The sequence below is a fragment of the Priestia sp. P5 genome, assembly GCF_029522155.1.
Taxonomy (GTDB): Bacteria; Bacillota; Bacilli; order Bacillales; family Bacillaceae_H; genus Priestia; species Priestia megaterium_E.
In genome coordinates this window covers 1-115,343 of the sequence record NZ_JAKWFJ010000006.1, presented here as the reverse complement: position 1 = coordinate 115,343, position 115,343 = coordinate 1, and the positions used below count along the sequence as shown (strand labels likewise).

The window sequence follows — 115,343 nt, the reverse complement described above, 5'->3', positions numbered from 1 at the left end:
GTGCGAGAAAGTCTTTGTTCTTTCGAATTTCTTCTGCCAAACGTGCTAGATATTTTGCACGCTCAGCAGCAGGCTTCTTTTTCCACTCTTTTTGCGCAGCTTCCGCAAAATCAATGGCTTCTTGCACTTCTTCTTTTGAGCAGCTTGGAACTTCCGAAATAATCTCTTCCGTTGCCGGATTCAAGACTTGAATCACTTCACTTGAACTAGATTTTACAAATTCTCCATTGATATACATCTGATATTGTTTAATTTCTGCTTGTGTTTTCACTAGTAAAACCTCCCATTTTCTTATGAATTAGAGCGCTTTCATTGGATAAGAAAATAATAAAACTTAAGAATGAATACTAGATTTATCTATAAATTGGTGTAGCAATCTTTTTAGTTGTTCTTTCTTTTCATCACTAAGTGAACGAACAGGTGCTAAGACATCAGTAGAAATTTCTATTCCCCTTAAACGAATGGCTTCTTTAGCAACATTCATAAAAGGTGAATCAAGTTTATACAAAAGTGGTAAAGGAGCTAATTTACGATGTAACTCAATTGCTTCTCCATAGTTCCCCTGTTTAAAAGCTCGATAGATACCTGTTGAATACTCTGGCACAAAGCTTGCTGTTAAAGGAATAGACCCATCTCCACCCAGGGATAAAGTATTTAAGAAGTGATCATCGTACCCAGAGAATACGGCAAAATCAGGTTTTTCACTTTTTACAGTTAAAATCATTTCTCTTGTATGTCCTACTGCATCAACGGTATCTTTGATACCCACAATGTTTGGAAAGGCTCGTACTAATTTAAGGACGAATTCAGGAGATAAATCTTTTCCTGTTAAGGCAGGAAAATTATATAACACAATTGGCATATTAATATTTTCAGCAATTTCAGCGTAATGTTGGAAAAGACTTTCTTCAGTTAATGGCCAGTAATAAGGGTTAATGACGACAATACCATCGGCGCCTATTTCTTGCGCATGTAAACTTAGTGAAATAGTTTCCTTTGTACTTGGCGTGCCTGTTCCAATCAGAACGGGTATACGCCCATTTATATAACGAGTCACAAATTCAGCCACTTCTTTTCTTAGTTCTACGGACATTTGACTGAATTCTCCACCAGAACCTAAAAAGAATAGTCCATCTACTTTTGAATCAATTAGAAAATCTATAAGATTTCCCATTCCTTTTTCATCAATACGTCCATCTTCATATAAAATAGTTGGAACTGGTGGAATAACTCCATGAAATTTTGTAGCTCTTTGCATTGTTATCTCTCCTTTTTCTTATTAGGCTTATTGATACTAACTCCATATAAAACGCTTTCATTTTTAAGAAAACATCACTCCTTTTATTTTTCTCTTGGTTATGCCTCTTATTGAGTTTTTGTTAAATCCTCTTTATTTAAATAATTGATATAGCCAGCTTGATTAGATAACCTTTTAGCTAAATTTATAATTTCCTCGCGCGCTACTTCTTTTTTTTCATTCCAACTATTTTCAAGCATGGTAAAACTAACTCCAGCGATAAGTTGGCCTTCGTGATTATATATTGGTGCAGCTACACAAAAAAATTCGAGAGCCCCTTCTTGAGCTTCACAAATATATCCTTTCTGTCTGGCTTCTTCTAGTTGTGTCCATAATTCATCTATATTTGTTACTGTATATGGTGTTTTCTTTTCTAGTTGCTTTTCAGGATACAGTTTTTGAAGTTGAACATAGTCATATTGGGATAATTGAATTTTCCCAATTGCAGAAGCATGAGCTGGAAAACTCATACCTGGATCTGTCACTAAGCGAACCGGTGATTTTCCTTCTTCCTTTGCTAAATAAACAACATTTCTGTTATCTAGAATACCTAATTGAATATTTTCATTTACCTTATTCACAGATTGAGCTGCTTCTAGATAGAAGGATTGTAAAATATTAAATTGTTTAAAGTATGCTGCACTGAGTGCACCTAGTGATGGTCCTAGAGAATAGGTGTCCCCTTTTCCTTTTACAACCCATCCAAGGGCCTCCAATGTACTTAATAAAGAATACATTGTACTTTTATTAATTTCTAAGGATTTAGATATGTCTATTAAGCGAAGTTTAGCAGGTTCTCTAGCAATTAAATTTAGCACTGAGTTGGCCTTTTCAATTGCGGGAACCTTGTATTTTGATTCCAAAAATTATTCACCTCTTGTATTTAGGTTTGGTTTTTTATATTAAACCAAGTTTTTTATATTAAACTAAAATGATTATATCATATATTCAGAAAAATAAAACTATTTAGATAGAATTTTCTAAAATATATTGAATTTTATAATCAGTATCTAAAGAACCTTAACTTCATTATCCAGTTAGTATCTAGTTCAGTATCGCTACCGCGTTAATACGAGCTGCATATGCCTAATGAAGCCTTCATCGAACCTGTAAGGGAGCTAAGGTGAAGTGGACGACGGGATACGTGGAGCTGAAATAATGGTCCCGGTGCAAAGATTCTATTTGTTTAAAGAAGGATATAGATTTCCAATCAGTTTGTTCTTATACAGATATTCCAAATAATAGATAAACGAACTTTATTTGATTTTGGACAGACTTCTCCCTTTGGATAATTTGTCCTTTTTAGGTCATGTGCATAGCCTCTATGCCTACAATAATCTGTTTGGCAGTCCGTAAGGACTTTAAACTAAGTATTGGGCGAATACGTTTTTTAATAAAGCGATGCTGCTCAATGAAATTATTAAAGTATTGGACTTTCCTTAGTTGGATGTCTTCAGGCATATGCTTTTCTTCTTTGGACTCTCGGATGGCAATGGGATAAGCCAGGTTCTTATCTACTGTTATCACACGAGGCATAGACATAGAAACGTGTGAAAAAGCCAAGGCTTTCCTAAAAAAGCGCTTGGCTGCTCGTTTATCTCTTGATTCGCTTAAATAAAAATCAATCGTATTTCCTTCTGAATTAACGGCACGATACAGATACATCCATAACCTTTTATTTTTACATAGGTTTCATCAACTCTCCAGAAATCATTCGCTGACTTAGGATGACGCCATACTCGCTCATCTAATTCAGGACCATACTGCTGAACCCAGCGCATGATGGTTGTATGAGCCATAGATAAACCTGGTTCTTCCATCATTTCGACTAAATCACGAAAACTGAGGTTGTACCGTGGGTATCATCTGACAGTCAGCAAAATAAGGATCGGCTAATAATGTTCCCACTTAAATAAATTCTGCTTTTCCATACTAATCACGTCCCTTTTTAAATTGATAGTATTGGTATGTCAAAGTTTAAAAGATTACTGGCAAATGTATTAAACTTTTTTGCACCAGAACCTTTTCGGGATCTATTTGTTAAAAATTAAGATCACCTCCAAAAGAGTTTAGAAAACAGGGATAAGCAATATTTATAGGATAATACTTTCCCTAAGTCTAAAAAGGCCTTTATTTTAATAAGTAAAGGCCTTTTTAGATGGGGCCCACCTATTTTTATTTGATGGGTCTACAATTGATGCATTGCTGTATGGGTCTTTAAACTCTAAATTACACAAAAAACTATTCTAAATAAAAGTTACAATTTGGAAATGGCGAAATAATTACGGTTCATGTGATGTATAGGAATTATATGCTCGCAACTTATAATATTACTCTAACCTGTAAAAAGAGCACTTTTCTCTGTAAATAGATTATTGTTAACGCATTCAGAAAACGGTTTAATAAAAATAAGATATTTAATAGTGATATTGATTAATTGTAGCGAAAAACTTCAAGAAAAAAAGCAATTGGGGGAAATCTATATGTCAGCAAAAGTAGGGGTATGGCGTCAACGTTTAGGGTATGGTATTGCAGATTTTTCATGTAACTTGATTTGGCAAATGATCACGCTTTATTTAATGTTTTTTTACACAGATGTTATGGGGTTAGCTGCAGTACAAGTAGGTATGCTCTTTTTATTAACACGAGTAGTAGATGGCATAGCAGATGTTTGCATGGGGGTCCTTATTGATAAGACTAACACGCGTTGGGGTAAGTCTCGACCCTATTTTCTAATAGGTGCAATTCCATTTGGATTATTAGCTATATTAGCATTTTACGTTCCCGATATTGGACCTGTAGGTAAATTGGTTTATGCTTACTTCACTTACCTAGGATTGTCACTGGCTTACACAATGGTTAATATTCCAATGGCATCTATTTTGCCAAGTTTAACTAACAGTGCTCAAGAACGGACTATGCTTGCAACTACCCGTATTATTTTCTCATTTATTGGGGCTACAGCTGTAAGCGCATTCACTCTACCTTTGGTAAAAGCATTAGGTAGTGGTTCTCAAGCGCAAGGCTTTTTCTGGACCATTGTTATTTTTGCAGTAGTGGGAACATTAATGTTCTTTGTTACCTTTAAAAACGTAGAAGAAAAAGTGAAAATTCAGCAGGAAAAGGTAACTGTAAAACAAGCATTTTCTACATTAAAAGGGAATGTTCCATGGTACATCTTTGCAATTAATATCATTTTTATGTGGGGATCTTATTTCTTTCAACAAGGAGCTTTAATCTATTATTTTACTTATAATGTCGGGCGTGCCGATTTAGCAACTGTAGTGGCAAGTATTAGCTCATTCGTTCCTATTGTTGGTACGTTTGTTACGCCATTTTTCGCAAAACTGATGTATAAACGTAAGCTATTTATCATTGCTAGTACAATTAATTTAGCTGGAATGGGTGTTATGCTGATTGCAAATGTGAATGTAACATGGTTAATTATTGGAGCTATCATTGTGGCTCTAGGCCATGGTTTAAGGCAAAGTATTTATTTTTCTATGCAAGCAGACCCTGTAGATTACGGGGAATGGAAAACAGGTATTAGCGCAGCAGGTATTATCTCAGCCTTGAATGGATTTATTGGTAAAATAGCGATGGCTGGAGCTGGAGCTATTTCTGGTTGGTTATTAACCCATGGTCACTACGTTCCTAATCGTACACAGACCAACTCAGCACTGTTTGCAATCAAGCTAAATTATTTAATTATTCCAGCTGGTATGGTAGTAATCTCAATGATTATTATGTGTTTTTATAATTTAGATAAAATATATCCAAAGATCCGCGCAGAAATTGATAAACGACATGAAGAAGAAAATGCAGAGGAAAAATCGATTGTATAAAAATATATAAAAAAAATTCATATCATATAGCAATAAATATGTTATGTAATGGGGGAAATAACCTTGACAGAAAATGTAAAAATCCAAAAAATAGAGAACCGAACTGTTAAACGTATAGAACCATTCATCATGCAAGCAGAAAGTTTAAAACCAAAGCTGATTAAAGATGTAGCAACCCCTCAGCATTTTGTAGAAGTGGTGGCAGACTCAGATGCTATGCATGGATGGAAAGCAATATCAAATAGATCTGTAGCTGAAACTACGTCCCTTAATTATGGAAAAGGTGATCAATTCATCCTTGATTTCGGTACCCATCAAGTTGGGTATTTACAAATGGATATTAGACCTATTGGCAGTCCCCCGGATGCGCCACTTCATCTCAAATTAACATTTGGTGAAATGCCTGTTGAAATGGCAGAGCCTTTCAAATCATACGATGGTTGGATTAGTAGTTCCTGGCTCCAAGAAGAAAACATCTATGTAGATGTTCTACCAGGACGTATTGAATTACCTCGTCGTTATAGCTTTCGCTACATAAAATTTGAAGTAGTAGATACGTCTCTTAAATATCGTGTAGCCTTTGACAATATTGAGTGTCATACTGTAACTTCTGGAAACAAAGCATCAGTTAAACCATTAAGTCATTCAGATCCAATATTAAATCAAATAGATAAAGTAAGTATTAAAACATTACAAGATTGTATGCAGGACGTATTTGAAGACGGACCTAAACGAGATCGACGTTTATGGCTAGGTGATCTACGTTTACAAGCATTAGTTAATTACGAAACATTCGAAAATAACGACTTGGTCAAGCGTTGTTTATATCTATTTGCTGGTGTACCAAATAATAAAGGAGAAGTAGCAGCCAACTTATTTATTAGACCTTCACTTGTTCCTGATGACACATACTTGTTTGATTATTCATTATTATTTGTCACTACATTATATGATTACTATTTTAAGGTAAAGGACCATGAAACATTGGTAGAACTGTGGCCTACTGCTTATCAACAGATTGAAATAGCACTTGATCGATTAGACGACCGTAATATATTAAAAGATAGCGATGATTGGTGGTCATTTATTGATTGGCATGAGAAATTAAATAAACAAGGTCCCTCACAGGCTGTGTTAATTTATACAATCAAGCGCGCAATTAAGTTGGCAGAAATCCTTAATAGTGACAAACTTTCTTTTTTAGAAAAACGGTTGCAAGATATTGTTGAAGCTACATTCCAACACCTTTGGAAAAAAGATAAAGGATTTTTCGTAAGTGGATCAGAAAATCAAATTTCATGGGCAACTCAAATTTGGATGGTATTAGCAGAAGTATTAGATCAAAAAGAAAATAATCAGCTTATGCACCGTCTACTGTTAGAACAGCCTGTAATTGGATTGACAACTCCTTATATGTATCATTACCTAGTGGAGGCTCTTATTTTGGTAGATGAGAAAGAAAAAGCCGTAAACCAATTAAAAGCATATTGGGGTGAAATGTTAAAAGATGGAGCCGACACTTTTTGGGAATTGTATGACCCAAATAATAAGGATTATTCCCCTTATGGAAGTCAATTAATTAATAGTTACTGTCACGCGTGGAGTTGCACACCAACTTATTTAATTCGTCACTATAATCTATAAACATAATAACCTCGAACTAATAAATGTTCGAGGTTATTTATTGTTTTTACGAAATTGATGCGGAGACTCACCAAAATGTTCTTTGAATTTACGATAAAAAAAACTAGTGCTTTCATATCCGACATCATAGGCGATTTCATCAATTTTTTTATTTGTATTAATAAGCATTGTGGAAGCCTGAATCATTCGCTGCATTTGAACTAATTCAATAAACTTTTTACCCGTTCGTTCTTTGAGCATATTTCCAAGATAATTAGAGTTGAAATTAAATTCTTTTGCAATGCTAGTTAATGTGCAGTTTTGATAATGATGCTCGATATAATTTAAAATATCAATGATATTAGCTTTTTCAGATTTTTGATTAAGATCAAAGTTTTTGTCCATCTGAAAAACTCTCATTAGTTCAGTAAACATAATAGGAAGATAATAGCTTACCATTTCTATTGAGTGCTCTTCTGGAGCAAAAAATTCACATAGCATATTTTTAATAATATATTGTAAGTTACTGTTATCTTGTGAATGAAACAAGATATAACGATCATGAGTCTGATTTTCTGATACAGCATTTGCTAAAAAATTAGAGACAATGCCAGTGTTTGTAAGGCGCCCTAAAAAAGCTTGTGAAAAGGTTTCTTTTTTCATAATAATGTTTACTAATATATCGTTTTCACCTAGTGCTGCAATACTATGTGGCACGTCTTTATCTAACAAGCAAATTTGTCCTTCTTTTAATACAATTTCTTTTCCATTAATAACTTGATGACATACCCCTGAATAAACATAATTAATTTCGATAAAAGAGTGAATATGAAGAGGCATATCAGCAAAACGATGATGTTTATTTATAAAAATTGGACCTTTGTCGAAAAAATAAGAATCTTGCATACGAGGTATCGCACCCTCATTGTCAATTATTAACTCACGACCATCAAAATCATTAATATTTTCATTAGTCGTAATCTGGATTTCCTCGATGTGATCCAATTGACGCAAGTATTGATCCAATTGATTATGATTCATATATAGTTCCCCTTTGAAGTAACCATTACCCTTTTGCAAGTTAATATCTTAAAAAAATAAAACTATAATACGTTAATAATGTTGCCCTTGAATAGTTATCCTTTGTGTTACGATAGTGGTATTCTTTTTATAAGGTCGTCATAATTGAGTTTAGAATATTACCTTCAGATATCTTGGAATACAAAATTAGAAGGATGATTATTTAGGTATGAAGCTAAATATATTACCAAAGAAGAATACCGTGCATTATATGTTATACGAAATAACTTATCCAAGATGAGGATATAGCTGTACGATATACACATTTTTATTTATTATAATGCCTTATCCAGAGATTATTGTAATGATGTTGCTCTTTTTTCTTTTAAAAGTGATATTAAAAAACAGACTAATTAATATTAGCCTGTTTCTTTAAAGAACAACATTTGTAGTTAGATTATTTTTTATTTGGATTATGTTGAAGGTATACCACATGAGTTTGTAAGAATTCTTCTAACCCATGTTTACCATCTGCTCCACCAATTCCTGATTTCTTGCGTCCTGCATGGAACCCTTGAATCGCTTCAAAGTTTTCACGGTTAATATATGTTTCACCAAATAGCAGTTCATTTGCCGCACGCATTGCCATGTCTAGATTTTGAGTGAAAATAGAAGATGTTAAACCATATTCACAGTCATTAGCAAGTTCAATCGCTTCATCCAAATCTTTAAATATCATAATTGGGAGAACAGGTCCAAAAACTTCTTCTTGTACAATTTGTGAGTCTTGCTTTACGTTAACTAATACGGTTGGTTCATAATAATATCCAGGTGTCACATCTGCACGTTTTCCACCTGTAAGCACTTGAGCCCCTTCTTCCACTGCACGATTGACCATTGCTTCAATCGTTTCTAATCCTCTCTTGGTTGTAACAGGACCCATATCAACAGTCTCGTCTTGTAAAGGATTTCCGTATTTCACATTTTTCATTACTTCAACTACTTTTTCAATAAATATATCTGCAATATTTTCATGAACGTATACACGCTCGGCGCAGTTACATACCTGACCTGTATTAATAATACGAGAATCTACAATTGCTTTAACGGCTAAATCAATGTCTGCATCTTCTGCCACAATGGCAGGTGCTTTCCCTCCAAGCTCCAGACTTACCTTAGTTACATTCTCTGCTGCAGCTTTCATGACACTTACACCTGCATTTACGCTTCCTGTTAAACTAACTAACCCAATCTTTTCATTTGAAGCAAGTTCATTTCCAATATTACTATTAGGACCCGTCACAATATTGAATACGCCTTTTGGAATACCTACTTTATCTACCAATTTAGCAAACTCCATAGCATTATTTGGTGTATCGCTACTAGGTTTAATCACAATGGTATTTCCTGTGACTAGTGCCGGGGCTGCTTTTCGTGCAACAAGGAAGAAAGGAAAATTCCATGGGAGTAATCCAGCTACAACACCAATTGGCTCTTTGAAAATCATGATATTTTCATTTGGTCTGTCACTTTGAAGAATTTCACCCTCATATGTTCTTGCGGATCCTGCCATATAATCAATATAGTCAGCTGTAAATTCAACTTCTGTTGTAGAAAGAGCAAGAATTTTACCTTGTTCTTCTGAAATCACACGCGCTAAAAAGTCTCTATTTTTCCGAATCTCCTCAGCTAATCGTGTTAAATACTTAGCTCTCTCAGCAGCAGGCTTCTTTTTCCACTCTTTTTGCGCAGTTTCTGCAAATTCAATGGCTTCTTGCACTTCTTCTCTCGAACAACTTGGTACTTCTGAAACAACTTCTTCAGTTGCTGGATTTAACACCTGTGTAACTTCCCCCGAACTGGCATTTATAAATTCTCCATTAATGTACATTTGATATTGTTTAACATCTGCTTGTGTGTTCATTTACTGAAACCTCCTAATATTGATTATAGTAAAAGCTATTTTTATAGATTTAAAATCCCTTGTCTTGGCACAACACCAAATGCATCTGCCAAATCTTGAAGCTGTTTATCTGTAATGGTTTGCTTCACACTTCCTTGTGCACACACAACTGTGTATACTTCCGCAGCTTTTTCAGCTGTTTCAATTAACCCAAATGTTTCATCCATTGTTGTTCCAGCACCAAAAATTCCGTGGTGCGGCCAAATAACTGAACGAACATCTTTCATTTTTGCAGCTGTAGCTTCTCCAATTGAATCAGTTCCTGGAACCATCCATGGAATAATACCAATTCCTTCTGGAAATACAACGATGCATTCTGTACACATCTGCCATAGCGTTTTGGTAAATGCTACTTCATCTAAGCTGTGTGTAAATGTCATACCAATAAGGTTTGTTGCATGACAGTGCATAATAACACGATGATCTGGATCTACTTTTAATCTTTCAATATGGCTCATTAAATGTGAAGGAAGCTCACTCGTTGGAACACCTCCATCTTCTAATCCCCATAAAATATCCAGTGATTTACCATCTTTAGTTATACGAATAATTCCAAGGTTAACGGCTGGAGCATCTATCACATTTTTGAAATATTTTCCTGAACCTGTTACAATAAAATATTTTCCTGCTAATTCAGCACCGTCAAAAATCATGGGTACAGTTCGTTTTACATCATTAACGTCGAGGTATTCTGCTACTTCATCCTCTTTTAATAAATAACTAATATTCCCACCATTTCGTTCATCCCAACCTAAACGGTAAAGGTTTGCTGTCGTTTTTGTCATTTCTTGAAGGAAAGGTGCTTTTAATATATCTTTCTTTGTTAGAAGGTCTTTCATCTTCATCATCTCCTTTTATTCATTTTTGTCTTTTTACATCGGTTTTTATTGATATATCTTTTTAACTAAAATTTTTTCTTTTAATAAACTAATACAAAAGCGTTTACACCTATATATTACTGTTTGAAATATTTTTAGTCAACATAAACAAACATTATTTTTTTGTTTATGTTTGTTTCCTTTATGTTATAAGTGGTTATTTTATTGTTTACAAACCGATATTTCAACATATAGGATGTCATTTACTATACTTTACTACTGGGTAAGAGCGTTTATTTTGAAGTTATAAGTGTGTTATGATAAAAACAAACAAAAATAAAAACAAAACAAAAATATTATATGTGAAATTGTGATGTTTTTCTTTTATTTATACTAAAAAGTGAAAGGAAGTTATACATGTTATTAGCTGAAAGGCATCAAAAAATAGTAGATTTAGTTAATTTACGATCGAGCATTCGTGTTTCAGAATTAAGTGAAATTTTTTCTGTGACGGATGAAACAATTCGCCGTGATCTTGAAAAATTAGAAAAAGAAAATAAATTGCGTCGAAGCCACGGTGGAGCTGTCAGCATTGAGGAGAAAGAAGCAGAAGTTGATTTTTCAGAGCGAGAAATTACTAATGTATTAGAAAAAAAAGTGATTGCACGTGAAGCTGTAAAGCAAGTTGAAGATGGTGATCGTATTATCCTGGATGCAAGTACAACTGCATGGTACATGTCAAAAATCCTTCCGAATATTCCTTTGACTGTTATCACCAATTCCATTAAGGTTGCAATAGAATTAAGTAAGAAAGAAAAAATTCAGGTTATCTCAACAGGAGGTCTCCTTCTACCTAAATCATTGTCTTACGTAGGACCTCTAGCAGAGCGATCACTGGAAAATTATCATGTGAATAAAACGTTCTTATCGTGCAAAGGTATTGACTTAAATAGTGGCTTAAGTGATTCAAATGAGTGGCAAGCTCTTTTAAAAAGAAAAATGATTGAACGGTCCGATAAAACCATTTTAATGGTCGACTCTAGTAAGTTTGGATCCCGTGAATTTTCTCATATCTCTTCAATAAATGACATAAGCCACATCATTGTTGATGATAAACTAAACGATGATTCACATGTATTTTTACGAGATAAAAATATTACCGTTACTGCTGTAGCCTTGATGAGTGAATCTGTTTCATAGTCAATTTAAATATAAGATTAAGAAGTATCCTTTTCTATGTATACGCATTTCCAAGACAAACTTTATATAGGTTTGTCTTTTTCTATGTCCACAATTTTGTCTTACCTTATCTATGATGAAATACCCGAATAATCAACATTAACAAAAAAGAAGATAAAAAATATGTTGTTTTATTTTTGTTTATATAATAATATGACCATATAAACAAAAGTAAATGAAGAATATACAAAAATTAAGGGGGAAGTTATTTTATTGTAAAGATTAAAGTTCTTATTTTGTAAACGTTTTCTTAGTTCTTCATTTTTATTTTAATCTATAGTAGAAGGGGCGAAAGACATGGTAAGAAAAGCAAGCATTATGTTTGTGCACAAAGATCAATTTGATGAATACAAGCGCCGACATGATGAAATATGGACCGAAATGGTAGAGGCATTAAAACAGCACGGGGCTCATAACTATTCTATTTTCTTAGAAAAAGAAACTGGAAAATTGTTTGCTTATTTAGAAATCGAAGATGAAGATAGATGGCACCAAATGGCTAAAAGTGATATTTGTAAGAGATGGTGGGACTATATGGCGCCTTTGATGGAGACAAATTCAGATAATAGTCCTCGTTCTGTAGATTTAGATGAATTGTTTTACTTAGCATAACTCTATAGGAAAACATAGTCAGCACAAAAATAACAAAATTCAAACGGATTTATATTTGTTTGAAGGTAATTGAGAGGAGTTTTAGATATGGCTGGTAATGCAAAAGGCGGATTAAAATCTACTATTACTGTGGCAATGTCAAATTACCTGGAGGCAGGCTCTATTGTAGCTGCAGCTGGTGGTCTAACACTTTGGATGAAATATTTAAATCTAGATGACTTTAAACTGGGATTATTAGGAGCATTAAGTGCTAATGGTTTCGCTTCAGCAGCCGGTGCTTTGCTGGGGGGGATTCTAGTTGATAAATACGGACGCAAGTTAATATATAAATACGATTTACTGGTATATATGTTTGGTGTCTTATTGACGATGTTATCTTTTAACTTTCCAATGTTATTAGCAGGCTATGTAATTACTGGATTAGCTGTAGGAGCTGCAATTCCAGCTGCTTGGACATACATTGCAGAAGAAGCACCTGAAAATGAACGTGCAGCTCGTGTAGGATGGGGACAGTTAGCTTGGTCAATTGGTCCAGCTATTTCATTACTTCTTTCTGTAGCCTTAGCTCCATTGGGTCTATTAGGAAGCCGAATTATTTTTGGGCAATTATTTGTAATCGCTTTAATTACTTGGATTATGCAACAGCAAATTAATGAATCAAAAATTTGGGAAGAAGAAAAACAAAAAGAAGCAATTCAAAAAGCAAAAGGTAAAAAGCTTGAAAATCCAATTAAAGAACTCTTCACAATTAAAGCAAACCGGCACGCTATTATTTTATTGCTAGGAATCTACTGTTTTTGGAATTTGGTTGCTGGAGTTATGGGTTACTTTATGCCCTATATCTACGAAACGGTTGGCGGTCTTACCTCAACCCAAGCTAACTTACTCCAAGCTTTCCTATGGGTTCTCACTGTAGCTTCCTCCTATTTCGTTTTCATTAAACTAGGAGACAAAGTAAACAGACGTGTACTCTATGGAATTGGAGCAGCAATGGGAATTGTAGCCTGGATCGTTCTTACTTTTGGTGGAATGGGCATGACAGAATTACTTTTATTCGTCATACTATGGGGAACTGCAGCAGGTTTTGGAGCTCAAGCCTTTTATGGTTTATGGGCAAGTGAGCTGTTTCATACGAAATATAGGGCCAAAGCTCAAGGATTTTTGTTTTGTACAGCACGTGTAGCAGTTGGTCTTATCTCCTTAGTTATCCCAGCTATGATTAGCACGCTAGGTTTTAAAGTATCAGGCTTGGTTATGATTGGATTTCTTCTAATTGCGGCAATTATTGGATTAGTAATGGCGCCAGAAACAAGAGGAAAGTCATTAAAAGAAATTGAAGAGGAACGATACAGCGCTTAAAAAAATAAACTAAATGAAAAATAGAATTTAAAATAGCCAAGCTTCTCAAAGAAAGCTTGGCTATTTGCTTCTCTATTATTAACTTACTCTACATTTAAAAGAAAATTTTCTAATGTCATCGGCACTTTTTGTCTCTCTTCGCATTGTACACTGAGAGTAACTTCGTCACCCTCGAGACTACCAATAGACATTATGTTCATTATATTTTTAGCTTCTATTGATTTTTCACCTTTTATAGCCTTTATTTCACTGTCAAAAGTAGATGCCAGTTGTACAGAAAGCAGCTTATCCCCTGGCTTTAACCTATTTTCCTTAATCACGATTAAAAGGCGGTCTGAAGTTTCTTCATATATCTTTTTAGGCTGAATTAATTTATACTCCACATACCATTACTCTAACACCCTCAAAATATTTAAATCTAATCTTATTAAAAGAGAGTAAGAAAAACCTTTATATTGTAACCTATTGATATAAAAGAATTCCTAAAATATAAAACAGGGGAATTGATCTATTAGACCCTCCCCCTGAATATAGTTCTTTGTAAATTTATTATTAAGCTCTTAATGGGTATTTTAAGCTAAAACAGAGTATCTTTTTGCTAACACATCTTGCTCATATTGTTTAACTTCTTCTAACCAAGTTTCTTTTACAGGGACGTCCATTTTTTCACAATAATAATCCCAGATTGCACCGAAAGGATATGTTTTGAACTCCTCTATTAATGTCAATCTTTCTGTAAAATTCCCATTTTCTTGTAACTTTTTCAAATGTTCATTTGGTACTAACATTGCATATAGCAATGACTTAATCATGTTTCTTGTTCCAATTGTCCAGGCCGCAATACGGTTAATACTTACATCAAAGAAATCAAGACCAATCATAACTTTATCCAATGCATTATTTCGAACAATTTCGAGACCAATTTCACGTAATTCATCATCCAGCGTAACAACATGATCACTATCCCAACGTACAGGACGAGAGACATGTAGGGCAAGCTTGTCACTGTAAAGTAACATAGATGAAATTTTGTTTGATACAGTTTCAGTCGGATGGAAATGTCCTGTATCTAATAAACATAGTTTATTATTTTTTAATGCATACCCAAGGTAAAATTCATGTGATCCAACCACATAAGACTCAGAACCAATCCCGAATAACTTACTTTCAACAGCATCAAGATTATAGTCTTCATTTATTTTTTCTTCAAAAATCTTATCTAACGACTCTTTTAATCGTTGACGAGGTGTCAGTCGATCACTTGGGACATCTTTATAACCATCTGGAATCCAAATATTTGTTAAAGATGCTGTACCTAATTCTTTACCGAAATATTCACCAATTTTACGGCTGGCGATACAATGGTTGATCCAAAACTCTCTGATTTGTTCATCAGGATGAGACAACGTTAGACCATCTGCTGCTTTTTCATGAGAAAATAATGTTGGATTAAAGTCTAACCCTAAGCCTTGATCTTTAGCCCAATTCACCCAACTCTCAAAATGCTTCGGCTCTAATTGATCTCTTTCTACTACTTCTCCATGTGTTTCTGCGTAAATAGCATGTAAGTTCACACGATGTTTTCCAGGAATTAAAGATAACGCTTTCTCTAAGTCTGCTCTTAGTTCCTGAGGTGTCGTCGCTTTACCAGGGTAATTTCCTGTTACGTCAATTCCACCTGACAACTCTCCTTTATTTACTTCAAATCCAGCAATGTCGTCTCCCTGCCAGCAATGAATAGAAATCGGTACATTTTTCAATTGTTCTAATACTTCATCAACATTGATTCCCCATTTTTCATATTCTTTTTTCGCAATCTCGTAATTTTCTCTAATTGTCATTTGTATTCTTCCTTTCTTGTTTATGATGCCGTTACTGTTAAAGGTGAAAATTTTTTAACGTCGAAAGAGTTTTTAATGATTGTTTTTGCTTCTTTTATATCTTCAATTTCACCAACTGCCATTAATTGTGAAACAATATTTCCAATTGCAGTTGCTTCAACTGGACCAGCGTACACTTCTTTTTTAGTTGCATCAGCAATTAGTTGATTTAACATTTCGTTTTGGCACCCACCACCGATAACATTAATTTTCTTGAATTTTCTTTCAAAAATCTCTTCGATTTGATTAATTGCTTGTTGATAGCTGAATACTAAACTGTCAAACACACATTTTGCTACTTCACCAGGATTAGTTGGAATTGGCTGTTCTGCTTCTTGGCAATAATGTTGGATTTCTTGAATCATATTTTCTGGATTCAAAAATCTTGGATCATCTACATTGACGATAGATTTAAACTTTTGAGCCTGACTAGCTAAGGTGACTAACTCTGCAAAAGAATATTGATCTTTATAATTCCTTTTCACTTCCTGTATCATCCAAAGCCCCATAATATTCTTTAGAAATCTATAGCGATAATCAATACCACCCTCATTGGTAAAATTGTAATCTAAAGCTTTTGTGATACAAATTGGAAAATAATTTTCTACACCGATTAAAGACCATGTTCCTGAACTAATATAGATTGTTTCTTCCAGCTCAGGGACCGAAATGACAGCTGAACCAGTATCGTGAGTTGCTGGTAGAATAACCTTCATATCAAAGCCAAATTCTTCTATTAAACTCTCTGTCAAAGTACCCAATACTGTTTTTGGTGTAAGAATTTCATGAAATATTTCTTTGTTAATACCTAGTTGATCTAATATTTCATGATCCCATTTCTTTGTGAAAGCATTAACCAATTGAGTTGACGTTGCATTTGTGTATTCGTTTGCCTTTTTTCCTGTCAATAAATAATTAAAATAGTCAGGGATCATTAGAAAAGATTTTGCTTTTTCTAAAATCTCCGGATTATTTTGTTTAATTGAATACAGTTGATAAATTGTATTAAATTTTTGAAATTGAATTCCTGTCTCTAAATACAGACGTTCCTTCATGAAAGTTTTAAAGACTTCGTCCATCATTCCGTCTGTTCTTGAATCACGATAAGCAACAAAATCTGTTAAAGGTTTGTTAAATTCATCTAGTAAAACAAAATCTACTGCCCATGTATCAATACCGATACTTTCTGGGTACAATTCCATTTCACTACATTTATGAATTCCCTTTTTTATTTCTACAAATAATCGATCAAGCTCCCAGCAAAACTGTCCATCTTTTTGGATCATTTTATTCTCGAAACGGTGGATTTCTTTTAGATTTAATAGTCCACCTTCAAGGTGACTCGCTATTAATCTCCCACTAGAAGCACCAATATCAACTGCTAAACAACATTTCTTCATTTTAATCACCCTTTATCTGAAAGCGTTTACTAATATCTTTATATTAAGTCAGTTAAAAGGAGAAAATAATGTCTAAAATTATTTATTTATTGTCCTTATTTGCAAATAAGTATTATTTTTACTTCATTTTTAATTATGATATATATTCTCTTTTATTTTGAAAAAAATTAATATCACTGGTTTTTTTAGTATCAAAAGATGAATTATAGTCATTTTCAGGCTTGTAATTATTGTGTTTATTTGGATAAACCCTCAAAAAAAGAACCTTTAGCCTCTATTTCTTAGCTAAATGTTCTCTGAATTGCTTTGGTGTCTGTTTATATTTATTTTTAAAAATCCGATAGAAATAACTTACATTATCATATCCAACTTGATCTATCACAGAGGCAATTGGTATATCTGTATTTTCTAGTAACTCTTTCGCTTTAATTAAACGCTTTTCTTGAAGTAACTCTTTAAATGTATAGTTGGTAGCCTTTTTGATTTCCTTACTTAAAGCATAACTGGGCTGGTTTAATCTTAAGGCTAATTCATACAGAGAAGCATTTTGAAAATGTTCATCAATATACTTTAATGATTCAACAATTAAATAATGTTGTACAGGATAGTCTTCTGTATGTTCAGCCTTATCAGCGTGTTTAATTAACTCAACCATTAAAAGACCCATATATAATTTAATGGTTGATTCAGACATAAAAGCAGGAGACATAATTTCCATAATAATTCTTTTTATTAAATCTTGAATGCTCTCTACTTTTGAAACTTTAAAATAGAGGAATTGTCCATTTTGAGTACTGTTATATAAACTATTAATTAGAAAATTACTAATTCTATTTTCGGTGGTTAAAAATGAAAAAATAAAATCAAAGAAACGAGGCTGGATAATAAAATTAATGATAATGTCTTCCTTTGCACATACTTGAATCTCATGTTCGATATGCTGATTTAAAAATAACAGCTCTCCTTGCTGCAAACTTATTTTTTGATTACCTACTTTTTGATGTAACTCTCCATTATAGACATAATTAATCTCAATGTAGTTATGTTTATGTTTAGGAAAATCAGCAAAACGTGTATGTTTGCGAATCATGATCATATTATCTTGGTTTAAAAATTTTTCACTTTCAATTACAAAATTAGATTGATTAGTATAAATATCCTTTTTAACTTCTTTATTGTCTTGTAATATTATTTCTTCTTCTTCTGTAATTTTTAATAATTCATTCATGAGGTCATACGACATAGTAATTCTCCCTTGTTTAAAATATAAATATTTATAAGCACAGTTTAGAGTAAATGTCGTCTAATTTTATGAAATCTTGTTGGAAGAAACTTATGGGTACCTTCGGTACTCTCTTGGTGAGTATCCGGTTTTTTTATTAAGGAAAGGAATTATAACCCACAGCTGATGCAATATCCACTACTTTACGGTCGGATTCCATTAACAATAGACAGGCTTCATTGATACGAAGCCATTGAGGTAATCTTTAAAGTTCATTCCCGAAAAGATTGTTTTGAAAGCACTTTATCAATTAGATCTAGCCATAATTTCGATCCATCTGCTTGTACATCACCTAACAATAAATCTATAATTTTAAAAATTTCATCAGGCACATTTATATCAGCATCCCTTAGCTACCTTCGTAAATTCAAACATTATATTGCATCACTACCTTCCTGCCCTTTATCTTATTAGAAATCTTGCTCCTTCCACATCAGCCCAATTTCTTGTTCTCGCTGTAAAACTTTCTCAAGATAACGCTCGGTTGTCTTACGATCACTATGACCCAGTTCCTTTTGAATTAAAAAGATGTCTGCTCCCTGCTGCCTACTATAGATAGCATAAAAATGACGAAAGTAATGAGGTGTAATTCTGTCAGTCCGTTCTTTTACAAATGGTAACTCGGTTCGTTCAATGATACGCACAATATAATTACTTAAGTTTTTATATTGATAATAACCTCCATCTTTAGTTGGGAATAATGGCCCTTGATCACTTGAATTTAATGCTGTAGTAGCATGACGTCGTTCTCGAAAGGCAAGGATACGTTCATATAAAGATAGATGAAGTAACTTATCAAATTTCTTTCCGCCCTTCCCTACTCCTCTTAACCGATAATGACCACTTAAACTGTCTAGATACACATCTCCCCACGAAGCTTTGGCTATTTCTTGTACACGCAATCCTGTCATCGCCAACATGGTTAACAACCCATGATTAATCGGATGATCTTTGTAATAGTCTAGGATCTGCTTAACTTCATGGTAATACAAATCTCGGTTTGGAATTTCTTGTTCAGATAATGACGTACTCAAAATTTCTTTATGTAATGGATGCTGAATATACTTCGTTTCATGTAGCCATTTCATAAAACTTTTTAGAATCGTCATTTTAGCGTCTAAAGTTGCGGGTGAATAAGGTTTCCCACCCTTTCCTAATAACGCTGTGCTTAAATAGGACTGGTAGTTCCGTATATGCCAAGGTCTTAAATTTTTAAAGATAGTTTCTTCTATATAATAGTCTACATCCTGGCGTAAGAACGACTCACTTTCTACCGCATACTGATAAAACTGCAACAAAATCCGTAAGTATTCGATTTTTGTATTTTCTTTTCGTTCTCGGTCCTTTCGAATATGCTTTCGCTGATGGATATAATAGTACATCATTTCTTCATCCGTAAAATCACTGAACATATCTTCGCTTTTTCTCTGGTGATGCTCATTTCTTTCTTCTAATGCATCATAATATTTATTATCTAGCATCAATGAAACAATTTTATTGAAATCCCCCTTTCTTTCTATCACTTCTGTTCCTATATGTACTAATGAGAAATTTTGCATAAAACCTCTCCTTCCGTAAAACATGTCTTCTTATTTGTAAGTCTTCCTTGTATTGAAGCAGTTTCTTCTCTATGCCAGTTTTAAATTCATATTAATATGTATGTAGATAATAAAGAACTTTTAAGATGTAGTAATAGTATTACTAACAAAATTTAAACCAATAATTATTTTAATTAAATATATAATTTTTTAATTATTAAATTGTTAATTAAAAGTATTTATTATAGTTGTTACTTATTCATTATAATGTATTTTAAGGTAACATTGTAAACATACTTTCTATAAATATAGTTTATTCTTTATACAATTTGTAGAAAAATCTCCTATTTGTCATCACTTAGAGTAAATGATAAAACATTATTTTTTATAAGTTAGTTATAATGATTACATATCAATTATAAAAACTTTTAAATTCTAACTATATGTATATATGATATAATTAATTATCAGATTAAGGAAAAAGAAAAGGAGTGTATGTTATGATTGATAATCCTACTAAAATTATTACTATTGAAGATGTGATGGAGATGTTATCTATTTCATCAAAGAAAACGATTTATACATATATTCAACAAGGAAAATTAAATCCTATTAATAAAGATGACTGGCATATTGAAGGACGTTATGAATTTGATATCGAAGATGTCGTTCGTTTACAAGAAGAGTTAAAAAAGCCTGGGCTTACGACAAAAGAGGTAGCGCAGCAACTGGATATCTCAGTCACAACGGTCAATAAGTATATTAAACAAGAACTGTTACCAGCGTTCCAAGAAGAATACCGGGGAATCAATTGTTATTTTGTGAATGAGGAAGATTTAGAAGAGTTTAAGCGTACTCATGAGGTTGGGCGCAAACCAAGTAAGCGACATTTTTATCATGCCGAACAAAACATTGCGCTATTTCAGCTTTTTGTGAAGAAAGACGAAGAAAAAGAGCAGCTTGCCCGTATTATCTCGGTAGAGGATCCAATTATGGCTGTTACAGAACAACATGAAGAGATAACATTAGAGGAATTACTTCACCGAGGCTTTGAGGCAGCCTACGAGATTGAATCGAAAAAAACAATTACCAAAGAAGGCTATGCTGCATTTGCCTTTAAGCAAACAGCCTATGCGAAATCACAACTCTATAAGCTCATGGATTTATTCTATCAGTACCTAAGCCCTACCAACATTAGAGTTACCCCCCAAGAAGAGAAAGAGCAATTTATCGTCGAAATCAAACCTGTATTGTTCATGGAATCAGCACAAGAAATCGTTGAATTATTAGAGTCAGTTCTTGTCTCAGGGAAGATTAATAAACGCAGCCGTGGGATTTATATTGATAGTGATTTGGAAGTGGTACGCGTAAAGGTATCAAGCGATTTAAAGAAAGAACTACAGCAAAAAGCGAAAGAATTAGGAAAGAAGAACATCGAGGAATTGTTATTACACGCTGTACAAAAATTATAAAATAGAGTAAAGGTGCTTAATATTGAAATGGACAAACACTTTATTTGTCGTCCTGAAGGATAAATAGTACAACTTTAATAAGACGTAAAGTACCTTACTGTTTATTCACCTCAAAACTTGTTATTAGTGTTGGATTTGAATCAATAACTTGAACATAAAAAAGTTATTGACTCAAATCTAATAAAATCAGTTAGTAATTTTATTTTGTAAGTGAATATTTCTAAATAAAATAAATAGAATACCAGGTATAATGAATAAAAAATCACGACCTATAAGTTTGTAATTAATAATTTCACCCTTTCCTGCACCAAAACAACCACAGCCTTCAGGCATATACAATCCATAATGAATGAGTAGAGTTATAATGAATACTATTATAACTAATATATAAAAGGATACAATTATATTTCTTAAGTTTTTAAACCAAATTAATAAACCAATTGAAACTTCAATTATAGGTACGGAATAACCTATTATAAAGTGCAGAGAATTAGGTATGTGTTTATAGTAATATAAGGTATTAATAAATTGATAAATATTGATAATTTTACTTATACCAGAGTACATCATAAAACCAGATATACATATTAGGCAAAGAAAGAGATTAATGTTTAAGAAAGAAATTTTTGTAGGATTCTTGATTATGTTCACCTTCAATTCTATCTACTTCAGAATGGTTGTTATAACGAATTAACGTAGGAGTTTCTTTAATGCCCATTTCCTTCCAAGCTTTTTGGTATTTCTGAATGTTAATATAAACAAATTTATCTTTTTGTTTCTTCCCTAACGGAATTAGATATGGTGATACTCTTTGACAATGGATGCAATTATTTTGATAGTAGTATACATATAATGAATCTTCTTTTTGAATTTCGGATTGGACCACTCGCAAAGAAGATGAATCAGCATATACACTACTATGTTTTTTATATTGTAAACTCATAATTAATATTAAACCCACAATAAGTGCAGAAATAATAATTGTTAAAGTTTGTATGTTAGATTTTGTCAATAATATTCATCCTTTCTAAAGAAGTTAAAATTAAGGTGAAGAAAAAGGATGCTTAATCAGCACCCTTCATTATTAATAATATTGCTAAACTTTCTTTATTCTTCTTCCTCGACTTTAACGTTCTGGCTATCTATAATGTTTCCTTTTGCGTCATAGGAAGTAATATGAAAGTTATTTTCATCTAATGAAACAGTATATATAATCCCCTCAATTTCTTGAGATAATGAATTAATAAAAAATTGGATAGTTTCATCTTCTCTTCCAGATACCGTCCCACTTACTACTACTCTATTTTCTTCTATGTTCTGTTCATTCTTTTTAAAACGTATAACTTGTACATCCTCTATATGTTTAGTCGAGATTTGCTTTTGATATACTTCAGAATGCTCAGCTTGATTTAGATATTTTTGGGCTTCTTCACCTTTTAATTCATAATAATTTTCAACATTTTCTTCTTCTTCTGTAGACGCTTGTGCACTAGAATGTGTATAACCTGTAAGAAGAACCGCACTAAATAAAACAGATGCAAACCACTTCGTTTTTTTATTTTTCATAAATATCCTCCTAAAATGTTATTAACTTACACATATGTCTATTAACATTAGTGTATTGACCACTTGCAAATTTATTTTAATTACTATTAGAAATCATTTCTTTGTGGAAATTTAAATATGCTTCCTCTATGGAACTATATTCCCCATTTTTAAGAAGCTCTGTTTTTGATCCCGAAAATACTAAATTCCCTTTGTTTAACATAGCTATATTTAACTTATTGTAGTCTATATCTAGATTATTAATTATGTCTAACTGATGAGTAGAAATGATAAAAGTTGTTTTATGATAATTAGAAAGTATATAGTTTTTTAGCTCATATATGGCAACCGGGTCTAATGCAGCAAAAGGCTCATCTAAAAAGGTGAAATCATTTTCTAAACATAGCGCTGCTATATGACAAACTTTTTTCTTCATACCATTGGATAAAGCAAATATGAATTTATGTCTTACTTTATCCATGTTGAAAATTTTCAATAAAGTATCTATTTTTTCTATAGTATGGTTAGTAAAAGAATCATACATCTTTGCCACAAACGAAATGTATTCGTACACTGTCAATTCTTCTAATAAAGCTGGTTTCTCTGGTGAAAACGAAATGTTATATTTAATATTTTTATCTTTTATTGCCTTTTGACTTTTATTAAGATAGGATATTTTTTCTTGCCTCTTTGTATTCACTTTTAAAATTTCTTTAATTAAGGTTGTTTTACCCGCACCATTATGACCAATTAAAGCATAGAGACTACCCTTTTTAAAATTAATTGTAATATTATTCAAAGCTTTACTATTTCCATATAAAACTGACAGATTGTTAATGTCTATATAATTTAACATGCTTAAACTCTTCCTTTATAAGCAAGGTTCTTAGTGATTATCTTATTTAAAAGAAGAATAATTACTGTAAATGGAACGGCCAGTAATAAAGCACTTATAATAATGTTAATAAAATTGACATTTACATCTCCACTAGGTTGTAAATTATAAATAGGAAAGTTTTGAAATGGATACAATTTTTCTTGTTTTACCGGATTATCCAAATTTTCCGATAGGAAAAAGAAAGATCCAAAAAATCCTATACAAGCATTTAATATAAAAATAATCATGAAAACTCTTATTTTTTTCATATTATCTCTCCTTTAGTACAATTTCTAATATCCTTGAATCCTTACCAAATATTAGATTTAGAAGTTCAATTATGATTAACGTGGTAATAAATAACGTTAAATAAGTCTTAGTGTAAGTAAGAGCATATAATAGCATATCAAAGAATATAGCAAATATAGACCCTCCTACAGCTATTAAAATTTTTCGGGGTTTTTCTAAAGAATAGAACTCTTTTTCTAAAAAAGAAACTTCAATAGATAAGGTGTAAGACTTTAATTCATATGAAACTTTACTTAGTCTTAAAAAAAATATGTGTCCAAATTCATGCGTCGTAACATGAAAAATATATATTAAAGAAATAATTACACTGTGAATTAAATTCCTAGTCATTATATACATACTAAGAATAATGACTATTTGTAAAAGTGTATAGGTTGAATAAACAACCAAGAATGTACGTTTATACTGCTTAAGTAACTCTTGTATCATCTTGTAACCCATTAATAGTTATGGTCATGACTACACAAAAAACAGAGATTGTGAGCACATAGGTTATTGTTTGTGCTATTACAGAAGGAAATTCTTGTACACGCATAAGGTATTCTGGTGTAATTCTATATGATATTAACAAGATTATGACGCTAGTCATAGCTTGCGCTAATGGACCAAAGAAATTACTAAATAGATAATAAACTAAAATAGAGAAATAAATACTGCAGTAAAACATTACGCTAGCTTCCATAAAATCTACATTACTGAGTAAAGTAGTAAAGCTTACTTCATTTAGCATAGAAAGTATTTCTAAAAAGATAACCATAAAAAATAATCCTACAAGAAAGTAAACATGTAATACATACACCGAATATTTCAACTGTGAAATCCTTAGAATTGCAATTCCAGGAACAGTTTTTGAAAGTGTATTAAATACAAAATGAATGACTGCTAACATTGAACCTAAAACAAATAGTTGACTTATAGAATAGTAGTTATTAGCTAAGACAGAAATAATAAGTAAAAACACGGACATTGAAATAAAAAATACTATGTATTCTCTTATATAAATAAATACTAAAAAAACAGAGCTAAAGTTGATTTTTTTAAAGAATTTATACCTATTCTGATTAAATAGTTGTACAGTAGGTGGCTGTATGGCCATAGAGTTAATACAAATATAAGTCAAAAGCAAAAAAGCTAATAAAGCTATTAACACCCATAAGGCTATTTTTTCTCCTAACCATATATACCCTATGAAATTATGTATGGGAAGGATTAAAATTATGATAATACTACCTAAAAAAGCAAATTGTTTCAGTATGGTTTCATTTTCTGAAGTAAATTTTTTTCCTATAACCCTTTGTATTAAGTGTCTTATAAATAAGGCTATTATAAAAACTACCTGAGCCATTACTTCCCAAAACAGTACAGAATAAAATATTGATACATTATCGTAAATAGAAAGTACCATAAATAATGTAATAACCGATAGGATGACAGGCATTAAAAAGGCTATTATAAAACTTAAATACTTAAAAAGTCCTTCACATACAAAATTAAGCAGAGAATCTTTAGAATGTTGTTCCTCAGTATTTGATTTATTTTTCATAGCAGAAAAAATGTATGGAATTAAGCCACTCATGAAAAATATATAGGAAGCTTGTGGAAATATCCCCATATCAATTTCAATACCTAAATTAAACATAGATGGAATAACTTTAATTGAAACACCACTTGCTACTAACAGTAATAATAACCCAAATATAGCTTCAGGTTTTTTATATGCTAAAATTACTATTCTATTTTTAATTCTAGTCCATGTTAAAATTAAAAATATGAATAACTTCCTCATTTCATATCCTCCATGATGTAGTAATGTGTAGAAGGCTTGTATAAACTTATTTATTTTATTTTATTTTTTACAACCTATTTTGAAATAACCTGTTGATACCTTCATAGCTAGAGAGAAATGTCTTTTTCCATGAGCCCAACAAATGCTCTCACCAACTGCCCAAGCCACCATTGCAGCTGCTAAAGCTACTAAAATCCACAATATAGGGTTTGCTAAGGCGTTAGTTGTTTTCTTTTTTGGTATAAATAATTGCATAATCATACTTATTTTCATCTGAAGTTGAGTATATAAACCTAGTGTAATTGAGTTTGTCATATTTTGTTCCCCCTCCAAGCCTTCTACACAATTGTACATGTTATCATACAAAAAACATAAATGGAATATTTTTCTTTGTTATTTTGTTACAAATATTAATTTTAATTTCTTTTTTGGGATTTAAAGGTTATTTTTCGGAATAAAAAAAAGAAATATTAAGTATATTAGAATAATATATAAAGTGCTTATTTTGGCTCTGGTACAAAGATTAAACTTGTTAACAAAACGTTTTGTAGATGCAAATAGAAATTCCATTCCTAATTTCATAGTTAAAAAAAGTCCTCAATTCATGAGGACTTTTATAATTAGCATAGAGATATTTAATTTTCAAATTAGAAATTAAATATTTAACCTTCCACTAGAATGACAAAAAGGACAAACATGATGACTTGTTTGTCCTTTTCACATCGAGAAGAGTCTTATATTTCTTACACATTCTTTCTTATTATCATCTACTTGTGACCTTCATCTTCTCTAAACGGAACTTTCATAGTACTGTTTTTTTACTCCTTAATAAGTTTAACTAGATAAAAAATAATTGTTGATATATGTAAGTTTTTGAAGATAAATTAGTTGAACTAAAGGATTGAATTCCCGCCTTTCTTCTTGTATAATGAGTTCAACAGAAGTTCAACTTAAAAACGAGGTGTATAAACATGAAAATTTCACGTTTTAATAAAGACTGTGGAAACTCCGTTGATATGAATATTATTGATGGATACCTATTTGATTTCCCAACCAACGTTGTAGAACTACAAAAAGATGTTGCTGATTCATTCTTTACAGATGCGGTGACAGCACCAGAAGAATTTAAAAAGCGTATCTTACTGTCTACAACAATCGGTGACGAAGAAAAAGAACGTTATTTCTTAGTAGGTGACATCGCAGCAAGCCAACAACTTGCGAACAATCATATCAATCGTTTACATAACAAAATTACAAGCCATATTCCTTATGTAACATTTTTAGCTGCTATTGCATACTACCATGCATTGCATGCAAAAGATCAGAAAGATAACAACATTGAAATTGACTATTTCTCTACGATGTTACCAATCTGGTTATTGAAAAAAGAAAGTACCTTCGGTGAAGCTCAAAAGGCCATGGCTACTCGCTTCCTAGGTGACCATACGTTCCGTATTCATACTCCAGGATTTGAAAAAGAATTAAAGGTAACTGTAGATGAAAGTGCTTGCCTCAAAGAAGGCGAAATCGCGCGCTTTGCGTTGAAGAAAGACCTTACACTTCAAGATCGCGAAGATGCCAATGAATATGTGGAATGTGAAACTGTAATGGTTGATATCGGTGGTGGATCCATCGATGTCGTGATTTTACCGGAAGGTTTAAAAGCTGCCAACAGCCGTGAATCATTCCAAAGTATTGAAGGTATTCCCTATTTAGCTCATATTGATAAATTGCGCAAAGAAAAGTTCCCTGAGCTATTTACAGATTTACGTGCTTTTGATCAGTTTATTTTAGATAACTACAGTAAACAAAAATTCGAGTTAAAAAATGAAAACACAGGCGCATCTATCGATTTAACAGCTCAAATTACATCTTCTTTGAAAGAATATGTGGAGATTCTTCTAGCGAAGTTAAATGATGTGGCCCCACCACCGGCAAATAAGATTCGTAAATACGTATATAGTGGTGGTGTTGCTCCAACACTAGAAGTAGCAATTATGAAAAGCATGAGTGAAAAGATTGGCGAAGAACGTACAGAGAAATATCATAAAGTACCAGAAGATAGCCGTCACTTAAACTTATTTGGCCTAGAAATCCGAAGCATCGGTTACCTTCAAAAGAAACAAGCTGAGAAGAAAGCCGTTAAATCCTAACAGCGTAGGTGATAACCATGTCAGAGCGTCAAAACGCCTTTACGATTAAGACCAACCGATTGAGTGATGAAGTCTATGACGTACTTGCAAAATATGCGAAGTCTCGAAAATTAGGGGACTATATTTCATCTTTAATTGTTCGGGACCTTCATCATTCATCTACCGACCAAGTAGATTCAGGTCACAGAACAGAAGAACTTCTTGAACATATCAATTCAGAACTGAAGGAATTAAAACAATTAGCTAAGGCTAATGGCTTTATAGTCAAGCAAGAGGAGTTAGAAGACAAGCCTTCAGAAAGTCAAACCTTAAAAGAAGGTAAGATTGCAGATTTAGAGCAAGTATCTGGTTCTTTAGACGACGATGATTTGGAAGAGTATAGCGATTTTTAAAATAAAAAGCCACTAGGTATTTTAGTGGCTTTTTTGCTTTACATGTTCTATTGATTTTTAATGTATTTCTATATGTATAAAGAACCTGATCGGACTAAAAGCATAATGGTAAAGAGGATTTTATTTATGAGCAATAGCAATCAGCACGAGTACTTCTATTTATTCTAAATCCCCTCCTTACTTCTTTGTCTGAAGAACATTACTAATTAGGTGTGACAAGATACTGTATTAACAATAAAATTACTCCTAAAGTGTTAGATAGAAGGAATCGGTACAGTCATGGTATACTAATAACAAACATGGAAATGATGGAGGGTATTATGACAAAACGATTAGATTTGCGTGTCGACTTTGCATTTAAATCACTATTTGGCACACATGGAAATGAATCTATTTTAGCTGCTTTTTTGAACGCAGCACTCCGTTTTCCAGATGATAAAAAAATTCAGACGGTGCAGTTACTAGATCCGCATTTCAATAAAGAAAACCAAGAAGATAAACGCTCTATTTTAGATGTACATGCCCAGTTAGAGGATGGAAGCCGCGTCAATATTGAAATTCAGCTTAATAACAAACATGACATGGAAAAAAGAACACTCTATTACTGGTCTAAAATGTACAGTAGTCAAATGAAAGAAGGCATGGACTACGGAGAGCTTTGTAAAACGATTACCATTAACATTGTGAACTTCCGTTATTTATCTCATATTCATGATTATCACTCCACTTTTCAGTTATATGAGCGAGAGCAGAAATTACTCTTAACGGATATGCTGGAAATTCACTTTATGGAGCTACCTAAGTTATTAATAAAATGGCGTAACAGAGAGGTAGATCCACGGGAAGATCAGCTTGTGCGATGGTTATTATTACTTGAAGCATCCGAAGATGAAGAAATCACTCAGGTATTGGAGGAGATTGCGATGCAAGAAGATCAAGTATTAAAGAAAGCAATGGACGAGTGGGAACGTGTTAGCCAAGATCCGGAAGTGCTACTAGCATATGAAGCACGAAGAAAAGCATTATTAGATGAAAAGTCAGCTTTAAAACGAGCTGAGAAACTTGGAGAAGAAAAAGGAAAACAAATAGGTGAAGAAATAGGCGAAAAGAAAGGGATCATAAAGGTGGCCTTAAGTATGATTCAAAAGGGTTTAGATACCCAAACAATCGCTGAATTTACAAACCTTACACCAGAAGAAATTGATAAATTACGTCACCAATAATCATAATTAAAAAAGAGACTGCCTAACAAATTAATTTGTTAGGCAGTCTCTTTTTTAACTTCCTCATTATCAGTACATCTAATTTGAAGTTTATTGTAATTGAGTTAGCTTATATTTATTATGCAGCGTACTAAATGTTATTGCGTACTATAGTAGGAAAATATAAGTCTTATATTTTTTATTAAATTGAAGACCTTTTCTTATATATCCCCTTTTAAGTTGCACTAGCATTTTTCTTTTTTTTCACAGGTAATCCGTACTTATTAGAGTTTTCTTTTATTTTTTTTGCGATTTCTTGTGCTTCTTCTTTCGTCATTTTCATACAAAAGACTCCTCTCATGTTCTAGTATTATAAGTTTTTTCCACTATCTCAAAAAAATATACATGCTCCTCCCTCCCCTGCCATATACATGTTTTAGGTATGTACAAAAAGTCATTGTCCTAGAGATAATTTTAGATTTTAGGAGTGATTATGTGAGAGTAGAAGATAGGAAAAGAAAAATTCGAAGTGACAAAAAACGAGATGTAAAACCATCACTTCCAATTGATCTTAAAGAATGTGTTTATCGATTGTCGTACATTACAAATACGCCTGTAAAAAATGTAATTGAATCAATTTGTATATCAGGACTTGCTTCTTCAAAAGTAATGGACTACCTATCAAATTATTTTAGAAGAGGATTTAGCTTTGGCAGCACTGTGTATATGGGAGATATGTCCAAAGAGCCAATTAGACATCTATACAAGAATATTGAGAAAGAGCGTGTCTCTACGCGCTTAAAAGATGGACATGGAGAAACGTATGATATTCTGAAACGATTAGCTTATGCTTTAGATTGCTCTCCAGCATTAGCAGCATCTTTCTTAATTGAGGCTAGTATCAGGAATTCTGATTTTGTTGATGAATACATGACTCGTCATTTAGAAGAAGAATTGGACCAGGGAAGAGTAAAGGAATTAAAAGAGGTGTTAAAATTCATTAATAAAAATAACCCTTATAAAGAAGAGTACAGTCTACACAATTTGATCTCTTATATTATGGATGAATTAAAAGTAGGAGCAACTAGCTTAGGGTCTTCTGTACAAAACTGGTTAGAAAGTATACAACATAAAAGATAGGTCGACTTAAAAAACCTTTGAATTTACGATTCAAAGGTTTTTTGCATGTCTTTTATTTCGTTAAATAAAATTTTTGCGCCTAATGGACTTAGAACTAAGTTATTTGCATATCTACGGTTTTGAGGCGTTATCTCACCTGTAATCAGACATTCATTAGATTCTTTGTATTTTTTTATCTCTATATGATCATCTTCCAATAAAATCTCTACTTCATCATCTTTACCTATATCCAGTAGCTTTCTTAGCTCAATAGGAACCACTATACGCCCTACTGCATCTATCTTTCTCAACGTACTTAGTCCCTGCATGCTGACTCTCCTTTTATATGTTCATAAGCATAACTTTCATATTATACTATAAATGTATAAATTAACCTATAGTAATTTTATAAAACAGAGTTCAAGGTACAAGTTTATAATTTCTTCTTAAATTGATCTTTTACATAAATACATGTGCGATCATGGTCAAGGGAAAAGAAATGATCCTGTTTGGGATACACTTTTACTCCACAAGAGGGACAGCTGGTTTAGTAACCGTTGAAGATATTTTAGAAGAAATCGTAGGAGAAATCCATGACGAATTTGATTCTGATGAAGTAATCGATAGGCAAAAAATTGGTGAACGTCACTATATTTTTAATGGAAAAGTATTAGTAAGAGACGTAAACACACTAATGGAAACGAACATTGAAACTGATAAGGTCGATACGATAGGTGGATGGATCTTATCTCAGAAAATAGACGTTAAGTTACATGAAGCCCTTGTGTATAATGATTTTGAGTTTACTGTGAGAGAACTTGATGGGCGAAATATCCGAACCATCGAGGTAGTAAATAAACAGCATTCTTTGAGCTTAGCTAAATAAGAAATAAAAAGACCTTTATAATGCATAAGGGTCTTTTTATTTCTAATGACATGAATTATTTTAACTATAAAAATATACTTTTATGGATGCTTTTCATTTATCAAAGTAAATGAAAAGCTTCTACATCATTTTAGTAAAGGATCTATTTAGAGTGTCATGTTGGTCCTCTTTGTCTAGATTATTTAAGGAACCTATATATTAATTACCTATGTATATTGAAACCTGCTTACTTCCCGTTATTCCAAAGAAAGAATGTTAAATCTGCTTCACACACAATAGTATTATCTACTTTAGCGATGCCATGAGCTTTTGCAACAGCTCCTCGGACGCGTGTCATTTCTACTTCTAAGTATAATTGATCCCCTGGACGAACTTGTTTCTTAAAACGACAATTTTCAATACCAGTTAAAAGGCCTATCTTTTCATGATTTTCTTCTTTTTGTAACATTATAATTCCACTTACTTGAGCCAAAGCTTCAACAATTAATACACCTGGCATAACCGAATAGTCAGGAAAATGCCCATTGAAGAACTCCTCATTAGCTGTAACATTCTTAACCCCAATTGCATTTTCTCCTTCTTTTAATTCAATAATTGTATCTATCAGTAAAAAAGGATAACGATGGGGTATAATTCTTTGAATTTCTTGGATATCCAGCACAACTTTTCTCCTTCTAAATATTACTTTTTAATTCTTCAAATACTTTTGAGATCACTTCGTTTGTTGTTTCCGTAGCAGCTTCTTTATCTTTATTCATTTTAGGCACATGAATAGCATCTCCTAAAATGATAAACCTTTTTTTTCTTCCTAATAAGGCTTTTATGGTATGAGGTCCTACATATACTGCTGGTATAATAGGAACACTTCCCCTTGAAGCAATATGAATAGCTCCGTTTTTTAACGCTTTCTCTTCTGAGTTTCTCGTTCCACTTGGAAAAATCCCAACTACTTGTTTCTTTTTTAGTAACTGCAACGGTGTTTTTAAAACACTAGGTCCAGGATTACTTCGATCTACGGGAAACGCATTTAATTTGGTCAGAAGATTCTTGACTAAAGGCTTGCTAAATAACTCTTTTTTCGCCATGAAGTGAATAGGAATGGGATATAACGCTATGCCTAAACACACTACATCTATCCAACTTTTATGCGTACAAACAACAATAAACGGATCATTTTGAGGAAGTTTTTCTTTGTTTACTGTTTTCATTCTTCCGTTCATCAAAAATAGTATAAGCTGTAGAAATCTTGTTGCAAAGGTATACATTGATTATTTACTCCTTACCTAAATCCCATTTAATGATATGACCTGCGTGGGTAAGGCCTCCTCCAAATCCGTAGAGTAAGAGAACGTCTCCATCTTTTAATTTCCCTTCGTTTATCCCTATTTGTAGTGCTAGAGGAATGGAAACAGAAGAAGTATTTCCCCTGTACTCAACACTAGTTAATGTCTTCTCAACTGGAAACTCGGATCTTTCACATATAGACTCAACCATTCGTAAATTGGCACTGTGTGGAACGAACCAATTTACTTCACTCTTTTGTAGATTTGCTTGTTCGAGCAGTTCAGACATACCTAAAGGAATTGTTCGAGATGCCCACTTGTATACTTCTCTTCCGTTTTGCACCATCTTTCCACTTGAACTTAAAGGTTGTCCATGCATGGTAGTAGATAAATTGGTACGGTATACATGTTTACCTCCCTTTCCATTTGTACCAATATGCGTAGCAATAAAACTTGGGCGCTCTGCATCACTTTCCACCAAAACAGCTGCAGCCCCATCCCCAAATAGAACACATGTAGTACGATCTGTGTAATCTGTAACCTTCGATAACGTTTCTGCAGTTACGACTAAAACTTTATGATGAAGTCCAGATGTAATAAAGGCGTTTGCCATGTGTAATCCATATGTAAAACCAGCACAGGTAGCGTTAAAGTCTAAAGCCCCGGTTGTAGGAATATCAAAGTAATCTTGTATTTGGGCTGCTACGCTGGGAAATGCATAGTCCGGTGTTGTAGTTGAGACAATGATACATCCTACATCCTTTAAATCTTTCTGATATTGCTCCACTAAGTTTTCAATTGCTTTAATAGCTAGGTCAGAAGAATATTCGTTTTCATCAGCAATTCTTCTTTCTTTCATGCCAGTTCGTTTCACAATCCATTCATCGTTCGTATCTACAATTCGTTCTAAATCGTCATTGGTAAGTCTTTTTTCTGGTACGTATGTACCTATTGCTGTAATACGTGCAGTTGATTTCATTGTATTCACCCTTCTTTATTATCAAGATATATGAATTGATATTAGTACTAGGTGCTAAAAAAGTCAATGACTTTATATGAAAAAATTGTAAAATTAGTATATACAAGCCTAATAATAAAACATAAACACCTGTGCTGATTCATTCTAGGAAAGAGTAAACTAGAAATACAAAAAGGTCCCTTATTAAATTTTAAGGAACCTTTTTTGTTTAATTATCTAAGTTTCTTTTCAACAATTTCATCCTGAAGTTTTTCAATAAAACTATCTAAATTGAAAGTTTCAGACTTTTCTTCACCGTGTTTTCGTACGTTTACGGAGTTGCTTTCCATTTCCTTATCTCCTAATACCAAAATATAAGGAACCTTCGCCACTTGAGCTTCTCGAATCTTATATCCGAGCTTTTGTTCTCGATTGTCTAATTCTACTCGAATCCCTTTATTCCCTAGAGCTGCTTTAATCTCTTGTGCATATTCCTGATGAACTTTTAGGGACACTGGAATAACCTTTACTTGTACAGGTGCCAACCATGTTGGGAAGACGCCTCCAAAGTGTTCAATTAAAATGCCAAAGAAACGGTCAAGAGATCCAAAAATAGCTCGGTGAATTACCACTGGACGCTGTTTTTCGTTCTTTTCGTTAATATAATTCAAATCAAATTTTTCTGGTAGCTGGAAGTCTAATTGAATTGTTGCACATTGATGACTTCTTTTTAAGGCATCTTTAATATGAAAATCTATTTTAGGACCATAAAATGCTCCGTCGCCTTCATTCAATTTATAATCAAAGTTCAACTTTTTTAATACGTTTTCTAAGGAGTTTTCAGCAAGTTCCCATAAGCTATCCTCTCCCATGGAGTCTTCTGGTCGAGTTGAAAGTTCTATACTATATTCAAAACCAAATGTTTTATAGATATAATCCACTAATTCAATGACCGATTTAATTTCACTTTCAATTTGTTCAGGAGTAACAAAGATATGAGCATCGTCCTGACAAAACGTACGAACTCTTAATAATCCATTGAGAGCTCCACTAAATTCATGACGATGAACTTGACCGAATTCTCCCATGCGAATTGGTAAATCTCTATAGGAATGGAGCTTATTTTTAAAGATAAGCATATGGCCAGGACAGTTCATAGGCTTTAATGCAAATTTAGCGTTATCAACTTCTGAAAAATACATATTATCCTTGTAATGATCCCAATGACCAGACTTTTCCCATAATTGTTGATTCATCATAAAAGGAGTACGTACTTCTTCGTAATTATGCTTTTCTTGAACGGATCGTAGGAATTGCTCCAGCTGATTTTTAACCATTTGTCCTTTAGCTAGATAAAAAGGCATTCCAGGTGCTTCATCAGAAAACATAAATAATTCTAGTTCATTTCCTAACTTTCGATGATCTCTTTTAGCTGCCTCTTCTAAAAATAGTACATACTCATTTAACTGTTTTTGAGAACGGAAAGCTACGCCATATACACGTTGTAACATTTGGTTATCGCTGTTACCTCTCCAGTATGCTCCTGATACTTTTGTTAATTTAAACGCCTTAACCATTCCAGTAGAAGGTAGGTGAGGGCCACGACATAAATCGAAAAATTCCCCTTGTTTATAAATTGTAACTGTTTCATTCATAGGAATATCACGTAATAACTCTAGTTTCAACTCATCGTTTATTTCGCTAAATATTTTTTCAGCTTCACTGCGTGTCACTTCAGTACGTTCAATAGGGTGATTTTCATTAATAATTTTCTTCATTTCATGTTCAAGTTGTAGTAACTCATTAGAAGCAATCGTTGTAGAAAGATCCATATCGTAATAAAATCCATCTTCAATAACTGGGCCTACACCTAACTTCACATTCTTATGTACTCTTTTTACTGCCTGAGCAAGTATGTGAGCTGTTGTATGCCTCATAATTTCTAGACCTTCGTCAGAATCTAATGTTAAGATTTCGATTTCTGCATCTTGATTAATTGATCGATGCAAGTCATATAATTCTCCATTTACTTTACCCGCAATGGCTTTCTTCTTTAGGCTAGAACTAATGGATTCTGCAATAGCATGTAATGTAATACCTTTTGAAAATTCTTTCTCATTTCCATCTAAAAAACGAATTTGAACCAAATCTTTACTCATGATAACCTCTCCTATTTAAATAAAGTCAAAAAAAAACATACTCGTCCCTAAGTAAGGGACGAGTATGTTTTCACACGTGGTACCACCCAAATTCCCATCAATATAAATATATCAATGGCTCTGGTGCTGTAACGTCGCAAACGTTATTAATTACTACTAGTTCACTAATAAAGCTCCAAGGTGGTAAATTATTTCTCTTTCTTAAGGGCTCACAGCCAAAGACCCTATTCTCTGTAAAGAAGTGTAAAAATAATTCATGTCCTTTTCGTTGCTTACCTATTTATTTTTGAACATAAAAAACCGCACTCATCCCTCTAACAGGGACGAGTGCGGTCGTGGTACCACCCTAATTTTATAAAACACTACAAGTGTTATATTCTCAAAAAGATAACGGATTTCCCGATTGCGGTTACTCTATCTACATATTTCCCCACAATAGCTCCAAGGTGGTAAATTATTTCTCTTTCTTAAGGGCTCACAGCCAAAGGCCCTATTCTCTGTAAAGAAATATAAAAATAATTCGTGTCCTTTTCAACGCTCAACATGTTCATTTCCAATAAATAGAATTATAATTTATATTATTTGTAAATGTCAATACTTAATTCTAAATATGTAATTAATTAGAATTAATTTATGTTTCAGATATGCACGTAAATTTCTCCCTAAAAACTAATTTAGAGGAGCTGGCATATGCATAAAAAATGAGACCTACACAAACATAAAGTAATTTACGTAATCCTATTTTGTTGAGTTAGAAAAATAGCAAAATAAAAAGCAACCCCGACATGGCGGACGAGGTTGCTTCTTCATGATTCAAACTTAGTGAAGAATCATAGCATAGCACCGTAAACAATAATATCATATTTTTACCATATATACTATATTTTACATTTTTACATATGAATAAAAGGTGCACTTTTTATTCATTCGTTTGGGTTATGCCCTAGTATGAAACCCTTACGCGTCAAGGATGTATAAAAAGCTGCATAACTCATAATTGAGACCTCTTTCGAACCCTTACTCCCATAAGGGTTCTCTTTTTTGATGTGTTCCGGAAAGAGTGATTATGTTAACTAACTTTGTATAGAGTATACAGCTTAAAAATCGAAAAAACCTATCTCTTCCCAATCCAAAGAGGTAGGTTTTTTCTGCTCTATTGCAGTAAGGATTTTCGCTGATGCCTCACGGCGTCTTGTGTAATTTGCTCAAAATATTAGATTTTATTATTTTTCTTTTGCTATTTCTTTTCTGTTAGGAGCAAGTGGTGGTTGTTCTAACCATTTATTTTTTACCATAATATCAAACCATTTTTTTGTGACCATTAAATTTTTTAGGATAACACCTTCATAAGCAGCTACAAGATCTGTTCGCATAGCTGACGCTAAACCTGTTCCATGATAGGCTTGCGCAGCTTGGAATAAAAATCCAATATGATACATCATTAATTTATCAGAAAAAGGAGCGTCTGTTGAAGTTGTTACTTCTGTCTCCCATGATTTAGGAATTGGTAAATTATCAGCGTGCATGATTTTTGAAAAGGATTGTATTTGTTCGTCAGCTGTTTTTTCCGAATCCTCTAAAAATTTTCTCACTTCTTTTGATTGAGCGACCTGACTAAATCCAATAGAAAGAGTTTTAGCCATAATGCTTTTTTTAAGGTTGAAAGAAATACTTATGATTTCTAGTGCCGTCAAACGTCTGCCTTTTCCGAAAAAACCATCCGTAAAATCCTGGCTAGAAATATATTCAGGATTCGCAGTAGGATAAAAATAAGGGTCCCTCTGAAACTCCCCTTTTTCAAGTAATAATTCAATCGTTTGATGATACATTTTTTTTGCATCGTTATCACATGAATCGTAGAAATGGCGTAAGTCTTCTCTGACAGAAACACCTAATGAGGTTGTATGTCCTAGCAAGCCATGCAACGTCATGATATGTAAATAATTTAAGCAGAATATGTCCGTGAACAATCTCTTAGTACCTTTATTAAGATCAGACTCAGTAAATCCAATTGGAACTGGAAACCCTTCGCTCTCTATAAAAGCTACAATTTGTTTTTTTTGTTTTGCGAAGGTCTTGATAGCATCTTCAAAAACGGCCTTTATTGACTCGTCCTCAATAATAGAGAACATATATCGATTTACTATATCCGTCATTGTTCCGTTTACATACTCTCCCCATAGTGTCCCTATTTCAGAAGATGTGAGTTTTAACTTATTCTTATCCACATTATCACCTCTTGGATAATATTTACTAACTTAATAATAGATATGAATTTTTTCTTAACAAAAAAGGTTTTCAGTATGTAATTTCCGATAAATGGTTTTATGTTAACTAATTCTACATGTCGTATAAAGATTATCCACTTCTTATTTTGAGGCTTTTAACTGTTAATAAATAGGTGATAACTGGATTATTTGCCCTAAAACTTGAGAAGCAGAACTATTAGGATAAAAATTAGTATCGTATAGTATTAACCACTCAAGGGTACAAAATTTTACTCTTTACTGACAATATGCTGTTAGTAATTTGTTGGGAGTTATTTAACAAAAAAGCTTCTAATAGTAAGAGCTTTTCATCCTTTTGTTCACCTCTTTGACTGCCTGTGAGTCAACCTGATATACCGATAAATAGTGCTCTCTATACTATTATTTATCATGCCTCTAAATCTTCTGTGTATAAGGAATTATTTAGTTCCATAAAAAATCTCAGCAGAGCTAATTAAAGAACGCGACAGTATCTAATTAGAAAACTGCAAATTGTTTTCTTATATAAGAAAGTGGTATTATTAGATAAGAAAATAAAAAAGTCTACCTATAGGAAGGGTGACAAAGGTTTTTATGTTAGATGAAAAAAATCATCCGAGAGAAGGAAAAAGAGGACGTCCTCTAGATTTGTCGCGTAATAAAGTAATACTTGAAACAACTTTAGACCTATTAGCAGAAAATGGATATGAATCCTTAACAATAGATGCAGTTGCTATCAAAGCAAAAGTAGGAAAAGGAACCATTTATAGACGTTGGTCTTCTAAAATGGACCTTGTCATTGACGCCGCCACGTTAATGAGCCCTTTCGAGATATCAGTAAAAGAACTGAATACAAATCAAGACTTGAGAGGACAATTGATTGATTTACTCACACTATTCTTTCAGCAAGATAATAAAAAATATCAGAAAGCTACTAGTGCGATTTGTAATGCTGTTAACGAAAAATTAGAACAAGGTATACGTGAGGCTTTTTACTGGCGTTACAGAAGCGCGATTGAATCAATTCTCGAGCCTTATATAAAGGAAAATTTAATTACTGATGGTGATTTGGAACTCATGGCAGATATTGGCCCTGCACTACTTATGTATAAAATTCAATTTAAAAACCAATCTAATGATTCTCATTACATCGAGCGACTCGTTGATAAATTAATGATGCCTCTTGTGTCATTAAAAAAAGTGTAAACAATCCCATATTGAAGAGAATTATAAAACCTAGCACATATATGATATGTGCTAGGTTTTATAATTATTAGTATTCGATTCCATCAAATATCTCTAAATGACTTTTTTCAAAACGTCCAAGTTTATGAAAAAACTGTATAGAGTTAAAAATCACATCGTACATGCTTATAAAATCGAGATTTACTACCATGTAGTCTTATAATTCATTTTGCCATGATTCCTTTTGGGGAACCTATTTGTTTAACTAAACAGAGTCGTTGTTTTTATTAATAATCTTATTTTCCGAAAAATCTTTCTATTAATTCTTCTACTGTTGGTATGTCTTTTATGATATCGATACCATTATTTACAGAGATTATCCCTTCATCGAATTTCCCTTCTAACATTCCAGTCCTAAAACCACCTGTGATGTCCGAAGATGTATCTTCATTATTCTCATGTTTTTTGAGAATTATTTCTGCCTTTTTGGTTAGTATTGAGCGCAATGTCTTTACGATAAATGCCATATCCTCATGGCCTGAATCTAGGATTGCTTGTTTCGTTTCTCTTGCTGATGGCGCTTCTTTCGTCGCAATAAATCTTGTCCCAATATACACGCCTTCTGCTCCCAACGCAAAGGCTGCTTTTACCCCACGTGAATCGTTAATTCCACCTGCTGCTAACACTGGAATATTTACTGAATCAACCATCGTAGGTACCACTGTAAAGGTACCGACAGATTTTGCTGGTAAACCTCCTCCTTCATCATATCCCGTAGCAACTAATAAATCTGCGCCCATTCTCTCTGCTATTTTCATTATTTCGGGTGTTGGAGTTATTGGTCTGTATATGATTACTCCATTATGTTCTTTTATTTTATCGAACAGTACTTTATTTGCTTCTCCTACAATCGCAAAATATTTTATTTTTTCCTCGAATGCTACTCTCAATAATTCATTATAGAAAGGATTATCTTTATCTCTTTCTTCCCCACTTGAAATAATATTTAATCCAAATGAATTACTTGTTAGTTCTCTTGTTTTTCTTATTTCATTTCGCATTCTTTCTGCGGTTTCCTTTGGATCACTCGTTAATGTTTTTTGTCCAGCATTTGGCCCTAATATTCCTAATCCTCCTGCATTTGCTACTGCGGCTACTAATTGTGCATCTGTATTCCATGACATAGGGGCTTGTATTAAGGGATATTTTGTATTTAATATTTCCGTTACTCTATTTTTCATGTTGTTTCTCACTCTCCAAATTCCTGAATTATAGAACTTAAAAGTTCCACAAATGAATCTTAGCAAAAAAAATTACGGTACGCAACATTATCGTATTTAAATTTTTTGTTTATTGATCAAATCATAGGTTTTCTTATCTAGGTTTCAATAATTGATTTCATTACTTTGTAATATGCCATTATTTAGAGTTAACAAATGACCTATAAAACGTGAAAAGAGCCTGAATTCCTTAGAAACAGGCTCTTTTTGACTTTAAATATATACTTTTTTTGCTTCTACGTTTAAAGGCAAAATACAAGCTTCCTTCATAAGATTTATCTATTTCTGGTTAAATTTACTACCTTCTTCCTTTGAGTCTCACAATTCCTTCAACTTTGCTAAGCTGGTGTTTTTAAAAAGGTGAAGTATTTAAAAGGTGATTTACAACTATTTATATTCTTATATATGATTGGAATTTTTGAGGAGTTTTCTTCTAGTATTGATATTTAGTTAAGTAAGCTCTGAATAAGAATGCCATAATTTATAAAGTCGATTACATAATAAGATATGTAATCGGCTTCAAAATTCGGTTCACTATTTCAGTAACTACACTTGTTTTAATATGATTGGCATCATTAACTTATCAACAACTCGTTCGATGTAATGAGAATTAGTAGACTGATTTCTAGAGTAAAGATTATACATAACTAAAGCAGGGCCAATATCTGTAATGAGCTCTATATCGTCATCAGTAATATGATTTTCTTTTACATAAGGATCAAGCATTGATTCAATAACGTTCCTGTAGCGCCAGTAAAAAGCAGCCCGCAGCCCTTTTTCTAATTCTTCATTACAAGAAACACAATTACAAATTGCATTCATCGCTTTCTGATAATTTTTATTATCTTCCAGGAGTAACAGAGAAAGCAGCTCAATCAATTGTCCTCTCAGATCTTGATTTTTATTTAATTTCTCTTTTGCTATTTCGAAACGACTCATCGAAATAGCAGCGTCAAGGACAAGGTCCATTTTAGAAGACCAACGTCTATAGATTGTCCCCTTTCCCACTTTTGCCTTTGAAGCAACTGCGTCTAATGTTAAGGAGTCATACCCGTTTTCGGCTAGTAAATCTATAGTTGTTTCAAGAATAACCCTATTGCGTGATAAATCTAGAGGGCGCCCTCTTTTTACTTCTGTTTGTTGCTGTTGTTCATATGTCATAAAATTCTCGACACCTTTCCTCTAGGTTAACTTTCTTATTTACATACATAATTATAGCATCTTTATCATATATTACGATAATATTGCGTTCTATAATTATCTATGCTATGATTTTACGGAACTTTAAAGTTCCATATATAAAAGATGCGGGGGAATCACATATGTCAACATCGTCAAGTAATAATTTCAAAAAACGAAATATGGTAGCGAGAGTATTGGTTATCGGCGCAACTGGAAATGTGGGATCACAAGTAGTCAAAGAGTTTGACAAAAATGATGAGGGTGTCGTCATTCGGCTTGCAACAAGTCGTCCAGAAGTTGCGAAAAAGTGGCGAGCTGAGGGCCGTGATGCCGTCGTACTTGACCTTAATCGACCTGATACCTTCGCTGAAGCTCTAGAGGACGTGGACCGGGTATTTTTGCTAACGGGTTATACTTCTGACATGCTGTATCAAAGTAAAAAATTTGTTGATGCATCGGTCAATGCGGGAGTAACTCATATCGTCCATCTGGGTGTATTCACTTCGCGTCAGGATTTTATACCTCATTTTAATTGGCATGACCTTGTAGAAACCTATATTGAAGCAAGTGGAATCGCTTGGACACATCTTCACCCCAACGTGATTGCGGATACAATCTTTGCTTTTGCTTCAATAACCGAAACACATTCTTTCCCAGTCTATTGGGATGACATGCCGCAAGGGTGGGTATTCGCACAAGATATTGCTGCTGTTGCTTCTGCCGTGTTACGAGAGGGTCCCGAGAAGCACGGAAGTGCTAATTACTGGTTGAGCACGGAGGTGCTGACAGGCCCTGAGGTCGCCGATATTCTAACTGAGGCATCAGGAAAAGAGATTAAATGTATTACACTTGATCCTGCGGACTCGGAAGCGTATGCTGCTCAGATTACAACCGTACCAGAGCGCGCCTATATGGAGAGCGCTGCCATAACGATGAAATTAGCTGCAGCTGGTAAAATGCCCCTTCAGACTGTTGTTCACGATGACGTCTTAACAGTGCTGGGTCGTCCTGGGACTACAATGGCGGAATGGGGACGTCAAAATCTTTAAGTAACGCTTTTAAAACGAGACAATTGCCCTTTCTTTAAGGAGAGCGCATATTTTGATTCAGCGTATCAAACATGAATATCAGCCAACCTATATCTTATAAAGATATAGGTTGGCTGATGAGATATATACAGTATAAAAAAGGAGATAGGATTAAGATGAACAAACAACAAAAAGGTATGGAAAGTTCTCATATAAAGACTATACCTATTATTACATCATTTCTGATTGCCGGATTTATTGGTTTGTTTAGTGAAACAGCTTTAAATATGGCATTAAAAGATTTAATTTCTGGCTTTGGTATTCATGAAACTACCGCCCAGTGGCTGACAACAGGGTACCTGTTAACATTAGGAATTCTGGTACCTATTTCAGGTTTTATTCTTCAACGATTTACGACCAGACAGCTTTTCATAACGTCTCTTATTTCTTCCATCATAGGAACGTTCATTGCAGCTATCGCACCAACGTTTGGTGTACTAATGGTTGCTCGTGTAGTGCAGGCAATTGGAACAGCTATACTTTTACCACTTATGTTTAACACCATCCTTGTTATCATTCCACCCCATAAACGTGGAAAATCAATGGGGATTATTGGGTTAGTCATTATGTTTGCCCCGGCTGTTGGGCCAACCGTAACAGGTTTAATTTTAAAAACATTAACATGGCACTGGATTTTCTGGATTTCGCTTCCGTTATTAGTCGTTGCTTTAGTGTTTGGAACTTTTTTTGTGCAGAACGTTACCACACCAACAAAGCTAAAAATCGATATAGTTTCTGTCGTTCTTTCAACAATAGGTTTTGGCGGAATTGTATTTGGATTTAGCAGCGCTGGAGAAGGTGGAGGCTGGGGAAGTTTACAGGTTATTCTATCTCTTGTCATTGGAACTATCGCATTAATTGCGTTTTCTGTTCGTCAAACGAAGATGAAAGAGCCAATGTTAGACCTTAAAGCCTTTAAGTATCCAATGTTTACAATTGGTCTTCTATTAATTCTAGTCTGTATGCTGATCATGCTTTCTGCAATGATGATTTTACCGTTGTATTTACAAACATCATTAGCTTTATCAACGTTTACAGCTGGTCTTATGCTTCTTCCTGGAGGAATTATTAATGGCATCCTTTCACCAGTTATGGGTGGGCTGTTTGACCGTTTCGGCCCTAAATGGTTAGTTATCCCTGGACTTGTGATTGTAGCCGGCACAATGTATGGTTTCTCAACGATAACGCCGGAAACTTCAACAGGGTTTATTGTTGCTTTACACATTGCACTTATGATATCTATTTCGATGATTATGATGCCAGCTCAAACGAATGGTTTAAATCAACTTCCATCTGAACTGTACCCTCATGGAACTGCTATTATGAACACCTTGCAGCAGGTTGCTGGTGCAGTTGGAACAGCTGTTGGAATCTCCATTCTTTCATCAGGTTCAAGAAGCTTCCTTGAGACGGTATCAGATAAAATGGATCCGTTAAATCAAGTTCTTGCTTTTAACAACGGTGTTCAAAATTCTTTCATCTTTGCAGTTGTTGTCGCCATTGTGGGATTAGTGATTTCATTTTTTATTAAAAGAGTTAAGCTCAAAGAGGAAGCTAATTAACTATACACAATTGATTCTGTACGATGGCTAAAAAAAGACTTCACAACTAGTGGAGTCTTTTTTTAAACAATTAGTTTTTTAGTAAATTTATTACTCCTTTTTCTGTGATTTGACTATTATTTATCATTCAACACTTGAAGGGTAATACTACAGGCGTCGCACATAATAAAACGCGAATATATAGTGTATACATTTACTCAGTTGAAAGCCTCACGAATATATGATTGTTCATTCTAAGCAACCGTACTTATTATAAGAAGTCCTACCATTTTTATAAAAACAATTCAGTGATGTTGAGTTCTATAATAAATCTTGTTATACTATTTACGGAACTAATTAGTTCTATATATAAATATAGAGGTTTATTATAAAGAAATAGTAACCTAATAGGAGGAACTGAAGTATGTTAAATGAAAAAACTGAGAAGACCAGAGAGATAGCCAAAAAGTTTCTGGAAACTTTATTTAAGGGTAATGTTATAGGTATTGGAAACATGTTTGAAGGAAGTGATGCCGGATGGAAAGTCTTAGGTGATAACCGAGGGTTTCCTGTTGCTCGTAAGTATGGTCCTAATGAAATCGGTGACTTGATCAAGGCGGTTAGCCCAGCAGCAGCACGAGGCGGTGACGTTGACGTACTGGGTGTTTTCGCAGATGGCGATAGAGCCTTTGTCGAAATTCATGCAAAAGGGACAAGTTTTTCAGGAAAGTCCTATGATAATCGAGTGCTTTTCTCGATTCATACGGGAGAAACAGGCATATTATTAATTGAAGAATATCTGGATACCCGTCATCTTCATGAATTGCTTTTCGATACGAATGCTGAATAAATAGGCTTCTCATATAGCTTCAGACAGTAATTCCCTAACAGCTTTCCTCAAAGTGATTGAAAACCTTGAACAAGCTTAAGGAATAGTAAACCAAAACTAAAAACCGAGCACCTAATATATGTGTTCGGTTTTTAAATGTTTAATACTAATATGCGTTAAGTACTTAATTAATAATAAAGAAAGAACTCAAGCGTGAAGATCTTACTTCGAAGTACTTTACAACGTTAGCTAAGCTAAGTGGAGATTATTTAAAGATAAATAAATAGCATCAATTCACAAAAAAACAAAATCAATATTAGCGATTTAGAAGCCTCTTTCACATAGAAAGATTTCCCTCACAACAACCGTCTTTTTAGACTAATAACGGCTCACCTGGTGATTTTAAAATGCAGAGAAACACTCTCTGGCGAAATTAATTTTTATTTCTCGTATGACTAACTCTTTGAATACAAATTTTATTATTTTAAAACTACAGAAAAAAGACCACTTACAGAAGAGAAATATTAATTATTGTTTAGTGTTTTTGGAATTAAGCACTTTCTAATTTATTACATAATTTTTTATAGCATATAGTAGAAATATCTGGATCTTTCTATTGCGTAATGACACATTATCTTATACTAATACAAAGTTAAAAATCAATATTACTTATATTGAATATGTAAATGTTGTAACTAACTTATATAAATTAAAGTTTTATTATTTACTCAAAATGACGACAAATACGCAGTTTTCTCCAAAAGATTACACTTGTTCGCGTCTAAAAAGGTACACCTTTTTAGACTGAAGGAAAATCAATAATAATAAGTCTATTTAATCTTAAAAATAAAGCTTTTGAGACGTATAAAAAGGAATAGACCTTTTTATGCTTTCTGTCATATACTTAAACCATCTACTATAAACAAGGATGATTTTAACAATGGGAATTAATTTTGGGTATATTCGTGTAAGTACCAATGAACAAAATTTGGATAGACAGTTAGAAGCAATAAAACCTTATCTAACAGATGAAAAATATCTATACAGTGATAAGGCGAGTGGGAAGGACATGGAACGAGACGGTTTTCAGAACATGCTTAAAGCAATGAGAGATGGCGACACACTGTATGTTAAATCCATTGATCGTCTAGGCCGGAATAAAGCACAAATAAAAAAATATTTAGAGCAGTTTAAAAAAGAAGGAATCAGAATCAAAATTATTGATTTACCTACGACTATGCAAGAGGTACCTGAAGGCCAAGAGTGGGTTATAGACATGATCAATAACATCATTATAGAGGTTTATACATCTATGGCGGAACAAGAGCGAGCGACTATTTTACAGCGTCAACGAGAAGGCATAGCCGTCGCTAAGGCAAAAGGAAAACACCTGGGTCGCCCAATCATTGCTTTTCCTAAAGAGTGGGATAGGTTATATAAAGAATGGAAGTCTGGAACAATCACTGCTGTAGCATTTATGAAAGCAGTAGGCATGAAGAAAGCTACATTTTACAATAAAGTTAAAGCATATGAAGCAAGGAAGTAACGTTCTTTCGTCTCTTCATTTTACTGAACATGCTAAAAAAGATGTTTAATCTCTCTATTTTAAGGATACAGAATAATGCTGGATTGGATAAGGAACAGATTTTAGTTTTGAATCTGCTCCTTTTTCCATTTTACAAACTGTATATGATGTAGAAAACTAGTTAACGTAAAAGACATTCTAAGTATGACCACATACTTTTAGTTACCTTTATACATTAATTCATAGCACCTTTTCAGCAAGTGCAAGTTATGATATTACCTGAAGAAAAGTTAACAAATTGGTTATGATATAATGACAAAAGCCCTCTACTTTTGAAAAGGTTAGAGGGCTTTTGTATTTTAAAACGAAATATATAGTATTTCCTCCATATAACTAAAAATAAAGGGAGCCATATAACATGCAACTTACAAACATTGAGCAACTACATCCCATTAGAGATGTGATTATCCAACGCAAAGAAGAGCTTGCGGAAAGTAAAAAACAAAACCTGGCGGTTCTTCATGATGTTTATACAGACTTAACAACCTTTCGACTCGACCTTCTTACTATTTATGCTGACTCTATCCTTGTAGAGAAAGACATTGCTGCTGATATGATTAAGGATTGGGGAGAGAATTTCTCTAATCTACTCGTTAATCGCGGACTTCCTTTAGACCTAGCCTTAGATGAAATTAGTTACTACAGAGATATTATCGGAGAAATTATTAAAGACGAAGCGAATGATAAAAAATTCTCTCTTAACGTTTTCTATGAAATTATCTCCCACTTTAATACCATCGTAGATGATGCTGTGCAGTGGGTAAGTAAATCATACTTACAAGACTACACAAAACAAATAAAACATGCTCAGTATGCGATTGATGAGCTGTCCATACCTATTGTCCGTATGACGGAAGAAACGGGTATCCTTCCTTTGGTAGGAGATTTAGATACCCAAAGAGCTCAAATACTAATGGAAAATGCATTAGCCAAAGGCAGCGAGTATAAGTTAAGATGGCTCATTATTGATTTATCGGCTGTGCCTATTATTGATACCATGGTAGCAGATCAACTCTTTAAAGTCTTTGCAGGATTACAACTGATAGGCGTAGGTGTCGTTCTAAGTGGCATTCGTTCAGAGATTGCCCAAACTATGGTCAACTTAGGGATAACAATTGATCATATTAAAACGTTTGCTAGTTTACATCAAGCTGTTTCTTACACAAATTCTTTTACCCCATCAGTAGGATAAATTGTTTACATTAAGTATAAAAGAAAAATACACTGAGCAAACTACCCAAGATGCCGTAAGGTATCTTTGTATAAAGTCGTGAGAAAAACCAGCCTTTAGGGACTTAAGGGTTGGTTTTTCTGTTCTTTTTAGTTGTACGTCGTATACAGAATTAATTATCGAAATGTCGCTTATAGGAATCAAAAAAGCCTTTAGATTCATAAATCTAAAGGCTTTTGGTATAACTGGTTTTTTAATATTTCTTATATTTAATAGTTACATCCTAATAATCATCAGGACTTATTGGATCAAATAGATAGTGGATTTTCAATCTGTTAAGATTCAGCCATTCTAATTTTTATATTCTTTTTTTTTAGCTCCTGTACTACTATAAATATGCAATAACTAATACAGTGGTACTACGTATTCTGCTTGAGGACCTTTTTGACCAATATATTCTATGTAGGAAACTTTCTGCCCACATTTTAAAGAGTTGGATTTAAAAACGGAACTAAAATGAAAAAATAAATCTTTAAAACCGTTATCTGGTGTGATAAATCCAAAACCTTTTTCATCATCAAACCATTTTACTGTTCCTATTTTATTTTCCACTACAAACAATCTCCTAGAACCTAAGGTTAATTATATAAATTGATTTGCCATCTAATAGTGAAGAAATAGTGAAAATTGATTCTATTCCTTTTAACTCATCATTCATTCCTTATTATGGAAGATGAAATAACTATTAGTCTTTTCAATCTAGTTTTGCTGAAACCCTACTTCCATCAATATTCAATGCACCATCAATAAGTTGAGATGTACCACTTGTAAAATAGGATTCATCGCTAGCTAAATATGCAACAAGATAAGCTACATCAATAGGTCTGCCCACTCGCTTAAGTGGCTGCGAAGCCATTGCTGCATCCTTAGTTTCCTCAGTAGGAAATGCCTCTTCAAACAGTTGAGTTTGGATGACTCCTGGAATGATAGCATTTACCCTGATATTGAATTCACCTAGTTCAACTGCCGCAGCTCTAGACATTGCGTCTACTGCTCCTTTACTAGCAGTATATGCCGTAAGTCCTCCACTAGAATTTACAGCAGCTATTGATGACAAATTAATAATAGATCCTATTCCTACTTCTTTCATATGTGGTACAACGGTCTGCATTCCGACAAACTGGCCCCAAGCATTTATATCCATTACTTTTTGCCATTTCTCATATGTTAATTGATCATACTTTGTAGTTGCTAGTATTCCCGCATTGTTAACTAGAACTGTAATTGGACCGAATGATTTGAATCCTTCTTCAACAACACTTAACCATTCATTCTTAGAAGAAACATCATGCTTTAAAGCAATTGCGCTTCCATTAAATTCTTTATTGATTTCTTCTACTATTTTTTTAACACTATCATAGTCAATATCTGTCGCGATAATTTTAGCTCCTTCTTCAGCCAATAGTTTTGCTACAGCAGCTCCTAGGCCGTTTCCTGCCCCAGTTATTAATGCCACTTTACCTGATAATCTCCCCACAATAAATATCCTCCTTTATTTACCATTTAAATCAAGCAACAACAATTACCATGCATGGATCCATAGTTTAACTGATCCTTCAAGCTCTTCTGTGGGGTTTTAACCCCGTATGATTTTCACTAAACGCACTACAGGAAACATCCACTTTGTTACTCAAGTTGCAACTTGATGATTATTTTACAGCTTAGAGTAGAATCTAAGTCAATAGGTTATTTAGAATTACCCCAATAGTACCAATAACCGTACACTAGTGGTTTACTCATTCATCGACACTACGTCCAATGATTCATGGGCCTCGCGAGCGACCTATAATCAGTATGAAAAAAAGTAAGCAGCTTCATGACTACTTACTTCTTTTGGCATATTTAACTGTATCTTTTCAATTTAAGTTTCTTATCCTTGACTTAGAGTAAACTCTAAGTATTATTCTTTCTTTATGTCACAAATTAAAAAGGAAAGAAGAAATAGATCTATCAGATTTAATGGAGGCGGTTATATTGACATATTCTATTGGAGAATTTTCTAAACTCGTTGGGTTAAGTGGATATACATTGAGGTTTTATGAAAAGGAAGGGTTAATAAAGGTAAACAGAGACGAGAACAATGTCAGAATCTACTCAGATGAAAATAAATTATGGATTGAATCTTTGCTTCACCTAAAAAATACGGGGATGTCACTAAAAGACATGAAACGATTTGCTATGTGGGGGCATATGGGGGATGAAACGATGGAAGAAAGGTTAGCTCTACTTAAAAATCATCGTAAGAAAGTAGTGGAAGAATTGGAGAAGATTCGTCAAAGTTTAGAGCATTTAGATAAAAAAATAGATTTTTATGAAAATGAAGTAGGAGACTGTTTCTCTTAGAAATTAAGCAGCCCATTGTTTTTTCTATTTGCATCCTTTGGATAAACCTCATACAGACAGCTTTCTACATCGTGCTTTTATCGAAAATAAAAAAAAACAAAAAAACACTTGCGTTAGAGTGCTCTCTAAGGATTAACCTATTCTTGTACCATTTAAATACATGAAGGATTGATCAACCTTTACAATATACGACAAACTAACAATGTTAGATCAATACTATTTAGAAAGAGGTTAAAAAAATGAACGAAAAATATAGCGACTTATTTAAATCTTTTACATTTAAAAAAGGGATTACCCTTAATAATAGAGTGGTTATGGCACCAATGACAACTTGGTCCAGTAATGATGATTACACGGTTTCAGATGAGGAATTAACCTATTATAAAAAAAGAGTAAACGGAGTAGGACTTGTGATTACTGGCTGTACACATGTGACTCCAAACGGGATCGGTTTTACAAATGAATTTGCAGCGTATGACGATACATTTATGCCGGGCTTACGTAAATTAGCTGAAGCCGCGAAAAGTGGCGGATCTCCTGCTATCCTTCAAATTTTCCATGCAGGTAACAAAGCCCTACCAGATCTTGTGCCAAATGGTGAAGTTGTTAGTTCCAGTGCTGTAGAGACTGAGGCAACTGGATTTGCGCCTTCAGTTTTGCCTAGAGAACTTTCTCATAAGGAAATTTTAGATATCATCCATGCATTTGGAAAAACAACAAGAAGAGCAATTGAAGCAGGCTTTGATGGCGTTGAGCTTCATGGTGCTCATGGATTTTTAATACAAAACTTCTTCTCACCTTTCTTCAACAGACGAGAAGATCAATGGGGAGGATCATTAGAAAATCGCATGCGTTTCCCACTGGCAATTGTTCAAGAAGTGAAAAATGTCATTGAGAAGCATGCAACAAAACCGTTTATTTTAGGATACAGACTATCTCCTGACGAACACGAAGAAGGTGGTTTGAGAATGAAGGATACCTATGCATTGATTGAACGCCTTATTGAAGAGGATGTTGATTACGTGCATGCTTCGTTGGCTGATGCTCTCTCTTCAAAGCCAGTCGACAGTCAAGATGAAAAAACATATCTTGAGTTAATTGTTGACCATGTAAACAATCGAGTTCCAGTACTGGCTGCTGGTTCTATGGTAACGCCGGATGATGTTGCCAAGGCGTTAGATAAGGGTCTACCCCTAGCTGCGATTGGCCACGCGTTAATCATGAATCCAGACTGGGTTGAAAAGGTTAAAAATGGACAAGAGTCTGAAATCCAAACAGCCATAAAGACTTCAAAGATTAGTGAGCTTGAGCTACCGGAAAAGCTTTGGGGCGTCATTCAAGCTTCAGGCCCATGGTTTAAGATTGAGGAATAATCTTAAACCAACGGCTGATTAATTAGGGCAAGAGATGTTTGCAAGGGAAGTGCCTTCAGTTGCATCATCTCTTGTGAAAAATTGGAGCGTAAGAGAGCTCCTCAAGGGGGAAAATAAGATGAAATCACGAAAACTTGGAACATTAGAAGTATCGGAATTAGGATTAGGGTGCATGAGTATTAGTGCCAATTATGGTCCTCCAGCAGACAAAGACCAAGGTATCAAGACAATTCGTACAGCCTATGAGAATGGTGTCACGTTCTTTGATACAGCCGAAGTTTACGGTCCATATACTAATGAAGAGCTGGTTGGAGAAGCTCTCGCACCTTTCCGCGACGAAGTGGTTATCGCAAGTAAATTTGGATTTGACCTTGAAGGTTCAGAAGGTCTTAACAGCCGACCAGAACACATCAAGAAAGTGGTTGAGGACTCGCTTAAGCGTCTAAAAACGGACCGTATTGATCTCTACTACCAACATCGAGTAGATCCGAAAGTCCCAATCGAAGAAGTGGCTGGCACAATGAAAGATCTAATCAAAGAAGGGAAGATTTTACATTACGGTCTCTCTGAGGCGAGTGAGGAAACAATCCGCCGAGCGCATGCTGTGCAACCTGTTACAGCAATTCAGAGCGAATATTCGTTTATGGAAAGAACACCAGAACAAAATGGCGTACTTAAAGCTTGTGAAGAGTTAGGAATTGGCTTCGTCCCATGGGGGCCAGTTGGAATGGGTTATCTCACTGGGAAAGTAGATGCTCGCACAAATTTCGACCCGAAAACGGACCTTAGAGCTGAGTTCTCTCGCTTTACTCCTGAAAACTTAGCAGCAAATATGCCGGTTGTTGAATTGCTCAGAGAGTTTGCAGAAAAAAAGAATGCTACACCGGCTCAAATTTCCCTTGCTTGGCTTATGGCGCAGAACCCATGGATTGTTTCTATTCCAGGTACACGCAATATAGATCACTTGAACGAGAACTTAGGTGCAATGAATATTCAGCTAACGTCAGAAGAACTTCGTGAGCTCAAAACTGATTTCTCTAAAATCAAAGTGCACGGTGGCCGTATGAATGAAATGCAGATGCAGGTTGTTGAACAGTGACAGTTTAATACTTAGCGTGTTGGAGAACGTGATTCCCTGAGGCTCATCGTAATTTACGTATAAAGTAGAAAAGTTTATTGTTTTTACCATGGTTTTATAAGAAAGGACGTCATTTATATGTCAAATATTCAAGATAAGGTTGTCATTATTACAGGTGCTTCTAGTGGAATTGGAGAAGCGACTGCAAAAGAGCTTGCATCTAAAGGTGCGAAGCTGGTACTGACAGCTCGTCGCGAAGATCGATTAAAAAAATTGCAAGAAGAGATTCAAAAGGGTGGCGGGCAAGCTATTTATAAAGTGACAGATGTTTCCTCACATGAACAAATGGAAGAGTTAGCTGAGTATACTCTTACAGAGTTTGGAAAAATTGATGTAATGGTCAATAATGCAGGAGTAATGCCACTGTCACCTGTTTATCAGAAAAAAATCAAGGAATGGGATTCGATGATTGATATTAACATCAAGGGTGTGCTTTATGGTATTGCTGCTGTTCTACCTTCCATGAGAGAAAGAAAAGAAGGACATATTATTAATGTTTCCTCAATAGCTGGTCACTTAGTATTCCATGCTAGTTCGGTTTATAGTGGTACAAAGTTTGCTGTACGTGCCATTACAGAAGGTCTCCGTAAGGAAGAGGCACCCAATAATATTCGTACAACTATTATTTCGCCAGGAACTATTTCTACAGAATTACTAGAATCCATTTCAGATGAGGAATTAAAATCTGAAATCGTTGAAGTTAGTAAAATTGGAATCGAGCCTGCTAGTATTGCTCGTGCCATTGCATTTGCTATTGAACAACCATCAGATGTAGCGATTAATGAGATGATTGTTCGTCCAACAATTCAAGAACTCTAAAAAGAAAACTTTTGTAATGAGGCAGCCCCACTTTTTAGGGGCTGCCTCATTACATTCTACTTTGCAAATAACGAAAGCATAAATTACATTAATTTGTATAATAGTAAAACATCGTAATCTTATAAAGGTATATCTTGTAATACACCTCTTATAATAAATAGAGTAAATATAGAAACATTAAGTATTAAGTAATTAGTGAATGTTTATTGCTGGAAAAGGTTAATAATATTACTTAAAAATAAATAAGTAATATTTGAATTTAAAACCTTAACAAGAGTAATAGCTAAAGTACTTTATTAAAAATAGTTATACCATTTACCTATCTTGTAGAAAAACTGCGTATTTGTCGTCACCTAGAGTAAATAATAAAATATTAATTTTAAGAACAATATTTATACATTTACTGTTATAAAGTAAATAATTTTTTAAAGTATTTTCAAATAAATTAACCTTATTAAAAAATACATCAACAAAAAATAATTATACAATTTCTTTTTAATAAAAATGAATACATCAATTTCCAAATGTGAATATAGAAAAATGAAGAGAATTATATAAAATTACTGTGACAAAGAAAAATTTAATTATGCTTTAAATGGGTTTTTTTGACTTTAAATCTCAAATAATGTTAAAATACAAATTATTACTTTTAATAATATATTATATTCTCTGCTCAATTCTTTAGCTTAGTTTCTATCTTGATATAGATGCAGATTCTTTCTCTTAAAATCATGATCTTATTTGGTACAGTACCTTGTAATAAACAGTATTAAATAAAGTACTAATGCTTATTATATGAATGTCCGTTTAGAAAGTGTCTATAGAGTTAGTAACACTGCTAATGACAAGTAGTAAAGATGAATAAAATCACTCATAGTAAGACAAATATTTACTTACTCATAAAGATGGATTATTAGAGTAGCATTTAAGAAATTACCATAAAATTGTGAAAGGAGACAGTATTATTTTTTACATAATTCAAGCTTGAATAGCAAGAGTGTATTCAAATTATTAATTGTTTTGTCGGGGAGAGTGATGTAATTGAATAAGGATCAATACTTAAATTTATTAAAGGGTAATTTAAGATATATGTCTGAAGAAGAGAAGAATGATATTATCGCAGAGTATCGTACACATTTTATTAGTAGTGAAAAAGACAAAAAAGATGAACAAGAGATAATTAATCAATTAGGGAAACCTATAGAGGTTGCTAAAGAACTAAATGCTATTTACGCTATTAATCGAGTTGAAGAAGATAAAAACATGAGAAGTATCCTAAAGGCAGTATTATCTATTATGGGATTAAGTGTAATGAATTTATGTATTATGTTTATAAGCTTTTTTGTATTACTAATCTTATTACCGTTTTTCTTGGCCTACATTATAGGTGTACCCATCATGTTATTTTCTCCAATTATTTTAGTTTTCATGGGGGTTATCAACGGATTTCATACGATAAAAACAGAAGATATTTACGAAGTTATAAAAGGAGTTATTTTAGGCTCATTATTAACAGTAGTTGGTTATTATTTCGGGAAAAACCTTTTTAAATTGCTAATTAAAAATTTGAAATGGAACATATCTATGGCTAAAGGGAGAGTTTGAATTGAAAAGAACTTTTTTTAGTTTATTACTGATTTTTGTACTAAGTGCCTGTTCTCACAACGGAAGTATGGAAACAACTAATAAACAAACTTCACATGGAGAAGATGTAGACACAGTCAATGAAAAACCTTTACAAGCAGAAGATATAAAATTACCAGCATCAATATTCAGCTCCAAGAAGTCTAACACCTTAATTAGTGAAAAGGAAATGAAACAAAGCATTAAGGTTTACTTAGATAGTAGTGAGGATTTATATAATGCCAGTAACCAATTTGAAGAAAAAATAGATTCAAATCAAAAACTGAATAATAAAGAATTAGATAAATTTAAACAAATAAAAAATCTAGCCAAAGAAAACGATGAGAATTTTTCAAATTACATTTCAAATAACACTTTACCTAAAGGTTATAAAGAAAATTCCAAAAGAATTAGTCGATATATCATGGGTATAAACGAATTTATAGATGGATTAGATCAAGTAATAGATAACATGGTTGATGAAGCTGGTGACGACAGTATTTTCGAGGACAAGATTGATTCTTACATAAGTGGAAATAGTAATATAAGTGGACGAGAACAGAAAAAAATAGAAAGTTTTCTGGATGAGAAAAAGATTGATACAAAAGCTTTTGGACGAAAAGATAAAAGTTAACTGATATGCTTTTATAAATATTTATAGTGAATAACGTATACAAAGCTATTTTAAATAATGTGATTTCATGGCACAAAATAAGTAACGCATTTCACAGCGTTACTTATTTTTTATCCCTGCCTCATTTATCAATTTATAAAGGTAACCTACTATGTATTCCCTTGATGTTGTCTCTTCCAAATCATTGTTTTCTACAAGATCGTTTATTCCTTTATCAATAACTTGCCATAAAGGAGTCCCTTCCAAATGCTTATATGGATGTGACATAAGCCTATTTTACACCTCCTATTTCAATAGAATGTTAACATTATGTGAACTGTACAAGATATACAAATCAGTGATAAATCAAAAGTAAAACTCCTAGGAAGATTAGCCCTAGTGATAAGGGAATATTACTCGCACCTAAAATTAAAGTAATAAAATCTAAAGAAAAGAGAAATGTACCTGTTTTCCTCTGTATCTCCTCATTATCCTCCTGATCTTTACTTAACCAAATTGAAAAAAATATAATAAAAATCCCTAAGATAATTAATCCTGCTGAAATAAGATATAGCATTTGTTTTCCTTCATTCTATTAATTTAATTGTCTACATAATTAGCATCAAATGTATCTTTTGTAACATTTAATATATGACCACTAATACTAACTGTTTTATTATTTACCCATTTAACTTTAGCTTTTTCCTGAGGGTAATTCCAATAGATATTTTTCCTTTTTTTAAAAACTTTATTTGTATAAGTCACTTCTCCTCTAATAGCAAAAGGCGTAGTCCCTCCACCACTCGAACGATAAATCTTTACTATGTAATCACCATTAGGGGATGTACTTTGGAAAATATATTCTCCCTTTGGAGCAAATTGCAGGTAACTAGGTGCAAAAAGAAACCACCAAATAGATCCTATAACTAAAAGAGCGCTCAATGCGCCTAAACACACTATATATCTTTTTTTCACTTCTTAACCCCTATCTAGATAACTACATTATAGGTTTATTGCTTTTTAATTATATATCAGAAATGAGTTAAAGAAGACTGAATATCATATATACTTTTCGTTAACATAAGGAATTTTTTAAGAATTATAATGAAATATAAATAATGGCTAAAGAAAGTTATAATAGAACTTAAATATAAAATAAGGTGAGATGTATGAATGATTGATTTTATATCTGATCTTCTTTCAGGCGGGATAGGGCACAGTACTGGTGTTTTAAATACAAGGAAAATTGACAGTAATATTAAATTACTAAGACAGTAAGAATGGTTTAAAAAGATTTATGAGAATAACCAATACTATTCACTACTTATCGGAAATAGAGAAGTCAGAGCTTACTTACAAAGTAATTTTCGTGTTAAAAGAATGATTCATAATGAGAAATCTCAAGCAAAGTTCTTATTGCTCTTAAACAGAGAATTGAAATTATGATTTCTAAAGTATGTCTCTTAACATACTCATTCTTATTAGCAATAACCTTTGACGAAAATTTAGTTTATCTACAATGCTATAATAAGCACTTATAAAGGTGAAAAATCTATAAATGAATAGGTGTTAATGATGAAGAATAAAAGAAAATACTTTAAATACAATGAAGAAGATATTCTTGAAATACTTTCCGAGTATCTTTATACAGACTGTAATTCGGAAACTATAGGCTCAAAAGCAATATTACTCGGCCAACCTGGGGGAAACCTACGATTAGTTGCAGTTGTAGGAGATGGTGAAGATGAGGAACTTTATGAAACAGATTTAGAGGAAATTGATCAAAAAATAGATTTTAATGGTTCACATTGAAAATATACTCTAGTTAACGTAATGGATTTTATCTGTAGAATTACAAAAAGCCCTTAAAAGGGCTTTTATAGTTAATACAGCTATTATGTACCTTGTACCTCTGTTTTTAAGGTTAAACATTCCTTACAAAAATAAAAATAGATAATCATTTCTCCCAGGAAAAGGTCCACACCCGATACAAGATCTACTTCAAAATCATGAGTGATACTGGAAACATATTGCATGTCATGATTACAGGTTGGACAGCTTATATCATTTGGCTTGTTGACATATAGAGGTGCTCCCAAAACTCTACATATATACTCCTGACCAAATAAGTCAAATGCATCATAGTAGGCATCTTCATTGACTGGTATATCTTCTTCTAACATATCGATAAGTTTGAATTTCGTATAAGGAAGAGGAACAGGTATTTTACCTTCTTCGTCTTGAATCCATTTTTCCTTATCATTTTGAATCAAAACAGTAACACTTTTTGTTGTAGGATGTAATTGAAATAGTTGAGGCTCCCATAAGGTAGAACAATTTAAGCATGATGTTAAAGGTAATTCTTCTAGTTTAGAAGTTCTAAGTTCACTTAATCGATCATCCTTTAGATCAAAACATAAAATCTGATGTAAATCTTCCCCACATAACCGACATTTTGGTACATTCCACTCTTGTCCTCCAAAACGATGATTATAAACATCATTACCTTCAATAGCTCTAAAGCCTTTATGCCCCTTCCAATGCTGTCCATAAGGTCTATTTATCATTGTAAGCACCCACTTTTTGTTCTTAAAGAGTATTTGACCACCCTTCTTTATTTGAAAATGTCTCATAACTACATCCACTTTCATAATCGAATTTTTTACCCTTTTTTACATAATAAGCTTCTGATGAAAGAGACAATAAAATTTCAAATTCAGTGTCCTTAAGCATTTTTGAAGGATTGGATACGATATCTTCAAAAACTTCTTTACCATGAGCGACGACTGCACATCTGGCATATAAGAAAAGGTCAGGTGAAAAGTGTTGATCTTGTTGAGAAAAACTGTATTCACCAATTTCTTTTGCATGTTCTTCTGTATCTAATAAGAAAAGCTTATAAGAGAGAGTTTCTTCAAAATGTCTTATTTTCCATGCAGTGAAAGTAGAAAGTTCCTTAATAGCAGCCTCTACAATCTCATCTTCATCTTCTTTACTCCAGTCTAATAAAGAAATAATGTCCCAGAAGACTTGATCATCTATCATTTTCTTTGGTTTCACAATCTTGTTTCTACCAGCATAGGCGTCAGCTTCTTCTATTTTCTTCTGCATCTCAAGTTTAAACCCTTGAGGATCTGTTTCTTCTCGCCATTTATAGTAAACATCCATCGCACATTCTTTTGACCATATCCCTCCATACACATTTGACTCTATACCTAATTCCTCTTGAGATAAAGGAATGTTTCCAATATAGATTAACTCTTCAGGTAATCTTCCATCTACCCACTTAAATGTAGGTTCTTCTTTTTCATTAAGTAAAGACTTTGTAATTAAAATCTGACAAACATTCTGATCATCTATTGCAGGCATCTGTTCACCTATATAATTTGTAATACCAAGAAGATAAGAGCGATCAATGATATCCATTACTTTAACTGCACCATACTTATTCATCGGCAATGGAGCAGCAAATATATCTCCTACTTGCACGGTTCTCTTTGAGTTCAATATATGTCATTCCTTTCAATTAAAAGTGTAAGTATAAGTAGAATAACAAGGAACGTTAAAAGAACCTATCATATATAAGCTTATTTAAAGTAATGTATCAACAGGAAGGTTTTATTCCTCATCAAGGACGAAATTACCTTTTTCATCACGAATATATGCAGTACCAGGTTCTGCATCAAGAAACGGCATTATATCTGGATCATAATTGCATATTGTATTTACCAGATAAACACCATGTTTTTTAGAGTTATTCATGTAACGATCATCTTCATCTCCAGAAAGAAACCTCCAACCACTATCTGCTTCGTTATATTCATAGGGTTCTTCTCTATACATATAACCAACCTTACAACCATCTACTGTAATCCTATCAGTTGCAATACATCCTTCATATGAATCAATAAGTTGTTTGATTTGGCTTGCATCTAAATAAAATTTCTTCTCTTTTTTTCTAAAATTAAACATGTTTTATGCTCCTCAATTAATCTATCATCTATTCAGCTTTATTTAAGATACTATAATTCTATTGAATATGTATATCTTATTTATATAAAATGTATTTTAGGTAGCAAAAGACGTTAGAACATTAGTCTAACGTCTTTTAGAAGTTAATTTATTTTAAAGAAGTCTTCAATCATTTGATCAGTCTCTTCAGGGCTTCGTAGTTCGACTATGTTATCATTTTCATCGTACGTATAATGATTCTTAAACTGGAAGGGCATAGCTTCATACTGTTTTTCTACTTGCTCTAATACTTGATGAAAGCAGTTATACTTATATTCCTTAATTAGATAAGGTAATCCACTTGGTGAACGCAAATATTCATATTCTTTATAATTGTAAGGAGTGTGTTCAGGCCTCTTTATCAAGATTTTCATGAAATGATTCATAATTTTACTTATTTCATGTTCTTCAACGTATTTCACTAAACCACGTACAGCTATTAATTTCATTTCTAAATCTCGCTCTTTCTTATAGGCCTTTTGAAAAAATTCACCAAGCTGAGAATTATAGATATCTCGTAACACCAAGAGTAATTTATGACGTAGAGAAATGTCCTTTACGTTGAAATATAAATACTTCAAAGTTTCAAGATCATCGAGTTCTATCAATTTTGGCTCTAAATTAAAAATTGATTCTCTAAAGTCCATATTGCCTTCATAAAAAGAACCAGTTTCGTAAGCACTAGATAAAGCTTTATTTATCAATCCCACCAAACTCCAAACACTTTATGATTAGGATACAACTCTGGAGCAATAGGGGGGGGACCAAACATATAACCTTCTTCTATTTCGTCAGGTTCTAAGATTTTAACCCATTCCTCTATTTCTTCGGGATTAGCGCTCGATAGGATATATATTCTTTCCGAAAATGGCCAATATTCCTCGTCTTCAACTTCCATAATTTCAACAAGTACGTCTTGTACACTTGGCTTACTTTTAATCTCAAATAAAACAGAATAAAAAGTATCAATTCCGGGATGGTCCATAAGGTTACAGCCAATAGAGCCTTCATCTTCATTACCTTCGAAAAACTCTTCTAGAGACACTAAAGGTGCAGTTTGTGCATCAGGATAACCCTGTTCATATATCTTCTTTATCAAATTATCTTTCATACAATATCCCCACCTTTTAAGCACTTATAACTATGAATATCATATATAACTTAAGTGTACACAACAACTCTTACCGTTACTTAATTATGTACGTTAAACCCACCAATTAGGAGAAGAATTCCACCATTCTTCTCCTTCTTTCAATGATTCTCTTACATTTATTGAAACCACTTCTGTGTTATCTTTATTAAATTCAAACATTTCACCTATTTCTTTTCCTAACCGTTGTCTATGGGCGGTATCAATATTATAGACCTTTACCTTGTTAGGTGTATAAAACGTTTTAGATACATCTATATGACCTTCTGGAGAACATTTAGAAACCTCTACGTAGAGCACTCCACCCCAAGCACTAAATTGAATCATTAACAAATCAACACGATTCTCCAGTTTTCGATAAAAATGAGGAAAGGAACCTTTAAAACCACGATCTCTCAAAGTAGGAATAACATTTTTTCTTAAAGAATTAATCATGTTATCTCTTTCAACAGACACTTTAGCACTCCTTACTCTTTTCTTTGTAATAGCCCTAATACAGCCTATATACTATAGTCTTCTAGTTAACATAAACCAATTATAGGTAGCATTTTAATCTAATCGATTACATTCATAAGAACTTCACAGTCACAAAAGCCACCTTGGTTTTGCAGCGCCTTTACAACCTTGGCTTTTTTGCTCACGGAGATGTGGGTATCTAGCCATTCTTTAGTGTAGAGAAGTGTATGGTCACACCCCTGTATGTCTACTTTTTCGTCCAGAAATGCTTCCAATGAACCCAGCTCCTCAGGTGATAAATCAAGTTCGTGCCACTTATTTGCTTGCTCTTTTAGTAGCACTAACTTCTTTACTAACTTTCTGTCTTTTTTGTTAAGAGTGACTGCATTTTGAAGTGCTGATAAAGCTGCGTTATAATTCAGTAGATATTCTTCGGCTTGAGACAACAACTGCCAAGCAAACTCATCTGTTGGATGCTGTTCAACATATTCTTTGAGTCCTTTTCTTGCTGCTAAAAGATGGGGAATTGCTTTTTTAGAAGGAGCTCTTCTTTGATAAGATCCTTGCATTGCTAGTTTTTGTCCTTTTATTAGTTCCTCTTTTAATTCTAATAAACTATCCATTCAAATAGCTCCTTTTAAACAGTATTAAGAAACCAAAAATCTTTTATGTGATTTTCCCATACCCTTCAATATTCTTCAATTATTTTATGTATACTCTATGTATCACTAGTTTACATAATCCACATTTATAAGAAGTCATTAACCTGGTACTTTTTGACACAAACGTTTAATTCGATTATTATCTAATTAGATGTATATCAAATTAAAGGAAGAAGGTATTAAATTATGCAACTAGATAAGTTAGTCAATTACCATAAGGCAGTTGGAGACCCCACAAGAATTAGAATTATTTCCTTATTAAAAAAAGGCCCTCTTCATGGGCAAGCAATTGCTTATAAACTTGGGTTACAACCGCCAACCATTACTCACCATATTTCAAAATTGAGAGATGTAGGGTTAGTTTATCAAAGAAGACAAGGGAACATTATTTATTTTTATCTCGATAGTGAAAGGCTAGAATATAATTCAAAAGCTATCTTAAATATTGGGGAGGAGTCTATGGAGAACCAAGATAGTAAAATCAATAATCAAGATAAGTTATCTATTGTTAAAAATTTTATAAATAGTGACGGGACATTGAAACAAATCCCGAGTCAAAGAAAGAAAAAGAACGTTATATTAGCGTATTTAATACGTGATTTACATCAAGGAAAAACGTATAAAGAAAAGGATCTTAATGAATATATAAAAAACTATCATGAAGATTATGCGACTATTCGTAGAGAATTAATTATGCAACACTTCATGTATAGGCAAAACGGAGAATATGAATTAAATCCAAAAGAGATGTGGCCTGTTACCTTTTAAAATGAACGTTTCTTCGTTCATTTTTCAACCCACCTAATTTGATATTCATCTAATTAGATTGCTGTTATTTTTAATAAGAATGAGGTGGAAATGTGATTCCAATAACCAAAGAGGCTAAAGTACAAACAGGTATTTGGAAAGGAAAGTTTGTTTATCTATGGGTAGCAAGTATATTTTCAAGCCTTTCTATTTCAATGTATTTAACTATTGAGCAGTGGTATGTAGTCAATTACCTAAACTTGAAGAGCTCTTTAGGAATTATTTTAATGGCGACTACGATTCCTAGAGTATTATTAATGGTCATAGGAGGCGTTGTATCAGATAAATACAGACGATCTAGAGTTATATTCTTTTCATTACTAACTAGGTGTTTTATGCTACTTCTGATGGCTTTATTCTATACAAATAATTTATTATCTCTTTCTGCCTTACTTATATTTGCTTTATTATTTGGGGCATCAGATGCATTTTTTTGGTCAGCTAGAGATGCAATTGTTCCAGGGATTATTCATAAAGAACAACTAGTCAGAGCGAATTCAGTAATACAAACAACGAATCAGCTTTCTGTCATGTTTGGCCCTGTCTTAGGTGCTACTCTCCTTTCACTTTTCTCATATTCAACCATCTTTCTGATAATTGGCTTTACACTTTTGATAAGCATAATCTTGTTACAATTCATCAAAGAAAAGAAGACATTAAGGCCCAAGAAAACATCTATCTTAAGGGATTTAGCTGAAGGAATTAATTATGTTAAAGATTCCTCGTTTCTTCTGACAGTCATGGTGACATTTATTATTGTCAACTTATTCTTTATTGGACCTCTCATGTTAAGCATCCCTATCCTTGCAGAGGATCATTTTAAAGGAAATGCTTTTTACTTAAGTATTTTACAAAGTTCGTTTGCTAGTGGCATGTTGTTAGGAGCTATAATCATGGGCTGGTTGAACATAAAAAGGAATAGAGGAAAACTTGCAATTTCTTTCATATTCTTGGAAGGGTTATTACTTATGATATTTAGCCGAGAAATTGATCTCTGGCTTGCTGCTGCTATTTTGTTAGCTATTGGATATTGTGTATCGAGTATTAATATTCCCATAGTTAGTTTAATACAGGAGAAAACACCCTCAACCATAGTAGGCCGAGTTATGAGTGTAAATACAATGGTTTCCATGGGACTTATTCCAGTTTCTTATGGATTAGTTTCCACTCTTCTTAGCATTAATGTCGATATTAAATTTATCCTCTTATGTGCTGGTATCGTGATTGTATTATTTAGTGTACTACTTCTTTTAAAGGCTTCAGATCTTAAAAATACATGAGGCATCTACAATAAAACCAGGCCTTATTTAGTCACCATAATCACCATTCTAGGAACTTGCTATTTAGGCAAGTTCCTACGCTTGTTTTTAACTTTATATATATAGTCTGAACTTGAAGATAGTGACTGTACCGTGGCACACTTGTATAACTCTTTCAACGTATCCTTATCTGCGTAAACTGTCATCCACTCAATACCATTAGAAGCTGAAAAACAAAGACCCACTTTTCTTTCTTTACTGATTACATCTTTACAAAATCTAATGGCTGCATTACTTTCTCCTGTATTCGGATTATCCAAAATACCAGGATCATAGCAGGAAGTGAAGATATTTAGTTCCTTAAGCGTTTCTAACTCTAAAAAGATTAAAATAGAACCCCTCTTCCACCCTGTTGCATTCCAGAGCTGTTCATATCCTCTGATAACTTCTTTTTTTAAATCTAGTTGATACTTGTTGCGAGTAAAGGAAAGTATATCTGTACACTGATGAAATAATTCTGTGTCTTTGTTAAGGCCATACACATAGCATTCCTTAGCAGATGTAAGCAGTGGACGAAGAATTAAATCATGCGCTGGCAGCGTCTCACTGTCTTCATATTCATAAAATCCATCTGGAATCAACCTAACAAAAAAATGATCCAAAAAAAACGCCACCTTTCAACCAAAAAGCTTCTTTACTTATAGCATACTAATCTTTATAAGAAGTGTATATCATATACAGAGCTAGTTAACATAATGTCTCTTCAAGGAAGCAAGAAAGCAAAAGAATCCTTGGAGCAGTAAGCTTCCACCAAGGATTCTTTTTCCGGAATATGCAACTTTTTATACATCGTTGATATGACTACATTTTTTGAATAGTTGAAAGAAACGAGAATGTATAAAAAGCGCACCTTTTATTCATATGCTCGTACGGAAAAATATAGTCCATAAGGAAAAAATGTGTTATTATATGTCTGCACATGCATTTTATAGTAGAAAGCCACCTGTCCTGCAAATAATGGGTGGCTTTTTATTTTGTTAACGCTAATAAGACAAGCATACCTAAAATTTTCGATTTTAGTTAATATATATTACTTAAAGCTGGAACACTACTAACAGTTCTTTGTTGTTTCCAAAATGTTTACCAATCGCTGCTTTCCTTGTTCAGCTGTAGAAATCATCTCATCAAACAATTCTTGAACCGTAGGAACATCATTAATTAGTCCGATAACCTGTCCAGCCCAACCAAATCCCTCCCCTTCATTCCCATTGTAAATATATTTGCAGTTTGCCTTACCACTTACCATATCTTTTAAATCTTCATAAGTTGCCCCTTTGTGTTCACGCTCAATAATATTGCTAGTATATTTTGATTCTAAAACACGACCAGGATGCCCTAAAGTTTTCTTAATAATAACTGTATCTGTCTCTTTTCCCTTCACAAGTGCTTCTTTGTATACAGGGTTTGCATGCACACACTCTTGCGTAGCAATAAATCTTGTTCCCATTTCTATTCCTTCTGCTCCAAGGGCGAAGGCTGCTAATAAGCCTCTTCCATCTCCAATGCCTCCACTAGCTAGTACAGGAATTGACACAGATTCAACTACACGAGGGATAAGGACCATTGTGCCAATATCATCCCGTCCTAAGTGGCCGCCTCCTTCTTGTCCTACTGCCATTACGGCATCAGCCCCAAGTTCCTCAGCCTTTTTTGCTTGTCTAACTCCTGAAACTAGAACAAGAGTTTTAATATTTTCTCCTTTTATCCGTTCAAAAACAGGTTGAGGATTCCCTCCGGTTATAGAGATAGCAGGCACCTTCTCCTCGATAGCCACTTCTAGCAAGTCTTTATAATTTCCATCATGCCTTGCAATCGCAAAGTTTACTCCAAATGGCTTATCGGTCATGGTACGTACTTTACGAATTTCTTCTCGAAGCTTTTCTGGAGTTCCTAGAGTCGCAGCTGTAATTTGCCCAAGTCCACCAGCATTGGAGACAGCTGAAGCTAATTCAGCATAAGCTAAATAGGCTAATCCTCCTTGAACGATCGGATATTGAATTCCGAAAATTTCAGTTATTCTTGTTTTCATAAGTTCTTCCTCTCCTTTGTTAAATGATAGCTTGTTTTAATCATTTCATCTATTTCTTTTTCTGGTACGGTACCGTCTAAAATGATAGAATTCCAATGTTTTTTATTAAGATGATAGGCAGGTACTATAGAATCGTAACTTTGACGTAAATGACGATTTATCTCTGGTTCACCCTTTAAGTTTATCCAAATGTGGTCGTCTCTCTCAAAAATCCATGCAAACACTTTCTGATTTTCCTTATGTCTAATGGTAGTCCAGTTCTTATCCCGAAACGGTTGATCTTCAAATACATTTCTATATTTCATGCAGTAATTAATAGCTTCCTGCCTAGAGTTCATGACTTTTCCTCCTTTCTCTAGGTAAGACAAACACTTTCTACCTAAGGAAAGGTTTGTTAGATAAGACTGATTATTTTAATTTAAGTATTATTTTTCCTTTTGCTCTTCCCGCTTCTGAATACTCCAATGCTTTTTGGGCATCTTCAAAAATAAAAATTTTATCAACTGTAGGCTTAATCACTTCTGACTCTAACATTTCTGTGAAAATTTTCAACTGCTCTCCACTATGCTTCATAAAGAGAAACGTGTATTGCACATTATGTTTTTTTTCTAGCTTCGTAAGTTTATAACTTGCAATTGAAAATAAGGTTTTTTTTAATGAGCTAAATCCGTTTTCTTTAGCAAAGCGTGCATTCGGGATTCCAGATATAGAAACAATCTTTCCTCCTTTTTTTAATGTTACAAATGACCTCTCTAACGTCGCTCCCCCAATGGTATCAAGAACTGCGTCGTAGTCACGAATCGAATGCTCGAACTTTTCTGTCTTGTAATTAATAACTTCGTCAGCGCCAAGAGATTTTACTAAATCACTACCATCACTAGCTGTAGTTGCGACAAAAGCCCCCATATGTTTTGCAAGTTGGATAGCAAATGTTCCTACTCCCCCTGCTCCTGCATGTATTAATATTTTATGTCCTTTTTCAATTCGCAGAATATCATGTAAAGCTTGGTAGGATGTCAATCCGACTAGAGGGATTGAGGCGGCTTCTTCAAAATTTAAATTTTTAGGTTTTAATGCAATATCTTCTTGGTTAACAGAGATATATTCAGTAAAAGTTCCCATTTTATTTGCTCTAGGTCGACCATATACCTCATCACCGACTTTAAACTTCGTGACACTAGTACCTACTTCAACAATTTTTCCAGAAAAATCGTTTCCTAAAATTAACGGCATCTTGTATTTCAATAATAATTTTAATTCTCCTTTTCGAATTTTTGTATCAAGAGGATTTATACTTGCCGCATATATCTCAACTAAGACCTCGTCATTGTTTATTTTGGGCATAGGGAAGTCTAAAAAATTTGGTTTTTCACCGTAGTTTTCAATTGCTAAAGCTTTCATGACAATCCTCCACATTTTTTATTTAACCCACATGTATGTTTTCATAACAAACCTAAGAAAAAGAATATGAATATCCCTAAATAGGATATCCATATTAAATAAATCATTTTAAAAAAGGATAATCTGTATAGCCTTCTTTTCTCCTTCATAGAGCGTATTTTTGTCAGGTTCGTTTAGGGGATCTCCTGATTGAATCCGTTCTACAAAGTCTGGATTAGCTAGTACCCAAGTACCTACTGTGACAACATCTGCAAGATTATTATTTACATCAGACGAAAGTTGAATAAGAATTAGAATCAAGAAATGAGTTTACGTGTTCTGCAAATAGTTCTGGAAATTGAAACAGATGCCCGTGACCAGAATCAGGATAGATAATCAGCTGTGCTTTGGGTAATTTCTCTGTTAAGATATAACTGTTTTTAGTCGGTACCATCACATCATTAACCCCATTAGTAACAAGTACAGGGTGTTTGATGTTTTGTAACCATTCATAGTCATGATTAGATTTTTGTTTAGCCCATTTTGCAATGGCTTGTAATTGTGCCTCTTTTACTTGTTCTGAACTGTTTACTTTTTTCTGATTGAAAATTCTTTGTAGTGAAGCCATTCCTGCAGATTTACTTGTTTTGGTTTGCTCGTAGAAAAAGAACATAAAATCATTTATTCCATCTTCTTCCGTTCCGCCGTGACGATTCATTCTTTCAAGAATCTCTGGATCTGGATTAATACCAGATTCAGGTGAAGTACCTGCCATAATAATTTTTCTTACTAAATCTCCTTCTTGTAAAGCTAGCTCTTGTGCAACCATGCCACCAATGGAAAAACCAAGAATGTCAACTTGTTCTAATCCAAGAGCTTTTATAAATGTTGCTGTGTCTTTTGCCATATCTGCAATTGTAGTAGGCGTTAGTCCATCGGTCTCACCAACCCCTTTATTGTCAAATAAGATTACTGGGCGTGTATTTGCAATAGGTTCAATCATGTTTGGATCCCAGTTTTCCATCGTTCCTCTAAAGTGAACAAGAAATACTACTGGTATACCATCTTGTGTACCAAATTTTCTATATGCGTAACGAGTTCCATCTGCTTCAATAAATTCTGATTCTGTTGGTATTTTAAAGTTTGTCATTTTTGTGTTCCTCCTTAGAAATTTAAAAACGATTAAGTATGCATTATGATGGTTTGTTTCATAACAATTTTAGAATGAACGTTCTAAAAAAGGTAAAAAAAGAAAGCTAGTCCAACACTGAAAGTGCTAGAGTGATGATGCCTTCTAATTCTTTTTTATTGTAATTAGTTTTTATTAGTACTCTTATACCTACTAAATTGTTGTGTAAGAAACGAGATGTGTTAGCAGAATCGATATCTTTTGATAGCTCTCCACTAGATTGGCCTCGTTTTATAAGGCTATTAAACATATCTTCAGTACGGTTAAACATTTTTGTAACTATGCGTCCAATTTCTTTGTCCAACAAAGATAATTCAATGGCTGCATTTACTGATAGACAACCTTTTGGGTATTGTCCAATGGAATTCAGTACGAAAATAAAAACATCACGTATCGCCTGTTTAATGGATGAAGTGTTACTAATTATGCTTTTCATCTCATTCACGATGAGTTCTTCATAGTGATTAAGGGAAGCTAAAAACAATGAACGCTTGTCACCAAATGTGTCATAGATACTCCTACGATGTATCCCCATATGATCGACCAAATCTTGCATGGATGTTTTTTCATAACCCTGTTCCCAGAAAAGCTCCATTGCTTTTCTTAATACTGCTTTTTCGTCAAACTCTTTACTTCTAGCCATTTTATTTCTCCTTAAAAAAATCCATGAGTCAATACTAACAAAAACAAACGTCATAATCCATTATAGAATGAACATTCTAAAATAAAGACATGAATTTCAAACCATGATTAAAGAATACCTTTTTTAGAACGATTAGTAAAGAATTATAACTAACCAATAATCCCAAAAACATTTGCTGCGTATCAAAATGGTATCCATTAACGTTCACTTAGGGGTATCGCCAAAAGTTTCTTCTATTCGTTTAGTTTCTTCAGGATTGTTTTCTTCCACTGTTTCAATTAATGAATCAAACTCTTCTACAGATGCACTCATACTAAATAAACAAGAAACAGCAATTAGAAAAAACCACCTGATCCCTTACTCAAACAAACTGCCCCTTTAGTTGTATAAGAACCTGAAAGAAGAAGAGAAAAATTAAAACAAGAAGAATTAAAATGAAATCCTTGACTATATTCCTTTAACGTTTTAAAACAGAATTAAATATATCGTCCGTAAAAGCATATCTTTTTAGAAAAATCCGCGTCGAAATAAAAGAAATACCTGTTAAATAATCATTGATATTCTGTGATTTAGAAGCGTAATATTTTGTAGAAAAAAGCTTCATTTGTCTACATGGAGTAAAATCAATAACACTACTTTTAATAACATACGTTTAGTTTTACTTAATGATATGACGAAAAGTAAACTAAACATAATCAGCTTTTTTAAAAGGGGAAGAAAGATCAATATTAAAATCAACAATTCCTAGAGACTATCGATTATTTGCTTTCCTCAATTTTAAGTATGTATATGCACTTAACGTGATGGCTACTATTACTATACAAGTAAGAGGAAATAGAATTGTATTAACAAAATGATCATAAAACCAGGTATACATGAAAACCACCTCAAATAGTTTAAATTCACCCTGATAAGCCTTGTCTTATAGGGATTTAACAGATTGTAAGAAACACCTCATCTTCGGAGGAAATAATGCAAATAAACCTTTTATTCCCTCTGTTTCTTTCTATTTTTCAAGAAAGCTACAAGAAGAAGCAGAGGAGGAATAATCCCGAGGATAGGCATATGCAGAATAAACATTTCTACCTTTAGTCCTTCATGAAGATGTTCTTGAAAATTTCTGGCAATCGTGCTAGCCATAAATAGAATAACGAAGCCCAAAGGGTATGAAAGGCGTGAAGGTGATTTAATCTTAAATAAGTTAGCCGTACCTATGACAGCTGCATATAACAACACGCTAATCTTAATGAAACCACCGATAACTAAAGCAAGCATAAAAAATACATCAAGACGTTCCAAAAAGTCAGCTACCTGGATGCTTTGTACGGTACTAAGAAGAGGGAATTGTGAACGTGCAGTCAAATCAACCCCAAGTACACTAATGTTAATAAGCATTGTAATAGTTAAGTTGATTCCACTTAATCCAGTTGCACATAACATGGTCAATTTTGCCTTTTTTTGGTCTTTTAAATACGGTAAAATCATCGTAAATACAATCGCTTCTGCAAACGGGAAATAGATAGTTTGAGTAAATGCAACTTTCAGGACGGGTAAAACACCCTCTTCAAGTACTGGCTGTAAGTTTGTAAACTCGATTAAACCTGAACATACGATGAGAACAAACCCCGCCATGGCAAAAGTATACATGAATATAAAAAGGATTTCTCCTGAGCGAGCTACAACCTCGATTCCTTTTCGAATCGTATAAATAATAACAAGCATTAATAAAGTATGTGCAATGAATAAAGGAGTCTCAGGGTAGGCGGAGGTTAACAACATCTCGCCAAAATCACGGAGAACCCTCGCTGCATCATACATAAAATAAAGGATGTAGACAAAGGCAAGTACCGTTCCAATCCCTTTACCCATGATTTTTTGCATGTACTCGGTAGGCAGCAGATCCGGATAATAAGAATGCAACTTATTATAGACTAGAAATAGAACAAAACTTCCTACCATCCCAAGCAGAATCGCAAGCCAGGCGTCTTGTTTTACATCCATTGCAATAGGTACCAATAAAGAACTACCTAGTTCAAACAGAACCATTAGAATAAATAATTGACTGGCACTAATTTTTGCCTTCTCCATTCAACTGGAACCTCCTTTCTAATTTTATTTAAATTAATCTTTTGCTTTCTCGACCTTTCATTACGTACAATCTTTTAAACGTTATGTAATAGATAGCAGATTTACTTTAAGGTTAATTCTAGGCTAAAAGTATTCTTTCTACGGGTAAGGATTTTACTAGGAATTTCAACGAGAATGACAATATTCCATATAAAAATTAACTAGTTCAATGTGTTCTTTCCATGCTTCTTCCTGTTTTTAAAGAAAGCTACAAGAAGAAGCAACGGAGGAATAATCCCAAGAAGAGGAATGTGTATAGTGAACATTGCCACCTTCAGTCCTTCATAGTTATGTTCTTGAAGGTTACTCGCAATGGTAATAGATAAAAAGAGAATGATTAGCCCTAAAGGATACGATAACCGTGAAGGTGATTTAACCTTGAATAAACTAGCAGTTCCTACGACAGCTGCGTAAAATAACACGCAGATTTTAAAGAAGATAGTGGTAATTAAAGCAAGCATAAAAAACACATCAAGACGTTCTAAAAAATTAGCTACTTGAATGCTCTCCACTGTGCTAAGAAGGGGATATTGTGAACGGGCGGTCAAATTAACCCCCAATACACAAACATTAATGAGCATGGTAATAATTAAATTGATCCCACTTAATCCAGTTGCACATAGCATGGTCACCTTTGCCTTCTTAGGATTATTTAAATACGGCAAAATCATGGTAAATACAATAACTTCTGTAAATGGAAAGTACAAGGTTTGAGTAAATACCACTTTTAGAACAGGGAATAAACCTTCTTCTAAAATAGGTTGTAAATTTTTAATCTCAATTAAGCCAGAAGATATAATTAAGATAAAGCCACCAACCGCAAGGACATACATAAAAATAAAAAGCAGTTCTCCTGATCGAGCGATGACCTCAATCCCTTTTCTAATTGTATAAATAATCACAAGCATTAATAATGCATTCGCGATAAATAAAGGCGTATCAGGATAGGCAAAGGTTAACAGCATCTCACCAAAATCACGTAGAACCCTTGAGGCATCGTACATAAAGTAAAGAATGTAAACAAAGGCAAGTACAGTACCCATCACTTTCCCTAAGATTTTTTGCATATATTCTGTAGGCAAAAGGTCAGGATAATAGGTATAAAGCCTATGATAGACTAATAATAGAATGAAACTGAATACCATTCCAAGCAGAATTGCAAGCCAAGCGTCTTGTTTTGCATCTATCGCAAGAGGTACCAGTAAAGCACTCCCCAGCTCAAACAGGACCATTAAAATAAAGAGCTGACTGGCACTAATTTTTGCTTTCTCCATTTAACTGGCACCTCCTTTTCCTTACTTTTGATTCTCTTTTACTCCTGAAAGAAACGATTTATTTCGTAAGCCAGCTCGACGTACATAGGCTTCCACTGTGATATCTACATCTAACTTTGGAAAGTAGACATCATTCCATTCTGTTTTTAATTTTTTAAATTGATTGGGTCTAGTACGATGAACGACTTCGCCAAATCCCAAAATATCCGTTTTGTTTTTTTGTGCACGTTCAATAGCTGTCCTTAGCTCTTTTTTAATTTCTTTCCTCACCGATTGTTCGATTTTTGTAATAACCTTTGGATTAGTGATATCAACAGGTACCTCCATGTCACCGATATCTCCTTCAACACGTGTATGAACAGAAATATGAGGTTTCCCATTCTTCACTTGGGCAGATACACTTGTTTTTTGTCGTACGGTTTGATAAGCAATAGCTTCTTTCTTTCCTGCCCAATCAATATTAATATCCGTTCCTTGAATTTTATTGAGAATCCATACCGTTCCTCTTGCTGGTTTTCCATACAGCCAATCTACTAATTTCCCCTGTTTTAAAACGGCAATTCCGGAAGCTCGAAGCGTTGCCGCGGGTGCACTTTCCTGAAGGTTATCTAGCTTTTGTGCTTGCTGGGGATTCCCATCTAGACGAAATCCTGATACGACAGTTCCTCTTCCGGGAGATTCAAGGCTCTTCATCACCTCTTGAAGCGATGTTTTTACATTCTCTCCCCATTTTCTTTCCGTAAATTCTAAGGTTTTTAGCACTTTATTCGCTGGAATCTTATCAACTGGTGTTAACGTTTTCACAAGATCAGCTGCGGACGAATGGTTGGCAATCACGAGGGTGGAAGTATTTCGAAATTCTGGATCTCGATCAAACGCATCCACTAATGTATTAATTCCTTCTTCTTTGGCCAGTTTTTCACCAACCACGACCAAGTTTGTATGAGCATAATACAATCGTCGAGAGATTCTGCCTGAAGCTCGTCTACTTGCTTCGACTATATTGTCTCCTGAAGCTGAATAAATGGTAATAGGAGGGCTTTGAGTACCGCCTCCCCCTCCTTGTATACCAGCCACGTTCCCTGGGTTAATAATTTGGAGCGTTATGTGATATCTTCCATCTTTTGTTTTATCGACGCCCAGAGCTGCCACGATGGCAAGGTCCGTTAACTCTTTTTTACTCCAACAACTGGTGAGCAAGATGGTTACCGTCATCATCAATAAAAGAAAAACTCCTTTACGCTTCATTGTTGTCACCTTCTTCAAAATCGCGATTCACCATACCACGAGATGCAGGGGGGTGCGGGTTTTGATTTGATCCTTCTCGAACCGTGTTAGCAGTAATTAATCGTGGTCTTTGTCTCAGCGTCCACCACGGTAATCTTACGATAGTATCTCCATTATTTATGGGGATGAAGGGAGCAAATGGAGCCATGTAGGGTACCCCAAAGGAACGTAAACTGCATAGATGAACAACCATCATTAGAAGGCACAAAATAATGCCGTAGAAACCAAATGTTGCTGCACCAATCATAAACAAAAAACGAACTAAACGGGCCGAAATCGCCATATCAAAAGATGGTGTGGCAAAACTCGCAATGGCTGTGATGGATACAATAATAACCATTGCTGGTGACACAATACTTGCTTGAACGGCTGCTTGGCCAATTACAAGGGCCCCGACAATGGATACGGCTGAACCAATAGCTTTGGGTAAGCGTATCCCTGCTTCCCGTAAAATTTCAAAAGTTAATTCCATGAGAAGAGCTTCCACAAATGCTGGAAAGGGAACAGCTTCCCTTTGTGCTGCAATGGCTACAATGAGCGTAGTTGGCACCATTTCCTGGTGGAAAGTTGTAACGGCGACATAAGTAGCAGGTGCAATTAAAGAAATCATAAACATAAAAATACGCAAAAGACGAATCGAGGTTGCAATGTCAAAACGCGCATAATAATCTTCAGCCGATTGGAAAAATTGCATGAACAAAGCAGGCGCAATCAGTACAAAAGGGGTCCCATCCACAAATATAGCAATCCGTCCTTCCAACAGGTTCCCGGCTACAACGTCAGGTCTTTCGGTGTTGTACATAGTTGGAAAAGGGGTGAATGTTTGATCCTCTATTAGCTGTTCAATATAACCTGATTCCAAAATGCTATCGATATCAATACGATGTAATCGCTGACGAATTTCTTTAACGACTTTATCATTGGCAATGCCATGTATGTACATAAGCGTCACATCTGTCTTTGTTACACGTCCAACTTTTAAAGACTCCATCCATAAATCGGGGGTCTTAATGATACGGCGTACCATAGCTGTATTGGTCCCAAGAGACTCGGTAAATGCTGCTTTTGGCCCTCGCACCACCATTTGGGTAGTAGATTCCGCAATAGAACGCTTTTCTCCACCTTTAGTGCTAGCGCTCAGTGCTCGGTCTACTCCGTCTATTAAAATAAGAGTATCGCCTGCCATTAAAGATGCAAACAGGTCATCCAAGTTAGTGACGGACGATATATTTCCAATGGTCATCATATCTTCAGAAAGCAGGTCTAACGCATTGTACTGATTTATTTCTCCTTTATGATCATCCTTCATCATAGATTGCAGTAGATACTCTTGAATCGACTGATTGTCTACAATTCCATCTACATAGACAATGGCTGTTTTAATATCGGAATTGCTCCCCATTTTTATCTCACGAATAACAACATCTGAACTATTTCCGGTTTTCTGCTTAATCATGTTAAGGTTGTCCGATAATGAAACTTGTATCCGTTCTATTGGGTGATCAGTAGTTTGATTTTCGTCATCCTGTGGTCGTTTCTTTTTTGGTTTGCGATCTTTAAAAAACGAAGGCATAGATTTAAGCACCCTTCTTTCAATTTTTATTACTTTAACCATATAAGAGTTTTTTTATGTAAAAATTAACAATAAATATTTATGTATCATCATAGAAGAAAGAGAAGAACCTATTAAATGGAGCGTGATAAATATGAAAATCATGAGTATTAGTCTTTTAATGATGGGATGCTTAATGGGCTTTTCTTTAGGCATCGATATTCTCCAAGGATTTGATGTTTCTCAGGCGTTGTACAACGCCGTGAGTCCATTTAGGGTAATGGAGGTTGCTGAATTATTTGTACTCTTTTTTCTTCTTTTTCTTTTTTTTGCTGAATCTTTATATCTTTTTATGAAGAAGAAAAAGCAAAGCAAGTAACTATATACTTATAAATCGCTATTTTTTTAAATAGGAGATAAAAATAATAGGAATGTAGCTCAGGCTATCCGTTTCAATCGGTTCTTTCATTAATCAATGGTTCACATAAAATAATTCATCATCTAGATTATTTAGTTGGTTTTTTATCCATTTCCTTACATTATTCATTCTGGAATCAAACGCCATTTGAAAAAGACCCGTTAACTGAAAATCGGTAAAATGACTTCCTTTTAATTGGAGAAAAGCCTCGTGATAGGAAGAGAAATGAAGCTGTTTGAATAAGAAATCATCCATTGCCTCTCGAATATATTCTTTATTTTTCCAACAATTCATGGGAACATGAGCAAATTGCCAAGGCCTAAAGACCCCAGGATAAATAGCTTCAACTATTTGAAAAGGGGAATAGCCTAAAAGAGTAAAGGCGCCACCTAAACTATGTTGTTTAAAAAAATGAAAATTAACCTGAAAGGGTATTTCTTCCATAGGAATCTTCATTTTTTCTTCTATTACATATCTTACTGCCTCAATGGCTCTTCTCTTTCCTTCTTCTCCCTCCCAATATTTATCAGGAGCTTGTTGAAATTGCCAAGGTTTAAATTTTCCTGGATAGGCGTTATCAATGACTTCATAATAATTCCATCCATATAGCATAGCAGGGGGTCTGAGACGATGAGACCACAATGTATTGGCCCTTACTTGAAAAGGGATTTCATCGATGGGGATCGATAAGTATTGCTCAAGTAAATAGCATGTCATATAGCGCATATATTTTTTTCCTTCCTTACCTACAAAGAAATAATTAGGAAACCTTTTTCTTTTCTTGTCTAGAACATCTTGATAAACTTCAATGACTTGTTCTCTATTCACTATCGAAAGCCCCTTTTGAGAAAGTATATTTGTTTATTATTATGTATAATAATGGGATTTATATACGGATGGAGCTGAATCTGATAAGATACATAATGAAAAGAAAAGCTACTGATAAAGGATCAGTAGCTTTTCTTTTCATTATGTAAATAGGGATAGGGGAATTGATAAAGGAAAAATAATATACGCGTGCATATTGGTTCTTGAAACCAAACTCCAACAAGTCCGCCATCCTTTCTAAGCTACGATTTTTTTGTGTTTAAAATAAAAATGTAATCGTTTTCTAATTTGATTTGTTGTAAAATAAAAAAGGCATGTTAATTGGAGATTTTTCGAAATGTCATCTTAACTCATTGAGCCTATTCCCACATCACAGCACCAGGGAATAGGTTTTTTTATGCAATTATAGATATAATATTTAAACCCAAATTTAAAATAGGATTATTTGTATAAATTTAACAATAACACAAAATATATCGTTCATAAAAGTATACGTTTACGAACTTTCCTTTTATATAAGAAAACTATTATTTTTATCGTTCGTTTAAGTTTAAAAATGGATTACGAACGTCTTTTTTAATATAAACACATTTACGAACGTTTTTAGTAAAGTAATAGAAAAGTAATCTAAAAAAGGAATATCTCTACACTGGGCATAGAGATATTCCTTTACTTTTAATGTGTAACCTATTACTCGTAGGTATAGATTCTAATCTTTAACCTTAGTTTTAAATTTCATAATTAGATAAAATATTAAAGAACACCCTAACGAAATATAAATTGATGGTAGTACTAATGCAAGCATTGATTCATCAAATATAGATGACACTGCTATTAATATAGGTACTAGAAGACTAAATAAAATATACAAAAATGCTTCTAACAAAGCATCAGTCTTTTTAATTTTTTTCATAATATAACTTATAAGAAATGAACAGGGTAGCCCATATAATATTACAAATGGAGCAACATATATCCCCCCCATAATGAGTGAGGATAAATATAAAGGATTAGTTCCATTTGAAAATACAACCCCAAAAATAACAGATCCTGTAAATACGGAAATAATTGTCGCTATTATTCTTCTCATCTACTTCCCTCCTTTTATTTTCCTTAACTTAATTTCTATCTTTTAGAAATATTAATTCGTTTGCCTGCATATCCAGTTAAATAGTTAGGGTTTGTACCAGCTTTTATAGGATCAAATTTGTATAAATTCTTCCAACTACCAGAATCATTTCTACGATAAATCTCATACGCTGGAAATTGATCATGTGATCCCCTGATTACGGTTAAACCGTTTCTATAAATATATTCGGTAAACTTATAGTCAATGTTAGGAGGAGTATTGAAAAAGTATGGCAAACCTACGCTATGGCGAATTTCTGCAACTGCCCATACTTTATCATGAGTTGTGACAGATGCTTTCATTCCATTTGCAGAGGCAGTTCTATGACTATAAGGTACATATTTCCCATTAACTTTCTTTAATCGATGAGATGTTCCTACAGCTTTACTAACTGTCCACCCTGTACCATACGTTTTACTTGTATTAGTCCATTTAATTGTAATATCAAATCTTGTTCTATTAGTTCCAGAAGTTGGAGAGAAAGATGCGTATCTTCCACTTTTTCTGTTATCTCCTTTAAAATAGTAAACCCCACCAAGACTTAAAACAGATTGTGGGATAAATGTTCTGTGTCTAATTGTTGTACTACTAGGACCACTTGATCTTGCTGCCATCAATGTCATTTGTTCTTGCAAACTTGTATCTACTGGAATATTAATGGAAAACTCATCTTCATTATCTGGAGTACTATCTTCAATACTTTCTGAACCTGTGTCTTCCATTTCTTCTGGAATATCCGTATCTTCTTCAATTGCCTCAGTACTTTCAAAATCTAAGTTAGAATCATTTGATGTGTCTAAGTCAATGTTATTAGAATCTTCCCCAGAACTTAAATCCTCTTTTGAATAAATTTCATATTCATAGTTGTTTCCTATACTTATGTCATTATCTATAAATTCTGTATCACTTGTTGTAGTTAATAATTCACCATCTTTATAAATTTCATATTCGTTAACACTTCTTAACGGTTGCCATTTAAATGACACATTTGAACTGGTAATAACAGTATCAAAATTCAGTTTGTCAATACCATCATCAAACTTTGTCATTGTATCTATCTTTGCAATATCTAATAGATTGCTATCTTTATCATAAGCTTTGATTTTATAAGAGTATATAGTACCTTGCGCTAAGCCTTTATGAGTAAAGCTAGGTGTATCACCAGAATAAATCTCTTGTGTAACATCATCTAAATCTTTGTATATTATAGAATATTTTGTTGCTGAAGGCACTGGATTCCAAGATAACCCTATGGAATCTTTTTCCTTTGTTACATCAATATTTGTAAATGTTTTTAAAGGGATAGAGGGCATATATGCTTCCGAATTTGCGCTATTTGGATAACCTTGATTACTATATGCTTTAATTCTAAACCAATAATTTTTATTTGAAATATATTTTCCTCCTGAGTTCTTGTATACGGAAGAAGGGTCTAATGCTAATTCACTACCATTTTCATCATGATGTAACGAATATTGACCATTCGCAATTTCACTACTAGTTGGCCAGATTTTTTTTCCTCTTGTCGTCCAATTTGTAGAATTCCCTACATCAAATTCTTCATAGCTTTTCCCATTAAAAACCAATACTTTATATCCTGTAGCTCCAACAACAGACTTCCAATTTAAATCTACATATCCATCGCTTGAATTTGGGATATTACTATACGCAATACCTGTTGGAGTTGCCGGTTGTGATAAAGGAATATATGGTGTAACTTCCTGAGATTTAGGACTATCTCCTTTAGGATAAGTAGCTACAATCCTTACCCAGTATTGATGACGCGTACTATAATTTGTAGAACTTCCAGCTTTATAAGCGTTGCTATAAACAGCAGATGGATCGACAGGAAGCTCTGCTCCAGCTTTGTCTAAGTGTAGCTTATATCTTCCAGCAGCAATTTCACCACTAGTTGGCCAAATTTTTTGTCCCTTTGTTGTCCAATTTGTTACATTTCCAACATTAATATACTCATATTCATACCCATTATAAATAGCAACTTTGTAACCCGTTGCCTCAGGTACAGGATCCCAAGAGATATTAAAATAACCTTGATTAGAACCTGAAGAATACGCTTTGACTGTAGGAGCACTTAGAGCATCATAATGGTAAGTTACGGATAGGTAAGGAACATTTGTTGCGTTGTCTCCTGAAACAACCTTCTTCCAAAATGTTTGTCCATTTCCATTTGTATGGAGTTTGAAGCCATAGTTACTTTTACTCCCACTTAGCCATGATTGAACTGTATTTGTTACACTAAATTGTGCCCATTTATCTCTTCCTACATCTGTTTTTGCAATGTTAGTAGACGAAGGTTTGTTATTCCATGTAAGAGTCGAAGGAGACCAATCACTGGAAACTTCATCTAGCCATAGACCATTAGGTGAATCTGCATAATAGGCATGGGTTACGTAAGCATTGAACGTGGCACTGTCAATAACTGCACCTTTTAAGCTAGATATATCTTGCTTAAGATAAGCATAATTAGTACCAGTTGTTCCATCGTAATAACCTACTTTTAAAGCATATTCATTCTGCCCAGAATCCCATTTTTTTGATGCAGTTCCATAGTTAGTACTAGCATATTGACTAGAAACATAAGCATCTGATGAGGTTTGAACTGAAGTTGTAGGATCAATATAAACGGGATATACACGATCAGAACTCTTTAACCACTGTTCATCTGCTTTCATCGTTAAAAGATAGGATCCAGCTGTTTCCTCTTTAAAATCATAAGTGACCTTATTAGACTCTTCTGCATCCCCAGAACGATCATTAACATTTGAGTCATACATAAATGGTTTAGGCACAACAAAGGCTGTGTTACCCTTAGTGTCTTTAAACGTAATATTTCCATCTTGTGAGTCGACACTAGGAACTAAAGAAGTCTTAATTCTAAATGTAAACGTATTATACCCTTTGTAACTATGTAGAACTAAATCTTCTTTAACATTTTCATTAAAAGTAAGATTCCTTAAATCAATATCAGGATATACCTCTTTGTGTAAGGCTTGATTATCCTTCGTTTCAATACTGCTTTTATTAAACGAAACAGCTTTTTCATCATTGCCTTTAGCGTCTACCAAAGCATATGTAAGAAAATCAGAACCTTTTAAAAAGCTAGCATATTCTCCTTCTTGGGTGATTGAATAAAAATTACTGTCTAGCTTCGTATTTTCAGCTTCTACAACTGATTTTGTACCCTCTTTTGGTATAGATTTGCTACCTGTGATGAGATCTGTAGAAATGTTATTCCATTCACCTTCATCTTTATTATGTATAGGCTCTACATAAATTTTCTTTGTAAAGGTCCCATCTCCATTATCGAAGACCTTAGTATTTTCAGTTCTCTCTTCTGTTATTTCAGCTACTTTCTTATCGTTAACCTTATTTTCCTTAATGTCACTTTCAGTTTGTTTCTCAGCATTTACTTTTCCCACCGCATTAGTATGGATTGTTACTATAGGAATTAATAAGATAAAACATAGAAAACACACTGCAATTTTTGATAATAACTTGCTCACTGTTTCAAATACCCCCTAAAGATTTAATTATAGTAAGTTAAGATTAAATACTTACTCTTTACCAAAGTTTTTCATTTCTTTTGTTACAATCCTCCTATGTTTTTTAAACAACTTTGTAATCATAATGTAATATTTAACGTAATTCAACATATTTTTTGGTTTTTATAGATTTATTTAGTCGAAAAAGCATGATAAATTTCTACTAGCTATATTTTTCATTTATCTTTAGACCTGGTAGTACATTTTAAGAATATAAAATATCTTGTATAAATGATTCCAATAAATAGACAGAAGAGAATGGTTGAAACTAAATTCTTCATGTTTCATTATAGAATGAATACTATATGTACTCTTTGTTTGCATAATCTTAATTTCGTAAAACATTAAAAACGCCATCCCATAGCGTTCAAGGGATGGCTTTCCATAAAAAATTTATCATTTTCACTCTTTATTAATTTATTTTTTTCCTCTGATTGGAATAACCTTTTAATTCCTCAATACGTTTTTTTAAGCTACTTCTCATCATTCCTGTAAGGATATACATTACTAGAAATGCATAAGTAGCAATAAAAAATAAAGGAGCAAGTAAAGGAAAAGGCACTGCATATTTGAAGAGAACACTTGCAACTAAAGCTAGAATCATAAGAAGACGGCTTTGCTTTAACAGTTGATTTGTTTTTTCTAGTAACAATTCTTTTTGAGCAATGAACGTCTTTACCATCGCAGGCCTCTTTTTAATAGCTTCACTTTCTATTTTCCTGTTAGCCTTACCAATGGCAGTAGCTACAATAAAAATTAAACTTGTTACGATTAATGCTATAATAACGGAATTTGACATAAGAGTTTTTTCCCCAATCTTATTTATATTTTTAATCTATAAACACCTTTTTTCTAATAAGCTAGCTACTCAATTAGAGGACAATTGCGAGAATCACTAAATTTCGAAGTTAATTGACTATCATCAACAAAATAGAAGTTAATTTTGTCACAGCGCTTCTCAGCAACACCCTATTTTCTATTTATTTAAGAAAATGACTCTCTTTTTACACATATTCACCGATAAAGTACATTTCGTTTTTTTGATCCATTAACAAGTGATAACCATACGCAAACTCTGGTTTTCGGATGAACATGATTTGCGATTTGATATCCTGATTATGATCAATCACTCTATTTTCCATCTGGATATGCTGACTATCAAAATACTCTTGTATGTGCATATATTCTTGAAAGTCTGAGTCATTGGTGTAAACACGTAAAACCGTATACATTTCATATGAGGTATCTTGCTGCCTGTGTTTTGTAAGTTTTTTCAAGGAGAATACTGAACTCTCACTCTTAAATTTCAAGGCAAACATCACAACGATCCATCCTGAAACGAACATAAGAGGATAAAAGAATCCACTATGAGTTAAATTAAACAGCTGACACGAAACAATTAACACAACAAACGCCGTAATAGGTAGCCAATAATCGCTCCAAACGCCTTTGGCATTCCTAATTACAACGTCTTTTATGCCCTCAACTTGTTCTTTTTCCATGAACTCACCCTCTTTTCATTAAGCTACACGTCGCACATTTCCATTAAATCGATCTTTCCAGTACTTTGTATTTAAATCCCCCACTGATACTCCTTGTGAACTGCTGTCATTAAGAAACTTCCCATCGCCTAAGTAGATGGCAACGTGGCCATTAATCTTATACGTATCAAAGAAAATAACGTCACCACGCTTCATTTCACTTGCTTTAATGACTTTCCCGCGTTTGATTAACGTATCTGTTGTCGTAGCACTTACTGGTCCTAAATCAACTCCAGCTGAACTATAGACCCATCTAACATACGAACTACAATCAAATTTATGTGCGTTAATGTCTTCTTGATTTCGTCCACCGCCCCATACATAAGGGCTTTTTCCTACGATAGATGATCCTACCTTAATCGCTTTTTCAATGGCTTCTGAACCTTTTGCCGAACCACCTTTAATCGAAACAGCTTCAACAGAACCACTTGTGTACTCTTTCATAAATCCCATCACTCGTGATACGTACCAACTGGCATGGTTGTACGCAAACACAGCTTTTTGATAGTTTCCGGAAGCTCCTCCATTTGCAGCCAGATAATTCGCTGTTGAGTACATAGCATCTGTTACATTATAAGGATCAGCTTTTCCGTCCCCATCGCCATCAACACCAAAACCACCATACTTTGATATAGCAGCTGGACTCATTAGAGTCTCTTTGGGAATAGAGGCGTCACCGAGCCTAGTTCCTCCCGGAAAAGACCATCCAACCCATGTTTTTACCATGAACTGACTATGCCCAATGGCCCCAACTGAAGAGGTATTTAAGTCTTGGCCAAAGTTCGTTTCGACACGATGAATCGCGGCAATGAGTGTCCAGGGGATATTGTATTTTTCACCTGCTGCTTTATAAATAGGAATATACTCTTTTGGTATCTGGCCTTCCCCAACCTTGGATATTTGAATATCTCCCAAATCTACAGCTGTACCGTCTAATTCTGCTACATCTTCTTGATCTGGTAAAAGAATACCAAACACACTCACCATAGCCATCGTACTTACAACGACGCCTAATGCTAATAAAGCTGCCACAATAGCTAGTAACATTTTAGATCTTCCTTTGGCAGAATGATTCAATTTATGGATGGGCTTAATTCGGTACGTTGACACGAACACCCACCACCTTATATCCAGCCTCTTGCTTTTCAAGTGTGACTAAATACCAATCTTCCTCTTGTTCAGCGTTTCCATCTACGTCGTACACTTCCCCTTGCATGATGACATTCCATTGAATAACATCGGTATTATCATTTGAAACCTCTGTCGTTTCAAGGTTTTTTGGGACAACCTTATCATAAGTAAGCGTACCTCGTTCTTTTTGTTCTTTATAATTTTCATACATGTCCTCTGACATATAAGGCTTAGATTGTTCAATATGTTTTGAAGGGTTCTTAGCATCAAAACTAGCAAAGGCTTTGACAAACTCTTTTGCGATTTCTTTCGTACTCTGTAAGTCTTCTTTTGTATTTCGTTGTGTCTGATCATAGGGGTTTTTATTGTCTTCTGTAGCCTCTTCTTTCTCTTGTTGCACAGATTCAGAAGAAGGAGCTTGCTTCTCCCCTTTCGAAGAAGCAGGCTTTTCTTTTGAAAGAAAAGAACTAATCATAATGCCCAAAAAGACAACGACACTCAGAAATACAAGCATTTTCTTTTGTTGAACACTCATGAAAAGCCCTCCCTTTTAATCTTGTTGAGACTGTCGCCTCATTTGTTCAATCTCTTTAGAACGGTCTATATGACTTCCATTTGATTCATTCGCAACAGAAGCTTCTTCTTCCCCTTGCTGAATTTCTTGTCGTGCCTGTTGTTGCCTCATTTGTTTATGAAATTGCTGATTGGTTTTGTCTGTTCGTGGTGGTTTAGGTTGTGCTTTTAACGGTGCTTGTTCTTGGTTGAATTGTTTCGTTGAGACTTCTCCACTAGCTGGGACCAAACGGCGAGAACTTTGAATGGGTGCTTGCTGATTTTCTGAACGCGCCTCTTGTTTTCTCATTTGCTCTACAACCTTACTGGATTGAGAAGAACTTGATGTTTGCTGCGGCTGTGCTTTCAATGGTGAGTTTTCTTGTTTTTCTTGTTGTCTTATTTTTTTCATGACTTGTTCATTTTGTTTCCCAGAAGTAGGTGCATTTTCTTTTACGCCCTCTTGTTGAGGTCCTTTAGGCTGTGCCTTTAATGGTGCATGCTCTTGTTTTTTCTGTTGCTTATCAATCTGATTAGACACGGCTTGATTATGATTTGATGCCTGATCCTTTTTGTGAGGGTTTGGAATCACACCGTTTTCAGAAGATAGATTATTTTTTCGTTCTTTCTCTTGGCGTTTTCTAAACGGCATTACATTTCGTTTTGGTGCATCTTCAATCACGTTCCCGTTGCTATCAATAGGTTTGTTTCTTCGTAAAGTCGGTTTATTACTTTGGCGTTCCATTGCTTTTTCCATCTGTTCTCTAGCTCTTGTGTCTGTTGTTCCCCTTTGGCCAGACCTCGAACGTGAATGTACGTTATCCCCTGTATAAAATGGCTCTACATGTGCATATTGACGTTGGGTATCTCGAAATTTAATGGCATCAACTTTTTGTCTCCAAGCTTGTTGGATTTGTTGTTTCTTTTCTGAATAAATCTTGTACCCGAAAAGCTGTTTTTGGAGGGCAAATATGGCTGCAACCACAATCAGAACGGCCACGATGGTTTGAGCATAGGCCCAATTATTCTCACTAGCGACTTTATAGGTGATGTTAACAAAACTAAATAATAAAATGAGTAAAACTGTAAGTCCGATACACATGGCCAAGAACCCTACTAACTTACCAACAAATTGTTTGGCAAACCGTTGAAACGTTGGAAAGATGCTAAGAAATAAAACAAATACCCCTGTAATGGCTGTAAGTAAGAAGCCTACTCCATATATCTGAATGAATGTGGCTAAATAGCCGACCATCGCTAATATGACAAGTGCCGGAACCCAAATTAACAGGGATAAAACAATCCGTTTATTTGTATGCTCTGGAGCAAAAAGAGAGTTATTAGCATTTTCCTTAACTACAGTATCTCTTTTACTACTTCCTGGTTTTTTACTTAACAAATCTTTTACTATCTCTTTACCTTTTTTTATTTGTGCTGATGAGGCATTGTCATTTTTGCCACCACCAATGACACCATAGTTTGTTGTACCAAACTCTAACAACAAATACGGTTTCACAATTAATAAATCATGCATTAAATTTCTTATTCTTGATACACCGTACCGTACGGATGATGTGTCCTTATAGCTTTGTGTAGCTTGATCTCGCTGTCTATCTTCAATCATTTCTTCTTTTATTGCCTCTTCATCCCCATCACCTAGTGAATAAGTAGAAGAAGTCAAAACAGCACCTGAGATATAGTTACGAGCTTGGTTTAATTGACCTAGTAACTGATCACTATTTTGCACATAAACGGTAAAAACCGCGGACAAGAGGGCTGCCATAAAGAGTCCTGAAATAGTAGCACGATATTTCTTTTGAGCAAAAGAGTAGACCAGCCATCCAGCCACCATAATCATCATAAAGCCCATGAATTGACCAATTCCATACATGCCACCTGTTTCTGAAATAAACCCGGGAATGTATGAAAGCATGCTGTTAATGATGTCAAAAGTGAACGCTTGCTCCATTAAGAAAATCCCAAAATTGACAACTACTAAATATCCGTACCAAATGCCACTTAAGATTTGTTGTTGAAAGGCTGCGATGTTGTTATAAACTTTTTCATCGACTTTAAAAATATTAATAGAGTCAAACCAGCCTTTATCGTCGTCATCCTTTACGTACACATCAATGTCGTAGTTTTCCAGAGGAACTTCATTGTATCGAAGTAAAGGCGCATTCGTTTGTGGTAAATTACTGTTCGGCATTAGCTCATCCATCACATTAGGCGCGGCAGCTGATACAGTTGACATGGGACACAGTAAACAGACTACAACTAATAGAAAAAGCAACTTTGTATAAAAGTTCTTTCTCATTATTTATCCCCCCTTATTTTCAATAATTCTCAACAGGTTGTGGGCCAAATGTCGTTTTATCTGTCTTGCTTAAACCCTTTGAATAATATCTTTTATAAGGAACTATGGAGCCTTCATGCTTTATATCATTTTTAACTGCTCCATTAACATAATTGCTAGTTAAATACTTACTACCTTTTTTATAAACTCCAACAGTAAAGTTTTTAACATCTCCGTTACGAAAATCTTTAAATCTAAATTTATAGACATATTTTTTGTTTGGAACTACTTCATACTCTAACAATCCGTATTTTTTAATTTGTTGACCTTGATATTTTTTATAATCTGAAAGAATATGTTCTTTAGCTTCTTTTTCATCGTCATAACTAACAAGGTTTTCATCTTTGTTTTCCATTTCATATGCCTTGTCACTAGCTCCTTGCTCTACATACGTTGTATACTGTAAAGCTGTTTTACAAGGTTCAATTTGTTCACACGTTTTTGGTTTTGGCTCTGTAGTGGCCTCATCATTCCCACAACTTGCAAGCATACCAACAACAACGATAATCGAAATAAAGGCAAGTATCTTTTTCATATTTAGTCTCCCTCTCTCTAAACCTCTTAGAAGGCTCTCCCTCCGTTTTCTAAACGAAAGGATTAACCTTCTACACTTGTTTTGCAAGCTCTCTCACGTCTACAGATGTGTCAAAGGCATCAAATAGATGCTCTTGTAAAATCCGAACCTGCATAACGCCTGTTCGTTGATGCAAATCACGGTATAAACAATAACCCGACTGCATTTTAGGCATCATATCTTCTAACCCCGCACTATCTTCTAGTTTCATAAACTCTTGAATCGTTTCAATTTCCTCTGGTATATCGGTACGGAAACAGTAGGCTGTACCAATTTGGCCACGCATACTACTTGGAATATCCATTAGATTTTGGGTCATTAAGTAAATTGGTGAAAACAAAGAACGTCCTTCACGGAATAAACGATCAATTAAGCGTTCACCTGCTGGATTTTGGAAGAAGTTCCACGCTTCATCAATGGCCACAACCGTTAATTCATTCTGGAACATCCGTAAAAACTTCATCATGTAGGCCGTTAGACTAAACAAAATGGCGACGGATACAATGTTTGCTTCTGTATATTCTTCTGCAGATGTGCTCTTTTTGGGTAGCTGTAAATTATCGACTTGCAGCACATTAAATTGATTCGCATAATTCAAGACATTTTCATCATTCATACGCTTTCCAAAAATCAAACGAGCCAGAGACACATCTTCAAATTCTTCTAAAATGGAAGCTAATTCTAATGCCATTGGACGATGATCTTCTGGTAACGTGTCATGTTCCTGTACTAAATTTCGTAACTCGTCTTTGACGAATCGAATAGATGGATCTGCCAATTGCCCAACACGCTTAACGGCTTTAGTGACAATTGAGCTTTTAACGCTATCGTTTCGAATATTGATATTTAACAAGTAATAAATAATCTCTCTTGAAACCTCCACGGCTTCAGCTCGATTATCAAACAAAAGAAACGGATCTAATTTCCCGGCATCTTCATCCTTAGTAGAAAAAGAGATAAAGTTGAGCTCGCTTCCCAATTCCGTTAATTTTTCATCCCATTTGCAAATATCTTTTCTCTCTGACTTTGGATCCAACAACAATACCTTTCCTCCACTTAATGCCGTTTCGTAAATATCTCGATTGGCAGCCATGGATTTACCAGAACCCGTTTTTCCTGTATACACCGTGACAAGCGACTGTGTAAGGGCCGCGCCTGATGCAGCAAGACCAGGTAAGACATAAACAGCCGTACCACTCAACGTTCTTCCTGCGTAATAGCCGTATTCATCACCTAATTCTTGTCGATTTCCAAAGAAGCTCGCTGTGACGGCATTAATGTCTACGTCTTGGATAAACTCCGTTACATAGCGTCTTGAACCTGGTAGGCATTCAAGCAAACTGCGTAATTGAAGGCCATATGTGTTTTGCAAGGTAATACCCATTCCAGCGTATTCATCAATAAGGTCGTTCACTCGCTGCATCAATTCATCTTTATCAGAGGAACTGACTGAGAAAATAGCACTCATTAAGTATCCGCCTTCTCGTTCCTTTTCCACATTAGAAATGATGCTTTCAGCATGGGAAATCCCTTGATACACATTTGATCCTGCATCTTCTCCAAAGGTGTTTAAATGGTTAGCTTGATCTTCTAAATTGGATTTCTTGCGACGCAACTTGCGCAATCGTTGATCTGCATCTTGATAACTCATTTTTAAATTAACGCCTACCGCAAAGGGCAGAGACCGCAAGGCTTCTAACCATCGCGTTTCTGGGAAGTGAATTTCTTCCGGCATACCAACCATATGCAAGAAAGCCACGTGTGTCTGATGGTTGTAGCCTTTTGCATCGGTCTGATGTAGCGTTAAATACCGACGTGAACGAGGGTTCTCAATGCCCGTTAATTGAAGGTTAAGCACATCTTCTTCTGTCTGAATACGAGCAATAAGCTCTCCTTTTTTATTAAAAATAGGTGTGAAACGATCTTCCCAGTTCTGCCAATTAGGTGGAAAGCGTAAGCCTATATTAAAGATCCAAGGAATTAATTTCGTCATCCCTTCTGGTGTAACAGGCGTAAATGTAAAGGGTAATCCTTCAAGCAACCGTGTGACCTCTCGATTAGCACGATAAATTCTTCGTAAGCGATCTTCGGTTAGATGAACATGACTGTCTCCACGGATTTTGGCAAATTTTGAAGACACCCAATCTTTTAAGGCTTGATACATTTCCTTGTACGTCATATCCTCTGCCTCGTCATCCAGTGTACTCTTACCTAGCTCAACACCGATATAAAAGTCGTAACGACGTTCCTCTGCACCTAATTCATCACTTGTTTTAAGATAATTGAAAACCGATTGGATATGAGAACTTGCTACGACTCGCAAGTTCCCACGGATCATAGATGCATATTTTTCTTGAACATCATCAATGGATTGACGCGTTGGCACCACGATGCATTGAATTTCTCGCTTAATTTCTTTAAATAAGCGCTTTAACTCTGAGAAGTGAGCCATCAGCTGAGCTTCTGAATCAAAACTCGTATGGAATCCACTGAATTTAAACCAGCCTTGATCTCGTGCATCCCTTGTTATGACGGTGTTTTGCCAAACAGCTATAATGTCGTTTTGGATATCCATTTCCATCACTACTCCTTACATCATTTTCGGTAAATAGGAATCTTGCGCTTGTACGTGATCTTTTTGGCTTGCTCCACTTCTTCAAATCGAAAGAGCTCCTTTGGCTCCATGAACGTTTTGAACTTCACTTGCCAATAGCGAATAATATTCATATTTTCTCTTGTCTGAGAGCCAACAAGATAACCAAAGAACATGGGTGCCGCCATACACACAACAATGACGCGTGCAATTTTATTAGGGATCAGAGGAGTTAAAGGAACAACGAGAAGAAGACTAAGAAGAAAGAAGATAAAGATCACAATGATTTGAGTAACTGTAACAGAAAAGGGAAGCGAAATGCTTTCCCTTCCCCCAGCTAGCCCTCTTACGATATTTGGAATGGCAAAAATTTTATTTGTACAATATCCAGTAACACGTCTCATACATAGACCTCCTTAGGTTGAAAGACCAAAGAATTTTAAAAGGGAATCACCTAACGAAACGATGTTACTTGGACCGTAGATGAAAACACCAATCACCCCGCCAAAAACAACAACCATAAGGGCACCACGATATTTTTTCATGACCAACGAACCGATGATCGCAAATAGCACCACCCAGATAAACACAGTTTGTAAAACACCCATTACATTGGTATCCCCTTGACTACTAACGCCTTGCAAATTAATGTCACCTAGCATAAATGTGTGTAAGAAGCTTGTAAGCATACTGAATCCCTCCAATGGTTTACTTATTGAATGTCATATGAGACAGGTTTCATGTTTAAAATTTCAAACTTGTCTTGTCCATCCGTTTGGACATTAAATTCATAGCTATGATTACTTTGAATACCTGTAGTCGGCTGTTCTAACTTGACTGAACATCTGACAATGTACCTTCCTTTAGAAGACTTCTCTTCATAGACCGATACCTTATTTAAAGATTTGTAGTTCATTAATCCATTTAAAGACTGCGCTTTTTTCGAATCTTTAAAGAAGAATTTGGTTTCATCACTTCGATCTTTTGCTGTATAGGTTTTGAAGAACGATTCTAGAAAGCTTTGAACCTCATGATTGACAACTGAATCCGTATTTTTGTTTTGTTCATTCTCAGAAACCGTGACGCGTTGATTTTCTTTTGGCATATACGGTTGTGGCAGATCAATGACACTATAACCGTTTTTGCCTTCGTAGACTCTCACTAGATAGTAAACGGTAGCCGGCTTCTCTTCTTTCGTTTTCTCTACTTTCTCTTTTCCATCTTTGTCTTTCGATTTCTTCTCCACTTCTTTTGTTGCTGTGACCTGAACTTTTATGGATACATCTGAGATGTGGGCATCTTTTTGTTTAATAGAAACGACGTCACTACTTTCATAACGCTGGCTTCCAGGGAGATTGGCATAATCAATTCCAGCGTCTTTATCTAGACCGGTTGCTAAAAAGCTCTGCAGCGCATCTTCCCTTGCTTTCTGTTTATCCTCTCCTGGCTCAATACTGGTGTACTGACGCATAAACTGAGTAGTGAAGTACTCGACAGCTTTAATATTTTGATTATTTTGACTTTTATCTTCACTCGTACCTTGTTGTTGAGCTGACACTTTATCTTCTAGATCACTAATGGCCAAGTTGTGGCGAAAGGCACTAAAGACGCCTAAAGCTATAATGACTAGACTTAGAACCATGACAGCTCTTCCTATAATGGCTGCTGTTGAGCGTTTCATCGTTGCTCGCTTAATCATCCGTTGTTCTTGTTGCTTTTCTTTTTCATCCCTCTTTAGTAAGTTCGGCATATACTTTTTGGATGAACCGACTTTTTCTTTTCCTTTTTCTTTTGGCACCTGTGAAGGGTCAGTAGAAGTAGGCTTCTTTTTCTTCTGCCATTTCTTCATCGTCATTCCTCCTTACTTTTTACCAAAGAACAAGAAGGCTACAATCGCTATGATGATGAGTGTACCTGTTACGCCATAACTTGCTACACTTTGGTTATAGAAAACCGAAAACTGTTCTTTCCCTGTCTCCCAAAGTACGTTCGCTTCTGGGAATGTCCGTAGGATAAAACTTCCTACGAGACAAATTCCAGCGATGTATAGAAGGGTTTTAAATAAACTACGAACCACTAGACGTCCCCTCCTTACAACCCTCTTTTTACCTCTATTGATTCACTGAATACATAGTGATAAATATCTCCAAAGGCATCTTTTTGTACATCTTCAATGTTTGCTGTCAAAACGGGAATCTTGATATGGGACCGTTCTTGACTTGGAATGCTTAAGATATCACGCATGGTCTTTTTCGTGTTTGTTTGATTTCCAGCGACAAACAAGACTCGCCAATCTAAAACAGGTTCTTCAAAGCCCACATAAAGATCATACTTTTCGAGCGTTTCTTTTCCACGTTTCAAAAAGTCGTTATACCTTTGGATCTTTTGAATGGTATTTTGTCGCTTGGCTACACTACGTTCTAGTTCAATAAACAAGCCAATATTTTGCTCGCTATCTGCTTCTCCCACAACCAATACGCCGTCAGGTTTGATGACCTCTGACTTGCTCTTTCCATATTGGAAGGTCCCTCTTGCTTCTGGAATCCATTCCTTAACGGCTAGCCCTACTTCTTCTGCTTGTTTTCTGTAGGATAAAACTAAACGATTTAACATTAATTGATGTTGGTACCAGGCAGGTACGTCTGTTGACCATTTTTTCTGCCATTTCGAGAACCCTTGCAATTCCTGCACGTTCTCCACACCAAATGCATCGAGTGTATATAAATTTCCTGGCTTTTCATAACCCGGCATGGGAACGGTAAAGCTCTTAAGATACTTTGATTCCTCTAGCAATCGCAAACGCTGCATCACATATTTTCGGTCTGCGTAATTCGTTAAAATGTGATCCACAATAAAATTTGAATCGATGTAGATGAAGTCATGTAGCTTAATAAGTAAATCGGTATCTTGTTCATTCAGTGTGATATATTTTTTCATGGTGTTTCCCCTCTCTCCTTTGTCTGTAAGAGAAACGTTACGTTCGTGAGCCATTAACCTATTTTTCTATCTCTGTTTATAGTAAAACACTTACTTCACTCTTTTCCTGCCATCTCTACTCATTCTTTTCTGAAGGTTTTTTCTTTCGTAGTGACACAATAGGCTGTGGCTCTATTGGTAAATCTTCTGTCTTTGTCTTGGAGAGTGTCACAGCAGGTTCCATCGATGTAGAATTCTTTTCTGGAACGTGTTCTTTCTCCTCTGAAACAGGCTCAACAGTTGCCGCCGTTTCCTTCATTCCTTGTGCTTTTTCTTTAGGAATAGGACTCTCCCATGAAAGAGTAAGCATAGGTTTGAATGGTATGTGGGCTACTGGTTGTTCCTGTTCTGGCTGTTTTCTCTGTTTCTTTGAAAGGGTAATCGTTGCAAAAGAAGTCTTTTCATCTTCATTTTCTTTCTTCACATCTTCTTTTTGACGTGGTTCAACTCCATCAACAGATGCTGTAGCAATGCCCTTCGTTGGATCAACGTTTGAATCCGTTTTCTTTTCTAAGGAAACCGGCGCCTCTGGCTGTGCTTGTAACGGGGCTTTCGGCTTCTTGGGCTGTAATTTCTTCACTTGTTTTGGTTCATAGGTTTCGCCTTGTAAATAAGCCCGAATCATGGCATCAACTTCAGATTGATGATGACCATTTTTAGATGACAACTCTTTTACTTTGGCTTTTGTCCAAGCATCTGCCTTCGCTTCTTCCGTTGCATGTTTGTATCGTGCTTTTTTTCCATTCGGCATATACCGATCTAATGGAGGTAACTTGGCCACACATTGTACAATTTCATCGACACCATTTACGTTATCTTGTGTACGAATAACCGTTACTAAGTCAGGCAAATTCCGAAAATACGATTCCGAAAAAAGAGGTTGATCTTTTTTGGTGCCTTGAACACTGAACATTTTACTGGCTGCAGCTGCACCTTCAGCACCTTGTCTACAAACAAAGAAATTCCCTTGAACTTCTGTTAAGGCATTTTTAAGATCTTGATCCAATTGATGCATGGACTGTGTACCAATTCCCAGCGATAATCCTTTTTGACGTTGTTCCGCAATGATACGAGGCAGAATCGTCATTTTCTCTAGTCTGGCAGCTTCATCAAATACAAACTGATGCATTAAAGGGTTAGGCGTTCTTGTGTCAGCCACTCGGTAATACAAGTAGGTGAGAAACCCACCAATCAATCCTGTTTCTTCTTCACTTAATCCACTAAAGTCATAAAAGATAATATGCCCTTGGTCCATCCATTCACGAATAGGAAGAGTAAATTCTTTTTGACCAAACATCCGGCGTAATAATGGATTGGCTGAGAAAGTATCTAAGCGATTAAATAAAGCAATGCGACTAGCATCGATTAAGTCTTCTGCTTCATTCTCCCAAAAATCCAATACGTCATACGCTTCAACGTTATCCTCTAGACGGTTCAAAATCCGTTTTCTGAACGTAAAATCATTGACTAATGGTTTTACACCCAAAATCGTATGTTGGCCTTCCACGTCTAATACAAGCGTTTTAATACAGTTGACCAAAAGACGTTCTGTTTGTTTGGCCACTTGGAAGTTTTCACCGATAATCCGCATAACGATTTGTGTGACTCGTTCAGGTGATTCACCTGGAAAACGATGAAGCAAGTTTAAAGCCGGTGGATATTCCGTATCTTTAAAAGAGATCCAATGAACTTTATCCCAGTTAATGGTTGCTCCATCATATTCAGCCTTCAACATTTGATTTAATAAAATTATGGCCGTATTTCTTGCAGGATCACCAAATGAGAAGCCAGGTGATGTTTTGTTTTCCATGCCTTGCTTAATAAATTGATGAACATAACTCATCAATACATTATTGAGTAGAGTTGATTTTCCCGAACCTGTCACACCCAGCAAGGACCAATGCTTCTGAAGAACACTCATTAAAATTCTAATCGTACGATCTTTCACAAACGGATGATATTGTACACCGAAATCGACAGACCCCTCTTCATGACTCAAAAGATGATCCGGAAGAAGTTCTTCACCACGTTTTGAATGGGGGACCTCTTTTGCAAGCTTCTGCATAATCGTTCGTTCATCAAAGTGTGGTAAATGGAGAAGATTCGCAAGCTCTCCACCTGTCCATGTCATACGATAAGGACTCATAGTGGGATACCATTGAACCGCCTTTTTCCACTTCTTGTACTTCAACTCATTCACATGATGCAAAACAGAATTAATCGCATTGGCCATACTTTTCACAACAGGTACACCAGGGTAATATTCAGACGCCATGGACACTGTACAGTCAAAAGCTACTTCATTACCTGAATAACGATGTTTCAAGCCTACTAATTCTTCTTTATCAAATGCAGACTGATCTCTGAAAGGTCTATCTCCTTTTAAGTCCTTTTCAAGCTTCTGTATGGCTTTTCGGAGCTTCCATCCATCATTAGGGGTAAAGCCTACTTGTAACCATGTACCAGGCTTCATATGCGAAATGATACCAGGTAGTTGATCTGACTTATACCGTGAAAGAGGAAGCGACTTTTTCAAGTTATTGCTTTTTAATTTCAATCGCCCACCTACGGCCTTCTTTTCTGGGAATTCTAAGTCATTCGCCGGAAAGAACGTTAAATTCGGATAGACACTCTGAAAATTGGACTTAATGGCTTCTAACTGATTCTTTTCGGCTCCCATATAGAAACGGTATTGAATCCCTGCAGATTCATCTACTACGTGGTGGATAAGAAACGAAAAGCGTTCCTTTCCAAGAAAGAGCCTTTCCATCCATCTACGCTTTGTTCCATGGATACGTCTCATTAATTGCCCTAACATTTCTTTCGACACACCGTCATCTGCATGTGGCAGCATTTGAACATACTCAAACTGTCGTTGAATGCGAAAAACAGCACATACCCACCGGATCACAAGAAATAGCAGCAATAAGGCCAGTAGTATTTGAATGCCATGAAGAAAGAGTGTCAACCAATGCTGAATAATCTCTGGAGGATATGGAAAAAGAGACAATAGCCACTCTTTCTTCCAAATGCCAGCGCCAGCCAAACCAAGAACAGCAATCGCTCCCCCCTGCCTTGGATGTTCAATCAGTTGATCCAGGATATCGTCAAAAATGGTCGATTGTTTTTTAGATGGTTTTTGGTTCATTTTATTTCCCCTCCTTGCGAAGAGAGGAAGGAAAAGAGCTATGAAGTTTTCGAGGAACGAGGTTCATAGGGTGTTAGGTTCCAAGTTGTAGTGAAGTACGTTTCTAGGGTGATGTGTATAGGTTCGTATGGTTGCCAGCATGTGTAAGGCCATGTTGGTTTGACGCTAGGTGCGCCCGCCGCCCATACGAATAACGGATACAAATAAAAATAGGAGTACTAGTAGGACTTCTCCCATCGGTACATGATTACTAACGTAATCAATGTTACCTCAGGGAAAGTATCTTGAAAAAAGTAGGATGTTTAGTGCTTACTTCCATGATATTCCTTCCCCACATGTGCTTCAAGGGATTTCCAGAGAAAACAACCTAATACCTAGTAGAAGTTTTACTACATAGCCCTTTAAGGTCACATTTTTTAACAAAACTGTAATAAAACCTCCTATTTTTATTACTTTCATCCTAATGCATATTTGTCACGAAACATGTGCACATTTAGTCAATTATGTATGAGCTATCCTATTAAGTCATATACCAATTCAAGCTTTAATTAGACATTGACAATAACGAGGTTGCGATTGCCTTTTGTTCACCGTTTTTATACAATGACAGTGATTATTCTGTAAGGAGAATAGTTACGTTCGTGGGTCGCATCAAGAAAGGAATTTAGATCTTTTCTTGATGCTTTTTTTATGAACATCAATCCTCTGTTTTCATGAAAAGTTTGAACTGATTCAAGCTCGAAGTAAGATCAAAAGCAGCATGATTCGAATAATGCTTGCGTCTTTGGCGAGCCGATGCCTCATGTTCCAACTCTCTTAATTTAGCAACTTGCAGTTCTCGATCCACTACATGCTTTTTCTGCAATGTATCTTCTAACTCCATCCCTACATGAGACAACATGACGTCACTTAAACGCTCAATCTCTTCTACAAAGTGGGTCAGTTGAGCAGATCTATGCTTCTTAAACAACCCTTTCATTACCCCAAAGAGATACTTAAAGAAAACGTCTTCCCCCTTGAAATCTCCAGAAATGACGGAACCATTTTTCTGAACTGTTAAACCAATAGCCTCCACCGATAAGCGTATATAAGGCGGAGTAGACGAAATAGAACGATAAGAAATATCAAACTCTTTAAAGGCTAACTGAACCTTCCCCCAAGCCCTAAAAATAAAGCGACCATCTGTAAAACCCCGGTTAAACAACGCACTAGTAAAGGCAGCAGGAACATTCCCAGGAATAGGTGCCGTCTGTAGAGTAGTAGAAGACGTAGACGGTAAATTTAAGATACTGTATTCAGAAGAACGAGCAAACTCTTTACCCTGAGAACGCGATAGAGCCGTCCCACCCACCACCGTATCTTTAATTGTATTTGAATTGAGCCCATTATTTTTAGGAGCAGCGTCTTGCTCTTTTTTTGAGGCTTCAGATTGCGTTCTACGCGCTTTTACTTCGTCAATGATACATAACTCTGTTGAAGCCCCTCTTCCTTTACCAGATACCTTTTTCGAAAGGATTTCTTGCTCTTCCAATCTAGCAATCACTTTTTTAAACGTGGCATAAGGAATTTTCTTATTAGCATCCACACTTGATGTAATTTGCTCAGCAAGATCGCGTTGTGATCCTGACACACGTCCTCCCTGAACACGAACAAATGCTAGTACGTCCCCTTCCCACTCTTGAATATGGCTATATGTACGTTCTTCACGCGGTTTTGCTTCTTCCCAAATGACATAGCTAAATAGCATGCCCGATAACTCGCGAATTTTCTTCGCAGATGGAGCATGGAAACGGCCGTTGTATGCACTCTTTACTTTTCGTTTAACCTCAATTTGGCGCATTTGAGGCGTATTTTTTTGATTCCAGTTATGTAAGTATGCTTCTGCTGTTTTTTCATCGTATCCAGCTGCCTTGTAAGCCAAAGCAAGCGTGTAGCAAGCCGTATCACGTTGGCCTTTATTTACACCTTCTAGGATCTTTTGAACAGCAGGATGTTTTAAAAGAGATTCATAGCCTCTGCAGAATCCTTTTTTGTATGTATGTACGTCTTGTTGATCTTGCTCTTGAACCAGTTGGAACCATTCACATAGCTCATCAAACGATACGCGCTCTTGTGAATGAAAGACCGTATTTTCATCCGTGGGTAAACGGAATAGTCGCTCCGGACCAATTGCATTTACGTCCCCTTTTAACATCTCCGCCATGCATGTTTGAATACGACTATAATGAGCATTCAACTTGTCCGAAGCCCGTTTTGACTGTTCTAAAAACCAGTGAACATGAAACCCATTAGAAGGCGTTTGAACGATTAAAGAAGGCATTGGAAGTCCTGCCTCTGTAATTAACTCTTGTACATCTGGAAAGGTCATTCCCTCGTTCTCACCGTTCTTTACATCAATATCAATTGACATCGCATTGATCCAACGTAACGTACTTAAACGACGTAAGTCATTACGATAAAACGTATTTGGCGTAAAGTATGTATAATCTTTGCTGACATTAAATAACGAGCCATAGGTTCGAACAGCTTTTGTGGTCTCTTTTGTAAAATCTTTTGATACGAATACCCAACCTAAACGACTATTGTAACCGTTCTGTTGCTTCTGATATTGCTTCTTCTTTTTATTGGTTAGTTGATTTTTATATATATTTATAGCTACACTTACTAAACTCATTGGGTTCCCTCCTCTTAAGAATGATTGTTTAAAAAAACAAAAAAGGCTGTTCGCAAGCTCCATGCCTGCAAACAGCCTTGTATTCTTGAAAGAATCCCAAAAGTTTAGTTATTTTCAAAGGTTTATACGATAGAGACAAAATTCATATATGAAAAATTTGTCTACAATTCTATTATTTTTGTAGAAATTATTACAATAATATCGCATAAAAAACCTTGTCAAAAAAGTTTAATACTGTTATTATGTGTGTATAACAGTATAAACAAATGTCTTCTTGGGCATTTACTTTCAAGCCACAAACTTTGGTCGGGGCGGGGCTTGATTTTTTTAAAAAAGAACGTGTTTCCAGCACGTTCTTTTTTTTTTGAACGTTATCTATTTTTTTATAATTGAAATTATCACTATAAAAAACTTTTAATCTTTTCTATTGTTTTTTCTTTCTTTCAATATACCTCTTTTTAGATATTTCGTCTACCTGCTTTTCATTTCATGAAATAGGAAGGACAATTCAAATTGTTACATACCGGTATTTTACCGGTATGTAACCTACTCTGTCAATAGCTCATTGAATATTTTACCATAAAAAATCAAGAATTCTAGATAAAAAAAATACCGGTAATGTTGACTCTGACAAGCAAGAACAGTAAAATACCGGTAAAAGAAATATATTTATTATATTTAAAACTATAAATAACAAAATTAACGACTAAATAATATTAGATTTAATTTGTTTAATGCTGTTTCTACCAATGGAGGAATAATAATGCCTAGCTTTGACAAAAATAAAAAAGAAAGAATTGAGCTCTTCTTGGATAAAGAAAAAGATGCTGAGGTAATAGCTTTTCTGAATAATAGTGGTACCACGAGAGCTGGACTAATAAGACATATTCTTCACGAGTACGTAATTAATTCAAAAAAAGGAACATCTATATATCGATTTCATGATTAATACAAAACATTCTTCATGAAATATACAATGAAACCTTTATAACTTGAAACTTATAAAAAAACAGATTAGATAATCTGTTTTTTTGTTTAAAAATTGCCTAATTACAAACTTAAAGAATATAATTTCAGTCTTAAATTAAAGCAAATTCATAAAATACTATAAATTAAGAGCAACCAACTAATTTAGGTTCAACTTAAGTTAAACCTAAATTAGTTGGTTGTACGATAAATAACCTTCCTAAATATTTAGTTTAACTCAAGTTAAACTTATTGCACTCGTTTCTAAAACAACCATTTTTATCAGAATCATAAGTTCACCTTAAGTTCAATCAAATCTCTTATATTCATTTATATCCCTCTCAGTGGAACGCATTAATATTGCGTTCTTCTACGCGTTCCAACAGTATAAGAACGACAGAACGGGAATCGTTCCTTATAAACAAGAAAATTCTTCTCTTTTCTATATGTCGAATTGTATTTCATTTGAATAAGAACGGATTTTTCTTATAACTGCTCAATCAATTTTTTAGGACAAATCATTAGAACGGGTTACATTCCCCTTTATAAAGCATATTTTAACCTCAACTGTGATTTTTATTAATCTCGTTATTAATAGAGAGAGAACGATCCAAGAACACTTATTTCTTAATAATAATAAATAAAATTCAAAAATAAACTTACTGGAACGGGAACCGTTCCTACTTAAAACTTTTTGTTTATTATCCTGTAAATAACTCACTGTAGTTGAATAATACAGAACGCTTCAATAATATCCAACACACTTATCTATAAACAGAAATGAATGCTTATTATAAATAGAAAGACTAACGTAAGCTGATGAGAGTGATATAAATGTCACAATAAAAAGATACCAGTTAATTAATTTAACCTCAAACTTCTTTACAACCACATACTCTAGATAGTATATTCATGTTAAAAACAATACTTTTAAATACCAATATTTCATTAGTTCATGTTCTTTTATTTGGAAAAGCACGAACTAATTTATTGAAATTCATTTTTACAAAGTAAGCCATAAAACAATGCAGTTTATTAGGGTCAGTGTTACTTTCATAAAAACGCTTTTTTCTCTTCAACTTTATTTCAAATTGAGAAATGGAACGCCGGAACGGGAACCGTTCTTGTTTATTCAAATCGGTTCTTACAACTTAATATTCCTAAAAGAGTTGAAACACTATTTATTCAAGAACGACTAAAGAACATCAAAATTCATAAATGTAACATTTTAAATTGAAAAGGAGGTAGCCAATTTATGAACGAAGAACAGTGGAATGGGATAAGTGACAAAATACCAAAAGCATATTGGACAAGGGAAGTTGCGGAATCTTTAGGAATCAGTGATAGCTATCTAAGAAAATGGTGCCTAGAACTAGAGAAAAACGGATATAAATTTCTAAAAGTAAAGGACGGAAAAAACCGAGATAATCGTGCTTTCACAGAACACGATGTTATTGCATTACGTAAATTTCAATCTCTTTTAGCTCAACCCAATGTTACGAAGGCTCATGCAGCACAAATTATTTCAAATGACTATGCGCCTTTAGACAGAGATACCAAGGAGTTATCTTCGTATTTACGGGACAATGATCGTGATAAAGCACAAAAAGAAGTTCACGATCTCATATTAAAAGATGTCATACATGAACTGCGACATGAACTTGGAAATATAGAAAATAACATAGTTACTAGTTTAGGAGAACGGATAGAGGAACGACTAAGTGAAAAAATCGAGGAACACATAGAAAGTTTTCTAGCAAAACACTTACTCTTACAAGAGGAACGGATAGAGGAACGGGTACAGACTATAATGTCTCACTACTTGGAACGTCAAGAAAGTACTTTAAAGGAAACATTCAATCAATTTCAAACTTTACGGCTGCAAGATAAGTCCTCCACCGAGAGTAATGAAAAAACTCTTTCTGAATTAAAAAACTCTTATATTGAACAACAGATTCAAAATGAGAATCGCGAAATGGAACTTCAAAAAGAATTAAATGAGAGGGAAGAACAGCTAAAAGAAGTATTAAAAGAACTGAAGACAATTAAAGAACATATAGCTGTTACAAATGAAAAGAAGGGTTTTATCTCGAGACTGTTTGGCAAATAAGTAAAAACTTTAGTTCCTACATAAAGAAGCTCAGCTATTAGGCTGAGTTTCTTTGCATTATTAGGGATTTATTTAATTTATTATTTTATATAAAATATACCTATATTGTTAAGTTCGTAGAAGGAGGAGTACAATGCCGCATAAAATTACGTTAACTGGATCAGCCACAGGACCACTACGAGAATACGATCGCTATGTTGCCTTTGATATGCGTGAAAAAGGATCACCATCTGCGCCTAAAGGCTTGAAGAAGAGTACGTTTATTTCGTACACGGTATTTGTTGCAAAGAAGGCTTTTAACAAAACAGGTCTCACTAAAAAAAGTATTATGCATGAAAAGATCTTAATTCAAGGAGAACCAACTTTAGACATTCCGATTGATGAATGCCCTGGTGAAGTAGGTGTAATCTGCTTCCAAATTACTGTTCTCCCAAATAAGAAAGACAAAGAAGAAAATGAATCAAACGATAAAAAAGAGGCCAAACAAGAGGCTTCTGCAGCGCAACAAGAAGTTGCTGCTACAAAGCAGGAAGAAAAACCGGTAACTACTTCTCAACCTGCAGCAAATGAAGAGAAGAAAGCTGAAAAAGTACAGACAGAAGTGAAGGAGACACCTGTTCAAGAGAAAAAGGTGGAGCCACAAAAGAAACAAATGACAAATCAGCCAAAAGGGACACAAGATCTTCTAAGTTTCGACGAAATCATCGTACCTGAAGAGTTCTTAAAGACACGTCCAAACCCTCAAAAAACACAAAAGGTCATTGATTTTGTGAAGCGTACAGGGCGTCTGGATGAGCCATTAACGATCGAAAAAGGATCGAATATCTTGAAAGATGGTTACCGTCGTTATATTGTGGCCAAAACCCTTAAAATGGATAAAGTTCCAGTTATGTATGAATACCAGAAGTCATAATGTATTTCTTTGAAGATGACCCATTGCAAGGACTGCAAGGAGATTGATAACAATGAGAGCTGTGAAAGAAAGCATTATTTATCCATTACCAGAGGATCAAGACATTGCAAAATTAGAAGCTTCTTTTCGCATCCAATTGCCCAATGCGTGTAAAGAATTCTTGAAACAATATAACGGATGTACAGTAATAGATTCTACACCCCTAACAATCATCAATAAGAGGTGTCAAATTGAACGTTTTTTAGGCATTATTAAAAACTTCAGTGAGCATCCTTATGGGGTGTATGATATTGGTTGCTGCGAAACTTCCTTAGGAGAACAAGGACGGAATATTTATGATGAAGACCTCATCGGATCTGAATTAATTCCAATTGCGAAGCTAGCATGGGGAGATTATTTATGTTTGAACTTTCACTATGATAAAAATAATCCGTCTGTTGATTTTCTAGATTACGAAGAATCATATGAGTGTGATCCAGCTACATCAAAGATTGCTGATAACTTTCAAGTTTTTTTGAGTATGTTATTATCTAAGAATACGAAATAGCAGAAAATGCTATTTTGTAATGAGATCATCTACTCATTTTGATTTTTAATCATAAAAGAGGAAGTGTCGACATGAAAAAGTGGCTTTGGATCATGTTATCCGTTGGAGTTATTACTCTCGTGTTTATGATGAATTACTTTATAGACAAAAGTCAGGAACAACAAAGCATGATACACAGCGTCTCACTTACAACCAGCACATCTCCTGAGCAACAAAACATTGTAGAAGTAAAAAAGATGTACAAACAAACCACTGATTACTTTGATTATGAGCAAAAACAAAAGGCTGATTCTCTTAGAATGTACTACGGACAACCCGGAAGCACTCTTAACCAATATAAAGAGCTTCAAGGCATTCAACCTTCTATGATTCATGATGTGAATGTGCATTGGAAAAATGAGCAACATGTCATCATCAACATTATGAAAACGAATCACCAACACAAAAACAAGGTATACAAACGATTTAACTATAACCTTAGCGAAATGTAGATCTATGGTTTTACGTGTCTTCATCGTGAGTCTTATGTGTGGTCTTACAATAACAATAGTTGTTATCATTAGCCTTTTTATGGTGGTTTTCCCCCAGCATAAGCGAAGTTTACACGATTCGATGGCAGCTACCTATGTGAAACGTTTAGATCCTACCAAAGTAGACAGCTCTGAACTTATTTAAAGCTTTTTTTAAAAGAGCAATGTTATATATTCAATACCCTTATTTCTACTCTTTTACATTTCAAAAAGGAGAAACTTATATGAAAAAGTCAACACCTTGTCCAGGGTGTCAAAAACCTATTACAATTGAGCATTTCGAAGATTTTTCAAGTCCTTTTACAATGAAATGCCCGCATTGTCGAGAAAAACTGAAAGAAACCAAAATGACCCCGTGGTTATTGTTATTAGCTGTTATTATCATTCCTTTATTGGTTTACCTAGGAATTACGGTCAAAAGTTTCTTGGCCGGCCATTTTCCTGTTGTTGAAAAGGTACCAACTATGATTGTATTTATGGCTTTTTGTTACCCTGTGTATGCCTTATATGAAGCTTATAATGCCGTTATTATCTTTAATAAGGGAAATTTACAACTAAAAAAACCTAATTAACCTTTTATCTCTCTTCTATCGAAATGAGAGCTATTTTCCATCTACATTCCTCCTGTGTCATATATATTATAAGGCGCAAAAGATATGTTTAATATGAATCTTTATCCTTGTTTTTTATTACCGACTTTCTTTTTACTTTCCAAATGTTTTTAATCATATTTAGAACAAAGACCGCCCATTATGTATCAGTGTATAAGGCGGTCTTAACTGTATTCATGCTATATGTTTATGACCAAAATATCGACACTATTCTAAAAAGACGTCAGGTAAAAAAGGCGATCACTAAAATCGCTGCCACACAGGCTAAATATATATTCCCACTCCAATCCCTCTTTTCCTTTTCATTCACCGCATAGCTATTATAAGAACCTTCAATCGGTTTTATTTTTAGCTTTCGTTGTAAGGCTACTTCTTTACCTGAAATCAAGTTTGATTCCTCCATTGTTTGATAATTGTAAGGTAGGAAACGTCCTTGTTCGTCTCTCAATCGGTTGCTGACGTCTTGCAGGGCCTGCAGCCTTTTCACTGGTAGAAGGCTGCTGTTTGGATTGAATAGTTGCTCCTGACATTGATTGGCCATCTGTTGATGTTCTAAGTAACGTAGAAGTGTTTGTAGCCGTTCCTTTTCGCTCAAGGTCATCATGTTCTCCTCCTCCTTTCTCTTCGATGTTGGGCTCTTGTTCCATCCATAACGGGTGGGAAGAAGGCTGCCACGGAGAGGAGGGGAGAGGGACGTCACTCATTTTATACTGATTCATTAATGCTAAGAAAACAGGATTGTGCGCTGCAGTAAAAAGCGCACACCTCATAATTTGATTTCGGTCTAATTCTGTAGCTTGAAACAGACTATCCACATATGTACGATACATAGAATGGTACCGCACGGTTGGTCGATAGGTATCAACTTGATTTTCCGACTTCTTATTTCTCTTCATAAGCGTTTTTCTCTTTCAAGATGACCTCTAACATCAGTTTTCCTTCTAGTGTTAAATAGACGTCTTTTCGACTTAGTAACGAGATTGCTAATTCTTTTGTCATTTTATTCACTCCATTCAGGATGATTTAAGGTGACGTCTCTTTCTGACGTCTTAATTTATAATATGAGCTAATGCTTGTCCTATATGTTGTTTTTTTGCCAAAGTTTAAAAAAACAACATATAGGACATACTGGGTCTAAAAAGGAGTTATAGTAATGCTAGGCTTGGGAAAACAAAGAACACGTTTTGGAAGATGGTTAGATAAACAAGAAGATATAAATCAATTAGGACTAGAACAAGCAACAAATCTGAGCCGTCATACAATTTCAAGGTTGTGTAACGATAAGCAGTACATACCAAAATTTTCAACGGTACATAAAATAAATAGAGGATTGAAGAGATTAAAGAAAGATGTAAAAGTAGAAGATTTTCTACAAATGTAAATAGACGATTCTCTAATTTTTTTGAAGATGATACGTAAATTTTTGATCAACTTAAACGTAGCAGAAAAGCCTACTTGCATCACAAGTAGACTTTTCTGCTTCATCAATTACTTACAAATATGACCCCTCTTTAATTTCGATTGAGCTTAAGAGTTTTTGGTTTTTCACTGTGAATAAAGTTAGATGGATAATGAGAGGAATTTCTTTCTGTTTAGTTGGTGGGAGAGATGTTTAAGATGGTCAAAATCATTCTGAGAAATAATTGATTGTTGATTTAAAGTATTTTTTATATCTACTAATATACATAAGTCGTGTAATTCATGATCAGTGAAGATGTCTTGAAGAAGATTTAACCTGAACAACAAGGGGAGATTATCGCAAAGTTGAGTTCCATCTTCTACGAAAAAAATTTGTCGCCATAAGTGCCCATAATGTGTACTCATTTCGCTTTCTATTATACTGACAAGTGATATTTCAATATCGAACAGCAAGACATAAGATTTAAATAAGCGTTCTTTCTTCATTCACATGCCACCCTTTATAAGATTTTACAAATAGTCAAATTAGGGTTACCACAAAGCTCAAGTCAATCTAGATGTTTAGCATAAAAGCATATTTTATACTAAACCCTTTTTTGCTGACCTTCTGCATCCATCATTTTTATTTGTTTTCCGGTAACTTGCCCCCTGAAAGCACCTCTCTTTTAAGCTAATTAGGCATATTAGAGAATTTACGATTAGCTGTATATAACGGCTTAATCATGAGGTCAACTTCTTCTAAAATGTCAACTTCGCTTAATTCCTAAAATAGCACATTTCATTACTATTTACCTCTATCTTGTTATTTCTTTTTACATATAACATGACTTTTTTCACCTTTATAAGTAAAAATATTCAAATTTATTTGTATTAACATATGGTTTCATGTAGTAAAATTAATTTTGCTATAAATGAACAATGCAAAGAAAAATATATTTACCAAAAGGGGATAAAACAATGAAAAGTCGTGTTATCAAGATTGTCTCTTCGCTCGCTATAGGTTTAGGGATTGCTGCAGCTCCTGCTTCCTCATATGCTGCAACACCTAAAACCATGAAAGTGCATTACATTGATGTAGGCCAAGGAGATAGTATCTATATCAAAGCTCCTAACGGTGAAGACATTGTTATTGACGGTGGAAATAAAGGAAAAGGAAATGCCGTTGTAAGTTATTTAAAGAAACAAAAAGTTGATGATATAGAAGTATTAATCTCTACTCATCCTGATGCTGATCACATTGGTGGGTTAGATGAAATCATTAATGCATTTAAAGTAGAAAACGTTTATGCGCCTAAAGTAAGTAATAACACGCAAGCTTACAAAGACTTTTTAAATGCAGTTAAAAAGAAAAAATTGAAGGTTCAAACAGCACAAGCAGGCGTAAAACTACCTGTTAAAGATGTAAATGCTCAAATTGTAGGGCCTACCAAAACATATGCTAACAGTGATTTAAATGATTGGAGTGCTGTTGTCCATATGGCTTATAAAAAGAATACATTTTTATTTACAGGGGATGCTGAAACAAAAGCAGAAGCAGATATGATTAAGGCGAAGAAAACACTACGTGCAGATGTACTTAAAGTAGGTCATCATGGCGCTAAAACGTCTACAAGTAAGAATTTCTTAGATGCTGTAAAACCTAAGTATGCGGTCATCAGCGTGGGTAAAAATAGTTATGGACACCCTACTTCTCAAGTTGTGAACTTACTAAAAGGTTCTAAAGCAAGTATTCTGCGAACAGACCAAAGTGGTACGATTATTATCACTGGTGATGGAACATCTTATTCTGTTAAAAAATCGAGGTAATTATGAAAAAGATAAAAGGTATTATTGATCGATTTGAAGAGGGTTTTGCTGTTGTTGAAATTGAAGGAAAGACAAAAGATTATCCTAAAGATATCTTTCCCAAGAATACACAAGTTGGAGATGTCGTTTATATTACGGGAGATAAGGTTGAGATTGATAAAAGTGAAACGAAAAAGCTGGCAAAAGAAATTGAAGATTTAATGAATGAAGTTTGGGAAGATTAAACTCCCTTGCTAATTGTATACACAGTATATAGATACCATATGATTCAAAAAGCCGATAGTTACCTTTTCGGCTTTTTTGTTATGGCGTGTTACCCTCTACAAATCTTTTGAAGGTGCTCTATTCACCGTAGTTGGAATTGCTATAAAGCTTATATGATATAGATAATACTAACATATATGAATAATAAGAATGATTGGTTTCCCCTTGAATGAAATGGGGATTAGTAAAAGGAAAGTCTTAACAATCTTAAATAGGAGGGAAGAAGATGTTTAATGATTGGAAAGAAGAAATTCAAGCTCATTTAATCAAAGAAGGTTATAGCGTTGGAGAATTTTTAGGTGAATCTCGAAGGTGGTATTACTTTAGGGTCAATAGTATTTGGAACGGTGACCATATAGTTAAAGTCCAAAATGGATTTTTAGGTTATTTAAAAGAAAGGGTTAGTGGATAGGGAATAAATTGTTTAAACAACACTAGCATAAAGTATTTAAGAAAAAAGACAAACCGAGAGTAAAACATATTTTTCTACGTAGAACTAAAAAGTTAAGCTTTAAAATAAAAAAGGATTCTATAAAGAACTTTTTTTGAAATTCTTTAGTGGTATCAAAATCCTGTTGAATTAAAGGTGTGCTTATATATTTATATCTGGTTATTTGTTATTAACAGGTAAAAGAGATCACAGAAAACATTTACCTATTAAAAGAAATGTCTTCTGTGATGAGCTCTATATAAGGATTTAATGAAACAATTTACCATAATGTGTAATCAAACGCTAATTTGAATGTGTTGCTACGCATACAAAATAAAAGAGGAACCTCGGCAGTGGACGTGAGGTTCCTCAAAAATAGAGTTACGTTGAAATTTGTAAAAAATAGTATGACTTCTAATATATCATACTTGTATACAGAATCAACTATTTGAAAAGAAGGATGTATATTATAAAAAATAAAGCTAGTTAACTTTATTTTTTTTATCGAGCTTTTTTGATAAATAAAAACTCCTTTATAGACTTCACCCTCTAGAGAAGATTATATGTTTACCATAACAGACATATCCTCCGACAAGGACCTTTTTCCTTTAATTGGTTTTATATTAACTACAAACATATACTTTTACGAATCTTACAAAGAGCATATACGTTGTTTTGAAAATATTGCTCTTTGTGAGAAGATTTCTTAATTTATTATTTGGAAGGTTCTTTTTCAGGTAATCCCAATATGTCCGTATTTTTAGGTGTATGCCCTAATAGACGTAACATAACTACAATTTGTCCTTTATGATGTGATTCATGAGTAATTGAATGGACAAGCAATTGACGAGGTGTTTTTCTTACCAAACCACTGTTTGCTCTCCAAGCCAGTTCTTTTTCAATAGACTCATCAAATTTATCTGTAAATTGCTTTAATACTTTTTCTACGTATCTATCAGCCTGTTGAAAATAATGCTGAATATCGTCTATTTGCATAGTATTAATTACTTCTTTTGTGAATAGTGGTGATGATGTTTCTGAAAGCACAAAAGAACCTAGCCAAGCATGGTAGCAACCTGCCACATGAACTAGAGAATCTCTAATATTTTGAAAACCAAATGCAAACTCTTTCGTCAAGTCACCTTCACTCAATTCTCTACACTGCTCTAATAAAGTTTGTCGTGCTTGTTTTACCCATTCATATTCTAGCTTTTCCATAACAATCCCACCTCTCAGACATATAATGAAAAATTATTCTTTACTATATACTATTCGGAATTATTATTACACCGATTTTTTCATTAATTAGCTTAGTAAATAGTAAAGTCCTTCGTGTATTATTCGTAAATAGATCATTTTTCTACAAAGAATATAAAATACACATCAAATATGGCTTAGTGACAGGGTAAGAATGTTTTGTTTGAAAGGAATTTGTAACTTTTTAATAGAATGATTATGAAAATGAACACATAATAAAATATCACATATAAGGAGATAAAACTATGGAAAAAAACAACCTACTAAGAATGGACAATATCAGTATCGTTGTAGAATCCCTTGATGATGCAATTTCTTTCTTTGAGGAGATTGGCTTGAGTCTTGAAGGACGAGCCACCGTCGAAGGTCAATGGGGTGGACGTGTAACAGGATTGGGTTCTCAGCGCGTAGAGATTGCGATGCTGGTTACCCCGGATGGCCACAGCAGGATTGAACTTTCTCGATTTCTCAGCCCACCTACTATATCAGATCACCGGACTGCTCCTGTAAACGCTCTTGGCTATCTGCGGGTCATGTTCACTGTTGAAGACATTGACGAAATGGTGTCCAGACTCACTAGGTATGGCGCTCAGCTCGTTGGCGAAGTGGTTCAATACGAGGACTCGTATCGGCTCTGCTACATCCGTGGAGTAGAAGGACTTTTAATCGGTTTGGCAGAGCAACTTGGTAACAAATAAGTAAGTGACATTTTATAAAAGTCTTTACTGAAATGTACGTTTAAGCTACCTGAATTTTCAATAGATAGATGGGGAAAGTATCTGATACTACAACATGACAAACTATTTCTAAATGTGTCATTGTTTCTTCATCTGGCTTCCAATCGAGATTATTTTCAGGTTTTTTCAAACCTTTATTTCACTTTTTCTCCCCACCTACATATACTTAATTATGGAATTTTTGTTTTAATATTCATAAAAAGGGTATTTGTTCTAAGAATCAACTAAAATAGGAGGAGATCAAATGAGAAGAGCGAAACAAGCTGTTGTAGCTTCTGCCGTAGGTTTAGCTATGTTAGCGACGCCATTAACTCTACCGAATTTAGGAGGTTCTGCTGGCTCCGCAGAAGCTGCAGAAGTTGGAGGAGACGTAGCGATCGATCCAGTAGCAATTGGGCAAGCGATTGCAGATGCAGCTAAAACGGCTGATAATCGAAGTGGTTTTGTCAAAGGAGCAATGGAAAAAGCGTTTTTTGAATCGGGTCAACAATATAATGTAATGGTGATGAATTTGAGTCAAGGCTATAATTCAAACCAATTACAAGGTGTCCAATATTTTGATACCGTAGATTACGATGGTATTACGTTTGGAGTTTGGATATTTGAAGAAGGCACGTTTATTAATGAAGGTGACGGAGGATATGATAACTGGGCCTTTAGAGGTTGGTTTGAGCGAACGGGAGATGACGAAAAAACGGTCAACTTCCATAGACCTTAATCTATATAAAAAGAATTCATTTTGAATAATTATTTTCGAAATGAATTCTTTTTTATATTCAAAATTCTCAAAGTGAAAAAGTGTTGCATGGTACAATATAGAACCCTGTAAATAATTTGAACAATATACAAAACTTTAGAAGAGCCCTGCGTCTTAAATGATACAGGGTCTTTTCTAATTGCTAATTTTCTACCATTTGAACATCTTGCCATTCCACTGTCGCTTTCTTTACCCTGTCTAGTTTCATAATTTACCTAGTAAATCTTAAACATAGTTAGTTTACTCACATGTTTTTGTTGCGGGTAACATACGCACCTCTTGTTGATTTTATTCTTATTTGTTGTCATTAAGTATAAATGGTGAAACGTTAATAATATATAAAATACTTTAGTATTTAAAAGATAAAAGAACTTAAATAAGGTTATTTACTAAAAAAAGAATCAATCACAATATTTATTTTTAAAGTTATATGCATATGAATCTACAAATCCGGACAGACTAATAAAGTATTCCCCCTATTCCAATAAATTTGAAAAACCTTTGCCTTTATGGCAAAGGTTTCTTTTTATATAAATAGTTTTCAAGGTCCACATTTTCCAAAACTAACAGTAAGGTATTAACCCTAAAATCCATTTTTAAAGTTAACTATTAAAAATAAAAGCTTAAAATTACGACGCTAACTAAGTAAACGTTTACTTTATGTTTTTTGGTGTTATTCATAGTTTTAACTGCTATAAAAGGCGTAAAAGGGAATTAATAAATTAACCATTCTAATGAATTATTAATTTATTTTTCATAGATACTTAAGAGTATTCCCATACAATTATCTTAACTTTAAAAACATATTGGATATGAGGTGTTCTTTGACAAAAATTAATTTCAACAAAAACAAATAATAGTAAATGACTCATGGAGTAAATTGATATAGATTGCACTCGTTTTTTGAATTCTAAAATGCACGGCAATAATATAGAACAATCAGTTTGTTCTTTTAAAAAAGTTGTGGAAAACCACTGCAAAGAAGGGGAATGTGTATGCAAGAGAACCAAAATAAATTGGGTATTGCACTTAACAAAGTGCCAGAAGTCACAATTTTCTTCTGGATAATCAAAGTTTTGTGCACAACTGTAGGTGAAACATTTGCTGATTTTCTAAATTTCAACCTTGGATTTGGGTTAACTGTCACTACTATAATTATGGGAATAGCATTTTTTATTTTATTATATCTTCAATTTAAGGCAACTAAATATGTCCCAGGTATTTATTGGACAACGGTTGTACTTATAAGCGTATTTGGAACATTAGTAACTGATAATTTGACAGATGGAATGGGAGTACCTCTTGAAGCTAGTACAATTGTCTTTTCCATTCTACTTGGATTAACTTTTCTTTTTTGGTACCTTAGTGAAAAAACACTCTCTATACACTCGATTTATACAAGAAGAAGAGAAGTTTTCTATTGGCTTATTATTCTATTTACATTTGCACTTGGAACAGCAGTAGGTGATTTATATTCTGAACAACTAGGTTTTGGCTATCTTAAAACGGGAGTAACAGTCATCATTATCATAGGTTGTATCTTTTTGGCATACAAATCGAAACTTAATGGAATTTTAGCATTTTGGATTGCCTATATTCTTACTCGTCCACTGGGAGCATCATTAGGAGATTACCTATCACAAACAAAAGTTAATGGTGGATTAGGTTTGGGAACAACTGTTACCAGTGTTATTTTTCTTATAGCTATTTTAGCAATTATCATTTTTCTCGCTATTACAAAAATTGATATAACTTCAAAAAGTGAAATAGTAGATTTAAAGCTAACAGGTGCAAGTAAAAAAAATATTTTGACACAAACCATTGTAGTCGTCTGTATTTTCTTAGTTCTAAGTATAGGTGGTTATATCTGGCGCAGTAATGATATAGTGTCACAATCCACTGCTTCACAGGCCACACTGTCTGGACAATTAAAGGATTTTATTAACATTGAAAATAATATGCTCAAGGATGTAAATTTAAAAAACTTTACTGCGACGAAAAAAGGAGCAGACGATTTAGAACATCAGTGGGATTCATCAGAGGCTAAACTTAGAAAAATAGACGGTTCTAAATGGACTGGAATCGATGGAACTATTGATGTTGTATTAGCAACAGCTCGTTCGTCCACCCCTGATGTCAACAAGTGCAAATCAGCAATTAATAATTCACTGGATGTCCTAAACTCAGCTAATAAATAAAAAAGTAGGTATAAATTGGAATATAACCTAAAATTAAAACTTTTATTTTCATAATATATGACTGAAACACGAATCTTACAGAGAAAGTCAGATAGTTAAATTTCATTCATTCAAATAAAATTCTTAACTTTATTCCTTTAATATTTTAAAACAGAATAGAATTAGGTGTCCTCACAAGTATGCATTTGTAGTTACCATAATCCCAATCTTAGGAACCAGATAAAAAATAACCCTTGTGACAAGGGTTATTTTTTATCTCAACAATTTTTATTTAGTTTAAATATTTAATTATTATTATTTAATCTTTAACTAATTTTAAATCAGGAGCATGCGTATTAGTTTATCTACCATAGTATGCTAGTCATGACCTGCTTAAGAAGTAGATGAGGATCTGATACCCCCTCTTTTGTACGCCATGCAACAAAACCGTCTGGTCTTATCAATACAGCTCCTTGAGAGGTAACATCGTACACTGATTCCCAGCTATCCTCACACTCCACACAATCTCCTTGTGAGCCGATACCATAAACATTAATAGGAACACCTAAGTGGGAAGATACATTACGGACAGCAGTGCGCCAAAGGCTATTATCTTTTCCCGTAAATAAGATGAAATTTTCACTTACTAGCATCAGCAAAGACTGCTCCACCTAAAGAGAAAATTGAAGTTAAAAGCAAGAAGAAAGTTTTTTATGACCAATATAAGGCTTCGAAAACTACATTAACAATATATTATCAACTAAGAACCGTTGGTAAGAAAAAATACTACAAATATTTACGTGCTGAAACTAAAGTCGATATTTTAGATAAAAAAAAGGTAAGTGCTAAGGAATTGTACGTATATATAAATCGTGTTCAAAATGATAATGATAACTTAATTCAGGCAACTACAAAAAAACCAACAAAAACTTTCCCATTGAAAGCTCCTTCTAAATGGAAAGAGATAGAAGGCAAAGACAGTCCATTCGATTATTTTAGTGCTTTTGTAATTGTTACTCTAAAAAACCTTAAAACTGGTAAAGAGTTTACAGCAGCGGAAGGCGATGCCATAATCCTTAAAAAGTAAATACTTAAAAAAACCATTCTGATAAGAATAGGGTTTCTAAAAGTGAAAAATATATGAAGTAACTTATTTTTGGTTATACACATTATTCAAAAATGGCCTCACTCATTTAAGGGTGAATTTTAGTTTTGAATCTTTTTAGTTTAGTCGGGTAGGCAGGCACTCTCACGAGCGCCCGCCCCCCTAAGAACCGTACGTGACAGATTTCCCGTCATACGGCTCAAGCCTTCTTTTTATCCGAACAACTTGTTTATTTAATACATGGTACATGTA

General features: G+C 34.3%; 110 protein-coding genes, 1 pseudogene and 2 other annotated features (1 of these 113 running past the window's edge). Of the genes and pseudogenes, 41 read left to right on the top strand and 70 right to left on the bottom strand.

What is annotated here, in order from left to right:
- The 4 genes and pseudogenes from aldA (MMB69_RS25440) to MMB69_RS25425 form a co-directional block, all read right to left on the bottom strand.
- Positions 1-271, bottom strand: the start of a protein-coding gene (gene aldA, locus MMB69_RS25440; protein ID WP_277448656.1) for an aldehyde dehydrogenase. The gene continues 1,196 nt to the left of window position 1, outside the view; 271 of the gene's 1,467 nt are visible here — the first part of the coding sequence; the start codon lies at positions 269-271; its stop codon lies off the left edge, out of view.
- Between the two features lie 63 nt (positions 272-334).
- Entirely contained in the window at positions 335-1,258 is a 924-nt protein-coding gene (locus MMB69_RS25435) for a dihydrodipicolinate synthase family protein (protein ID WP_277448655.1), read from the bottom strand.
- A gap of 107 nt (positions 1,259-1,365) precedes the next feature.
- The gene (locus tag MMB69_RS25430; protein ID WP_277448654.1) at positions 1,366-2,160 is read right to left on the bottom strand and encodes an IclR family transcriptional regulator; all 795 of its coding nucleotides are present in this window, start codon (positions 2,158-2,160) and stop codon (positions 1,366-1,368) included.
- A 358-nt stretch (positions 2,161-2,518) separates the two neighbouring features.
- Positions 2,519-3,186 (bottom strand): annotated as a pseudogene (locus MMB69_RS25425) (IS6 family transposase).
- Between the two features lie 579 nt (positions 3,187-3,765).
- On the opposite strand from MMB69_RS25425, the gene MMB69_RS25420 reads away from it, so the two are divergent.
- On the top strand, positions 3,766-5,142 hold the full coding sequence (locus MMB69_RS25420) for a glycoside-pentoside-hexuronide (GPH):cation symporter (RefSeq protein WP_277448653.1): 1,377 nt from the start codon (positions 3,766-3,768) through the stop codon (positions 5,140-5,142).
- A 63-nt stretch (positions 5,143-5,205) separates the two neighbouring features.
- A complete protein-coding gene (locus MMB69_RS25415; RefSeq protein WP_277448652.1) occupies positions 5,206-6,786 on the top strand; it encodes an alpha-L-rhamnosidase-related protein in 1,581 nt (526 codons plus the stop codon).
- Between the two features lie 33 nt (positions 6,787-6,819).
- Here the strand turns inward: MMB69_RS25415 and MMB69_RS25410 are convergent, their stop codons facing one another.
- From MMB69_RS25410 to rhaD, 3 genes are all read right to left on the bottom strand, one after another.
- Positions 6,820-7,806 carry an AraC family transcriptional regulator gene (locus MMB69_RS25410; protein WP_115652847.1) on the bottom strand — a complete coding sequence of 329 codons (987 nt, stop codon included), beginning with the start codon at positions 7,804-7,806 and terminating at the stop codon, positions 6,820-6,822.
- A 436-nt stretch (positions 7,807-8,242) separates the two neighbouring features.
- On the bottom strand, positions 8,243-9,709 hold the full coding sequence (gene aldA, locus MMB69_RS25405; protein ID WP_277448651.1) for an aldehyde dehydrogenase: 1,467 nt from the start codon (positions 9,707-9,709) through the stop codon (positions 8,243-8,245).
- A gap of 41 nt (positions 9,710-9,750) precedes the next feature.
- Positions 9,751-10,587 (bottom strand): rhamnulose-1-phosphate aldolase, encoded by an 837-nt coding sequence (rhaD, locus tag MMB69_RS25400; RefSeq protein WP_277448650.1) that lies wholly within the window; start codon positions 10,585-10,587, stop codon positions 9,751-9,753.
- A 396-nt stretch (positions 10,588-10,983) separates the two neighbouring features.
- Here rhaD and MMB69_RS25395 point away from each other — a divergent pair, with 396 nt between their 5' ends.
- The 3 genes from MMB69_RS25395 to MMB69_RS25385 all read left to right on the top strand — a co-directional run bounded on the left by MMB69_RS25395 (position 10,984) and on the right by MMB69_RS25385 (position 13,776).
- Positions 10,984-11,766, top strand: coding sequence for a DeoR/GlpR family DNA-binding transcription regulator (locus MMB69_RS25395; protein ID WP_277448649.1), 783 nt, complete (start codon positions 10,984-10,986; stop codon positions 11,764-11,766).
- A 336-nt stretch (positions 11,767-12,102) separates the two neighbouring features.
- Positions 12,103-12,417, top strand: coding sequence for an L-rhamnose mutarotase (gene rhaM, locus MMB69_RS25390; RefSeq protein ID WP_115652843.1), 315 nt, complete (start codon positions 12,103-12,105; stop codon positions 12,415-12,417).
- A gap of 87 nt (positions 12,418-12,504) precedes the next feature.
- Positions 12,505-13,776 carry an MFS transporter gene (locus tag MMB69_RS25385; RefSeq protein WP_277448647.1) on the top strand — a complete coding sequence of 424 codons (1,272 nt, stop codon included), beginning with the start codon at positions 12,505-12,507 and terminating at the stop codon, positions 13,774-13,776.
- An 83-nt stretch (positions 13,777-13,859) separates the two neighbouring features.
- Here MMB69_RS25385 and MMB69_RS25380 read toward each other — a convergent pair whose 3' ends face one another.
- The 5 genes from MMB69_RS25380 to MMB69_RS25360 form a co-directional block, all read right to left on the bottom strand.
- A complete protein-coding gene (locus MMB69_RS25380) occupies positions 13,860-14,159 on the bottom strand; it encodes an HPr family phosphocarrier protein (protein WP_277448645.1) in 300 nt (99 codons plus the stop codon).
- A gap of 189 nt (positions 14,160-14,348) precedes the next feature.
- Entirely contained in the window at positions 14,349-15,617 is a 1,269-nt protein-coding gene (gene rhaA, locus MMB69_RS25375) for an L-rhamnose isomerase (RefSeq protein ID WP_277448644.1), read from the bottom strand.
- 20 nt (positions 15,618-15,637) lie between these two features.
- On the bottom strand, positions 15,638-17,056 hold the full coding sequence (gene rhaB, locus MMB69_RS25370; protein WP_277448643.1) for a rhamnulokinase: 1,419 nt from the start codon (positions 17,054-17,056) through the stop codon (positions 15,638-15,640).
- A 274-nt stretch (positions 17,057-17,330) separates the two neighbouring features.
- Positions 17,331-18,299, bottom strand: coding sequence for an AraC family transcriptional regulator (locus MMB69_RS25365; RefSeq protein ID WP_277448642.1), 969 nt, complete (start codon positions 18,297-18,299; stop codon positions 17,331-17,333).
- Between the two features lie 449 nt (positions 18,300-18,748).
- A complete protein-coding gene (locus MMB69_RS25360; protein ID WP_277448641.1) occupies positions 18,749-19,897 on the bottom strand; it encodes a tyrosine-type recombinase/integrase in 1,149 nt (382 codons plus the stop codon).
- A 479-nt stretch (positions 19,898-20,376) separates the two neighbouring features.
- Between MMB69_RS25360 and MMB69_RS25355 the strand changes: the two genes are divergently transcribed.
- Positions 20,377-21,348 carry a helix-turn-helix domain-containing protein gene (locus MMB69_RS25355; RefSeq protein ID WP_277448640.1) on the top strand — a complete coding sequence of 324 codons (972 nt, stop codon included), beginning with the start codon at positions 20,377-20,379 and terminating at the stop codon, positions 21,346-21,348.
- 186 nt (positions 21,349-21,534) lie between these two features.
- On the opposite strand, the gene MMB69_RS27350 is transcribed toward MMB69_RS25355, so the two are convergent.
- The 7 genes from MMB69_RS27350 to MMB69_RS25325 form a co-directional block, all read right to left on the bottom strand.
- Positions 21,535-21,999, bottom strand: coding sequence for a MauE/DoxX family redox-associated membrane protein (locus MMB69_RS27350; RefSeq protein ID WP_481861930.1), 465 nt, complete (start codon positions 21,997-21,999; stop codon positions 21,535-21,537).
- On the bottom strand, positions 21,953-22,360 hold the full coding sequence (locus MMB69_RS25350) for a thioredoxin family protein (protein ID WP_277448639.1): 408 nt from the start codon (positions 22,358-22,360) through the stop codon (positions 21,953-21,955). The genes MMB69_RS27350 and MMB69_RS25350 overlap by 47 nt, the downstream gene beginning before the upstream one ends.
- Positions 22,361-22,455: 95 nt before the next feature.
- On the bottom strand, positions 22,456-22,914 hold the full coding sequence (locus MMB69_RS25345) for a hypothetical protein (RefSeq protein ID WP_277448638.1): 459 nt from the start codon (positions 22,912-22,914) through the stop codon (positions 22,456-22,458).
- 76 nt (positions 22,915-22,990) lie between these two features.
- A complete protein-coding gene (locus MMB69_RS25340) occupies positions 22,991-23,749 on the bottom strand; it encodes an ATP-binding cassette domain-containing protein (RefSeq protein WP_277448637.1) in 759 nt (252 codons plus the stop codon).
- A gap of 2 nt (positions 23,750-23,751) precedes the next feature.
- The gene (locus MMB69_RS25335; protein ID WP_277448636.1) at positions 23,752-24,039 is read right to left on the bottom strand and encodes a hypothetical protein; all 288 of its coding nucleotides are present in this window, start codon (positions 24,037-24,039) and stop codon (positions 23,752-23,754) included.
- A 449-nt stretch (positions 24,040-24,488) separates the two neighbouring features.
- The gene (locus MMB69_RS25330; RefSeq protein WP_277448635.1) at positions 24,489-25,865 is read right to left on the bottom strand and encodes a hypothetical protein; all 1,377 of its coding nucleotides are present in this window, start codon (positions 25,863-25,865) and stop codon (positions 24,489-24,491) included.
- Between the two features lie 60 nt (positions 25,866-25,925).
- Positions 25,926-26,180, bottom strand: a complete 255-nt coding sequence (locus tag MMB69_RS25325; RefSeq protein ID WP_277448634.1) for a hypothetical protein — start codon at positions 26,178-26,180, stop codon at positions 25,926-25,928.
- A 656-nt stretch (positions 26,181-26,836) separates the two neighbouring features.
- Here MMB69_RS25325 and MMB69_RS25320 point away from each other — a divergent pair.
- The 4 genes from MMB69_RS25320 (at position 26,837) to MMB69_RS25305 (ending at position 30,752) form a co-directional block, all read left to right on the top strand.
- A complete protein-coding gene (locus MMB69_RS25320) occupies positions 26,837-28,018 on the top strand; it encodes an Alp7A family actin-like protein (protein WP_277448633.1) in 1,182 nt (393 codons plus the stop codon).
- A gap of 17 nt (positions 28,019-28,035) precedes the next feature.
- Positions 28,036-28,410 (top strand): hypothetical protein, encoded by a 375-nt coding sequence (locus tag MMB69_RS25315; protein ID WP_098113213.1) that lies wholly within the window; start codon positions 28,036-28,038, stop codon positions 28,408-28,410.
- A 320-nt stretch (positions 28,411-28,730) separates the two neighbouring features.
- On the top strand, positions 28,731-29,633 hold the full coding sequence (locus tag MMB69_RS25310; protein WP_047751996.1) for an Rpn family recombination-promoting nuclease/putative transposase: 903 nt from the start codon (positions 28,731-28,733) through the stop codon (positions 29,631-29,633).
- 474 nt (positions 29,634-30,107) lie between these two features.
- A complete protein-coding gene (locus tag MMB69_RS25305; protein ID WP_277448632.1) occupies positions 30,108-30,752 on the top strand; it encodes a hypothetical protein in 645 nt (214 codons plus the stop codon).
- Between the two features lie 23 nt (positions 30,753-30,775).
- On the opposite strand, the gene MMB69_RS25300 is transcribed toward MMB69_RS25305, so the two are convergent.
- Complete coding sequence (locus MMB69_RS25300) at positions 30,776-31,060, bottom strand: AbrB/MazE/SpoVT family DNA-binding domain-containing protein (protein ID WP_277448631.1); 285 nt, start codon at positions 31,058-31,060, stop codon at positions 30,776-30,778.
- 170 nt (positions 31,061-31,230) lie between these two features.
- On the opposite strand from MMB69_RS25300, the gene MMB69_RS25295 reads away from it, so the two are divergent.
- Complete coding sequence (locus MMB69_RS25295) at positions 31,231-31,617, top strand: transporter associated domain-containing protein (protein ID WP_277448630.1); 387 nt, start codon at positions 31,231-31,233, stop codon at positions 31,615-31,617.
- A gap of 226 nt (positions 31,618-31,843) precedes the next feature.
- Here MMB69_RS25295 and fabZ read toward each other — a convergent pair whose 3' ends face one another.
- The 5 genes from fabZ to MMB69_RS25270 all read right to left on the bottom strand — a co-directional run bounded on the left by fabZ (position 31,844) and on the right by MMB69_RS25270 (position 38,245).
- The gene (fabZ, locus tag MMB69_RS25290; RefSeq protein ID WP_277448629.1) at positions 31,844-32,278 is read right to left on the bottom strand and encodes a 3-hydroxyacyl-ACP dehydratase FabZ; all 435 of its coding nucleotides are present in this window, start codon (positions 32,276-32,278) and stop codon (positions 31,844-31,846) included.
- Positions 32,279-32,291: 13 nt separating this feature from the next.
- Positions 32,292-32,882: a lysophospholipid acyltransferase family protein gene (locus MMB69_RS25285; protein ID WP_277448628.1), complete on the bottom strand. Its 591-nt coding sequence runs from the start codon at positions 32,880-32,882 to the stop codon at positions 32,292-32,294.
- Positions 32,883-32,889: 7 nt separating this feature from the next.
- A complete protein-coding gene (locus tag MMB69_RS25280) occupies positions 32,890-33,879 on the bottom strand; it encodes a ketoacyl-ACP synthase III (RefSeq protein ID WP_277448627.1) in 990 nt (329 codons plus the stop codon).
- A 212-nt stretch (positions 33,880-34,091) separates the two neighbouring features.
- Positions 34,092-36,017 carry a threonine--tRNA ligase gene (gene thrS / locus MMB69_RS25275; RefSeq protein WP_277448625.1) on the bottom strand — a complete coding sequence of 642 codons (1,926 nt, stop codon included), beginning with the start codon at positions 36,015-36,017 and terminating at the stop codon, positions 34,092-34,094.
- A 51-nt stretch (positions 36,018-36,068) separates the two neighbouring features.
- Positions 36,069-36,295: a binding site (T-box leader), on the bottom strand.
- Positions 36,296-36,333: 38 nt separating this feature from the next.
- Positions 36,334-36,561 (bottom strand) — a binding site (T-box leader).
- Positions 36,562-37,240: 679 nt separating this feature from the next.
- Positions 37,241-38,245, bottom strand: coding sequence for a DUF3231 family protein (locus tag MMB69_RS25270; protein WP_263034854.1), 1,005 nt, complete (start codon positions 38,243-38,245; stop codon positions 37,241-37,243).
- Between the two features lie 612 nt (positions 38,246-38,857).
- Between MMB69_RS25270 and MMB69_RS25265 the strand changes: the two genes are divergently transcribed.
- Entirely contained in the window at positions 38,858-39,469 is a 612-nt protein-coding gene (locus MMB69_RS25265; protein ID WP_263034365.1) for a TetR/AcrR family transcriptional regulator, read from the top strand.
- A gap of 275 nt (positions 39,470-39,744) precedes the next feature.
- Here the strand turns inward: MMB69_RS25265 and MMB69_RS25260 are convergent, their stop codons facing one another.
- Together MMB69_RS25260 and MMB69_RS25255 are read right to left on the bottom strand one after the other, a co-directional pair.
- Complete coding sequence (locus MMB69_RS25260) at positions 39,745-40,689, bottom strand: NAD(P)H-dependent flavin oxidoreductase (protein ID WP_263034364.1); 945 nt, start codon at positions 40,687-40,689, stop codon at positions 39,745-39,747.
- Positions 40,690-41,274: 585 nt separating this feature from the next.
- Positions 41,275-41,889 (bottom strand): TetR/AcrR family transcriptional regulator, encoded by a 615-nt coding sequence (locus tag MMB69_RS25255; protein ID WP_263034363.1) that lies wholly within the window; start codon positions 41,887-41,889, stop codon positions 41,275-41,277.
- 161 nt (positions 41,890-42,050) lie between these two features.
- On the opposite strand from MMB69_RS25255, the gene MMB69_RS25250 reads away from it, so the two are divergent.
- The 5 genes from MMB69_RS25250 (at position 42,051) to MMB69_RS25230 (ending at position 48,145) form a co-directional block, all read left to right on the top strand.
- Complete coding sequence (locus MMB69_RS25250; RefSeq protein WP_263034362.1) at positions 42,051-42,959, top strand: NmrA family NAD(P)-binding protein; 909 nt, start codon at positions 42,051-42,053, stop codon at positions 42,957-42,959.
- A gap of 155 nt (positions 42,960-43,114) precedes the next feature.
- Positions 43,115-44,560, top strand: coding sequence for a DHA2 family efflux MFS transporter permease subunit (locus tag MMB69_RS25245; RefSeq protein WP_263034361.1), 1,446 nt, complete (start codon positions 43,115-43,117; stop codon positions 44,558-44,560).
- Between the two features lie 403 nt (positions 44,561-44,963).
- Complete coding sequence (locus tag MMB69_RS25240) at positions 44,964-45,389, top strand: nuclear transport factor 2 family protein (protein WP_272767723.1); 426 nt, start codon at positions 44,964-44,966, stop codon at positions 45,387-45,389.
- A 919-nt stretch (positions 45,390-46,308) separates the two neighbouring features.
- Positions 46,309-46,914, top strand: a complete 606-nt coding sequence (locus tag MMB69_RS25235; protein ID WP_277448624.1) for a recombinase family protein — start codon at positions 46,309-46,311, stop codon at positions 46,912-46,914.
- A 397-nt stretch (positions 46,915-47,311) separates the two neighbouring features.
- On the top strand, positions 47,312-48,145 hold the full coding sequence (locus tag MMB69_RS25230; RefSeq protein ID WP_277448623.1) for an STAS domain-containing protein: 834 nt from the start codon (positions 47,312-47,314) through the stop codon (positions 48,143-48,145).
- Between the two features lie 384 nt (positions 48,146-48,529).
- On the opposite strand, the gene MMB69_RS25225 is transcribed toward MMB69_RS25230, so the two are convergent.
- Positions 48,530-48,736, bottom strand: a complete 207-nt coding sequence (locus MMB69_RS25225) for a cold-shock protein (RefSeq protein WP_277448622.1) — start codon at positions 48,734-48,736, stop codon at positions 48,530-48,532.
- Positions 48,737-48,878: 142 nt separating this feature from the next.
- Positions 48,879-49,661 carry an SDR family NAD(P)-dependent oxidoreductase gene (locus MMB69_RS25220; RefSeq protein ID WP_277448621.1) on the bottom strand — a complete coding sequence of 261 codons (783 nt, stop codon included), beginning with the start codon at positions 49,659-49,661 and terminating at the stop codon, positions 48,879-48,881.
- Positions 49,662-50,158: 497 nt separating this feature from the next.
- On the opposite strand from MMB69_RS25220, the gene MMB69_RS25215 reads away from it, so the two are divergent.
- From MMB69_RS25215 to MMB69_RS25190, 6 genes are all read left to right on the top strand, one after another.
- A complete protein-coding gene (locus MMB69_RS25215; RefSeq protein WP_277448620.1) occupies positions 50,159-50,527 on the top strand; it encodes a MerR family transcriptional regulator in 369 nt (122 codons plus the stop codon).
- Between the two features lie 239 nt (positions 50,528-50,766).
- Complete coding sequence (locus MMB69_RS25210) at positions 50,767-51,900, top strand: NADH-dependent flavin oxidoreductase (protein ID WP_277448619.1); 1,134 nt, start codon at positions 50,767-50,769, stop codon at positions 51,898-51,900.
- Positions 51,901-52,018: 118 nt separating this feature from the next.
- The gene (locus MMB69_RS25205) at positions 52,019-52,999 is read left to right on the top strand and encodes an aldo/keto reductase (protein WP_277448618.1); all 981 of its coding nucleotides are present in this window, start codon (positions 52,019-52,021) and stop codon (positions 52,997-52,999) included.
- 117 nt (positions 53,000-53,116) lie between these two features.
- Positions 53,117-53,857, top strand: a complete 741-nt coding sequence (locus MMB69_RS25200; protein WP_277448617.1) for an SDR family oxidoreductase — start codon at positions 53,117-53,119, stop codon at positions 53,855-53,857.
- 1,041 nt (positions 53,858-54,898) lie between these two features.
- Entirely contained in the window at positions 54,899-55,462 is a 564-nt protein-coding gene (locus tag MMB69_RS25195; RefSeq protein WP_277448616.1) for an HAAS signaling domain-containing protein, read from the top strand.
- 1 nt (position 55,463) lies between these two features.
- Positions 55,464-56,114, top strand: coding sequence for an NDxxF motif lipoprotein (locus MMB69_RS25190; RefSeq protein WP_277448615.1), 651 nt, complete (start codon positions 55,464-55,466; stop codon positions 56,112-56,114).
- 99 nt (positions 56,115-56,213) lie between these two features.
- Here the strand turns inward: MMB69_RS25190 and MMB69_RS25185 are convergent, their stop codons facing one another.
- Together MMB69_RS25185 and MMB69_RS25180 are read right to left on the bottom strand one after the other, a co-directional pair.
- Positions 56,214-56,381, bottom strand: coding sequence for a hypothetical protein (locus tag MMB69_RS25185; protein ID WP_277448614.1), 168 nt, complete (start codon positions 56,379-56,381; stop codon positions 56,214-56,216).
- 312 nt (positions 56,382-56,693) lie between these two features.
- Complete coding sequence (locus MMB69_RS25180) at positions 56,694-57,068, bottom strand: DUF5412 family protein (RefSeq protein WP_277448613.1); 375 nt, start codon at positions 57,066-57,068, stop codon at positions 56,694-56,696.
- A gap of 600 nt (positions 57,069-57,668) precedes the next feature.
- Here MMB69_RS25180 and MMB69_RS25175 point away from each other — a divergent pair.
- Positions 57,669-57,905 (top strand): hypothetical protein, encoded by a 237-nt coding sequence (locus MMB69_RS25175; protein ID WP_277448612.1) that lies wholly within the window; start codon positions 57,669-57,671, stop codon positions 57,903-57,905.
- A gap of 83 nt (positions 57,906-57,988) precedes the next feature.
- Here MMB69_RS25175 and MMB69_RS25170 read toward each other — a convergent pair whose 3' ends face one another.
- From MMB69_RS25170 to MMB69_RS25140, 7 genes are all read right to left on the bottom strand, one after another.
- Positions 57,989-58,660: a hypothetical protein gene (locus tag MMB69_RS25170; RefSeq protein WP_277448659.1), complete on the bottom strand. Its 672-nt coding sequence runs from the start codon at positions 58,658-58,660 to the stop codon at positions 57,989-57,991.
- A 22-nt stretch (positions 58,661-58,682) separates the two neighbouring features.
- Positions 58,683-59,600, bottom strand: a complete 918-nt coding sequence (locus MMB69_RS25165; RefSeq protein ID WP_277448611.1) for a DUF4240 domain-containing protein — start codon at positions 59,598-59,600, stop codon at positions 58,683-58,685.
- 111 nt (positions 59,601-59,711) lie between these two features.
- On the bottom strand, positions 59,712-60,065 hold the full coding sequence (locus MMB69_RS25160; protein WP_048020727.1) for a DUF2185 domain-containing protein: 354 nt from the start codon (positions 60,063-60,065) through the stop codon (positions 59,712-59,714).
- Positions 60,066-60,208: 143 nt separating this feature from the next.
- Positions 60,209-60,808, bottom strand: coding sequence for a hypothetical protein (locus MMB69_RS25155; protein WP_277448610.1), 600 nt, complete (start codon positions 60,806-60,808; stop codon positions 60,209-60,211).
- Positions 60,805-61,215: a hypothetical protein gene (locus tag MMB69_RS25150; RefSeq protein WP_277448608.1), complete on the bottom strand. Its 411-nt coding sequence runs from the start codon at positions 61,213-61,215 to the stop codon at positions 60,805-60,807. Before MMB69_RS25150 ends, MMB69_RS25155 begins: the two co-directional genes overlap by 4 nt.
- Positions 61,216-61,308: 93 nt before the next feature.
- Positions 61,309-61,710 (bottom strand): DUF4304 domain-containing protein, encoded by a 402-nt coding sequence (locus MMB69_RS25145; RefSeq protein ID WP_277448607.1) that lies wholly within the window; start codon positions 61,708-61,710, stop codon positions 61,309-61,311.
- Positions 61,711-61,808: 98 nt separating this feature from the next.
- Positions 61,809-62,333: a DUF2695 domain-containing protein gene (locus MMB69_RS25140; RefSeq protein ID WP_277448606.1), complete on the bottom strand. Its 525-nt coding sequence runs from the start codon at positions 62,331-62,333 to the stop codon at positions 61,809-61,811.
- 225 nt (positions 62,334-62,558) lie between these two features.
- On the opposite strand from MMB69_RS25140, the gene MMB69_RS25135 reads away from it, so the two are divergent.
- Positions 62,559-63,140, top strand: a complete 582-nt coding sequence (locus tag MMB69_RS25135; RefSeq protein ID WP_277448605.1) for a DUF2087 domain-containing protein — start codon at positions 62,559-62,561, stop codon at positions 63,138-63,140.
- Between the two features lie 92 nt (positions 63,141-63,232).
- On the top strand, positions 63,233-64,459 hold the full coding sequence (locus MMB69_RS25130) for an MFS transporter (protein WP_277448604.1): 1,227 nt from the start codon (positions 63,233-63,235) through the stop codon (positions 64,457-64,459).
- Between the two features lie 59 nt (positions 64,460-64,518).
- On the opposite strand, the gene MMB69_RS25125 is transcribed toward MMB69_RS25130, so the two are convergent.
- The 10 genes from MMB69_RS25125 to MMB69_RS25080 all read right to left on the bottom strand — a co-directional run bounded on the left by MMB69_RS25125 (position 64,519) and on the right by MMB69_RS25080 (position 76,000).
- Positions 64,519-65,100 carry a hypothetical protein gene (locus MMB69_RS25125; protein ID WP_277448603.1) on the bottom strand — a complete coding sequence of 194 codons (582 nt, stop codon included), beginning with the start codon at positions 65,098-65,100 and terminating at the stop codon, positions 64,519-64,521.
- Between the two features lie 449 nt (positions 65,101-65,549).
- Positions 65,550-66,527, bottom strand: coding sequence for an NAD(P)H-dependent flavin oxidoreductase (locus MMB69_RS25120; RefSeq protein WP_269871423.1), 978 nt, complete (start codon positions 66,525-66,527; stop codon positions 65,550-65,552).
- A complete protein-coding gene (locus tag MMB69_RS25115; RefSeq protein WP_269871422.1) occupies positions 66,524-66,865 on the bottom strand; it encodes an MmcQ/YjbR family DNA-binding protein in 342 nt (113 codons plus the stop codon). Before MMB69_RS25115 ends, MMB69_RS25120 begins: the two co-directional genes overlap by 4 nt.
- Before the next feature lie 70 nt (positions 66,866-66,935).
- Positions 66,936-67,928, bottom strand: coding sequence for an NADP-dependent oxidoreductase (locus MMB69_RS25110; RefSeq protein WP_269871421.1), 993 nt, complete (start codon positions 67,926-67,928; stop codon positions 66,936-66,938).
- 268 nt (positions 67,929-68,196) lie between these two features.
- Complete coding sequence (locus MMB69_RS25105) at positions 68,197-69,057, bottom strand: alpha/beta fold hydrolase (protein ID WP_230184978.1); 861 nt, start codon at positions 69,055-69,057, stop codon at positions 68,197-68,199.
- 106 nt (positions 69,058-69,163) lie between these two features.
- The gene (locus MMB69_RS25100; protein WP_269871420.1) at positions 69,164-69,739 is read right to left on the bottom strand and encodes a TetR/AcrR family transcriptional regulator; all 576 of its coding nucleotides are present in this window, start codon (positions 69,737-69,739) and stop codon (positions 69,164-69,166) included.
- Between the two features lie 987 nt (positions 69,740-70,726).
- The gene (locus MMB69_RS25095) at positions 70,727-71,827 is read right to left on the bottom strand and encodes a GerAB/ArcD/ProY family transporter (protein WP_269871419.1); all 1,101 of its coding nucleotides are present in this window, start codon (positions 71,825-71,827) and stop codon (positions 70,727-70,729) included.
- 200 nt (positions 71,828-72,027) lie between these two features.
- Positions 72,028-73,140 (bottom strand): GerAB/ArcD/ProY family transporter, encoded by a 1,113-nt coding sequence (locus tag MMB69_RS25090; RefSeq protein ID WP_269871418.1) that lies wholly within the window; start codon positions 73,138-73,140, stop codon positions 72,028-72,030.
- A gap of 21 nt (positions 73,141-73,161) precedes the next feature.
- Complete coding sequence (locus MMB69_RS25085) at positions 73,162-74,388, bottom strand: Ger(x)C family spore germination protein (protein ID WP_269871417.1); 1,227 nt, start codon at positions 74,386-74,388, stop codon at positions 73,162-73,164.
- On the bottom strand, positions 74,378-76,000 hold the full coding sequence (locus MMB69_RS25080; RefSeq protein WP_277448601.1) for a spore germination protein: 1,623 nt from the start codon (positions 75,998-76,000) through the stop codon (positions 74,378-74,380). The genes MMB69_RS25085 and MMB69_RS25080 overlap by 11 nt, the downstream gene beginning before the upstream one ends.
- Before the next feature lie 133 nt (positions 76,001-76,133).
- Here MMB69_RS25080 and MMB69_RS25075 point away from each other — a divergent pair, with 133 nt between their 5' ends.
- Positions 76,134-76,358, top strand: a complete 225-nt coding sequence (locus MMB69_RS25075; RefSeq protein WP_269871415.1) for a YczF family membrane protein — start codon at positions 76,134-76,136, stop codon at positions 76,356-76,358.
- 93 nt (positions 76,359-76,451) lie between these two features.
- Here the strand turns inward: MMB69_RS25075 and MMB69_RS25070 are convergent, their stop codons facing one another.
- The 17 genes from MMB69_RS25070 to MMB69_RS24990 all read right to left on the bottom strand — a co-directional run bounded on the left by MMB69_RS25070 (position 76,452) and on the right by MMB69_RS24990 (position 99,462).
- On the bottom strand, positions 76,452-77,225 hold the full coding sequence (locus MMB69_RS25070; RefSeq protein WP_269871414.1) for a DUF4046 domain-containing protein: 774 nt from the start codon (positions 77,223-77,225) through the stop codon (positions 76,452-76,454).
- Positions 77,226-77,934: 709 nt separating this feature from the next.
- Positions 77,935-78,315, bottom strand: coding sequence for a hypothetical protein (locus MMB69_RS25065; RefSeq protein ID WP_277448600.1), 381 nt, complete (start codon positions 78,313-78,315; stop codon positions 77,935-77,937).
- 35 nt (positions 78,316-78,350) lie between these two features.
- On the bottom strand, positions 78,351-81,878 hold the full coding sequence (locus MMB69_RS25060) for a DNRLRE domain-containing protein (RefSeq protein ID WP_277448599.1): 3,528 nt from the start codon (positions 81,876-81,878) through the stop codon (positions 78,351-78,353).
- A 451-nt stretch (positions 81,879-82,329) separates the two neighbouring features.
- Positions 82,330-82,716, bottom strand: coding sequence for a hypothetical protein (locus MMB69_RS25055; RefSeq protein ID WP_277448598.1), 387 nt, complete (start codon positions 82,714-82,716; stop codon positions 82,330-82,332).
- Positions 82,717-82,921: 205 nt separating this feature from the next.
- Positions 82,922-83,419, bottom strand: coding sequence for a hypothetical protein (locus tag MMB69_RS25050; RefSeq protein WP_277448597.1), 498 nt, complete (start codon positions 83,417-83,419; stop codon positions 82,922-82,924).
- Between the two features lie 18 nt (positions 83,420-83,437).
- A complete protein-coding gene (locus tag MMB69_RS25045; protein ID WP_277448596.1) occupies positions 83,438-84,568 on the bottom strand; it encodes a bifunctional lytic transglycosylase/C40 family peptidase in 1,131 nt (376 codons plus the stop codon).
- Positions 84,549-85,124, bottom strand: a complete 576-nt coding sequence (locus MMB69_RS25040) for a Tim44 domain-containing protein (protein WP_277448595.1) — start codon at positions 85,122-85,124, stop codon at positions 84,549-84,551. The genes MMB69_RS25045 and MMB69_RS25040 overlap by 20 nt, the downstream gene beginning before the upstream one ends.
- Before the next feature lie 15 nt (positions 85,125-85,139).
- Positions 85,140-87,458, bottom strand: a complete 2,319-nt coding sequence (locus tag MMB69_RS25035) for an MFS transporter (protein WP_277448594.1) — start codon at positions 87,456-87,458, stop codon at positions 85,140-85,142.
- Between the two features lie 19 nt (positions 87,459-87,477).
- On the bottom strand, positions 87,478-88,032 hold the full coding sequence (locus MMB69_RS25030; protein ID WP_277448593.1) for a hypothetical protein: 555 nt from the start codon (positions 88,030-88,032) through the stop codon (positions 87,478-87,480).
- Between the two features lie 70 nt (positions 88,033-88,102).
- Positions 88,103-90,646, bottom strand: a complete 2,544-nt coding sequence (locus tag MMB69_RS25025) for an ATP-binding protein (protein ID WP_277448592.1) — start codon at positions 90,644-90,646, stop codon at positions 88,103-88,105.
- 20 nt (positions 90,647-90,666) lie between these two features.
- Complete coding sequence (locus tag MMB69_RS25020) at positions 90,667-91,068, bottom strand: hypothetical protein (RefSeq protein WP_155008765.1); 402 nt, start codon at positions 91,066-91,068, stop codon at positions 90,667-90,669.
- 12 nt (positions 91,069-91,080) lie between these two features.
- On the bottom strand, positions 91,081-91,353 hold the full coding sequence (locus MMB69_RS25015) for a hypothetical protein (RefSeq protein WP_025753475.1): 273 nt from the start codon (positions 91,351-91,353) through the stop codon (positions 91,081-91,083).
- A gap of 23 nt (positions 91,354-91,376) precedes the next feature.
- Positions 91,377-92,513 (bottom strand): conjugal transfer protein, encoded by a 1,137-nt coding sequence (locus MMB69_RS25010; protein ID WP_272767812.1) that lies wholly within the window; start codon positions 92,511-92,513, stop codon positions 91,377-91,379.
- A 12-nt stretch (positions 92,514-92,525) separates the two neighbouring features.
- Positions 92,526-92,741 (bottom strand): hypothetical protein, encoded by a 216-nt coding sequence (locus MMB69_RS25005; RefSeq protein ID WP_025753473.1) that lies wholly within the window; start codon positions 92,739-92,741, stop codon positions 92,526-92,528.
- Positions 92,742-92,755: 14 nt separating this feature from the next.
- Positions 92,756-93,601 (bottom strand): replication-relaxation family protein, encoded by an 846-nt coding sequence (locus MMB69_RS25000; protein WP_272816276.1) that lies wholly within the window; start codon positions 93,599-93,601, stop codon positions 92,756-92,758.
- Between the two features lie 115 nt (positions 93,602-93,716).
- The gene (locus MMB69_RS24995) at positions 93,717-96,788 is read right to left on the bottom strand and encodes a TraM recognition domain-containing protein (RefSeq protein WP_277448591.1); all 3,072 of its coding nucleotides are present in this window, start codon (positions 96,786-96,788) and stop codon (positions 93,717-93,719) included.
- A gap of 697 nt (positions 96,789-97,485) precedes the next feature.
- Positions 97,486-99,462, bottom strand: coding sequence for a primase C-terminal domain-containing protein (locus MMB69_RS24990; protein WP_277448590.1), 1,977 nt, complete (start codon positions 99,460-99,462; stop codon positions 97,486-97,488).
- A gap of 763 nt (positions 99,463-100,225) precedes the next feature.
- Here MMB69_RS24990 and MMB69_RS24985 point away from each other — a divergent pair.
- The 6 genes from MMB69_RS24985 (at position 100,226) to MMB69_RS24960 (ending at position 105,100) form a co-directional block, all read left to right on the top strand.
- The gene (locus tag MMB69_RS24985) at positions 100,226-100,411 is read left to right on the top strand and encodes a hypothetical protein (RefSeq protein WP_048407641.1); all 186 of its coding nucleotides are present in this window, start codon (positions 100,226-100,228) and stop codon (positions 100,409-100,411) included.
- 1,272 nt (positions 100,412-101,683) lie between these two features.
- Positions 101,684-102,538: a hypothetical protein gene (locus MMB69_RS24980; RefSeq protein WP_277448589.1), complete on the top strand. Its 855-nt coding sequence runs from the start codon at positions 101,684-101,686 to the stop codon at positions 102,536-102,538.
- 133 nt (positions 102,539-102,671) lie between these two features.
- Complete coding sequence (locus MMB69_RS24975; protein ID WP_277448588.1) at positions 102,672-103,451, top strand: ParB N-terminal domain-containing protein; 780 nt, start codon at positions 102,672-102,674, stop codon at positions 103,449-103,451.
- A gap of 52 nt (positions 103,452-103,503) precedes the next feature.
- Positions 103,504-103,998: an SMI1/KNR4 family protein gene (locus tag MMB69_RS24970; RefSeq protein ID WP_277448587.1), complete on the top strand. Its 495-nt coding sequence runs from the start codon at positions 103,504-103,506 to the stop codon at positions 103,996-103,998.
- 71 nt (positions 103,999-104,069) lie between these two features.
- Positions 104,070-104,489: a hypothetical protein gene (locus tag MMB69_RS24965; RefSeq protein ID WP_108674994.1), complete on the top strand. Its 420-nt coding sequence runs from the start codon at positions 104,070-104,072 to the stop codon at positions 104,487-104,489.
- A 263-nt stretch (positions 104,490-104,752) separates the two neighbouring features.
- Positions 104,753-105,100: a hypothetical protein gene (locus MMB69_RS24960; protein ID WP_108674992.1), complete on the top strand. Its 348-nt coding sequence runs from the start codon at positions 104,753-104,755 to the stop codon at positions 105,098-105,100.
- 262 nt (positions 105,101-105,362) lie between these two features.
- Here the strand turns inward: MMB69_RS24960 and MMB69_RS24955 are convergent, their stop codons facing one another.
- Both MMB69_RS24955 and MMB69_RS24950 read right to left on the bottom strand, forming a co-directional pair.
- Positions 105,363-105,527: a hypothetical protein gene (locus MMB69_RS24955; RefSeq protein ID WP_277448586.1), complete on the bottom strand. Its 165-nt coding sequence runs from the start codon at positions 105,525-105,527 to the stop codon at positions 105,363-105,365.
- Entirely contained in the window at positions 105,514-106,035 is a 522-nt protein-coding gene (locus tag MMB69_RS24950) for a hypothetical protein (protein WP_277448584.1), read from the bottom strand. The genes MMB69_RS24955 and MMB69_RS24950 overlap by 14 nt, the downstream gene beginning before the upstream one ends.
- Before the next feature lie 257 nt (positions 106,036-106,292).
- Here MMB69_RS24950 and MMB69_RS24945 point away from each other — a divergent pair, with 257 nt between their 5' ends.
- A complete protein-coding gene (locus MMB69_RS24945; protein WP_108674990.1) occupies positions 106,293-106,520 on the top strand; it encodes a helix-turn-helix domain-containing protein in 228 nt (75 codons plus the stop codon).
- Between the two features lie 179 nt (positions 106,521-106,699).
- On the opposite strand, the gene MMB69_RS24940 is transcribed toward MMB69_RS24945, so the two are convergent.
- A complete protein-coding gene (locus MMB69_RS24940) occupies positions 106,700-107,044 on the bottom strand; it encodes a hypothetical protein (protein WP_221778762.1) in 345 nt (114 codons plus the stop codon).
- A gap of 471 nt (positions 107,045-107,515) precedes the next feature.
- Between MMB69_RS24940 and MMB69_RS24935 the strand changes: the two genes are divergently transcribed.
- The 3 genes from MMB69_RS24935 to MMB69_RS24925 all read left to right on the top strand — a co-directional run bounded on the left by MMB69_RS24935 (position 107,516) and on the right by MMB69_RS24925 (position 109,040).
- A complete protein-coding gene (locus MMB69_RS24935) occupies positions 107,516-108,364 on the top strand; it encodes a ComEC/Rec2 family competence protein (protein WP_277448583.1) in 849 nt (282 codons plus the stop codon).
- A 2-nt stretch (positions 108,365-108,366) separates the two neighbouring features.
- Positions 108,367-108,588 (top strand): DUF3006 domain-containing protein, encoded by a 222-nt coding sequence (locus tag MMB69_RS24930; RefSeq protein WP_209369453.1) that lies wholly within the window; start codon positions 108,367-108,369, stop codon positions 108,586-108,588.
- Between the two features lie 266 nt (positions 108,589-108,854).
- The gene (locus MMB69_RS24925; RefSeq protein ID WP_048022023.1) at positions 108,855-109,040 is read left to right on the top strand and encodes a hypothetical protein; all 186 of its coding nucleotides are present in this window, start codon (positions 108,855-108,857) and stop codon (positions 109,038-109,040) included.
- A gap of 732 nt (positions 109,041-109,772) precedes the next feature.
- Here the strand turns inward: MMB69_RS24925 and MMB69_RS24920 are convergent.
- Complete coding sequence (locus MMB69_RS24920) at positions 109,773-110,276, bottom strand: DinB family protein (RefSeq protein WP_277448582.1); 504 nt, start codon at positions 110,274-110,276, stop codon at positions 109,773-109,775.
- A 284-nt stretch (positions 110,277-110,560) separates the two neighbouring features.
- Here MMB69_RS24920 and MMB69_RS24915 point away from each other — a divergent pair, with 284 nt between their 5' ends.
- The 3 genes from MMB69_RS24915 (at position 110,561) to MMB69_RS24905 (ending at position 114,007) form a co-directional block, all read left to right on the top strand.
- Complete coding sequence (locus MMB69_RS24915) at positions 110,561-111,013, top strand: VOC family protein (RefSeq protein ID WP_226701713.1); 453 nt, start codon at positions 110,561-110,563, stop codon at positions 111,011-111,013.
- Positions 111,014-111,296: 283 nt separating this feature from the next.
- A complete protein-coding gene (locus tag MMB69_RS24910; RefSeq protein WP_060745076.1) occupies positions 111,297-111,770 on the top strand; it encodes a hypothetical protein in 474 nt (157 codons plus the stop codon).
- A 1,034-nt stretch (positions 111,771-112,804) separates the two neighbouring features.
- Positions 112,805-114,007, top strand: a complete 1,203-nt coding sequence (locus MMB69_RS24905) for a COG4705 family protein (protein ID WP_277448581.1) — start codon at positions 112,805-112,807, stop codon at positions 114,005-114,007.
- A gap of 344 nt (positions 114,008-114,351) precedes the next feature.
- On the opposite strand, the gene MMB69_RS24900 is transcribed toward MMB69_RS24905, so the two are convergent.
- Positions 114,352-114,639, bottom strand: a complete 288-nt coding sequence (locus tag MMB69_RS24900; RefSeq protein ID WP_346843254.1) for an aromatic-ring hydroxylase C-terminal domain-containing protein — start codon at positions 114,637-114,639, stop codon at positions 114,352-114,354.
- Positions 114,640-114,839: 200 nt separating this feature from the next.
- On the opposite strand from MMB69_RS24900, the gene MMB69_RS24895 reads away from it, so the two are divergent.
- Entirely contained in the window at positions 114,840-115,073 is a 234-nt protein-coding gene (locus tag MMB69_RS24895) for a hypothetical protein (RefSeq protein ID WP_277448579.1), read from the top strand.
- Positions 115,074-115,343: the final 270 nt, after the last annotated feature.

Excerpts from the sequence above, each read along its gene's own strand:
- MMB69_RS25200 (WP_277448617.1), top strand. The coding sequence starts at position 53,117 with ATGTCAAATATTCAAGATAAGGTTGTCATTATTACAGGTGCTTCTAGT.
- MMB69_RS24940 (WP_221778762.1), bottom strand. The coding sequence starts at position 107,044 with ATGAAGAAAGAACGCTTATTTAAATCTTATGTCTTGCTGTTCGATATT.
- MMB69_RS25030 (WP_277448593.1), bottom strand. The coding sequence starts at position 88,032 with ATGAAAAAGATACTTGCCTTTATTTCGATTATCGTTGTTGTTGGTATG.
- MMB69_RS25330 (WP_277448635.1), bottom strand. The coding sequence starts at position 25,865 with ATGAGGAAGTTATTCATATTTTTAATTTTAACATGGACTAGAATTAAA.
- MMB69_RS25230 (WP_277448623.1), top strand. The coding sequence starts at position 47,312 with ATGCAACTTACAAACATTGAGCAACTACATCCCATTAGAGATGTGATT.
- MMB69_RS25435 (WP_277448655.1), bottom strand. The coding sequence starts at position 1,258 with ATGCAAAGAGCTACAAAATTTCATGGAGTTATTCCACCAGTTCCAACT.
- MMB69_RS25020 (WP_155008765.1), bottom strand. The coding sequence starts at position 91,068 with ATGAGACGTGTTACTGGATATTGTACAAATAAAATTTTTGCCATTCCA.
- MMB69_RS25055 (WP_277448598.1), bottom strand. The coding sequence starts at position 82,716 with ATGTCAAATTCCGTTATTATAGCATTAATCGTAACAAGTTTAATTTTT.
- MMB69_RS24950 (WP_277448584.1), bottom strand. The coding sequence starts at position 106,035 with ATGAAGAGAAATAAGAAGTCGGAAAATCAAGTTGATACCTATCGACCA.
- MMB69_RS25255 (WP_263034363.1), bottom strand. The coding sequence starts at position 41,889 with ATGACATATGAACAACAGCAACAAACAGAAGTAAAAAGAGGGCGCCCT.
- MMB69_RS25340 (WP_277448637.1), bottom strand. The coding sequence starts at position 23,749 with ATGTTAAATTATATAGACATTAACAATCTGTCAGTTTTATATGGAAAT.
- MMB69_RS24915 (WP_226701713.1), top strand. The coding sequence starts at position 110,561 with ATGGAAAAAAACAACCTACTAAGAATGGACAATATCAGTATCGTTGTA.
- MMB69_RS25160 (WP_048020727.1), bottom strand. The coding sequence starts at position 60,065 with ATGTTTAATTTTAGAAAAAAAGAGAAGAAATTTTATTTAGATGCAAGC.
- MMB69_RS25235 (WP_277448624.1), top strand. The coding sequence starts at position 46,309 with ATGGGAATTAATTTTGGGTATATTCGTGTAAGTACCAATGAACAAAAT.
- thrS (WP_277448625.1), bottom strand. The coding sequence starts at position 36,017 with ATGAGTAAAGATTTGGTTCAAATTCGTTTTTTAGATGGAAATGAGAAA.
- MMB69_RS24935 (WP_277448583.1), top strand. The coding sequence starts at position 107,516 with ATGAAAAGTCGTGTTATCAAGATTGTCTCTTCGCTCGCTATAGGTTTA.
- MMB69_RS25100 (WP_269871420.1), bottom strand. The coding sequence starts at position 69,739 with ATGGCTAGAAGTAAAGAGTTTGACGAAAAAGCAGTATTAAGAAAAGCA.
- MMB69_RS25260 (WP_263034364.1), bottom strand. The coding sequence starts at position 40,689 with ATGAAAAATAGAGTAACGGAAATATTAAATACAAAATATCCCTTAATA.
- MMB69_RS25170 (WP_277448659.1), bottom strand. The coding sequence starts at position 58,660 with ATGATAAATAGACCTTATGGACAGCATTGGAAGGGGCATAAAGGCTTT.
- MMB69_RS25015 (WP_025753475.1), bottom strand. The coding sequence starts at position 91,353 with ATGCTTACAAGCTTCTTACACACATTTATGCTAGGTGACATTAATTTG.
- MMB69_RS24960 (WP_108674992.1), top strand. The coding sequence starts at position 104,753 with ATGAAAAAGTCAACACCTTGTCCAGGGTGTCAAAAACCTATTACAATT.
- MMB69_RS24990 (WP_277448590.1), bottom strand. The coding sequence starts at position 99,462 with ATGAGTTTAGTAAGTGTAGCTATAAATATATATAAAAATCAACTAACC.
- MMB69_RS25205 (WP_277448618.1), top strand. The coding sequence starts at position 52,019 with ATGAAATCACGAAAACTTGGAACATTAGAAGTATCGGAATTAGGATTA.
- MMB69_RS25365 (WP_277448642.1), bottom strand. The coding sequence starts at position 18,299 with ATGTCGTATGACCTCATGAATGAATTATTAAAAATTACAGAAGAAGAA.
- MMB69_RS25395 (WP_277448649.1), top strand. The coding sequence starts at position 10,984 with ATGTTATTAGCTGAAAGGCATCAAAAAATAGTAGATTTAGTTAATTTA.
- MMB69_RS24980 (WP_277448589.1), top strand. The coding sequence starts at position 101,684 with ATGAACGAAGAACAGTGGAATGGGATAAGTGACAAAATACCAAAAGCA.
- MMB69_RS24900 (WP_346843254.1), bottom strand. The coding sequence starts at position 114,639 with ATGCTAGTAAGTGAAAATTTCATCTTATTTACGGGAAAAGATAATAGC.
- MMB69_RS25115 (WP_269871422.1), bottom strand. The coding sequence starts at position 66,865 with ATGAACTCTAGGCAGGAAGCTATTAATTACTGCATGAAATATAGAAAT.
- MMB69_RS25410 (WP_115652847.1), bottom strand. The coding sequence starts at position 7,806 with ATGAATCATAATCAATTGGATCAATACTTGCGTCAATTGGATCACATC.
- MMB69_RS25360 (WP_277448641.1), bottom strand. The coding sequence starts at position 19,897 with ATGCAAAATTTCTCATTAGTACATATAGGAACAGAAGTGATAGAAAGA.
- aldA (WP_277448651.1), bottom strand. The coding sequence starts at position 9,709 with ATGAACACACAAGCAGATGTTAAACAATATCAAATGTACATTAATGGA.
- MMB69_RS25095 (WP_269871419.1), bottom strand. The coding sequence starts at position 71,827 with ATGGAGAAGGCAAAAATTAGTGCCAGTCAATTATTTATTCTAATGGTT.
- MMB69_RS25035 (WP_277448594.1), bottom strand. The coding sequence starts at position 87,458 with ATGAGAAAGAACTTTTATACAAAGTTGCTTTTTCTATTAGTTGTAGTC.
- MMB69_RS24930 (WP_209369453.1), top strand. The coding sequence starts at position 108,367 with ATGAAAAAGATAAAAGGTATTATTGATCGATTTGAAGAGGGTTTTGCT.
- MMB69_RS25265 (WP_263034365.1), top strand. The coding sequence starts at position 38,858 with ATGTTAGATGAAAAAAATCATCCGAGAGAAGGAAAAAGAGGACGTCCT.
- MMB69_RS25315 (WP_098113213.1), top strand. The coding sequence starts at position 28,036 with ATGTCAGAGCGTCAAAACGCCTTTACGATTAAGACCAACCGATTGAGT.
- MMB69_RS24910 (WP_060745076.1), top strand. The coding sequence starts at position 111,297 with ATGAGAAGAGCGAAACAAGCTGTTGTAGCTTCTGCCGTAGGTTTAGCT.
- MMB69_RS25185 (WP_277448614.1), bottom strand. The coding sequence starts at position 56,381 with ATGTCACATCCATATAAGCATTTGGAAGGGACTCCTTTATGGCAAGTT.
- MMB69_RS25110 (WP_269871421.1), bottom strand. The coding sequence starts at position 67,928 with ATGAAAGCTTTAGCAATTGAAAACTACGGTGAAAAACCAAATTTTTTA.
- MMB69_RS24965 (WP_108674994.1), top strand. The coding sequence starts at position 104,070 with ATGAAAAAGTGGCTTTGGATCATGTTATCCGTTGGAGTTATTACTCTC.
- MMB69_RS25210 (WP_277448619.1), top strand. The coding sequence starts at position 50,767 with ATGAACGAAAAATATAGCGACTTATTTAAATCTTTTACATTTAAAAAA.
- MMB69_RS25090 (WP_269871418.1), bottom strand. The coding sequence starts at position 73,140 with ATGGAGAAAGCAAAAATTAGTGCCAGTCAGCTCTTTATTTTAATGGTC.
- MMB69_RS25355 (WP_277448640.1), top strand. The coding sequence starts at position 20,377 with ATGATTGATAATCCTACTAAAATTATTACTATTGAAGATGTGATGGAG.
- MMB69_RS25310 (WP_047751996.1), top strand. The coding sequence starts at position 28,731 with ATGACAAAACGATTAGATTTGCGTGTCGACTTTGCATTTAAATCACTA.
- MMB69_RS25105 (WP_230184978.1), bottom strand. The coding sequence starts at position 69,057 with ATGACAAACTTTAAAATACCAACAGAATCAGAATTTATTGAAGCAGAT.
- MMB69_RS25345 (WP_277448638.1), bottom strand. The coding sequence starts at position 22,914 with ATGAAAAATAAAAAAACGAAGTGGTTTGCATCTGTTTTATTTAGTGCG.
- MMB69_RS25240 (WP_272767723.1), top strand. The coding sequence starts at position 44,964 with ATGTTAAATGAAAAAACTGAGAAGACCAGAGAGATAGCCAAAAAGTTT.
- MMB69_RS25320 (WP_277448633.1), top strand. The coding sequence starts at position 26,837 with ATGAAAATTTCACGTTTTAATAAAGACTGTGGAAACTCCGTTGATATG.
- MMB69_RS25250 (WP_263034362.1), top strand. The coding sequence starts at position 42,051 with ATGTCAACATCGTCAAGTAATAATTTCAAAAAACGAAATATGGTAGCG.
- MMB69_RS25120 (WP_269871423.1), bottom strand. The coding sequence starts at position 66,527 with ATGAAAACAAGAATAACTGAAATTTTCGGAATTCAATATCCGATCGTT.
- rhaB (WP_277448643.1), bottom strand. The coding sequence starts at position 17,056 with ATGAAGAAATGTTGTTTAGCAGTTGATATTGGTGCTTCTAGTGGGAGA.
- MMB69_RS25080 (WP_277448601.1), bottom strand. The coding sequence starts at position 76,000 with ATGCCTTCGTTTTTTAAAGATCGCAAACCAAAAAAGAAACGACCACAG.
- MMB69_RS24995 (WP_277448591.1), bottom strand. The coding sequence starts at position 96,788 with ATGAACCAAAAACCATCTAAAAAACAATCGACCATTTTTGACGATATC.
- MMB69_RS25040 (WP_277448595.1), bottom strand. The coding sequence starts at position 85,124 with ATGAGTGTTCAACAAAAGAAAATGCTTGTATTTCTGAGTGTCGTTGTC.
- MMB69_RS25025 (WP_277448592.1), bottom strand. The coding sequence starts at position 90,646 with ATGGATATCCAAAACGACATTATAGCTGTTTGGCAAAACACCGTCATA.
- MMB69_RS25075 (WP_269871415.1), top strand. The coding sequence starts at position 76,134 with ATGAAAATCATGAGTATTAGTCTTTTAATGATGGGATGCTTAATGGGC.
- MMB69_RS24925 (WP_048022023.1), top strand. The coding sequence starts at position 108,855 with ATGTTTAATGATTGGAAAGAAGAAATTCAAGCTCATTTAATCAAAGAA.
- MMB69_RS24905 (WP_277448581.1), top strand. The coding sequence starts at position 112,805 with ATGCAAGAGAACCAAAATAAATTGGGTATTGCACTTAACAAAGTGCCA.
- MMB69_RS25050 (WP_277448597.1), bottom strand. The coding sequence starts at position 83,419 with ATGGAAAAAGAACAAGTTGAGGGCATAAAAGACGTTGTAATTAGGAAT.
- MMB69_RS25135 (WP_277448605.1), top strand. The coding sequence starts at position 62,559 with ATGCAACTAGATAAGTTAGTCAATTACCATAAGGCAGTTGGAGACCCC.
- MMB69_RS25150 (WP_277448608.1), bottom strand. The coding sequence starts at position 61,215 with ATGAAAGATAATTTGATAAAGAAGATATATGAACAGGGTTATCCTGAT.
- rhaA (WP_277448644.1), bottom strand. The coding sequence starts at position 15,617 with ATGACAATTAGAGAAAATTACGAGATTGCGAAAAAAGAATATGAAAAA.
- MMB69_RS24985 (WP_048407641.1), top strand. The coding sequence starts at position 100,226 with ATGCCTAGCTTTGACAAAAATAAAAAAGAAAGAATTGAGCTCTTCTTG.
- rhaM (WP_115652843.1), top strand. The coding sequence starts at position 12,103 with ATGGTAAGAAAAGCAAGCATTATGTTTGTGCACAAAGATCAATTTGAT.
- rhaD (WP_277448650.1), bottom strand. The coding sequence starts at position 10,587 with ATGAAAGACCTTCTAACAAAGAAAGATATATTAAAAGCACCTTTCCTT.
- MMB69_RS25325 (WP_277448634.1), bottom strand. The coding sequence starts at position 26,180 with ATGACAAACTCAATTACACTAGGTTTATATACTCAACTTCAGATGAAA.
- MMB69_RS25300 (WP_277448631.1), bottom strand. The coding sequence starts at position 31,060 with ATGCAGGGACTAAGTACGTTGAGAAAGATAGATGCAGTAGGGCGTATA.
- MMB69_RS25175 (WP_277448612.1), top strand. The coding sequence starts at position 57,669 with ATGAAGAATAAAAGAAAATACTTTAAATACAATGAAGAAGATATTCTT.
- MMB69_RS25295 (WP_277448630.1), top strand. The coding sequence starts at position 31,231 with ATGATCCTGTTTGGGATACACTTTTACTCCACAAGAGGGACAGCTGGT.
- MMB69_RS25000 (WP_272816276.1), bottom strand. The coding sequence starts at position 93,601 with ATGAAAAAATATATCACACTGAATGAACAAGATACCGATTTACTTATT.
- MMB69_RS25280 (WP_277448627.1), bottom strand. The coding sequence starts at position 33,879 with ATGAAATCAACTGCACGTATTACAGCAATAGGTACATACGTACCAGAA.
- MMB69_RS24970 (WP_277448587.1), top strand. The coding sequence starts at position 103,504 with ATGAGAGCTGTGAAAGAAAGCATTATTTATCCATTACCAGAGGATCAA.
- MMB69_RS25065 (WP_277448600.1), bottom strand. The coding sequence starts at position 78,315 with ATGAGAAGAATAATAGCGACAATTATTTCCGTATTTACAGGATCTGTT.
- MMB69_RS25010 (WP_272767812.1), bottom strand. The coding sequence starts at position 92,513 with ATGAAGAAATGGCAGAAGAAAAAGAAGCCTACTTCTACTGACCCTTCA.
- MMB69_RS24975 (WP_277448588.1), top strand. The coding sequence starts at position 102,672 with ATGCCGCATAAAATTACGTTAACTGGATCAGCCACAGGACCACTACGA.
- MMB69_RS25085 (WP_269871417.1), bottom strand. The coding sequence starts at position 74,388 with ATGAAGCGTAAAGGAGTTTTTCTTTTATTGATGATGACGGTAACCATC.
- MMB69_RS25245 (WP_263034361.1), top strand. The coding sequence starts at position 43,115 with ATGAACAAACAACAAAAAGGTATGGAAAGTTCTCATATAAAGACTATA.
- MMB69_RS25140 (WP_277448606.1), bottom strand. The coding sequence starts at position 62,333 with ATGGATAGTTTATTAGAATTAAAAGAGGAACTAATAAAAGGACAAAAA.
- MMB69_RS24945 (WP_108674990.1), top strand. The coding sequence starts at position 106,293 with ATGCTAGGCTTGGGAAAACAAAGAACACGTTTTGGAAGATGGTTAGAT.
- MMB69_RS25385 (WP_277448647.1), top strand. The coding sequence starts at position 12,505 with ATGGCTGGTAATGCAAAAGGCGGATTAAAATCTACTATTACTGTGGCA.
- MMB69_RS25285 (WP_277448628.1), bottom strand. The coding sequence starts at position 32,882 with ATGTATACCTTTGCAACAAGATTTCTACAGCTTATACTATTTTTGATG.
- MMB69_RS24920 (WP_277448582.1), bottom strand. The coding sequence starts at position 110,276 with ATGGAAAAGCTAGAATATGAATGGGTAAAACAAGCACGACAAACTTTA.
- MMB69_RS25335 (WP_277448636.1), bottom strand. The coding sequence starts at position 24,039 with ATGAAAAAAATAAGAGTTTTCATGATTATTTTTATATTAAATGCTTGT.